General features: G+C 43.7%; 93 protein-coding genes and 1 tRNA gene (1 of these 94 running past the window's edge). 52 read left to right on the forward strand and 42 right to left on the reverse strand.

What is annotated here, in order from left to right; translation table 11 throughout:
• Positions 1-195: 195 nt before the first annotated feature.
• From I2I33_RS07930 to I2I33_RS07945, 4 genes are read right to left on the reverse strand one after another with little or no spacing between them, the layout of a single operon-like run.
• The gene (locus I2I33_RS07930; protein WP_087420599.1) at positions 196-393 is read right to left on the reverse strand and encodes a hypothetical protein; all 198 of its coding nucleotides are present in this window, start codon (positions 391-393) and stop codon (positions 196-198) included.
• A complete protein-coding gene (locus tag I2I33_RS07935; protein ID WP_087420598.1) occupies positions 390-716 on the reverse strand; it encodes a hypothetical protein in 327 nt (108 codons plus the stop codon). The genes I2I33_RS07930 and I2I33_RS07935 overlap by 4 nt, the downstream gene beginning before the upstream one ends.
• A 20-nt stretch (positions 717-736) precedes the next feature.
• A complete protein-coding gene (locus I2I33_RS07940) occupies positions 737-1726 on the reverse strand; it encodes an ATP-binding protein (RefSeq protein WP_087420597.1) in 990 nt (329 codons plus the stop codon).
• Between the two features lie 10 nt (positions 1727-1736).
• Complete coding sequence (locus I2I33_RS07945; protein WP_087420596.1) at positions 1737-3854, reverse strand: hypothetical protein; 2118 nt, start codon at positions 3852-3854, stop codon at positions 1737-1739.
• A gap of 103 nt (positions 3855-3957) precedes the next feature.
• Here I2I33_RS07945 and I2I33_RS07950 point away from each other — a divergent pair, with 103 nt between their 5' ends.
• Positions 3958-4371, forward strand: coding sequence for a hypothetical protein (locus I2I33_RS07950; protein WP_087420595.1), 414 nt, complete (start codon positions 3958-3960; stop codon positions 4369-4371).
• Between the two features lie 218 nt (positions 4372-4589).
• Here the strand turns inward: I2I33_RS07950 and I2I33_RS07955 are convergent, their stop codons facing one another.
• Positions 4590-4778: a hypothetical protein gene (locus I2I33_RS07955; RefSeq protein ID WP_087420594.1), complete on the reverse strand. Its 189-nt coding sequence runs from the start codon at positions 4776-4778 to the stop codon at positions 4590-4592.
• A 107-nt stretch (positions 4779-4885) separates the two neighbouring features.
• Between I2I33_RS07955 and I2I33_RS07960 the strand changes: the two genes are divergently transcribed.
• The 20 genes from I2I33_RS07960 (at position 4886) to dacB (ending at position 28954) form a co-directional block, all read left to right on the forward strand.
• Positions 4886-5719, forward strand: a complete 834-nt coding sequence (locus I2I33_RS07960; protein ID WP_087420593.1) for a S24 family peptidase — start codon at positions 4886-4888, stop codon at positions 5717-5719.
• Between the two features lie 476 nt (positions 5720-6195).
• On the forward strand, positions 6196-6642 hold the full coding sequence (mraZ, locus tag I2I33_RS07965) for a division/cell wall cluster transcriptional repressor MraZ (protein ID WP_087420592.1): 447 nt from the start codon (positions 6196-6198) through the stop codon (positions 6640-6642).
• Between the two features lie 71 nt (positions 6643-6713).
• Complete coding sequence (rsmH, locus tag I2I33_RS07970; protein ID WP_087420591.1) at positions 6714-7616, forward strand: 16S rRNA (cytosine(1402)-N(4))-methyltransferase RsmH; 903 nt, start codon at positions 6714-6716, stop codon at positions 7614-7616.
• Between the two features lie 123 nt (positions 7617-7739).
• A complete protein-coding gene (locus tag I2I33_RS07975) occupies positions 7740-8114 on the forward strand; it encodes an FtsL-like putative cell division protein (protein ID WP_087420590.1) in 375 nt (124 codons plus the stop codon).
• Between the two features lie 286 nt (positions 8115-8400).
• Positions 8401-10518 carry a penicillin-binding protein gene (locus tag I2I33_RS07980; RefSeq protein WP_229128235.1) on the forward strand — a complete coding sequence of 706 codons (2118 nt, stop codon included), beginning with the start codon at positions 8401-8403 and terminating at the stop codon, positions 10516-10518.
• A gap of 76 nt (positions 10519-10594) precedes the next feature.
• Positions 10595-12043, forward strand: coding sequence for a UDP-N-acetylmuramoyl-L-alanyl-D-glutamate--2,6-diaminopimelate ligase (locus tag I2I33_RS07985; protein WP_087420589.1), 1449 nt, complete (start codon positions 10595-10597; stop codon positions 12041-12043).
• A gap of 3 nt (positions 12044-12046) precedes the next feature.
• A complete protein-coding gene (mraY, locus tag I2I33_RS07990) occupies positions 12047-13297 on the forward strand; it encodes a phospho-N-acetylmuramoyl-pentapeptide-transferase (protein WP_087420588.1) in 1251 nt (416 codons plus the stop codon).
• A gap of 99 nt (positions 13298-13396) precedes the next feature.
• The gene (murD, locus tag I2I33_RS07995; protein ID WP_087420587.1) at positions 13397-14740 is read left to right on the forward strand and encodes a UDP-N-acetylmuramoyl-L-alanine--D-glutamate ligase; all 1344 of its coding nucleotides are present in this window, start codon (positions 13397-13399) and stop codon (positions 14738-14740) included.
• A 115-nt stretch (positions 14741-14855) separates the two neighbouring features.
• Complete coding sequence (locus tag I2I33_RS08000; protein WP_087420586.1) at positions 14856-16082, forward strand: FtsW/RodA/SpoVE family cell cycle protein; 1227 nt, start codon at positions 14856-14858, stop codon at positions 16080-16082.
• 19 nt (positions 16083-16101) lie between these two features.
• A complete protein-coding gene (murG, locus tag I2I33_RS08005; RefSeq protein WP_087420585.1) occupies positions 16102-17196 on the forward strand; it encodes an undecaprenyldiphospho-muramoylpentapeptide beta-N-acetylglucosaminyltransferase in 1095 nt (364 codons plus the stop codon).
• Between the two features lie 74 nt (positions 17197-17270).
• Positions 17271-18638 carry a UDP-N-acetylmuramate--L-alanine ligase gene (murC, locus tag I2I33_RS08010; protein ID WP_087420584.1) on the forward strand — a complete coding sequence of 456 codons (1368 nt, stop codon included), beginning with the start codon at positions 17271-17273 and terminating at the stop codon, positions 18636-18638.
• Positions 18639-18788: 150 nt separating this feature from the next.
• Entirely contained in the window at positions 18789-19445 is a 657-nt protein-coding gene (locus I2I33_RS08015) for a cell division protein FtsQ/DivIB (RefSeq protein WP_229782483.1), read from the forward strand.
• Positions 19446-19458: 13 nt separating this feature from the next.
• Positions 19459-20625 (forward strand): cell division FtsA domain-containing protein, encoded by a 1167-nt coding sequence (locus tag I2I33_RS08020; RefSeq protein WP_087420583.1) that lies wholly within the window; start codon positions 19459-19461, stop codon positions 20623-20625.
• Positions 20626-20646: 21 nt separating this feature from the next.
• Positions 20647-22017, forward strand: a complete 1371-nt coding sequence (ftsZ, locus tag I2I33_RS08025; protein WP_087420582.1) for a cell division protein FtsZ — start codon at positions 20647-20649, stop codon at positions 22015-22017.
• A gap of 12 nt (positions 22018-22029) precedes the next feature.
• The gene (gene ftsZ, locus I2I33_RS08030) at positions 22030-23241 is read left to right on the forward strand and encodes a cell division protein FtsZ (protein ID WP_087420581.1); all 1212 of its coding nucleotides are present in this window, start codon (positions 22030-22032) and stop codon (positions 23239-23241) included.
• 133 nt (positions 23242-23374) lie between these two features.
• On the forward strand, positions 23375-25213 hold the full coding sequence (locus tag I2I33_RS08035) for a DEAD/DEAH box helicase (RefSeq protein WP_087420580.1): 1839 nt from the start codon (positions 23375-23377) through the stop codon (positions 25211-25213).
• 97 nt (positions 25214-25310) lie between these two features.
• Positions 25311-25913, forward strand: coding sequence for a ribosome biogenesis GTP-binding protein YihA/YsxC (yihA, locus tag I2I33_RS08040; protein ID WP_087420674.1), 603 nt, complete (start codon positions 25311-25313; stop codon positions 25911-25913).
• Between the two features lie 77 nt (positions 25914-25990).
• Complete coding sequence (gene xseA / locus I2I33_RS08045) at positions 25991-27370, forward strand: exodeoxyribonuclease VII large subunit (protein WP_087420579.1); 1380 nt, start codon at positions 25991-25993, stop codon at positions 27368-27370.
• 13 nt (positions 27371-27383) lie between these two features.
• A complete protein-coding gene (gene xseB / locus I2I33_RS08050; RefSeq protein WP_034502262.1) occupies positions 27384-27581 on the forward strand; it encodes an exodeoxyribonuclease VII small subunit in 198 nt (65 codons plus the stop codon).
• Positions 27578-28954, forward strand: a complete 1377-nt coding sequence (gene dacB / locus I2I33_RS08055) for a D-alanyl-D-alanine carboxypeptidase/D-alanyl-D-alanine-endopeptidase (RefSeq protein ID WP_087420578.1) — start codon at positions 27578-27580, stop codon at positions 28952-28954. Before xseB ends, dacB begins: the two co-directional genes overlap by 4 nt.
• Before the next feature lie 48 nt (positions 28955-29002).
• Here the strand turns inward: dacB and I2I33_RS08060 are convergent, their stop codons facing one another.
• The gene (locus I2I33_RS08060) at positions 29003-29332 is read right to left on the reverse strand and encodes a DUF5684 domain-containing protein (protein ID WP_027201036.1); all 330 of its coding nucleotides are present in this window, start codon (positions 29330-29332) and stop codon (positions 29003-29005) included.
• 219 nt (positions 29333-29551) lie between these two features.
• On the opposite strand from I2I33_RS08060, the gene I2I33_RS08065 reads away from it, so the two are divergent.
• The gene (locus I2I33_RS08065) at positions 29552-31495 is read left to right on the forward strand and encodes a response regulator (protein WP_087420577.1); all 1944 of its coding nucleotides are present in this window, start codon (positions 29552-29554) and stop codon (positions 31493-31495) included.
• Positions 31496-31644: 149 nt separating this feature from the next.
• On the opposite strand, the gene dnaK is transcribed toward I2I33_RS08065, so the two are convergent.
• Positions 31645-33555 carry a molecular chaperone DnaK gene (gene dnaK / locus I2I33_RS08070; protein WP_087420576.1) on the reverse strand — a complete coding sequence of 637 codons (1911 nt, stop codon included), beginning with the start codon at positions 33553-33555 and terminating at the stop codon, positions 31645-31647.
• A gap of 325 nt (positions 33556-33880) precedes the next feature.
• On the opposite strand from dnaK, the gene I2I33_RS20465 reads away from it, so the two are divergent.
• Entirely contained in the window at positions 33881-36931 is a 3051-nt protein-coding gene (locus tag I2I33_RS20465) for a tetratricopeptide repeat protein (protein ID WP_087420575.1), read from the forward strand.
• An 11-nt stretch (positions 36932-36942) separates the two neighbouring features.
• On the forward strand, positions 36943-37680 hold the full coding sequence (locus I2I33_RS08080) for a glycosyltransferase (protein WP_087420574.1): 738 nt from the start codon (positions 36943-36945) through the stop codon (positions 37678-37680).
• A 229-nt stretch (positions 37681-37909) separates the two neighbouring features.
• On the opposite strand, the gene I2I33_RS08085 is transcribed toward I2I33_RS08080, so the two are convergent.
• Complete coding sequence (locus I2I33_RS08085) at positions 37910-38176, reverse strand: GNAT family N-acetyltransferase (RefSeq protein WP_087420573.1); 267 nt, start codon at positions 38174-38176, stop codon at positions 37910-37912.
• 103 nt (positions 38177-38279) lie between these two features.
• On the opposite strand from I2I33_RS08085, the gene I2I33_RS08090 reads away from it, so the two are divergent.
• Positions 38280-39122 (forward strand): endonuclease VIII, encoded by an 843-nt coding sequence (locus I2I33_RS08090; protein ID WP_087420572.1) that lies wholly within the window; start codon positions 38280-38282, stop codon positions 39120-39122.
• Between the two features lie 39 nt (positions 39123-39161).
• Here I2I33_RS08090 and I2I33_RS08095 read toward each other — a convergent pair whose 3' ends face one another.
• The 8 genes from I2I33_RS08095 to I2I33_RS08130 all read right to left on the reverse strand — a co-directional run bounded on the left by I2I33_RS08095 (position 39162) and on the right by I2I33_RS08130 (position 50692).
• The gene (locus I2I33_RS08095) at positions 39162-40661 is read right to left on the reverse strand and encodes an IMP dehydrogenase (protein WP_027201042.1); all 1500 of its coding nucleotides are present in this window, start codon (positions 40659-40661) and stop codon (positions 39162-39164) included.
• 394 nt (positions 40662-41055) lie between these two features.
• A complete protein-coding gene (locus I2I33_RS08100; protein WP_087420571.1) occupies positions 41056-42234 on the reverse strand; it encodes a TlpA disulfide reductase family protein in 1179 nt (392 codons plus the stop codon).
• Positions 42231-43385: a TlpA disulfide reductase family protein gene (locus I2I33_RS08105; protein WP_087420570.1), complete on the reverse strand. Its 1155-nt coding sequence runs from the start codon at positions 43383-43385 to the stop codon at positions 42231-42233. Before I2I33_RS08105 ends, I2I33_RS08100 begins: the two co-directional genes overlap by 4 nt.
• 15 nt (positions 43386-43400) lie before the next feature.
• Positions 43401-43721: a hypothetical protein gene (locus I2I33_RS08110; RefSeq protein WP_087420569.1), complete on the reverse strand. Its 321-nt coding sequence runs from the start codon at positions 43719-43721 to the stop codon at positions 43401-43403.
• A gap of 158 nt (positions 43722-43879) precedes the next feature.
• Complete coding sequence (locus I2I33_RS08115) at positions 43880-45286, reverse strand: RagB/SusD family nutrient uptake outer membrane protein (protein WP_087420568.1); 1407 nt, start codon at positions 45284-45286, stop codon at positions 43880-43882.
• 16 nt (positions 45287-45302) lie between these two features.
• Positions 45303-48806: a TonB-dependent receptor gene (locus I2I33_RS08120; RefSeq protein ID WP_087420567.1), complete on the reverse strand. Its 3504-nt coding sequence runs from the start codon at positions 48804-48806 to the stop codon at positions 45303-45305.
• Between the two features lie 88 nt (positions 48807-48894).
• Complete coding sequence (locus tag I2I33_RS08125; protein WP_087420566.1) at positions 48895-50037, reverse strand: FecR family protein; 1143 nt, start codon at positions 50035-50037, stop codon at positions 48895-48897.
• A 97-nt stretch (positions 50038-50134) separates the two neighbouring features.
• Positions 50135-50692, reverse strand: a complete 558-nt coding sequence (locus tag I2I33_RS08130; protein ID WP_162613744.1) for an RNA polymerase sigma factor — start codon at positions 50690-50692, stop codon at positions 50135-50137.
• A 79-nt stretch (positions 50693-50771) separates the two neighbouring features.
• On the opposite strand from I2I33_RS08130, the gene lgt reads away from it, so the two are divergent.
• Positions 50772-51599, forward strand: coding sequence for a prolipoprotein diacylglyceryl transferase (lgt, locus tag I2I33_RS08135; RefSeq protein ID WP_087420564.1), 828 nt, complete (start codon positions 50772-50774; stop codon positions 51597-51599).
• A gap of 527 nt (positions 51600-52126) precedes the next feature.
• Here lgt and I2I33_RS08140 read toward each other — a convergent pair.
• On the reverse strand, positions 52127-53044 hold the full coding sequence (locus I2I33_RS08140; RefSeq protein ID WP_410491997.1) for a PCMD domain-containing protein: 918 nt from the start codon (positions 53042-53044) through the stop codon (positions 52127-52129).
• Between the two features lie 272 nt (positions 53045-53316).
• Between I2I33_RS08140 and I2I33_RS08145 the strand changes: the two genes are divergently transcribed.
• Positions 53317-54390 carry an NAD(P)H-dependent flavin oxidoreductase gene (locus tag I2I33_RS08145; protein WP_087420673.1) on the forward strand — a complete coding sequence of 358 codons (1074 nt, stop codon included), beginning with the start codon at positions 53317-53319 and terminating at the stop codon, positions 54388-54390.
• Between the two features lie 156 nt (positions 54391-54546).
• Here the strand turns inward: I2I33_RS08145 and I2I33_RS08150 are convergent, their stop codons facing one another.
• Positions 54547-55248, reverse strand: a complete 702-nt coding sequence (locus I2I33_RS08150) for a phosphatase PAP2 family protein (protein ID WP_087420562.1) — start codon at positions 55246-55248, stop codon at positions 54547-54549.
• 316 nt (positions 55249-55564) lie between these two features.
• Between I2I33_RS08150 and ispE the strand changes: the two genes are divergently transcribed.
• A complete protein-coding gene (gene ispE / locus I2I33_RS08155) occupies positions 55565-56380 on the forward strand; it encodes a 4-(cytidine 5'-diphospho)-2-C-methyl-D-erythritol kinase (RefSeq protein ID WP_087420561.1) in 816 nt (271 codons plus the stop codon).
• A 233-nt stretch (positions 56381-56613) separates the two neighbouring features.
• Here ispE and I2I33_RS08160 read toward each other — a convergent pair whose 3' ends face one another.
• Positions 56614-57162 (reverse strand): HdeD family acid-resistance protein, encoded by a 549-nt coding sequence (locus I2I33_RS08160; RefSeq protein WP_195666787.1) that lies wholly within the window; start codon positions 57160-57162, stop codon positions 56614-56616.
• Between the two features lie 128 nt (positions 57163-57290).
• On the opposite strand from I2I33_RS08160, the gene I2I33_RS08165 reads away from it, so the two are divergent.
• Positions 57291-58193: a bifunctional methionine sulfoxide reductase B/A protein gene (locus tag I2I33_RS08165; RefSeq protein WP_087420672.1), complete on the forward strand. Its 903-nt coding sequence runs from the start codon at positions 57291-57293 to the stop codon at positions 58191-58193.
• Between the two features lie 80 nt (positions 58194-58273).
• Positions 58274-58660: a NifB/NifX family molybdenum-iron cluster-binding protein gene (locus I2I33_RS08170; RefSeq protein WP_087420559.1), complete on the forward strand. Its 387-nt coding sequence runs from the start codon at positions 58274-58276 to the stop codon at positions 58658-58660.
• A gap of 159 nt (positions 58661-58819) precedes the next feature.
• Here the strand turns inward: I2I33_RS08170 and I2I33_RS08175 are convergent, their stop codons facing one another.
• The 5 genes from I2I33_RS08175 to I2I33_RS08195 all read right to left on the reverse strand — a co-directional run bounded on the left by I2I33_RS08175 (position 58820) and on the right by I2I33_RS08195 (position 66620).
• A complete protein-coding gene (locus tag I2I33_RS08175) occupies positions 58820-60097 on the reverse strand; it encodes a hemolysin family protein (RefSeq protein WP_087420558.1) in 1278 nt (425 codons plus the stop codon).
• Positions 60098-60294: 197 nt separating this feature from the next.
• On the reverse strand, positions 60295-62562 hold the full coding sequence (locus I2I33_RS08180) for a cation:proton antiporter (protein ID WP_162613743.1): 2268 nt from the start codon (positions 62560-62562) through the stop codon (positions 60295-60297).
• A gap of 20 nt (positions 62563-62582) precedes the next feature.
• Entirely contained in the window at positions 62583-65519 is a 2937-nt protein-coding gene (locus tag I2I33_RS08185; RefSeq protein ID WP_087420556.1) for a calcium-translocating P-type ATPase, PMCA-type, read from the reverse strand.
• Between the two features lie 15 nt (positions 65520-65534).
• Complete coding sequence (locus tag I2I33_RS08190; protein ID WP_087420555.1) at positions 65535-66155, reverse strand: DedA family protein; 621 nt, start codon at positions 66153-66155, stop codon at positions 65535-65537.
• Positions 66156-66224: 69 nt separating this feature from the next.
• Positions 66225-66620, reverse strand: a complete 396-nt coding sequence (locus tag I2I33_RS08195) for a hypothetical protein (RefSeq protein ID WP_087420554.1) — start codon at positions 66618-66620, stop codon at positions 66225-66227.
• 128 nt (positions 66621-66748) lie between these two features.
• Here I2I33_RS08195 and I2I33_RS08200 point away from each other — a divergent pair, with 128 nt between their 5' ends.
• Positions 66749-67357 (forward strand): MarC family protein, encoded by a 609-nt coding sequence (locus tag I2I33_RS08200; RefSeq protein WP_087420553.1) that lies wholly within the window; start codon positions 66749-66751, stop codon positions 67355-67357.
• Positions 67358-67363: 6 nt separating this feature from the next.
• On the opposite strand, the gene I2I33_RS08205 is transcribed toward I2I33_RS08200, so the two are convergent.
• From I2I33_RS08205 to I2I33_RS08265, 13 genes are all read right to left on the reverse strand, one after another.
• Positions 67364-67951, reverse strand: a complete 588-nt coding sequence (locus I2I33_RS08205; RefSeq protein WP_087420552.1) for a hypothetical protein — start codon at positions 67949-67951, stop codon at positions 67364-67366.
• Positions 67952-68500: 549 nt separating this feature from the next.
• The gene (locus I2I33_RS08210; protein ID WP_087420551.1) at positions 68501-69277 is read right to left on the reverse strand and encodes a class I SAM-dependent methyltransferase; all 777 of its coding nucleotides are present in this window, start codon (positions 69275-69277) and stop codon (positions 68501-68503) included.
• Between the two features lie 283 nt (positions 69278-69560).
• Complete coding sequence (locus I2I33_RS08215) at positions 69561-70412, reverse strand: urea transporter (protein ID WP_087420550.1); 852 nt, start codon at positions 70410-70412, stop codon at positions 69561-69563.
• A 26-nt stretch (positions 70413-70438) separates the two neighbouring features.
• A complete protein-coding gene (gene nudC, locus I2I33_RS08220) occupies positions 70439-71272 on the reverse strand; it encodes an NAD(+) diphosphatase (protein ID WP_087420549.1) in 834 nt (277 codons plus the stop codon).
• Positions 71273-71542: 270 nt separating this feature from the next.
• Complete coding sequence (locus I2I33_RS08225) at positions 71543-72088, reverse strand: hypothetical protein (protein WP_087420548.1); 546 nt, start codon at positions 72086-72088, stop codon at positions 71543-71545.
• 20 nt (positions 72089-72108) lie between these two features.
• Entirely contained in the window at positions 72109-73311 is a 1203-nt protein-coding gene (locus tag I2I33_RS08230; protein WP_087420547.1) for a DUF4857 domain-containing protein, read from the reverse strand.
• A 20-nt stretch (positions 73312-73331) separates the two neighbouring features.
• The gene (locus I2I33_RS08235; protein WP_087420546.1) at positions 73332-74000 is read right to left on the reverse strand and encodes a hypothetical protein; all 669 of its coding nucleotides are present in this window, start codon (positions 73998-74000) and stop codon (positions 73332-73334) included.
• Positions 74001-74020: 20 nt separating this feature from the next.
• A complete protein-coding gene (locus tag I2I33_RS08240) occupies positions 74021-74905 on the reverse strand; it encodes an ABC transporter ATP-binding protein (RefSeq protein WP_087420545.1) in 885 nt (294 codons plus the stop codon).
• A gap of 19 nt (positions 74906-74924) precedes the next feature.
• Complete coding sequence (locus I2I33_RS08245) at positions 74925-76445, reverse strand: DUF6850 family outer membrane beta-barrel protein (protein WP_087420544.1); 1521 nt, start codon at positions 76443-76445, stop codon at positions 74925-74927.
• Positions 76446-76464: 19 nt separating this feature from the next.
• Complete coding sequence (locus I2I33_RS08250) at positions 76465-77664, reverse strand: DUF4876 domain-containing protein (protein WP_204247530.1); 1200 nt, start codon at positions 77662-77664, stop codon at positions 76465-76467.
• A 24-nt stretch (positions 77665-77688) separates the two neighbouring features.
• Entirely contained in the window at positions 77689-78888 is a 1200-nt protein-coding gene (locus I2I33_RS08255) for a DUF4876 domain-containing protein (protein ID WP_162613742.1), read from the reverse strand.
• Positions 78889-78906: 18 nt separating this feature from the next.
• Entirely contained in the window at positions 78907-81678 is a 2772-nt protein-coding gene (locus I2I33_RS08260) for a TonB-dependent receptor (protein WP_087420542.1), read from the reverse strand.
• A 280-nt stretch (positions 81679-81958) separates the two neighbouring features.
• Complete coding sequence (locus tag I2I33_RS08265; RefSeq protein WP_087420541.1) at positions 81959-82747, reverse strand: M48 family metallopeptidase; 789 nt, start codon at positions 82745-82747, stop codon at positions 81959-81961.
• A gap of 186 nt (positions 82748-82933) precedes the next feature.
• Here I2I33_RS08265 and I2I33_RS08270 point away from each other — a divergent pair.
• Positions 82934-83006, forward strand: a tRNA-Arg gene (locus I2I33_RS08270).
• Positions 83007-83343: 337 nt separating this feature from the next.
• Complete coding sequence (locus I2I33_RS08275) at positions 83344-84483, forward strand: site-specific integrase (RefSeq protein WP_343210770.1); 1140 nt, start codon at positions 83344-83346, stop codon at positions 84481-84483.
• A 253-nt stretch (positions 84484-84736) separates the two neighbouring features.
• Here I2I33_RS08275 and I2I33_RS08280 read toward each other — a convergent pair whose 3' ends face one another.
• The 3 genes from I2I33_RS08280 to I2I33_RS08290 all read right to left on the reverse strand — a co-directional run bounded on the left by I2I33_RS08280 (position 84737) and on the right by I2I33_RS08290 (position 87557).
• On the reverse strand, positions 84737-85387 hold the full coding sequence (locus tag I2I33_RS08280) for a hypothetical protein (protein WP_087420538.1): 651 nt from the start codon (positions 85385-85387) through the stop codon (positions 84737-84739).
• A 27-nt stretch (positions 85388-85414) separates the two neighbouring features.
• Positions 85415-86050 carry a hypothetical protein gene (locus tag I2I33_RS08285; protein WP_087420537.1) on the reverse strand — a complete coding sequence of 212 codons (636 nt, stop codon included), beginning with the start codon at positions 86048-86050 and terminating at the stop codon, positions 85415-85417.
• A 508-nt stretch (positions 86051-86558) separates the two neighbouring features.
• A complete protein-coding gene (locus tag I2I33_RS08290; RefSeq protein WP_195666788.1) occupies positions 86559-87557 on the reverse strand; it encodes an IS110 family transposase in 999 nt (332 codons plus the stop codon).
• 816 nt (positions 87558-88373) lie between these two features.
• Here I2I33_RS08290 and I2I33_RS08295 point away from each other — a divergent pair.
• The 15 genes from I2I33_RS08295 (at position 88374) to pbpC (ending at position 110220) form a co-directional block, all read left to right on the forward strand.
• On the forward strand, positions 88374-88754 hold the full coding sequence (locus I2I33_RS08295) for an ASCH domain-containing protein (protein ID WP_087420535.1): 381 nt from the start codon (positions 88374-88376) through the stop codon (positions 88752-88754).
• Between the two features lie 616 nt (positions 88755-89370).
• Positions 89371-90468 (forward strand): hypothetical protein, encoded by a 1098-nt coding sequence (locus I2I33_RS08300; RefSeq protein WP_087420533.1) that lies wholly within the window; start codon positions 89371-89373, stop codon positions 90466-90468.
• 183 nt (positions 90469-90651) lie between these two features.
• Positions 90652-91932 carry a cysteate synthase gene (locus tag I2I33_RS08305; RefSeq protein ID WP_087420670.1) on the forward strand — a complete coding sequence of 427 codons (1281 nt, stop codon included), beginning with the start codon at positions 90652-90654 and terminating at the stop codon, positions 91930-91932.
• A gap of 119 nt (positions 91933-92051) precedes the next feature.
• Positions 92052-92621: an RNA polymerase sigma factor gene (locus I2I33_RS08310; protein ID WP_229128236.1), complete on the forward strand. Its 570-nt coding sequence runs from the start codon at positions 92052-92054 to the stop codon at positions 92619-92621.
• A 76-nt stretch (positions 92622-92697) separates the two neighbouring features.
• On the forward strand, positions 92698-93855 hold the full coding sequence (locus I2I33_RS08315) for a FecR domain-containing protein (RefSeq protein ID WP_162613741.1): 1158 nt from the start codon (positions 92698-92700) through the stop codon (positions 93853-93855).
• Positions 93856-93977: 122 nt separating this feature from the next.
• Positions 93978-97310 carry a SusC/RagA family TonB-linked outer membrane protein gene (locus tag I2I33_RS08320; protein WP_229128237.1) on the forward strand — a complete coding sequence of 1111 codons (3333 nt, stop codon included), beginning with the start codon at positions 93978-93980 and terminating at the stop codon, positions 97308-97310.
• Between the two features lie 28 nt (positions 97311-97338).
• Positions 97339-98745: a RagB/SusD family nutrient uptake outer membrane protein gene (locus I2I33_RS08325; protein ID WP_087420531.1), complete on the forward strand. Its 1407-nt coding sequence runs from the start codon at positions 97339-97341 to the stop codon at positions 98743-98745.
• A gap of 9 nt (positions 98746-98754) precedes the next feature.
• Positions 98755-99465, forward strand: coding sequence for a DUF4843 domain-containing protein (locus I2I33_RS08330; RefSeq protein WP_087420530.1), 711 nt, complete (start codon positions 98755-98757; stop codon positions 99463-99465).
• 32 nt (positions 99466-99497) lie between these two features.
• Positions 99498-100976 carry a PKD-like family lipoprotein gene (locus tag I2I33_RS08335; RefSeq protein ID WP_087420529.1) on the forward strand — a complete coding sequence of 493 codons (1479 nt, stop codon included), beginning with the start codon at positions 99498-99500 and terminating at the stop codon, positions 100974-100976.
• Between the two features lie 11 nt (positions 100977-100987).
• Positions 100988-103426, forward strand: coding sequence for a TlpA family protein disulfide reductase (locus tag I2I33_RS08340; RefSeq protein ID WP_087420528.1), 2439 nt, complete (start codon positions 100988-100990; stop codon positions 103424-103426).
• A 108-nt stretch (positions 103427-103534) separates the two neighbouring features.
• Positions 103535-104884: a YihY/virulence factor BrkB family protein gene (locus I2I33_RS08345; protein ID WP_087420527.1), complete on the forward strand. Its 1350-nt coding sequence runs from the start codon at positions 103535-103537 to the stop codon at positions 104882-104884.
• A gap of 85 nt (positions 104885-104969) precedes the next feature.
• Complete coding sequence (locus I2I33_RS08350) at positions 104970-105347, forward strand: START-like domain-containing protein (RefSeq protein ID WP_087420526.1); 378 nt, start codon at positions 104970-104972, stop codon at positions 105345-105347.
• 77 nt (positions 105348-105424) lie between these two features.
• On the forward strand, positions 105425-106882 hold the full coding sequence (locus I2I33_RS08355) for an LptF/LptG family permease (RefSeq protein WP_087420525.1): 1458 nt from the start codon (positions 105425-105427) through the stop codon (positions 106880-106882).
• Positions 106875-107831: a methionyl-tRNA formyltransferase gene (gene fmt / locus I2I33_RS08360; protein ID WP_087420524.1), complete on the forward strand. Its 957-nt coding sequence runs from the start codon at positions 106875-106877 to the stop codon at positions 107829-107831. The genes I2I33_RS08355 and fmt overlap by 8 nt, the downstream gene beginning before the upstream one ends.
• 10 nt (positions 107832-107841) lie before the next feature.
• Entirely contained in the window at positions 107842-110220 is a 2379-nt protein-coding gene (gene pbpC, locus I2I33_RS08365) for a penicillin-binding protein 1C (protein ID WP_229128238.1), read from the forward strand.
• A gap of 1 nt (position 110221) precedes the next feature.
• Here the strand turns inward: pbpC and I2I33_RS08370 are convergent, their stop codons facing one another.
• Positions 110222-110944 (reverse strand): hypothetical protein, encoded by a 723-nt coding sequence (locus I2I33_RS08370; protein WP_087420523.1) that lies wholly within the window; start codon positions 110942-110944, stop codon positions 110222-110224.
• A 90-nt stretch (positions 110945-111034) separates the two neighbouring features.
• Positions 111035-111790 carry an SDR family oxidoreductase gene (locus tag I2I33_RS08375; RefSeq protein ID WP_087420522.1) on the reverse strand — a complete coding sequence of 252 codons (756 nt, stop codon included), beginning with the start codon at positions 111788-111790 and terminating at the stop codon, positions 111035-111037.
• Between the two features lie 166 nt (positions 111791-111956).
• On the opposite strand from I2I33_RS08375, the gene I2I33_RS08380 reads away from it, so the two are divergent.
• The 4 genes from I2I33_RS08380 to I2I33_RS08395 form a co-directional block, all read left to right on the forward strand.
• Entirely contained in the window at positions 111957-113501 is a 1545-nt protein-coding gene (locus tag I2I33_RS08380; RefSeq protein ID WP_087420521.1) for an NAD(P)/FAD-dependent oxidoreductase, read from the forward strand.
• A 145-nt stretch (positions 113502-113646) separates the two neighbouring features.
• Positions 113647-113916, forward strand: a complete 270-nt coding sequence (locus I2I33_RS08385) for an HU family DNA-binding protein (protein WP_087420520.1) — start codon at positions 113647-113649, stop codon at positions 113914-113916.
• A gap of 184 nt (positions 113917-114100) precedes the next feature.
• Entirely contained in the window at positions 114101-114775 is a 675-nt protein-coding gene (locus tag I2I33_RS08390; RefSeq protein WP_087420519.1) for a TrmH family RNA methyltransferase, read from the forward strand.
• 3 nt (positions 114776-114778) lie between these two features.
• On the forward strand, positions 114779-115343 hold the 5' portion of the coding sequence (locus I2I33_RS08395) for a hypothetical protein (RefSeq protein WP_087420518.1). Its footprint extends 293 nt past the window's final position; only the first 565 of its 858 coding nucleotides appear in the window; it begins with the start codon at positions 114779-114781; its stop codon lies off the right edge, out of view.

Genomic DNA, 115343 nt, shown 5'->3' on the forward strand with positions numbered 1-115343 from the left:
ATAAAATCACTATATTTGTGAATAAAATTTAATAATAATAATGGCATACCTGTAGAATTTTATGCACGTGTATAAAGGGATGATCTGGCTATTTCTGGGGAAAATTTAAAGGGGGGCAATTTAAGTTGGATTCTAGGGGTCAATTACATTGGAATTTCCAGTTTCTTTTCTTAAAATGTTTTGTGTCATGATGCTTTATTTATTTAATAGTCCATACTTGTAAAAAAACTTCTCTGCCCATTTGCCACGTACACCCCAAACCAAGGCTCCGTTTATTTTCATGAACGTGCTTTGTTTCACCCGGTCAAATTCGACGTAGACTTCCTCGATACCGTTTTGTCCCATTTGTGACCGGGTAACGCTAATGATGTCTTTTTTTATCTCATTTTTCATATTGTTTCAGTAGTTCCGGTTAATAACTTCACGGCAAAACGAGCGGGGAAAGAGGTAGCGTTAAGTTTCTCCAACGTGTAATCCTTGTACATATCGACAACTTGTCGAGTACCCCACACGGAAGGATGTTTTTCCAAAACGGAAGTAAAATCCATGTTTCTGATGTCGATTTGTTGCCGTACCCAATTCCAGTATCTCCGGTCTGATTTGAAAATGTTTGCTTTATCTCCCGGGTATCGGTTCTCTGCAGCTTTGCAGCCGATTTCGAGTATAATCATGTTATACTCGTAGTCATTTACTTCTAGAATCTTTTTGATCTCCATAATCACGTTTTAAATGCCGTTTAAATGGTGTTTAAATTCTCGAATTCTCGCTTGTATAAGTCTAGGTCTATCTCGCATCCTTGTATCTCGGCGGCTCTTTGGAGGCTAACGAGAGTGTCATTTAAATCACGATAATTAGTTACCGTTTTGCAGATGCGATTGATCACGTACTGGTTGTTCACGCCAATTTCTTTGCATATATTACTTATTTCACTACTGTCTATCTCCCCGAGGAACTTCGTTTTGCTTCCGGCTAGAAACCGGGAATATATTTGTGGGGCAATCCCTTTCTCGGTATCATTCATGTTTTTAATTTTTCTATGCCAGTTAGGAGTCCCGAGCACCATAAAAGCGCATTGACCTTTTAAACTATCATACAATGCTTTTATTCGTCCCCATGCGGCAAGTTTTAAATTCTCTGCCTCGTCAAAAACAAGGATTGGTTTCACGTTACATTCTGCCAAGAATTTTAATTTCGTTTCAATGGCTCTCCTGATGCGGCTTTGTGACATCTCATCACTTACGGGAACGCCGATTTCGATGGCAATATATCTTATGAAGTCACGTAAGTTGAAGTCATTCGCGCAAGTTATTATGAATGACCCCATCGGGTATTTATCTCGCATTTTTTGAATTGCGTAAGTTTTACCCGATCCCGTTGCTCCTATGATTGATTTTGTCGTGCTGCCACTCTTGGCTTCTATAAAATCATTTTCAATATCAAGGTATTGCTCGGTTTCAAAGGCTCGCCAGTACTTGTTGTCTAGTTCGTAACCGATAAATTTTGCGATCCTGTTAAAGTACAAGTCTTTTATCACGGTGTTGTTGAAAACAAACTTTCCTGTTATCAGCCCGGTAATCATCGCATCAATGTAGGCGATGTTCACTTTCGCATCTTTCGCTAGTCTGTTGCGGCTGTAAGTTTTACTGTCGCCCGTTATGTCCATGTGCGCAACGTATTCTTGCATACGCTCCACTATGGTTGCTTTTTGATCCTCTGTTAGTTTCATATTTTTATTTTTATAATTTATTATTCAGTTTGTCCCGGCGTTCTTTCAAGTATTCTTTGCGTGATTTCTTGGGTGTTGAAGTTTTTTCCTCTATTGGTTCGGTCTTTTCCCCGTAGAGGTCAGCTTCTGCCGCGGATAATGTTGCCTTGTCATAGAACTTGTACCCGAGTTTCATGATTTCTTCGGAATTCATCAAGGAGGCAGCGGCTTCCCGTTTTTGTTTTGCTCGTTTTTGTTGTTCTTTCTTGATAGTTAGCCGTTTGTTTATCTCCGCTTTCTCGTCTTCCTTGTAATCTTGAACGGCGTATGCCATGCGATCCTTTTCGAGAGCCCATGCCACGAATCGACGGGTATTATCGGCTTCCTCCTTGTAGAGGGCAACCCGGGAGCGATTAAGCGGGTCAAAGCGTATGTAGAATTTTTGTCTTATGTACTTGCAAGCGAAATCACAGTCCGGGGTGTATCTTTCCGGGAGTTGATCGTTTTTAAAATCAAACTCGTATCCTTCCGCAACCTCGTACACTCTCTTTATCTTGTTTTCTACCCATGATATCCCTTCTTTTGCGTAAACACATTCATTCTCGTTCCACTCCCAAAACATGTTAATCCAATCGAGGGCGACAATTTCTTGCGTGTCGGGGTTTTGACTGCCGAAATATTTCTCTTTCGGTGTCTTCCCGTCCTTCCCGGGGGTATTGTTTACCACGTGCAAGAACCATTCTTGTAACTCGATTGTTTCTTGCTTGTTTTTTAGTGAGTTTGTTTTGTACAAAGACTCTATAAAATCCTCGTTGAGATGATTGTTTATATTTTTAGACTTGATATTCATCCCGGTAAAACCGTCTGCGTATCTCATGTGTTGATCTTGCAGGTTCTTGAAACAACGTTCGATAATTTTACTTTGCCCGTTGTTCGGCATGGCAGGAAAGTGTAATGTCGTCAAGCGTTTAAAATAGTTGTTTGATTTATCTCCATCGTATTGCATCTGAAAGGGTAAACGATACTCGGAACGAATTACCGCCATGCGGAAAGCACGTTGCACGCTTCCCATGTTGTCCGACTCTTCGGATATATCCCAACCAAGCCAATAACCGGAATGGGCGTCCACGATCGCGTAAACGTTCAATTTTGCAGCCTTGCCGGAAGGGGTGATATAGAAAAGGTTGACTTTTGTACCATCACCGCACCACACGGCATCTCTCGTGCTTGGTCTGTAACGTAGTATCGTGTAACCGAATAGGTTTTTCCATGCTTGCACTCCATGACGGGCTAGATACCACACTTGCATCACCTCGGGAATGTTGAGATTGTATTTCACGCAACTTTCACTGATTACGGCGGGCTTGTCTTTTATCGTCCACTCGTTTTGTAGCACGATCTCGTTATATAGCTTAGTCACTCTCGCGTAGTCCGGTTTATGCGGATCGCTATACAAGTCTATCAACACTTGTAAACGTTCATCATCTACTTTTCTTGCCCCGGTGTTGCCGAACTTCCCGGAAACAAGGGCTAGGATACCCTCCTTCTCGTATTCTTGTTGTCGGCGATGACAAGCGTTATAATTTTTAGGCAACTTTGCCCCATCCGGAAATTCCGGGGTTGGATTATTGGCTAGTGTAATACATATATTACGAAATTCTTTAATGCTTTTGACTCTAAGTCTTTTTAGCGTGTTGTGATTATACTTGTAAACATCCTTGTGCATCAAACGTAACCAACGGGATTGGTATAACAATAAGCAGATGTAATCATCCGGCAATTTTGTCCGTTTCTCGCTGTTTATTTCGCCGTTCGTTATGTCCACTTTTTCTCGGGTTATAACGAAACTTGCTAGTTCTTCTTTTTCATCTTGTCGAACGGGGGGAAGTAATTCTCGAATCGTGTTTAACCTTATCCATTCCTCGATTGATAATCCCCCGCAAAGTTCTTTTTGTATAAGATTCTTATACTTGTCTTTTAGACTGTTGTAGTGAATATAAACGACATTGCCGATCTTGTGGTGTTCCCAACAATGAATCAAACCTTGGCGGCAATTCTTTAAAGCTGTTTTTAAATATGTATTACTGATTCCACATTTTTCAAGTTCTGGGACTGTAACACAAATAATATTTTCACTAATACAAGGCATAGTCTTTATTTTTTTTAGTTCCCGGTGGCGGAGTCGAACCGCCACGGCGACCATCCGGGAAAAATGATTACTTTTGAGGTGCTAATTCTAAATTGTAATCATTATGGAAAATTTGATAACCCCTACGATGAAAGATGAGATTCTTTCTATTCTTGTTGCTAATTGTGAGTTAAACAGATGCTTAACTTCTGCACTCCCGAAACCTTTATTAGATATAGCCAAAAGTCGAAATAATCTTCAAGCTATTTTTAATCAATTTTGTAAGTTTGGTTTTTTATCAAGAGGGGTTATCGGTTCAAATTCAATCTCTGTAATTGTTAATATTGAAGCTCATGATTTCCTGTCACGGGGAGGTTTTACAGCCCAAGAAGAAATATTGAAAGCCAATATCAACAAACTAGGTCTTGAACTTGAATCGCTTTCTAAAGAACTTGAACCAAAGTTTGCGGAAAAAGCATCCACGATAATGACCATTGCAAACAATATTCTGTCTGTTGTTGGTGTCTTGGGGCGTTAAAGATTCATGTGACCACGTTTCTAGTTGGCTGAGAATAGATTTATCACGTAAATATTGTGTCGGTTTTTGTTTATCCCTATAAATCTCTTCTCCGTTAACTATAACAATTCGTTCAAAATATGTTACTGGTGTAAAACATGTATGGCTTTTGTGTTCACCTAGATAACTGTTATATATTATTTCTATTTTAAAAGTATTTTTTTCCATTGTGGAATACTTTAAGCGTTAATGAAATTCTCTCGTATTTGGATCAGTTGCTCGGCGGCTTCCTTTACGGCTTGTTTTAGAGTACGTCTTCCTTTCAGTTGGGCTCTAATTGTATTCGCCGTGTAGCGACCTTTTAGTTTTGTGGCTATTAGTTCATAGTCCTTTGGTCTTAATTTTTCGAGTATTTCTTGTATTTCCATTTATTTTCGTAGTTTTGTTTCATTAATTCGATACAAATATAGGATATTGTTTATATAACATCCAAACAAAATCCTATATATTTTACTAATAATAGGAAAATTCTTATATGGAAGTACAGGATCGTATTTTAATGCTGATAGATAGTTTGGGAATGAATAAGAATTCATTTAGTGTATCCATTGGAATACAGCCGCAAACATTGCATCATATTGTAGCGGGTAGACGAACAAAACCATCTTTTGATGTTATTGAAAGGATAATATCAACATATTCCTGTGTAAATCCTTTATGGCTTATAACAGGACAGGGAGAAATGTTTGTTCCTGAAAAAATAGAGTTTGGAGAAAAAGAAAATTCTTCGATAAATGAAGATATACAAGTGATAGTAACAGATAGGGAAGGCTCTGGTACAATTCAAATCCCGATCGTTGATATTGCGGTTGCGGCAGGAACTGGTTGTTACAATCCTAATAATATAGAAGTGGTAGATAGTATTTCGTTACCGGATTCCATGATTAAGCCCGGTGTACAATATCTTTGTGTTCGAGTGAAGGGGGAGAGTATGGCTCCGACGTTGTTGGATAGTTCTTTTCTTGTTATTCGGATGTTGACTCGGGCTGAATGGGCACATTTGGCGGATGAACAAATATATGTATTGTCGGATATGGAAGGAAAGGCTTACGTTAAACGCGTAAAGAATCGTTTTAAGAGAGGTTTTATTGTTTGTATGTCAGATAATCCGGATAAGGCTTATTATCCAAATTTTAATCTTCAAGAGAATGAAATAAATACTATTTGGCATGCTGAATGGTATATTTCGGCGAAGATGCCTAATATCCATCAAACCTATTATAATAAAGTTACCACATTAGAGGATGATATTGCAGATATAAAAAATGAATTAAGAATGATTCATCGTCAACTTGGAGCAGGGATTTGATCTTTTATTAATGATGAAAATATACACTTAAATTATCACCTAGATAGTCTCCTAAATAGTCACCTAGATTTTAATTTTGTATCGTTGGTATTTGGGTTACTAGAATAGTGCGAGAGTGTTTAATCATCGTTTAATCGCTATTTATATGGTGTTTAATCGCTGTTTAAATTGTAGAGTTTTATAGTTAGATTTAAGTTATAGTCCTTGTAGTTTTAATCAAAATCATACTAAATTATACTTTTCGTTTTGTCGGACACTTTTGAAAAAAACGTTGAAACCCCTAGTGATGGCGGGTTTTAGCGAGGTTTTCTCTCGAAGTCCATTTTTATACTTTTCGTTTTGCCCCTTATATTTCAATTGATTTTATAAGGTGTTGATGATTAGTGTTTTGTTGTTTTATTAGAAAAAAGGTGGGGGAAAGTGGTTTAAAGTGGGAAATAATTTTATAACTTTACATCACAAATTAGGGAAGTAATATGTTGTCATTTATTGGAGATTATACATGCAAGCTAGATAGCAAGGGACGAGGGGTTGTTCCGGCTGTTTTCCGGAAGGAAATGCAGGCGGCGGGAGAGGTGTCGTTTGTGATGCGGCGGAATATTTTCGATGAATGTATTGACGTTTACCCGAAGGATGAGTGGTTGAAGTTGATTGCGGGATTGAGGGAGAAGTTGAGCCAGTTTAACCGGGAACAGGTGCGTTTTTTCCGGGAGTTTTTCCGGGGGGCGCAGGAGGTGGAACTGGACGGGAACGGGCGCGTGTTGATTCCGCGTAAGATGCTGGATAGTATCGGTATCGAAGGAGATGAGATCGTGATGGTAGGGCAGGATTCGAAAATCGAGATTTGGGGTAAAATAAAGTATGAAGAGAGTACGATGAATACGGATGAATTTGTACTTTTGACGTCGCAAATCGGTTTGTAGGGCTGATGGATTAATTGCCTATCGACGAGATGTTTATGTTTTTATTTTTTTAACTTTAAATTTGTGTAACCATGTATCACGTGCCGGTATTGTTGGAAGAGTCCGTTTCGGGGTTGAATATTGATCCGGATGGGGTGTATCTTGATTTGACTTTCGGGGGCGGTGGTCATTCGAGAGAGATTTTAAAACGATTGAAAGATGGTTGCCTGATCGGTTTCGATCAGGATTCTGACGCGTTGGCTAACGTGCCGGATGATAGTCGGTTTATTTTTGTGAATCATAATTTCAGGTATCTGCGGAATTTTTTGAGGTACTGCGGGTACGACGAGGCGGACGGGATTCTGGCTGACCTGGGCGTGTCGTCGCACGAGTTTGACGAGGCGGGGCGGGGGTTCTCCTTCCGGTTTGACGCGGAGTTGGACATGCGGATGAACCAGCGGAGCCGACTAAAGGCCACGGATATTCTGAATACATATAGCGAGGAGGATTTGACCCGGATTTTCAGGAACTACGGGGAGGTGGATAACGTGAGACGGTTGGTTGACTTGATCGTGAAGGCCCGGACGGAGAAGATGATCACTCGCTCGGAGGAGTTTTTGCAGGTGATTGCTCCCTGCGTGCCGAAACAGAAGGAGAAGAAGTACTTGGCGCAGGTATATCAGGCCTTGCGTATCGAGGTAAACGGAGAGTTGGAGGCGCTGGAGGATATGTTGAAGGAGGCGGAGCGGGCATTGCGTCCCGGAGGTCGGTTGGTGGTGATTACTTATCACTCGTTGGAAGACCGGATCGTGAAGAACTTTTTGAAGAGCGGTAATTTCGAGGGAAAGGTGGAGAAGGATTTTTATGGTCACGTGAAACGGAATTTCGAGTTGGTGAACCGGAAGGTGATCGTGCCGTCGGAAGAGGAGATCGAAAGAAACCCGAGAGCGAGAAGTGCAAAGTTGCGGATTGCGGAAAAACGAAAAGATGATTAAGTGATTGAGTGATTTATGATTGAGTGATTAAGGGATTGATGAAGTGATTTTAATCACCCAATCATCGAATCGGCAATTACGGAATCTTTTTCATTTTAAACTTTAAATTTTGAATTAATTGCTATGTGGTTTAAGAAAAAGAAGGTAAAGGATTTTGTGCCACCGTTGCAGGAACAGAAGGAGGTGCTGGGGGATTCGATGAAGGAGTTGCTGGACGGGCGTTTGCTGGCGGACACGGTGTTGCGTAAGAACATCGGGTTTATTCTTTTCCTGACTTTTCTGGGTATCGTTTATATCGCTAACGGGTACGCGACGGAGAAGTTGTACATGAAGAAGGTGAGCATGGAGAAGGAGTTGAGTGAGTTGCGTTTCGAATCGATCACGACGGCCTCGGAGTTGATGCGGATCAGTGTTCCCTCGGAGGTGGAGAAACGGATTCAGGAGGCGGGGTTGGATTTAGTGCAGAGTAAGGAACCGCCTACCAAAATCACGAGGTGATTTTGGTAGATAAAAGATAAAAACTAAAAGATAAAAGATAAAAGTGGAAGAAACTACCCCCTCCGGCTCCCCCTTACACAGGGGGAGAGTTGATTACCAAGCGGTTTCTCCCCCTGTGCAAGGGGAAGTTAGTGGGGGTAGTTGGGAAGGGGAAAGATGAAAACTAAAAACTAAGAGATAAAAACTAAAAGATGAAAGATAAAAGATATAATAACAGGTTAAGGACTATCAGGTTTTACGATGGGTATGAACTTTTAGTTTTTAACTTTTAATTTTTAACTATAACATGGCAGCATCTATAAAACATGAATTGGCCGGGCGGTTGGGACTTGTGTACCTGATCGTGATGGTGATTGCTGCCCTAATCGTAATAAAGGCACTGCACGTGCAAATATGGGAGGGGGATAAGTGGAGGAAGATGGGACGTTCGGTGTCGTTTAAAGATTTTGAAGTGGCGCCGAACCGGGGGAATATATACGCGGATGACGGGCGTATTCTGGCGAGTTCGGTTCCTTATTATTCGCTGAGGCTGGATTGTAAGGCGATTCCGGACACGCTGTTCCGGAAGAAGGTGGATAGTTTGTCGATGATGTTGTCCCGCTTTTTCAAGGATGCCCCGACGGCGGAGTACCGGAAGAAGTTGTGGCAGGGGAAGTACGGGGCAAAGCCGAATCGTTATTTGCTTGTGAACAAAAAGAAAATTTCTTATACCGACTTGCTGGAGGTTAAGAAATTTCCTATTTTTCGGGAAAGGGGTACGAAGAGCGGTCTGATTTTGGAACGGGAGAACGTGCGTTTGCAGCCGCACAGGGACTTGGCCTACCGGACGATCGGTTATTTGAACGAGGCGAAGGATGGTAGTTTCGAGGGACGCGTGGGGATTGAAGGGGCTTTCGAGAAACAGTTGCGGGGAGAACCGGGACGGAGTATCCGGCAGATGATGTCGGGACGGTGGGTTTCGGTGACGGTGGATGATCCGGTGGACGGGAATGACGTGGTGACGACGATTAACGTGGAGTGTCAAGATATTGTGCAGGGGGCTTTGACCCGGCAGTTGGAGCATTACAAGGCTAGCGCGGGGACAGCTATCCTGATGAACGTGAAGACGGGAGATATAAAGGCCATCGCGAACGTGTCGAAGACGGCGACAGGGTACCGAGAGGTATTGAATAACGCTATCGGGGATGCTGCGGAACCGGGTTCGGTGATCAAGGCGGCAACGATGGTGGCTCTGTTGGAGGATGGGTATGTTCACCCGGAGGACACGGTTGACTTGGGAAAAGGTATTTACACGCATAACGGGGTGACGTTGCGGGAGTCAAGGTCGCCGATCGGTAAGGTAACTGTGCAGGGAATTTTCGAGCGTTCGCTGAACGGAATCACGGAATTAGTATATGAGCATTACAGACAACAGCCGGAGAAGTTCGTGAACCGGTGGTACGCGATGGGGTTGAATAAAAAGGTGGGGATCGAGCTGGCGGGAGAGGCGGATCCTTATATTAAATATCCGGGAGATAAGACTTGGAGCGGTACCACGTTGCGCTGGATGAGTTTCGGGTACGAGTTGAAGATTACGCCATTGCAGGTGTTGGCTTTTTATAATGCACTGGCAAATGACGGGAAACGGATGAAACCGCGTATCGTGAAGGAGATTCGTAACGGGAGCCGGGTGGTGGAGCGATTCGAACCGGAGGTGGTGAGTAGCCATATTTGCAGTCGGCAGACGGTGGCTTATATGAAACAGATGATGGAAGGGGTGGTAGAGAACGGCTCGGCGAAGAATTTGAAGAACGCGGCCTGCAAGATCGCGGGGAAGACGGGAACGGCAAAGGTGGCCGCGGGGTCGAAAGGGTATAATTCTGAACCGAAGTACCGGGCCAGTTTCGTGGGGTATTTCCCGGCGGACAAGCCGATGTACTCGTGTATCGTGGTGGTGGATAACCCGTCGCGGTCGGTGGGGTATTATGGAAACGTGGTTTCGGGTAGCGTGTTCAAGGAGATTGCCGATAAGATTTACACGATGGCATCGTTGATGGGGGATAATGACGAGGACGAGGAGGAGAAGGACGAAACGTTGCCGATCAGTCAGAACGGGTTGAAGAGTGATTTTCTGGAGATATATAACGAGCTGGGGATTAACGTGACGGAGGATGAGGCGGAGCGTGCCGATTGGGTGATGACTTTGCGGGATAAGGAGGGGACGGAGTTCGTGTTGAAAGCCCGGAGCGTGGATATGACACTGGTGCCGAACGTGAAGGGAATGGGGCTGAGGGATGCGCTGTACTTGTTGGAGAATAGCGGGCTGAAAGTCGGGGTGAGCGGGGTTGGTACGGTGAGTCAGCAATCGTTGACTCCGGGGGGGAAGGTGAGAAGGGGGAGTTATGTGCATATTGAATTAAGATAAAAGATAAAAACTAAAAGATAAAAGTTAAGAGCTAAAAGATAAAAACTAAAAAGTTGGTTTTGTAATATATTTTGAGATGAATTTAAGAGAGCTGTTAGACGGGGTTGCCTGCGAGGTCGTGCAAGGGAGACCGGATGTAGAGGTTAAGATGATACACTTCGATTCGAGAAAGGTCGGAGAGGGGGATTTGTTTGTTGCCCAAAGGGGAGTGAGTGCGGATGGACACGGGTATATCGGGAAGGCCGTGGCGGCAGGAGCCGTGGCGGTTGTCTGTGAGGAGGTACCGGGAGAGTTGAAAGAGGGGGTAGTTTACGTGAAGACGGGTAATTCTTCGGAGGCGTTGGGGGTGATGGCCTCTAATTTTTACGGGAACCCGTCACGCCGGATGAAGGTGGTCGGGGTGACCGGGACGAACGGGAAGACGACGACGGCGACGCTGTTGTACGAGCTGGTGTGTTTGCTGGGAAGGAAAGCGGGGCTTTTGTCAACGGTGTGTAATTATATCGGGGACGAGAGGGTTCACGCTACTCACACGACTCCGGACGCGATGGAGATGAACGAGCTGATGGGGCGGATGGTGGATGCTGGGTGCGAGTATTGTTTCATGGAGGTGAGTTCGCACGCTATTGACCAAAGGCGGATTAGCGGGTTGGATTTTGATGGGGCGATTTTCTCGAATATCACGCACGATCATCTGGATTATCACAAGACTTTTAAAGCGTATATCGAGGCGAAGAAGGCGTTTTTTGACCGCTTGCCGAAGAAGGCTTTCGCATTGACGAACGGAGATGACAAGAACGGGATGGTGATGTTGCAGAACACGGCAGCCCGTAAATATACTTATTCCTGTAAGCGGATGGCGGATTTTAACTGTAAGACGTTGGAACGGCATCTGGACGGGACGTTATTGTTGCTGGATGGCAGCGAGGTGTGGACGAGGTTCGTGGGGGATTTTAATGCTTATAATTTGCTGGCGGTTTACGCAAGCGCACGGTTGTTGGATTTCGGGAAGGAGGAGTTGTTGCCCGTGATGAGCATGCTGGTGCCGGTGTCGGGGCGTTTCGAGACCATTTTATCGAACGAGGGGGTGATGGCTATCGTGGATTACGCGCACACGCCGGACGCGTTGGAGAACGTGTTATCGACGATCGAGGGGCTGAAGAAAGAGGGGACGGTGATCACGGTGGTGGGTGCCGGGGGTGACCGGGATCGGACGAAACGGCCGGAGATGGCGGAGGTTGCCTGTCGGTTGAGTGACCGGGTGATTCTGACGTCCGATAACCCGCGAAGTGAGGAACCTGCCGCGATAATCGAGGATATGCGTGCCGGGGTGCCGGACGAGGCGGCGGGCCGGGTGCTGGCGATTACCGATCGGAAGGAGGCGATTCGTGCGGCGTTGATGTTGGCGAAGAAGGGGGACATCGTGCTGGTGGCCGGAAAGGGACACGAGGATTACCAAGAGATAAAGGGTGTGAAACATCATTTTGATGATAAAGAGGTTATTAAGGAAATATTTAAGTTGTAGGTCATGTTTTATCATATCTTTGATTATTTAGAACAGTTTGATTTCCCGGGAGCGGGGATGTTTCAATATATCACGTTCCGGTCGGCTTGCGCGGTGATTTTGTCATTGTTGATTGCCACGGTGGTGGGAAAGCGCATTATCCGTATTTTGCAGAAGCAACAGGTCGGGGAGGAAATCCGGGACTTGGGACTGGAAGGGCAGATGCAGAAGAAGGGAACACCGACGATGGGCGGGGTGATTATCCTGCTGGCGATTTTGGTTCCGGTGGTTTTGTTTGCCCGGTTGGATAACGTGTATATCCAGTTGATGATTGTTTCGACGATCTGGTTGGGGCTGATCGGTTTTCTGGATGATTATATCAAAGTGTTCCGGAAGCACAAGGAGGGGTTGAAGGGACGTTTCAAGGTGATCGGACAAGTGGGTCTGGGGCTGATCGTGGGAGTAACTCTTTACGTGAGCGATGACGTGCTGATCCGGGAGAAGGTTTCCATTTCGGAAGTCGGGGTGGTGACAAGTACAGTAGATGAAGGTTTTGTGTCCGAGACGAACCAGACCGTTTTGACGAAAGATATAAAATCGACCAAGACGACGATACCTTTTTTCAAGAATAACGAGTTTGATTACGCTTGGTTCGGGGCGCTTTTCGGGGACTATGCCGAGGAGATCGGTTGGATCGTGTTTATTATTATCACGATTGTGATTGTTACGGCGGTGTCGAACGGGGCAAACCTGACGGATGGATTGGACGGATTGGCAACGGGGACTTCGGCTATCGTGGGGGCGACGTTGGGTATTTTGGCGTACGTGTCGGGTAATATGGTGTATGCGGATTACTTGAATATCATGTATATTCCACATTCGGGGGAGCTGGTGGTGTTTATTGCCGCGTTTATCGGGGCGACGATCGGGTTCCTGTGGTATAACTCGTTTCCGGCTCAGGTGTTTATGGGTGACACGGGGAGTTTGTCGCTGGGGGGAATTATTGCCGTGTTCGCAATCATGATTCATAAGGAGTTGCTGATCCCTATCCTGTGTGGTATTTTCCTCGTGGAGAATTTGTCGGTGATGATGCAGGTCAGCTATTTTAAATATACCAAGAAGAAGTTCGGGGAGGGACGACGGATATTCCTGATGTCCCCGTTACATCACCATTTCCAGAAGAAAGGGATTCCGGAACCGAAGATCGTGACCCGGTTCTGGATCGTGGGAATCGCACTGGCGGTGATAACGATTGTGACGTTGAAAATACGATAAGAAAAGTTTAGAGTTTAAAGTTAGTATAATAATATGATTGAGAGTCTGAGGATGTAAGAAATTACATTTTCAATTTTCAATTTTCAATTTTCAATTGACATGAAACGTTTGGTTATTTTAGGCGGAGGAGAAAGTGGAGCGGGAGCTGCCAAGTTAGGAAAGAAGTTAGGGTATGAGGTTTTTTTGTCGGACAAGGGGAAGTTGGCCGACAAGTATAAGCGTGTGTTGGAGGAATTGGGGGTAGAGTATGAAGAGGGGCAACACACGGAAGGACGCATTTTCGCCGCAGATTTGGTGGTGAAGAGTCCGGGTATTCCGGATAAGCTGCCGATGATCGTGGGGCTGAGGGAGAAGGGAATCGAGGTGATTTCCGAGATCGAGTTTGCGGGACGGTACACGGATGCGAAGATGTATTGTATCACGGGGAGTAACGGGAAGACGACTACTACTTTGTTGTTGTATCATATATTGGAGAAGGCCGGGTATGATGTGGGACTGGCCGGGAACGTGGGAAATAGTCTGGCGGCACAGGTGGCTGACGATTTGCACCGGGTGTACGTGGTGGAGTTGTCTAGTTTTCAGTTGGACGGGATGTTCCAATTCCGTTGTGACACGGCGATATTGACGAATATTACACCGGATCATCTGGATCGGTATGATTATAAATTTGAGAATTACGCGAATTCGAAGTTCCGGATATTGAATAATATGCGGAAGGAGGATTTGTTTATATATGGTTATGACTGCGAGGTCGTGCGGGAGAGAGTGGAACGGGGGGATATTGTGCCGGAGGCAGTCGGGTTCACTTACTCGGATTACGCCGGGGTGAATGCTTACATGGATGGGGACACGGTGGTGGCCCGTTGGGGAGATCGGGAGTTCCGGATTGCCAAACAGGAGATCACGATTCAAGGACGGCATAACGTGTATAATGCGATGGCAGCAATATTAGCCGCATTGAAGGCCGGGGTGAGTGACGAGGATTTGAGGAAGGGGTTGACAACCTTCCCGCAGGTGGAGCATCGTTTGGAGACGGTGGACGTGGTGAATGGTGTCACTTATATTAATGATTCAAAGGCAACAAACGTGGATTCGGCTTGGTATGCTTTGGATAGTATGCACGCTCCGGTGGTGTGGATTGCGGGAGGGACGGATAAAGGAAATGATTACAGCGTGTTGTTTGATTTGGTGAAGGAGAAGGTGAAGTTGTTGATTTGTATGGGAGTGGATAATAAGAAGTTGATAGAGGCGTTTTCGCCGATCTGCGAGGTGGTGGATACTCATAGTCTGGATGAGACGATGGAAGTGGCTTATCACCGGGCAGAGAAGGGGGATGTGGTTCTGCTTTCGCCTTGTTGTGCTAGCTTTGACTTGTTTAAGAATTACGAGAATAGGGGGGAGATGTTTAAGGAGAAGGTGAGAAAGTTAAAAACTAAAAGATAAAAACTAAAAGTTGAAAGACGAGAGGATTCTGTGATTGCCGATTTAATGATTAGGTGATTTTATAATCACTTAATCGGAGATCACTAAATCATAAATCATAAATCGAGAAATCAGTATGTTGAATCTAAAGAATAAGGTGGTATTTAAAGGGGATCGGACGTTGTGGTACGTGGTCATCGGGTTGATGTTGGCCTCGTTGATCGTGGTGTATTCTTCGACGGGGAGTCTGGCGTTTCGTGTGCGGGGAGGGAATACCAGTTATTATTTGATTAAACAGTTGTTTTTGATGTTTGGGTGTATGGTGGTGATTCTGACGTTGCAGTCGTTTCACTACAAGTACTTCCTTTCGTTTGCCAAGATCGTGCTGGGGATGTCGTTGATATTCCTGTTGTGGGCGAAGTTTGCGGGAACGACGTTGAATGATGCGGGGCGTTGGGTGACGATTCCGGGAATCGGGTTCACGTTCCAGCCTTCGGAAATGGCGAAACTAGGGATTATTATGTACTGTGCCCGTGCGATTGCTTTTGAACAAACGGAGGAGTGTTGTAGCAATAATGTGTTATGGCGGATGACGTTAGTGGTGCCGGTGCTGTTTTTGATTTTTATGGAGAATTTCTCGACATCGGCGTTGCTGGGCGGGGTTTGTTTGGTGATGTTGTTTGTCGGTCGTTTATACTGGAAGACGTATGCGAAGTTGATCGGGGTGATCGTGGGGTTGATGATTCTGATGCTGGCGGTTGTTTTTATCGTTCCGGAAAAACATTTGAAGTCTGCGGGACGTTTGCTGACGGTGAAAAGCCGTATCGAGCATTTCGTGAACCCGAGCGAGACGGACAGTGACGATTCGTACCAGTCGGATCAGGCGAAGATTGCCGTGGCAAAAGGAGGATTGATGGGGCTGGGACCGGGAAATAGCGTGCAGCGGAATTTCCTGCCTCACCCGTATTCGGATTTTATATTTGCTATTATTGTGGAGGAATACGGGCTGGTCGGGGCCGGGATCGTGATGTTGCTTTACCTGATTATTTTGTACCGGGTAGGGGTGATCGTGCGACGTTGCACGAGGATGTTCCCGGCGATTCTGGTGGCCGGATTGGGGCTGTGTATCGTGTTTCAAGCATTGATTAACATGGGGGTTTGCGTGGGCCTTTTCCCCGTGACCGGGCAGCCGTTACCACTGGTGAGTATGGGGGGTACCTCTCTGTTGTTCACGAGTGCGTCTTTCGGGATGATATTGAGTGTCAGTCATACTTTCTCGGAAGAGGGAGAACGGGAAGAGAAGGAGAAACTAAAGATGGCCGCTCAAGGTATAAACGAGGAAGAAGAGAACGAGGAAAATTGAACATGAAGATATTTGAGATATGAAGAAAGTAATTATTAGTGGAGGCGGAACGGGAGGACATATATTTCCTGCCCTTTCTATCGCGAATGCGCTGAAACGGTTGAATAAGGATATTGAGATTCTGTTCGTGGGGGCAGAGGGGAAGATGGAGATGGAGAAGGTACCGGAGGCCGGGTATAAGATCGTGGGATTACCGGTGAGAGGGTTACAACGTAAGTTGACGTTGAATAATTTGAAGGTGCTGTGGAATTTGTGGCGGAGTTTGAAGAAGGCCAAACGTGTGGTGCGGGAGTTCAAGCCGGATGTAGTGGTTGGTGTTGGAGGGTATGCCAGTGGACCGATTGGAAAGGTGGCCACGAATGCGGGTATTCCGTTGGTGTTACAGGAGCAAAATTCTTACGCCGGGGTGACCAATAAGTTGCTGGCAAAGAAGGCTGCCAAGATTTGTGTGGCTTACGAGGGAATGGAACGCTTTTTTCCAAAGGAAAAGATTATATTTACGGGGAATCCGGTGCGGAAGGATTTGTTGAATGCCGTGAATGAACGGGCGGAGGGGATTGCTTTCTACGGGCTGGATGCGAATAAGAAAACGGTGCTGGTCACCGGAGGTAGTTTGGGTGCCGGGTCGATTAACAAGGCTATGGTGAGATGGTTGGAGAAGATTGCGGGGTGGAAGGACGTGCAGGTGATTTGGCAGTGCGGGAGTTATTACCACAAGGAGCTGGAAGAACAATTGAAGGGACGTATGCCGGAAAACGTGAAGTTTATGCCGTTTTTGAAACGGATGGATTTGGCGTATGCCTGTGCTGATTTGGTGGTGGCAAGAGCGGGTGCAGGTACGATTTCGGAGTTGTGCTTGCTGGGAAAAGCCGTGGTGTTAGTGCCCTCGCCTAACGTGGCAGAAGATCACCAGACGAAGAATGCCATGGCGCTGGTGAATAAACAAGCTGCCGTGATGGTGAAGGATGCCGAGGTGGTGGAGCGTCTGGGAGAGGTGATGGAACGTCTGTTGCAGGATGACGGGGAACGGAAAAGTTTGTCCGAGCATATATTGACGCTGGCAATGAAGGATTCGGATGAGGTGATTGCGAGGGAAATATTGAAGATAGTTTAAAGTGTAGAATGTAAAATTTAGAATTGAATGGTCTGCCATTTTAAATTTTAAATTTTAAATTTTAAATTCATGGTATGGATATTAAGAATATAAAGGCGGTGTATTTCGTGGGTATCGGGGGGATTGGAATGAGTGCGTTGGCTCGTTATTTTAAGGTGATGGGTTACGAGGTGGCAGGATATGACCGGACACCGTCACCGTTGACACGAAAAATGACGGATGAGGAAGGGTTTGAGATTACTTACGAGGATGACGAGAAGGGAGTTCGGGAGGTTTTCCGGGATAAGGAGCATACGTTGGTGGTATATACCCCGGCGGTACCGCAGGAAAATCGTATTCTTAGTTTTTTCCGGGATAACGGGTACGCTTTGCATAAACGGGCGGAGGTGCTGGGATTTTTGTCCCATAGTAAAAAAGCGCTTTGCATTGCCGGGACGCACGGAAAGACGACGACCACGACGATGCTGGCTTTTCTGTTGAATCGTTCGCACGTGGGATGTAGTGCTTTTCTAGGGGGAATTTCCTCTAATTTCGGTACGAATTTGTTGATTGATAAGGATTCGGATTACGTGGTGATCGAGGCGGACGAGTATGATCGTTCCTTTTTGCATTTACATCCGGAGATTGCGGTAATTACGGCTATGGATGCGGATCATCTGGATATATACGGGACGCACGAGCATTTGATCGAGGCTTTCGAGGAATTTGCCTTGCAGACACGAGGTGAGTTGTTTTTACGTAAGGGGTTGGAATTGAAAAAAAGAACGATTACCGGGTATTATGCTGCCGGGGAGAAAGCGGATTATTATGCCGATCGGTTGCGAGTGGATAACGGGAGTTACTTGTTTGATTATATCGGGAAAGATGTGGAGATAAGGGATTTGAGGATGTGTTTTCCGGGGCGGGTGAACGTGGAGAACGCGACGGCTGCAATCACGGTGGCTTTGTATGCAGGAGTGACACCGGAAGAGATTCGGGAGGCTTTGCCTTTGTTTAAAGGGGTTTCCCGTAGGTTTGACGTACACGCAAAGAGTGACCGATTGATTTATATTGACGATTACGCTCATCATCCGCGGGAGATTGAGGCGTCTCTTTCTTCTATTCGGGAGATGTGGCCGGATAAGAGGTTGACGGTAGCTTTTCAGCCTCATTTGTACTCACGGACAAATGATTTTTACCCGGAGTTCGCGAAGAGTTTGAATCTTGCGGATCAGGTGATCCTGTTGGATATTTACCCGGCACGGGAGCAACCGATTCCGGGGGTGACATCGGGGCTGATTGCCGAGCGACTGACGGTGCCATTCGTGCGGGTGACGAAGGAAGAGTTTCCGGAGTACGTGAAGGAGAACGTGAAGGAGGGAGTTTTTATGACCGTGGGAGCCGGGGATATAGATCGTTTTATTCCGATTTTCACGGAGATGTTTGGAGGGACGGATTGCTGATCGGGGTTACAGGTTTGGATGTAATGGATAAGAGACGAGAATTTGAATTAGAAATTTTAAATTTGTAGGCTGGGAATAGAGATGAAACGCATTTTACCTTACATATTATCTTGCATTTTGCTTGTATACCTGATAATTGTGCTTACCTTTGTGGCGACAAAATCGGGGGAGGTAACATGTAGAGGGGTACGGGTGGCTGTCAAGAATACGGATGTTAACGTGTTTGTCGATGAGGAGGATGTTATGAAGGCGATAAAGAAGGGGTACGGAGACATTATGGACAAAAGTATATTGGCGGTGAATAAAGATAGTTTGGAAAGGGTGCTTGTCAAGAATCCGATGATTAAATCGGCTCAGGTTTACTACAGTTTAGACGGTTATATTCATGTAAATATCCAGCAACGTGAACCTGTTTTGAGAGTACTAACGGGTGAAGGGTATTACGTGGATCGTGACGGGAGAGTGATGCCGTTGTCTTCTAAGTTTACTTCCAGGGTTGTTGTAGCAACCGGTGATATAAATAAGAAATTCGCTTGCGAGAAACTGGGTCCTTTCGCAATGAAATTGAAGAATGAACCATTTTGGGACGCGTATATCGAACAACTGGTTGTGAGGTCGAACGAGGATGTTGTGATGATTCCTAAAGTGGGGGATTTCCGGATCGTGTTGGGAAAGGTGGATGATTGCGAGGCGAGGTTGGAGAAGTTGATGTTGTTTCTGAAGGACGGTATCACGAAAAAAGGGTGGAATCGTTACAAGGAGATCAATTTGAAGTTTGACAACCAAGTTGTTTGTGTTAGAAAATAAAATATTAGATATTATGGGGTTTGTAGCTTCTTTGGATATGGGGTCTGGAAAAATGGTGATGGCTCTCGGAGAAAAGTCCGGGAGTGATTGTCGTTTGGTCGGTGTCATAAGTATTGCTTCACAAGGAGTTAAACGGGGTAAAATTGTTGATAAGCTTCGGGCAAAAGCGTGTATCCAGCGTTTGTTGGATCGTTTTAAGAGCGAGTATGAGGTTCATATTGATGCTTTGAATGTTGCTTTGAGCGGGGCGTGGGTGAAACAGATTGAAGACCGGGAGAATATCAAGTTTTCTCGTCCGAAGAGTATAGATCAAGGGGATTTGCAGGAGATGGAAAAAAAGTGTCGGAGCGTGGTGGGGGCCGGTGATGAGGAAGTGGTGGATGTCGTTCCGTTCGCTTATTACGTGGATAAGGAGAGTGAGGTGAACCCGGTGGGAGTTACGGCGAAACGGTTGGATGTCCATTATCACGTGTACGTGGCAAGGAGTAGTGAGTTGAGGGATTTGAGGGATATGTTTGCCAACCTAGGGGTTGATAAGATAGATTTTTATTCGATGGCCGGGGCCGCGCAGAAGGCTTTGATCACGGCAGGATCGGATATGTTTAATTTCGCTTTGCTTGATTTGGGTGCGGATAGTATCAAAGTACAGGTTTTCCAAGACGGGCTTGTTTATTTTGACGAGGAGTTGCCATTGGGATGCAGCACGATTGACGGGGATATAAATACAGCATTTTCGATTAATGATATGGAGAAGGCACGCAAGCTGAAAGAAGAGTTCGGTATGGCGTTGCGGGCATCGTGCAAGAACCGGAAGATTATGATTCCCGATACGAAGTATTGTATTGATAGTCATGATTTGGTACACGTGGAGCAATCCCGTTTGGAGGAGTTGTTGGAAGGGGCTATTTTTCAAATGCAGGAAAGTGGTTGCTACGAGGATTTGGATGACGGGATTTTGTTGACCGGAGGAGGTTGTCAGGTGGCAGGGATTGAGGTGTTGTTGTCCAAGTTGTCGGGACATTCGGTCGGATTTGCAAAGGTGGCAAGTGTTAAAGCGGATCGGGAGGCTAGTTTGAAGTCCCCAGCGTATTTTACGGCTTTGGGACTGTTGCAGTGTGAACGTCGGGAGGTGAAAAAGCCTAAATCCGGTGGATGGTTTAGTAATTTTTTTAAAGAATAAATGATATAAGACCTTTCAGCTATGCTTAATGAAGATGATTTATTGGTTGTGAATATTCCACCACAGGAAGAATCGATTATCAAGGTGATCGGAGTGGGTGGAGGCGGTAGTAATGCCGTGAACCATATGTGCCGTCAGGGTATTCGGGGCGTAGAGTTCGTGGTGTGTAACACGGATATACAGGCGTTGCGGATTAGTCCCGTGAAGAATCGTATTCAGATCGGTAAGGAGCTTACCGAGGGGCGTGGAGCGGGAAGTTTGCCGGAACGCGGTAAACAGTCGGCTATTGAAAGTCTGGATTATATCAAAACGATATTGGAGCGTAACACGAAAATGGTGTTTATTACGGCAGGTATGGGAGGTGGAACCGGAACGGGAGCCGCACCTATTATTGCCAAACAAGCTCGTGAGTTAGGTATTCTGACTATCGGAATCGTGACGATCCCTTTCAGTTTTGAGGGGCGGAAACGAGTGGAGCAAGCTATGGAGGGTGTTGACGAATTGTCGAATTACGTGGATGCTTTGTTAATTATCTGTAACGAGAAGTTGCGGGATATGTACGGGGATTTGAAATTGTCGAAAGCGTTTGAGATGGCAGATAACGTGTTGACGATTGCGGCTAAGAGTATAGCGGAGATCATCACGCTAAAGGGATTCGTGAACGTGGACTTTGCGGACGTGGAGGTGGTGATGCGGAATAGTGGGGTGGCACTGATGGGTGCCGGAGAGTCGGTTGGAGAGAATCGTGCGCTGGAGGCTGCGAAGATGGCATTGGAATCGCCCTTGTTGAATAGTAATGATATTCGGGGGGCATCTAATATATTGTTGAATATGTTGTACGGTAGTAAGGAGATCACGATGGATGAGATTACCTTGATTACCGATTACGTGAAGGAGTTGGTCGGGAACGATGTGGACGTGATTTGGGGGGCTGGTAAGGATGATGCTTTAGGTGATGAGTTGCACGTGGCTGTGATTGCTACCGGGTTTAACGGTTCACCGATCGAGAGAAAGAAGACGAATATTTCTTTCAAGGTGGAGACCGTGGAAGATTTGGAGATGCAGACGGTGGATGCCCGGAAGTTGGAGGAAGAGGAGCGGATGCGCAAGCAAAAACTGGAGGAAAGTCGTCGGTTACGCCAACAGCGAGGTGAACAGAGGCGGGATGTCGGGAAGCGTCAACGGGCTATCGTGTTTGACGACGATGATGACGATGAACCGGTTCGGGAAGAGGAGACTCACCGGAAACGGATCGAGGAGTACGATCGGGAGTTTGAACTGGAGAACGGGCGCAAACGGGGAAAGAATGAGGTGCCGGATGTAGATAGTTGGTTCAAGCGTAAGCTGGGGAATATGTTCAACGAGGATATGAATAGGGATTCACAAATGTAATAATGGACGATCATGGTAGATGGATTGATAAATTTTAACCAGTTTGAGATTACTACCCCGATTATTAAGGTGATCGGAGTCGGAGGTGGTGGCGGTAATGCCGTGGAATACATGTACAGGCAAGGGATCTGTGACGTGGATTTCGTGTTGTGTAATACCGATTCGCAAATATTGGAACATAGTCCTATTCCGACCATTATTCAATTGGGGAAGACCCTGACTGAAGGACGGGGAGCGGGGAACCGACCGGAAATCGGAGAGGCCGCCGCTAACGAGAGTATTGATGATATAAAAGCGTTGTTGAGTACCAATACGAAGATGGTGTTTATCACGGCAGCAATGGGGGGTGGTACCGGGACCGGTGCGGCACCCGTGATTGCCAAGGTTGCCAAGGATATGGGTATTCTGACGGTGGGTATTGTGACGATACCTTCCCGCTTCGAGGGGCCGAAGCGTTTGGATCAGGCTCGTGAAGGGGTAAAAAGATTAAAAGAACACGTGGATTCTTTGATTATCATAGATAATGAGAAGATACAACGGATATTCGGATCGCAAACATTGTCGAGTGCATTTGCCAAGGCTAACGACGTGTTGAATATTGCTGCCAAGGGTATTGCGGAGATTATCACGTTACCGGGATATATAAACGTCGATTTTGCCGACGTGAGAACGGTGATGACGGATAGTGGAATTGCTATTATGGGTGCGGCGAAAGCCTCCGGTGAAGACCGGGCGAAGCGGGTGATTGCCGAGGCTTTGAATAGCCCTCTGCTGAATAAGAGCGATATACTGGGAGCTAGTGACATCTTGTTGAATATTACATCCGGGACGGATGAGATTACGATGGATGAGATGAGTGAAATCACGAATTACGTGATTAAGGAAGTAGGTGATAATGCAGCTATAATCTGGGGTGTGGGAACCGATGAGGCGCTGGAAGACGCAATTTCCGTGACGGTGATTGCTACCGGCTTTCCCATGGAGGACGTGGAAAATACGTTCACGAAACCCTTGAAGGGAGTTGCGTCCGTGAATGATGTTTCGGAAGAGGCGGTGGATGCCGCCCGTACGAAAAAAATCAAGGACGGGGTAAAGGATTACGTACAGGTCATTTTAAAGGAATCGGAGGTTGTGCTTCAACCGGATCTGTCACCCGAAAAAATAGAAGAATTGGCAACGACTCCGGCGTATACACGGAGACATTTAAAAATAGACAGACCCTAGCGATTTAGTGATTTAATGATTTAGCGATTACGTGATTTCCGGTTATAAGTAGAGGTGTTAGCCTCGTGGGGAGGAATCTAAAATCAAAAATCACTAAATCCGAAATTGTAAGGGGGTAATTTAAAACAGTTTAATGGAAAAATTTAGAGAATTAGGATTAGACGGGGAAATTCTTAAAGGAATTGCAGATTTAGGGTTTGAAACACCGAGTCCGGTACAAGAGAAGGCCATCCCTGTTATTTTGGGCGAAGAAAATGATCTGGTTGTGTTAGCCCAGACCGGGACGGGAAAAACAGCGGCTTTCGGATTGCCGTTATTACAGAAAATTAATCCGGAATGGAATAGTGTACAGATATTGGTTCTGAGTCCCACGCGTGAGTTGTGTATGCAGATCGGGAGTGATTTGAAAAAATATTCAAAGTATCTTCCGGATATTCGTGTGACCTGTGTGTACGGGGGTACGGATATTAGAAGGCAAATGAAAGAGTTGCAGAAGGGTGTACACGTGGTTGTGGCAACCCCGGGACGTTTGGTTGACTTGTTGAACCGGAAGGCATTGAATATCGAGACCGTGTTTGCTGTCGTGCTGGATGAGGCCGACGAGATGTTGAACATGGGATTCCAGGAAGATCTGGACTTTATCTTGAGTAACACGCCTAAGGATAAAAATACATATTTGTTTTCGGCGACAATGCCGAAAGAGGTAGAGCGGATTGCCCGGAATTATCTGGTGAACCAGAAGGAGATTTCCGTGGGTAAGAAGAATCAGGGTGCAGACACCGTGTCTCACCAATATTATATGGTTCGTGCGAAAGATTGTTATGAGACGTTACGTCGAATCGTGGATTGCTCTCCCAGTATGTACGCTATTATTTTTACCCGAACGAAGAATGATGCGCAGGATATAGCGAAACATTTGCAGCGTGATGGGATTGATTGCGATGCATTACATGGGGATCTGAGCCAAGCACAGCGGGATAACGTGATGAACGCTTTCCGGGCGAAACGGCTGAAAGTGTTGGTGGCAACCGATGTGGCAGCTCGTGGGTTGGATGTGGATTGCCTGACACACGTGATCAATTACAATTTGCCGGAAGACGTGGAGAGTTACACGCATCGTAGCGGTAGAACGGGACGTGCCGGAAAGGAAGGAATCTCTATTGCGATTATTCACTCGAAAGAGAAAGGGAAATTGCGTCGGATTGAAGGTATCTTGAAAAAGAAGTTCGAGTACAAGCAAGTTCCGGTAGGGGAAGAGATTTGTCGGGCTCAGTTGGCATTCTATGCAGATAAGATTTTAGCATCGGAGGATCAAGAGGATATGGATCTGTATGCTCCGGATGTGTATGAAAAGTTCGCAGAGCTGACGAAAGAAGAGTTGATCCAACATTTGGTATCCTACGAGTTCGGTAAGTTACTGAAGAAGTATAAGAATACGGCTGATTTGAATATTAGCGAGGATGACCGTGGAGGTCGTTCAGAGCGAGGTGAACGTGGAGATCGGGGAGATAGGCGTGACCGTCGGGGACGTGGAGAAGAGACTGTGTATAGCACGTTTATGCTGAATGTCGGTCGGGAAGACGGGCTGACACCTCGTGATTTGATGGGCTTGATTAATAAATATTCTCGTCGTCGGGGGATTGGTGTCGGAGGTATTCGTATTTTTGATACAGATACTAAATTCGAGATTGACGAGGAGAGTGCATCTGATTTCGCCGTAGATTTCAGCAAGGTTCTCTTTAATGGTATTCCATTGGAGATAAAGGCTATCCCGACTCGGGACAATGGACGTCGTCGGGACGACCGGAGTCGAGGCGAGTTTTCCGGAAGACGGGAACGTCGAGATCGGGACAAACGAGATAGCCGAGGTGGCGGACGTCGGGAAGAAAAGAGTGGTGGAAAGAGAAGAGGAAGACCGGGAAGTGATCCGAAAAAGCCGAGAAATTTCAATAGATCGTCTTCTCGCGACTAGAAAATAATTTGTACATTTGAACATGGGAAGTGTAAGGTTTACTTTACATTTTCACATGTTCACATGTTCAATGTTTATATATTCAAATTGAAAAATGATGGAAATTAAGAGTGCCAATTTTGTGATAAGTAACACGGATGTGAAGAAGTGTCCGGATCCGGATAGACACGAATATGCGTTTATCGGGAGATCGAACGTGGGGAAATCTTCGTTAATTAATATGTTGACGAATTACAGTAAACTGGCCAAGACATCCGGCAGTCCGGGAAAGACGCAGTTGATCAATCATTTTTTGATTAATGATGAATGGTATCTGGTGGATTTACCCGGATACGGGTATGCCAGAACATCTAAATCTCAGCGAGGACAATTCAGTTCTATGATAAAGAATTACATTTTAAAACGGGAGAATATGGTATGTCTTTTCGTGTTGATTGACAGTCGGCACGATCCGTTGAAGATTGACCTCGATTTCATGGAGTGGCTGGGAGAGAACGGGGTGCCTTTTGTTATGGTCTTCACGAAGGCTGATAAGTTGACGACCACGGAACGAATGAATTGTATTGCCAAATATCAGGAAAAGATGAAAGATACATGGGAAAGTATGCCCATGGCGTTTATTACTTCTGCTGAAACAAAATTGGGACGGGTGGAGTTGTTGTCTTATATTTCTGAGTTGAATAGATTAGAACTAGAATAAGATGGTGTGATGAAATGATTTTATAATCATGAAATCATAGAATCGGCAATCACAGAATCTTTAAATCATAAATTAACATGGAGGCTATTGGATTATACCAATTGAATAGTTTGGTGAAACGGGAGTTAAAGAATCGTTTTCCGGATAGTTTTTTGGTCATAGCCGAGATTGCTGATGTGAAAGAAAATCGGTCCGGGCATTGTTATCTGGAGTTGGTGGAGAAGAGAGAGGAAGATGATGCGGTGATTGCTACGGCTCGGGCTACGATATGGGCGTTTACCTATCGGATGCTAAGACCTTATTTTGAAACAACCACGGGAAAATCTTTACAGAAAGGGATCAAGGTGCTGGTTCGTGCGGAGATCGTTTTTCATGAGTTGTATGGGTATTCTTTAAATATAAAAGATATTGATCCGACTTTCACGGTTGGAGATCTGGAGCGGAAACGTAAAGAAATTATTGATCGATTGACGCAAGAGGGGGTAATTGATATGAATCGGGAATTGGAGTTTCCGGTGTTGCCGAAGACTGTGGCTATTATATCTTCCCCCACGGCTGCCGGGTATGGTGATTTTGTGGATCAGTTACATCGTAATGTTTACGGGTATGCTTTTCATACCAAGTTGTTTCCTGCCATTATGCAGGGGGAGAAAACAACAGAATCTATTATTGCTGCCTTGGAAAGAATTTACGAGTATGAATCACTTTTTGATGTGGTGGTGATTATTCGAGGGGGTGGTTCACAAACGGATTTGGGTAGTTTTGATTCCTACGAGCTGGCTGCTAACGTGGCGCAGTTTCCTATTCCTATTCTTGCAGGTATCGGACATGAACGGGATGAAACGATCGTGGACCGGGTGGCTTATCGGAGTGTGAAAACCCCAACGGCGGCGGCGGCTTTTTTGATTGAGTGCTTTAACGAGGTGGATAGTGTGTTGGAGGATGCGAAGGAAACCTTGGTGAGAGAAACCAGAAGAATTTTGCAAGAAGAAAAAACTCGTCAGGTAGTACGAATTACGGAGTTCAAGCAATTTACCCGTCTTTTTTTAGAGGGACAGGCAAATAATTTGACCTTGTCGTCCCGGAGAGTAGAACATGCTTCAAGGCTTTTTGTACAGGGTCGGATCAATGGATTGAATCAATTGAAGATGAAGGTGGAAGGGAAGGTCGGAGCCTTGTTTGAGCGTCAGAGGAATCGTTTGGACGATATGCAAAAGACAATGGTACGTAAAACAACAGAATTGTTTACGGCTAATCGTTATTTTCTAGAGTTGGCAGAAACGAAAATGAAGTATGTTGATCCGAAAAATATACTGGAAAAGGGATTCTCGATCACTCGTGTCAACGGAAAGGCGGTTCGGGAGACGGATCGTGTGAAAAAAGGGGATGTGCTTGAAACAGAGTTGTTCAAAGGCGTTATTCGAAGTGAAATAAAAGATATTGAAACAAACATCTAATATATAATCGGTTATGGAAGAAAAATTGACATATAAATCCGCTATGGAGGAGATAGAAAGTTTGGTGAAGTTGTTAGAAGAAAATAAGTTGGATGTGGATGAATTGAGCGAGAAAGTAAAACGGATGGCGGTACTTGTTGAGTTTTGTAAGGGCAAATTACACCGGACGGAAGAAGATGTAAATAATGTGTTGAAATCAATTACCGAATGATGAAATCCGGTTGGCTGTTGTTTTTCATGCTGGTTTCAGTGGCTTCTATGTTAGGGCAGACTCGAACAGCAGAACGAAATTTGTGGGGAAGGGATGAAGTGAAACATGCAGTGATAGGGGTTTGCGTGAAGAACGTGGAGACGGGACAGGTTGTGTACGAGCATAATCCGGGAATGGCATTGCGTCCGGCCTCCGTGGTTAAATTGCTTTCTTCTGCATTAGCATTAAAACGGGAAGGAGATTCTTTAACTTACACAACAAAGGTTTTTTACACCGGGGAGATTGATGAAGGGAGACTTTTGGGAAATATTGTTGTACAGGCAGGAGGTGATCCAACATTAGATTCAAAGTATTTTCCCAAAGCATGTTTTATGGATAGTCTTGTTTCTAAGGTTGTGAGCTTGGGAATCAAACGAATTCATGGAAATATTATTATAGAGACAGAGGGAGAACCAGTTCGTATTCCGGGGTCTTGGCCGTGGGAAGACGTGGCAAATTATTACGGGGCTCTTTATCATTCATTTAATTACCGGGATAATACGTACACGATAAACTTGAAATCCGGAAAACCGGGCACTCGAACCAAGATCGTGTCTGTTGAGCCTTCTGTTCCGGGAGTAAAATTACGGAACGAAGTGATGGCTTCTGCCAAGAATGCAAATGATGCGTGGATATACGGGGGGCCAGAGACTGCGACGTTATTAATTCAGGGGACTATTCCAGCCAATCGTTCTTCTTTTGCGGTGAAGGGAGCTATGCATCATCCGGATGCTTGTTTTAGGGCTGAACTGGAAAAACGATTGAAGGAGAAAGGAGTTTTGTTGGATAAACAAAGGATAGAGGAGGGAGAACGTCATGCATTGCTGGCTATGGATTCTCCTTTTTTGAAGGATATTGTTTATTATACTAATAAGAATAGTGTTAATCTTTTCGCCGAGGCTTTGGGCGAATTGATCAGTCCGACAGATTACGCGAGAACGGTAAAGGTAGAATTAAGTCATATCGGGATAGATTCATGTGGAATTACGTTGAAAGATGCCAGTGGTTTATCGCCGGCAAATGCTGTTCCAGCGGAAGTGTTCACGGATTTATTAATTTGGGCAAAGGGGCATTTAAGTGATGCTTTTGTTGCCTCCTTACCACAAGGAAATGTGGATTGGGGATTACGAATTTATTCCGATCATCCGGTTTTAAGGGAGAATGTTATTGCCAAGACCGGCTCTATGTCAGGAGTCCGGGCTCTTGCCGGATACTTAAAAAATCAGAAGGGAGAAACGTTAGCTTTTACGATTCTTGTGAATAATTACGTGGGTGATCCCGTAAAGGTTCAGGAGACTATTAGGGATTTATTGAAAGATATAGCAGATAAATGAAAAAACCGGCAAAGTGCCGGTTTTTACTTCTAAAATATATAGAAAGAATTATTCATTCTTGAACTGATCATCTCCGAATGCTAACATCGGGAAAGTGATAAAGGGAAAGAAAATAGTTGCAATGGTAAATCCAATACCTTTTCCGAATTTCTCCAAGAATTCTTTTAAAGCGATGATAGAGAAGATGATGTTTGCAATCGGAACAAAAATCATGATCAAAAGCCACCACCACGGTCTGTTAATGATTTGGAGCATTACGTAAAGATTGTAAATAGGGATAATGCCTTCCCAACCTTGTCTTCCTGCTTTTTCGTACACTTTCCACATGGAAACAAGTAATAATACGACAATAAGCAAGTAAATGATAGATACTAACATAGTTCTGATTTTTTTAGTTAAACATTTATAAGTAAACTCGTTTTTTCCTTTCGTATACACACAGCATTTTCGTTCGCAAATGTATAAAAATCTATACGATTGTCAAAGTTTTTTCTTTCTATTATCTGTGTTTTTACCGTTAAAACTTTTATTATCTGTTTTTTTAGACAATAGATTTCTTTTGTATTTGTTTTTTAATACATTTGTAATATCGAATGTATGCTATTTATGGGCGATTTGGAGAATGGTGTATTAGGAAAAGAAAATGTTGCGGGGGATAACGGAAATGAAAGTTCTAAAAACGAGATTGATGTTATTCGTTACGCACTGGATCACGTGGATCAGGAAATTTTTGTATTCCGTCCAGGTGGAGAACTCGTGTATACCAATCAACCGGGTAGAGACAGGTTCCATCTACCGGAAAATCTGACTGGAATTTACGCATGGACGTTAGATCCGACATTAACATTAGAGTCTTGGAACAAGAGAACTCAGCCAGTTAGGGAGCGTGGGGAGAACTTCGAGAGTATGTTGTATTTAAACCGGCCCGGTGGGGGATGTGATGTCTTGAAAATGTTTGCTCACTCGACAATTCGTGTTTCCGGGGAAGAGTTAATCTGGGTCTTTGGACGAGATGTATCCCTGCATGTGAAAAATGAGAATAAAATTAAAGAGCTTAATTCCATTATGAACACCGTACTAGACAATATTCCCGTGTATTTGTTCGTGAAAGATGCCGGACCGGAATTTCGTTACGTGTATTGGAATAAAGCTTTTGAGACATATTCTCATATTTTACGGGAGAATGCCCTAGGTAAAACCGATTTTGAGGTTTTTCCCAATCCAAAAGATGCAGAACGTTTCAGACGAGATGATAAAGAATTACTTCGTACGGGAAAAGATATTGAATTCTTGGAGACCTATGAGACGAAAAAAGGGGAGATAAGAACTGTGAAGACGTTGAAGACTTTGGTCCGGAATGACTCTGGTGATCCCTGTTTTCTAGTTGGTGTTTCGTGGGATATAACAGATTTAAAAAGTACGGAACAAGAGTTGGTTAAGGCTCGTTTGAAAGCGGAACAGTCGGACAAATTAAAGTCTGCTTTTCTGGCGAACATGAGCCATGAAATTCGTACGCCTTTGAATGCTATTATCGGTTTCACTCGTTTGGTGGCAGAAACGGAGGATGCGGGAGAGAAAGATTATTATCTGAATATCGTAGAGAACAATTCGGAGTTGCTGACACAATTAATAAATGATATACTTGATTTATCAAGGATTGAAGCCGGGAGCTTGGAGTTCGTCTATAAACCGGTTAGTATCCGGGAGTTGTGCTTGAAAATTCAAGAGGTACATCGGGTACGCATGAAAGAGTATGTACAGTTGGCGTTTGAGGATGGTGGTTTAAATACCCACGTGTTAACAGATGGAAACCGACTATTTCAAGTTATATCTAATTTGATCACGAATGCCTCAAAGTTTACAGCAAAGGGATTTATACGTTTCGGTTATCAACAAGTGGATGATTTTATCGAATTCTACGTGGAGGATTCCGGGTGTGGAATTCCCAAAGATAAAGTACCTACAATCTTTGATCGTTTCACAAAATTGAATACCTTTGTGCAAGGCTCTGGTTTAGGATTGGCGATATGTAAAATGCTTGTAGAGAAAATGGGAGGGAACATATTTGTTCAATCTGAAGAGGGACATGGTTCTATATTTAAATTTACAATTCCTTATCAAAGAATTACTATCGAAACAGACATAAACGATATGGAAAATAACGAGATTAAAGAAAATGTAAGTATGGGAAGAACGATTTTAGTGGCGGAGGATGTGGAGAGTAATTTTCTTCTATTGAAAGCAATTATCGGGAAGACTTATACATTGCTCCATGCTTGGAATGGAAAGGAAGCTGTTGAGATATATGAACAATCCCAACCTGATCTTATTCTTATGGATATTAAAATGCCGGAAATGGACGGGTTAGAGGCAACTCGAATCATTCGTAAAGTTTCTCAAGAAATTCCGATTATAGCTTTAACAGCATTTGCTTTTGACGATGATCGGGTAAAAGCGTTAGAGGCTGGTTGTAATGATTATTTGACCAAGCCGTTGTCTGCTCCTTTATTAAAGGAAACGATTGCCAAATATCTGGTTTGATTGATATTATTAAAATTATTATATTTCTAATTTACGTGCATGGAAGTTCGTCATGAATTTCCATGTCGTGTATAAAGAAGGATGTCATTGGAGTATGAAAAAAGCTGTAAACGATAAGTTTACAGCTTTTTTATGTAGATGTTAGAATTTTATTTCACTTCCTCGAAGTCAACGTCAGTTACTTCTTGGTCTTTACCACCATTGTTCGCTTGTTGTTGTTGATCAGCGTGAGGGGCTCCTTGTTGTGCGCCTTGTTGTTGTTGGGCGTTGTACATTTCTTGAGATGCAGCCTGGAACACGTTGTTCAGTTCATCAATAGCCGAGTTGATAGCGGTAACGTCCTGAGCCTTGTGAGCGTCTTTCAGTTTTTGCAAAGCAGCCTCGATCGGTTGTTTCTTGTCGGCAGGTAATTTGTCTCCAAACTCTTTCAATTGTTTTTCTGTTTGGAAGATCATACTGTCGGCTTTATTGATCGTGTCGATTCGTTCTTTTTCCTTCTTGTCAGCCTCTGCATTAGCGGCAGCCTCGTCCTTCATTCTCTTGATATCGGTATCGGAGAGTCCGGATGAAGCCTCGATACGGATAGATTGTTCTTTTCCGGTAGCTTTATCTTTCGCAGATACTTTTAGAATACCGTTAGCATCGATGTCGAAACTAACCTCGATCTGTGGAACACCACGTGGGGCTGGTGGTAGTCCGTCCAAGTGGAAACGTCCGATCGTCTTGTTGTCTTTTGCCAAAGGACGTTCTCCTTGTAATACGTGAATTTCAACAGACGGTTGGTTGTCGGCAGCCGTGGAGAATACTTCCGATTTCTTGGTCGGGATCGTGGTGTTGGATTCAATCAATTTAGTCATCACTCCACCTAAAGTTTCAATACCTAAAGAAAGCGGGGTTACGTCAAGTAACAACACGTCTTTTACTTCTCCGGTTAATACACCACCTTGGATAGCGGCACCAACGGCAACAACTTCGTCCGGGTTAACTCCCTTGGAAGGAGCTTTGCCAAAGAACTCTTCAACTTTCTTCTGTACAGCCGGGATACGGGTAGAACCACCTACCAGAATTACCTCGCTGATGTCTGATGCACTCACGTTTGCATTCTTCAATGCACGACGGCAAGGCTCGATGGTTGCTTGTACCAGATGGTCTGTCAATTGCTCGAATTGTGACCGGGTCAAGGTTCTTACCAAGTGTTTTGGAATTCCATCAACCGGGAATATGTACGGCAAATTGATTTCCGTGGAGGTTGAGCTGGAAAGTTCGATTTTAGCTTTTTCAGCAGCTTCTTTCAGACGTTGGTGAGCCATCGGGTCTTTCCGGATGTCCACGTTCTCGTCTTTCTTGAACTCGTCAGCCAGCCAGTTGATAATCACGTCGTCGAAGTCATCTCCTCCTAGGTGGGTATCACCATCAGTTGATTTTACCTCGAACACTCCGTCACCTAATTCCAAGATAGAAATATCGAAGGTACCACCTCCCAAGTCGAAGACGGCGATCTTCATATCTTGATCTTGTTTATCCAATCCGTAAGCCAATGCAGCAGCAGTCGGCTCGTTGATAATACGTTTCACGGTCAACCCGGCAATTTCTCCGGCCTCTTTCGTCGCTTGACGTTGAGCGTCGTTAAAATATGCGGGAACGGTGATTACCGCCTCTGATACCTCTTGTCCCAAGTAATCTTCGGCTGTCTTCTTCATTTTTTGAAGAATCATGGCAGAGATTTCCTGCGGGGAATATTTACGATCACCAATTTCAACACGCGGGGTGTTGTTTTCTCCTCTTACCACCTTGTAAGGTACACGATTGATTTCTTTATCTACCTGATCATAGGTTTCACCCATGAAACGTTTGATAGAATATATTGTTCTCGTCGGGTTCGTGATAGCCTGACGTTTTGCAGGGTCACCTACTTTTCTTTCGCCATTGTCAACAAAAGCAACAATAGATGGTGTTGTTCTCCTACCTTCACTGTTCGGGATCACCACCGGCTCGTTACCTTCCATTACGGCAACGCAAGAGTTCGTGGTTCCCAAGTCTATACCAATAATCTTTCCCATATTGTTTAATATTTATAATGTTATTATTTTCTATTTATTTTTTCGTTCTTTGTCCCTGAATAGTTTCAAGAACATTTATCTTTTATCAAACGGTGTGCCAGTTCCCAAATAAGACTTATTTTCATAAAAATCTCTTACAGGCACGTGGTTGGTGTCATATTTACTGACAGAACGTCATAAATTGAACGGATCAAGACGTTTCAATCTGACAATGAAATGGCAGAAAGAGTATTGGGAGTTGATAACTTATTTTATATCTTTATACCCGTTAAAGGTCGTAAGTAGGCGGTAAAATATATTAACTAGTTGTGTAAAAGATTTTACAGTGGAAGAAGTCGTAAATAAGTCTATTCAGGTAATTGGTTTCACGAGAAATGCCGATTTTCAATTACCCGTTTTAAATACCAATAAAGAATTCTTGCAGGAGAATATCATCCTGCTACGGGTTGGTTGTCAACATGAAGAGTTTCTAAACGTGTTACAAGAGGTACGGGCCGAGGATATAATGCTTGTCGATCTGGACCGGGTGGCCTTGCCTGTGTTGAACGCTCTTGGGCAAGCTTACGGAAAAACGGAACGAAAGGATCATGTTTATTACGTGAGTAACCGGAAACGTAAGCTGTGGCTTGGGTTTGTGGATGCAGTCCTGTGGCGGGGGGATCGGAGTATCACGGATTCTCCTGTGTTGATTGGTAACAAGGCTTTGTTCATGAAGGCTTACGCTGGGGATGACTTGGACGGAAATCTATTGCGGGCTGTGAGTTACAGTTTACAGAAAGCTTTCGTGAAATTCGGGACCTTGGAGGTGTCTGTTACCTGGAAAGATTCGGAAAACGTTTCGAACCCTGCCGTGAATTATTTTTGGAAGATACCTTTTCGTTTTTTGACCACAGGCCGTTTCTTTACCACCTTGTTTGATGTTTCCGGTCAGTCTCGTCGGGATATGACATTCCGAATGCTTATGCTGTTATTCGGTTTGTTCATCTTTTTTTATATGCCTTATATCAGTAAGGATTACGGGATTAGCGGGGACGAGTTTGTCGATCACCGGCATTCCGGTTATGTACTTGATTTTTTCACGAAAGGAGATAAGGCCGCGCTGAATCAGCCTCAAACGGCTTTACACCTTTACGGTAATTCAATGCAGGTGGTGGCGGCTGTCGTGGCTAACATGATCGGTGCGGATGATGTTTATGCCGTGCGTCATGTCGTGTGTGCCTTGGTGGGAGCTTTGGGGATAATTATGATCGGTTTGATGGGAATGCGTTTCGGAGGAGGGTTGTGTGGACTCATTTCCATGTTGTTACTCTTTTTTTCGCCCCGTTTCTTCGGGCATAGTATGAATAACCTGAAGGACATTCCGTTTGCCGTGGGATACTTGGTTGCCATATTCTATTTCGTGCGGATGTTCGATCGTTATCCCGTGGTCAAACTACGACACATGATCGGGGCCATGCTGGGAATCGCTTTGGCATTGGGAACCCGTTCCGGGGGCTTGCTTTTGTTTCCGTACTTGTTGATGTATGGCGGTTTGTTTTACATCTTATGGGTCGGATTCAAGGAGTTTTATAAATTTATGAAATATCGTAAGGATGTCGAAAACGTCTTGTTTTTGATTATACTCGTTTTATTTGTTGGGTATTTCTTGTCTATCATCACGTGGCCTTTCGCGTTGGCTCGCCCGTTTACTAACGTGGTTGTATCATTGAAGGAATTCACGAATTATAATATCGGGTTGCGCACGATATTCGAGGGAGAACAGATGATGTCGAATATGCTGCCTGTTCATTATGCCCCGAAATACTTGATGATCGGGTCACCCTTGGTGGTTGTTATCGGTTTTATCGGGTATCTTTTTTTCATGGCTTTCCGGAAGAAGGAATTCTCTCTGTTGTCGTTCTTTATTTTATTCTCACTGGTATTTCCCGTGTTCTGGGTTATTTACCAGAAATCAAATTTGTACGGGGGAATTCGTCATTTGTTGTTCGTGATGCCTTTCATGATTTTGCTGGCAGCCCGGTTCTGGACGTTAATATTGTCTGTTTCCCCTAAATATTTGAAGGGCGTCATGGTGGTTGTGCTTGTCGGGTTGTTATTCTTACCTGCACGTCACATGGCCGTGAATCATCCCAATGACTATGTTTATTTTAACGAGTTGGTGGGAGGGTTGCGAGGTGCTTACGGGGATTACGAAACGGATTATTATTATAATTCCTTGAAAAAAGGGGTGGATTGGTTCAAGAAGAACGTGGATTATAAGGGACGTCCTCTCCGGATCGTGACGAATCATAGTGCGAATCTGCAACATTATTTCCGGAAAGATACGAATGTTACCATCGTGTATAGCCGGTATTACGATAAATTCAGCAAGGAGTGGGATTACATGATATTCGATAACGTGTATATCAATAGTTTCCAGTTGAAAAATGGTCTTTTCCCAGTGAAAGAGGGCTTTTTGTATTCGGTGGATGCCGATGGGTTGCCGATGTGCGTGGTGGGTGAGAGAACGTCTAGGGATGATTACGAGGCGATCAAGTTGGAGGAACAGAAGAAGTACCCGGAGGCGATCGCGAAATTGGAGAATTATTTGAAGGATCACCCGTGGAACGAGGAAATGTGGATGCGTTTATCCCGGATGTACTACACGATTGGCAAGCCGGAGGAGGCTCTTCGGTGTACGGGTGAATCTCTGAAATGGCAACCGCAGTTGATGGATGCGTTGAATATCCGGGCGTTGAGTGCTTTGGATTTGAAAAAGTTCACGACGGCTCATCAGGCGGTTGACGCGATGTTGGCCCAAAATGACGTGGCATCTTCTTCTTATTATTTGAAGGGGTTGATTTACTACACGGAGGGAAAGGATAAGGAGGCGCTGGATAATGTCAATAAAGCGTTGAGGTATAACGGTGGAAACGTGCAGGCGTTGGCCTTAGGTGGGGATATTTTACGGCGAAACGGGAGTTATTCGAAAGCGATAGAACCTTACGAGAAGGTGGTGAGAGCCAAACGGGCGGATGAGCGGGTGTTGCTTTCTTTGGCGGAATGTTACTGTCGTGTGAATAACTACAAGTTACTGGAACAGATCACATCATTGTTACGTGAGCAAGGACGGGATAAAGAGGCGTTGCAGAAGATTGAACTCCGGGCTTTGATTCAGCAAAAACGCATGGAGGATGCCGAGAAATTGTTGAAACAGATGAACGGGGTCAAGGAGGATAGCGAGTTTGTATTGTTACGTGCGCTATGTGAACTTGCGGCAGGACGCCGGGCTACAGCCACAGAAATGGCTCAAAAGGCGATAGAACTGGACCCGAAGAACAGGGAGGCGATTGAATTACAGCGTTTCTTGTCGAAAGAAATGGAGATTCGGAAATAAAACGATTATAAATGAAAAAGATATGTGTCATCATCCCGTGTTATAACGAGGCGCAACGTTTGGAGTTGGAGGTCTTCCGGGAATTCGTGGGTAGAGAAGAACGTTTTGATTTTTGTTTCGTGAACGATGGTAGTCAGGATAATACATCCGAGGTTTTACGGCGGGCCGTGGAGTTGGAACCGGGGCGTTTCTTGCTGGTAGACAACACGGACAACCGGGGAAAGGCGGAGGCCGTCAGGAGTGGGATGTTGTATGTCAGTTCCTTGAATCGTTACAATATCGTGGGGTATCTGGATGCCGATTTGGCCACGCCATTGGAGGACCTGTATCTGCTGGCAGAGGTGATGGACAGGAAACCGGAAGTGTGCATGACGATGGGGGCCCGTCTGAAACGCTTGGGGGCCAACGTGCAAAGGAAAGCGTATCGCCATTATTTGGGGCGGGGCTTTGCGACGTTAGTTTCGATGTTATATCAACTTTCCGTGTACGATTCTCAATGTGGGGCCAAGCTTTTGAAAAGTGAGTTAATACCTGTTGGATTTAGCGAGGAATTTCGTTCCGGTTGGCTTTTCGACGTGGAACTAATCTTACGAATCCGGGAAAAACACGCTGATTATGACCGGATTATTCATGAAGTTCCCTTGAATACATGGGTGGAGAAGGGGGACAGCCGTATCAAGTTCAAGCATTTACTGAAGATGCCCAAGGAATTGTTTAACATTTATTGTCGTTACATGGGACGTGAATAAGGGCGTGTGTTCCGGGTTATTCTAAGCTTAATATTCCGAATAAGTTACCATGTACTTGCGTCGCTGTCTCGTTAGTAAGTTACCGATAAGTTACCGATAAGTTGCCGATAAGTTATCGAGCGGGAGTGGTAACTTGTCCCAAAGTTCGTGTCGATGAATGATTGGATTACGTCCGAGTCACAGGCGGAACACCGGAGGATGTGTCTGCCAGTAGACTTGAATAATGTTTCTATTGTAAATATTCCGGATGTCGTTTCAACCACACGGCCGCATACGAGCAAGTGCCTTCCGGTTTGAGGTGATTGGCTTTTGCGTAGTCATAAGCGGCTTCCGTGAGTGCGCTAGCGATTCCTCTCCCTTCTAAAGCCGGGGGAACGAACGTGTGAATAATGTCAAGACTATTGTCCGTTAACCTGTATTCTGCGTAAGCCTTCATGCTTTCCAGCTCGATTTCGAAACGTTGCCGGGTAGGATAATGTGTCACTTTGTAATTCATAGTTTTTGTTTTTTGATGTAACGAAGATAAGCAATAAAATGTTTTGTATAGTTTTTTCGATTATATTTGAGGAAGAAAGAGTATAAATTTAAATGATGGAATCATGATAGAGGCACCTGAAGCGCTTTGTTTGTCGGAACAGTTGAACGGGGTTATCAAAGGAAAGGTCGTAACGGATGTTATACCTTGCTACACCCCGCATAAATTTGCCTTTTTCAACGGGGACCCGGAAAAATACCGGGGGATGTTACTCGGTAAAATGGTGGACGGGGCTTGTGCTTACGGGGGAATGGTGCAAATAAACGTGAGGGATGCCAAGGTGGTGTTTAGCGACGGGGTAAACCTCCGGTATTACGAGCCTGAGGCGAAGTTACCGAACAAGCACCAGTTACTGATCGGGTTTGAAGATCAGAGTTGCATTATCGTTTCCGTGAGGATGTATGGTGCCGTGTGGTGTTTCGTGGGGGATTCTTTCGAGGGTGGTTTGATGTCATATTACGGGGGGGCAAAAAATAAACCGCAGGTGTTGTCGGATGCTTTTGACAAGGCGTATTTCATGTCCCTGATTAATGACGAAGGGGTACAGAAAAAGAGTGCCAAGGCGTTTCTTGTCACGGATCAGATGATTCCCGGTTTGGGAAATGGCGTGTTGCAAGATATTCTGTATCTGGCTCGGGTACATCCGAAGACGAAGATTGCGGTTCTTTCGCAGGCGAAAAGGGAAGAGCTTTTCGGGTGTGTGAAGAAGGTTTTGCGGGAGATATACCGACTGGGAGGACGTTGTTCCGAGAAGGATTTGTTTGATCAAAAAGGGGGGTACGTTCCTTACTTGTCTAAGGATACAGTGGGGAGCCATTGTGTGTACTGCGGGGATTATATATTAAAAGAGAATTATTTGGGGGGTAGTATTTACTATTGCAACACTTGTCAGCAAGAAGAAAGATAGAATAAAAAATCCCGGAGTTTAATCCGGGATTTTTTGATATTATCTGTTATGATCTTTTAAAATCACGTCGTGGGCACCGCCTTCCACGATACTGGTTGAAGAAACCAGGGTGATTTTAGCATTCTTTTGTAATTCAAAGATAGATGTTGCTCCGCAGCTACACATCGTGGAGCGGATTTTACCGATGGTTACATCCAAGTTGTCTTTTAATTTTCCGGCGTATGGAACGTAGCTATCCACGCCTTCCTCGAATTTGAGGGATTCACTGCCGCCCATATCATAACGTTGCCAGTTGTGGGCGCGGTTAGAACCTTCTCCCCAGTACTCTTTCACGTAGGAGTTATTCACCATTAGTTTTTTGGTGGGGGATTCATCGAATCGGGCGAAATAACGTCCCATCATCAAGAAATCGGCACCCATGGCAAGAGCCAACACCATGTGGTAGTCATGTACGAGACCGCCATCACTACAAATCGGCACGTAGATACCGGTATCCTCGAAGTATTTATCGCGGGCTTTAGCCACGTCAATTACGGCTGTAGCCTGTCCGCGGCCGATGCCTTTCTGCTCGCGGGTGATACAGATGGAACCTCCACCGATGCCCACTTTGATAAAGTCAGCCCCGGCTTCCACTAGATAACGGAATCCGGCCTGATCTACCACGTTTCCGGCACCAACGAGTACTTTGCCGTTGTATTCTTGTTTAATCCATTGTAATGTCTCTTTTTGCCATTCGGAGAAACCGTCAGATGAATCGATACATAAAACGTCCACCCCGGCTTCTACTAACGCGGGAACACGTTCTTTGTAATCACGGGAGTTAATCCCGGCACCTACCAGTAATTTCTTGTCCGTGGTGTTTAATAATTCATTCGGGTTATCTTTGTGGCTATCATAGTCCTTGCGGAACACGAAGTAAGCAAGGTTTTGATCTTTATCGATGATCGGTAAGGTGTTCAGTTTATGATCCCAGATGATTTGGTTTGCCTCGCTGAGGGTCATCCCGATTTCTCCAACGGTTAATTTGGAAAAGGGAGTCATGAATTCTTTCACTTTTCTGTCTTTCGGGTCTTTTTCTCCCCGGTAATCCCGGCTGGTAACTATACCCAGCAATTTGCCGTTCGGGGTTCCGTCATGGGTAACACCCATTGTGGTATGTCCCGTGCGTTTCACCAAAGCAAGCACGTCTGCCAACGTGGCTTCCGGGGTGATGTTGGAGTCACTGGTAACGAATCCGGCCTTGAATTTCTTTACCTTGCGAACCATTTCTGCCTGTGATTCGATAGGTTGCGAACCGAAGATAAATGACAATCCCCCGTTCCGGGCAAGTGCAATTGCCAATCCAGAATCGGAAACGGACTGCATAATCGCTGAAACAAACGGGATGTTCAGTTCAATGGCTGATTTCTCGCCTTTTTTATACTTCACCAAGGGTGTTTTCAATGAAACGTTGGTTGGGATACACTGTTTCGTGGTCAGACCGGGAATAAGCAGATATTCTCCGAAAGTTCTTGATACATCGTCCAAATAGATTGCCATAGAATTTATCTTTATGCGGTTTGATTAAAAATTGGGCAAAGATAGTCAATTTCTCGGAATATGCAGGGTGTAGAGCCTTATTTTTTGTTTCGATGAATTTCATGCCATTTTTCAAGACAGTTTAAAAAGTGATATAAAAAAGGGGCTGTCCCAAAAGTCATTTTATATCAAAAAACTCCTCCGTCACTTCGTGCCACCTCCTCTATAAACAGAGGAGGAGCTGGTGACTATTCCTGAATATAGAGAATATTTCAACTCACCCTCTGTTTATAGAGGGAGTACTCCGAAGGGGGGAGGGAGTTAAAAAATGACTTTTGGGACAGCCCCAATAAATGAATAATATAGAACTATTTACTTTTCTGATTTTAAATAATCAACAGAAAGTAAAGATTTTTTATTTCTTTTTCGCCAACCGTTCGTCCAGCCACGTTTTCAGCTCGTGCTTATCTTTCGCTTTTCCCACGATTTTTCCGTCCGGGTCGATCAGCATCAACGTGGGGAGATAGGGGATAGCATAGAGAGTGGCCACTTTCGCTGGGGTATGGGGAATAGGGAATTCATCTATGACTTGCAGCCAGGGAAGTTGATCTTCTTCCAGTGCTTTCAACCAGTCGTTTTTCCGGCTATCATTCGTGACTCCGAGTATTTCAACTCCTTTTTTATGGTATTCAGCGTAGAGTTTCTTCATTTCAGGGAAAGAGGCTCTGCAAGGACGACACCAAGAGGCCCAGAAATCCAGAATCACGTATTTGCCTCGCAAATCGGATAGGGATAATTTTGTCCCGTCGGGTGTTTCCAACGTGAAGTCCGGGGCCGGCATACCCGGTTGTACACGAATTCTTGCTGCAATTTCCTCTCTAACATCTTTAGCGAATGAACTGTTTTGTACTTTAGGAGATAAGGCCTTGAATACTTGTTCCAATTCAGCTAACTCCATGTCATTCTGAAGGAAATTTAAATAGTATGCTACTGCTTCTATCGTGTCATTTTTCAGGATCAATTCTTTTTGTTGCTTCCGAACCTCATTGTTGAATTCTTCGGTTATTGCCTCGGTTTCTGCTTGATACTTGTAGAAGGCTTCTTTATCCTCACCATTATGGAGTTCATTCAATTTAGTTTGTACTTCTGCGTATTCCTTAAAGCGGGGTTCTTGCATCAATTTTTCCCGAACGTTACTGATTTCCTGGTATATTTTTTCGTTTAATGAACCTGTCACGTTAACATTCGGAATACTCCGATACCCGTATTGGTCGAGAACATCAGCCCATTTTCCAGCGAGAGTGATTGTGTTGTTTTCTCCGATAAAACCACAAGATGCCGGTTTTTCCTTGTCCGGACAAACTTGGATGCTGACCCAAGAGGGGGCTTCTAATTTTCCCGTGAAAGTAAAGACTCCGTTTTTCATTTTTACCGTGTCTCCGGTAGTGGGTTCTTCTCTTCCGACGGGGAGTGTCATGATTGCGATCCCGTTTCCGGCACCTTCAATGTTACCTTTGATTTGATAACCTTCCGTGTTGGATTGACAGGCTAATGCGGTTAACCCGATCCATCCGATAAATGTCATTTTGTTCATTTTCCAAATATTTCAATTAGTTTTTGATCTAAGTTTTCTTGTGGTTCACCACCTCCGCCGTAACGACCGATGATGATACCGTTTTTATCAATTAGAATTTTCGTGGGTAGCGTGTGAATACCGTACCATTCTCCAATATCTTCGCTTTTGTCATATCCTTCGGCTGTACGTTTTATGCCGCTTAACACGTGACGGAAGTTCCCGATTCCATCTTCCTCGACGGCTTTTCGCCAAGCCTGTGGTTTCGTGTCGTCAGATGCGATACACACAATCTCGAATCCTTCGGGGGCATATTTCTTGTATAGCTCTTTGAGATGCGGATTCCCCTTGCGACACGGGATACACCAGCTTGCCCAGAAATCTAGGAGAATGTATTTTTTGCCTTTTAGCTCTTCAAGATTGAGCATTTTGTCGTTAATGTCTTTCCGGTTAAACATGGTTGCGGGACTTCCGGGAGAACCTTGTTTTAGTTTTTTTATCTCTTCTGCGATCTCTTTACCGGAGCGGCTGTTTTTCACTCGTTCTGTCCAATGATTGTAAGCGTTTTCAACTTGACCGACAGGTAACGACATCAACCGGAAACGCATGAGGTAGGGGGATAGATAAGAATCGGGATGGGTTCTGATAAACTCATCCGTGATCACGTCCATACGCTCGTTATAAGGTTCAAATTGGTCACGGATGGCTGCGGCCTTTTCATGGTCTTTTTCTGCTTTATAAGCTTCTGTAAGTGGTCGCATCTCTTCCCGGATTGGTGCTTGCTGACGATTTAGTTCTTGTTCTTCCTCGTTTGTTTTCGAACCGGAAAGCTTGAACTCTTTGAACTTTCCGATAACAATTTCCAGTTGCATATCTGAGGCCTCGATCCAGAAGTCTGTGAGATTCGGGTCATCCATGTAGCGAACGGTTGAATCCAATCTTAATGACATATTTGTCGGTTCGGAAATCATTCCTTCCAGTTGGAACTTTCCATTTTTTACCGGAACATTCTTTTGTACGTACTGTTCGTTATTGTCTGTATAACCAAATAGGAGATGGCCGGAGGTCATTCCTTCTATTGCTCCGCGGAGTGTGAATTTGTTATTTTGTCCATAGACATTTACAATGCAGAGAAATAGAAGGAAGATTGTGGCTATATTTTGTTTTTTCATATCATATTGTTTTAATCATTCAAATATTAGAGAAAGAAATGTTGTGTTATTTTCCTCTTTATAAGTAATACTTTTAAGATTTTCCAAGGGTAAATTGACAATGTAATTATTATGACGAACAACAAAAAATGGCATTTCTATTGTAAATGATATAAATGTTGTCTGTATTTCTGAGGGTATATGCTTTGAATTAACTGATACGAGATCTACTTTATAACTTAAAATACGTTCAGCATTCATCTCGGCTATACTTTTGGGAAATACAATTGGGTCATCCTCTTTATTACACGCTGTAAAAAATATAGTAATAAAAATTAAGCATATTATTTTATTCATAAGGGGTTGTTATTTAATTGTTTGTGTAGATATGACTTGCGGAATGATTTGAAGATTAGAGATAACAGTTAAGTTTACATGATAGTAGAGACTTAACTGTTATCGTAATTTACAATACCATTCTTTAGGATGAAAGTTTTATCTGTATTAAGGAATTTTTAGATTTTACTATATCCCGGATTCTGATCCCCAATCGTGGGATTTTTTTCGAACTCGGCAGCTGGGATCGGGAGAATGATATAATTTTTCTCCCGGATGGCCGGTTTTACTTTTAGGATGACTTCCATGGGGAAACGAAGTAGCATGCTCCATTCGATTCCATCTTCAAACATGAGGTTTTTCACCGTCTCTTTGTAGATTTCATAAAGCAATTCATCCCGGTCTGTGATAGCATCAATTTTTGTAAAGTCCGTGATCCCGGCATGTCCCATGATGATTTTTAAAGGTTCCTTGGCATCATCTAGGTCTTTTCCGGCACGAACTGTAGCCTCTGCTTTTAACAGATACATTTCAGTTAGTCGGATGGCGTAACATTCTTCGATTTTATCACCGACGTATTTTGTTATGGCATAAATGGTATCCTTGGGATTCAGTAGCCCAAGCATCCATTCTTCCCTGGGATCATCTTTCAATAAATTTTTGAACATGGGAGTTGCTTTGTATTGAGCCGAATTATTATATATATATGTGTCATATCGGGTAACCTGATTCGGAAGAGGTTGAATACCTAACATGACTTCTTTACTCGTCAATCCTTTTGTTTGGAAAATATCCCGCACGTGTTCTTCAAGTTCGTAAGGACCATTTTCGATGATGTCGCTTGTGAGCGTGATCACTTCTTCATAATCCTCGGTATTTCCCCGTAAGATCAGAACTCTTGCTTTTAAGGCTTTGGCGATCCAGCGGTTGCTGTAAATATTCTTATTTTCCAACGGGGCATTTTTGATGCCTTCTTCTAAATCTTCCAAAATCAGTTTATACGTGTTTGCCACGTTATCTCTTGATTGTGCAATGTTCGTGGTCGTGACAAATTCGTCACGTAGTAAAGCTCCATACTCGCTTTTCGTATCGTAGAATTGAGTGAAATACCGGAGTAAATGATAATGTCCGTAAGCACGCATGATTTTAGCTTCAGCGATGATTTCCGCTTTCCGTTCTCCCTCAAACATAGAAGTAGGAAGGGGGTTCATTTGCTTGATAACCCCATTGGCTGCATTGATTAATTTGTAACTATAACTCCAAATGCCTTCAGCAGAACCGTCCGTTGCTTGAACTTCTGCATTTTCATCTAGAGACCCTCCGTAGGTTCGCGTGATATAACCGGAAAGATAAGCAGGAACAATTTCTTGGGAATAGCCCCATTGTGTACTAGGTGTACCTCGGTCGTCCCCACCTTCAGCGAAGCAGTAATATACCCCGTTTAATGCAACCTCTGCGCTTTTTTGATCCACGATTACATTTCCCTCTACTTTTGATTGAGTGGGTAAGGCATTCAGTTGGTCATCACAACTCATTTGTGAAAGAATACCCAAAAAGGACAATATATAAATAATGACTTGTTTCATGATTTTATTTTTAGGATTAGAAATTAATTCTTATTCCAAAGGTGTATGATTTCACCGTGGGATAGGTACTGACATCCCGTCCTCCACCGATAACACTAGTCGGATCGTCACTGACTTCCGGGTCGGGTCCGGGGTAAGAGGTAATGGTGAATACATTAGTTGCTGTTCCATACACAGATGCAGATTTAATCCGAACTTTCCGACAAATGCTTTCCGGTAGATTATAGCTTAATGATAAAGTCTTTAATTTGAAATAAGAAGCATCATATACGTTAAGACTACTTAGCATATAAGTTGTTCCCCACATACTTCTTGGACGATTAGACGAGGTATTGTCTTCACTATAATGATTCAATACGCGTGTTCCTCGATTAGCCAAACTTGACATTCCGGAATCACTGACGTCTTTCTGATAGATAAGGTCATTCCCATAAGAGAACGTGAACAAGGCAGTCAACGTGAATCGGTTCCAGTTAATTGTGTTTGTGTATCCCCCGAAAAAGTCCGGCGTGGCGTGACCTATAACGTCTTGTTTCCAAGAGCCATTCTCGTATTCATAAGCAATGTCTCCTAGATTTAAATAGGGGTCAAAACTTGTCCACAAGGAGAATTCCTCTTTTGCTGCTTCCAATTGTTCCTGAGTTTTTATGATTCCCGTGGCTACTCTTCCATAAAGTAATCCTAGAGGTTCTCCCTCTTTTACGACACTTGTACCTAGGTTTAATGCATCGCGATCATTCGGGTCGGAGAACGGGCCACCGTTTATATCCAAAACTTTCGATACATTACGGGAAATATTTAAACTTCCTGTCCAGCGGAAATCTTTTTTACGAATAAAGTCACCATGTATGTCGAACTCTAATCCTTGATTTCGTATTTTGGCAATATTGAAAACGACGGTTGAATAAGAACTACTCGGAGCCGGAGTCATGTTAAGTAAAGTTCCGTCAGTAACCTTGTGGTAATATCCGAAAGTACCTCCTAAACGCCCGCGCATGAAAGAAAAGTCTAAACCAAGGTCTTTTTGTACGGTAGATTCCCATTTGATTTTGTCGTTTCCGAGTTGGGTAGGAATCAACGCGTTCTTGTCTCCGTAGGATACCGGGCTGTAAAGTGTGCGCCACATATGGTCTCCAATACTTTGTGTTCCGGTTTTTCCCATACTGGCTCGAACTTTGATTTCGTCAATCCATTCAACCATGTTCAAGAAGTTCTCTTCCGAAATTCTCCAAGCGATAGCCCCGGAAGGGAAGAACCCGTATTGATTGTCCGGTGCAAATTTTGAAGAGGCATCGGCACGTCCCGTGAAGGTGAATAGATAACGATCTTTCCACACGTAGTTAGCTCTAACATAGAATGACAGTAATGAAGTCCGACTTTCCGGATTAGAACCTTTTACATTAGCCGCGATGGATGCGGAACTTAAATTGTTCAGGTAATCATCGTCCGGATAACCGCGTCCACTTGCCGAGAAGTAGTCTTTCCGGTGATCTTCCCATGAAGTTCCCGCCAGCACGTTCAATCTGTGGTTTTCGTTGAACTCTTTGTCGTAGGTTAACGTGTTCTCGAAGAAAACGTCAATTACAGTTGATTGTGCCTGTGTACCCATTCCTCCTTGAGAATCCTCCCGTCCATAGAATCCTCCGACTTCAACAAAACTCGGAACGTAATTTAACTGGTTATAATTATTATAATTGATTGAAACGGTACTCTTGAATTTGAAATCTTTCAAAAAGGTGACTTCTCCGGCCACGGAACCCATGAAAGAATACGTTTTTGCCCGGTTTGTTCCGGCTGCTACGGCCAATGGGTTTTGATATCCCCGGTAGTCATTGTTCAAGTCGCCGAGGGCGGCATAAGTTCCGTCTTCATTATACGGGGAGAAAGTTGGAGGTGCGGTAAGTGCTTGACCGTATATACCGTTAGTGATATTGTTTTTCGTGTACCCGAAATTTAAATTGGTATATAATCTGAAGTAATTCGAAACATCGGTATCCAAACTGATTTTTCCGGAAATTCTCATGAAGTCGGTTCCGATCAAAGTTCCGTCTTGTCCGGTATACGAGAGAGAGGTATAGTACCTTGAATTAGCTCCACCTCCGGCAACTGAAACGTCTACGTTCTGAGAAGTTCCTGTACGTAAAACCAAATCAAGCCAATCCGTGTCTGCATTTCCAAAAAAAGCCGGATCGTTTATGATGCGTTGTGCTTGCTCAACCTGGCTACCCGTCATCGGTTTACCTGCATCTTCTCGTGCCGTAAGGAATCTTTGGGCCGCGTCCTTCAGTGCTGATTTATATTGCTCTGCATTCAAGACTTTTTCTTTGATCGGGTTCGTAAAGCCAATATAGTAATTTAGATTTAATTGAGGTTTCGTGTCTTTTCGTCCTTTTTTGGTGGTGATGATCACGACTCCATTGGCGGCTTTCGACCCGTAAATAGCCGTTGCTGATGCATCTTTTAAGATGTCGATGCTTTCGATATCCGCTATATTCAAACCCGATAGATTATTCAAACCGCGAGAGAAGGCTCCTTCCACGCTATTGTTGAAGTCATCCCCGTAGTTGGCAGCCTCCAACGGGTTGGTAATATCCGATTGTCCGTTAATGTAATTGTCTGAAACCACGGTTGGAATTCCGTCAATCACGTATAGTGGGTCATTCGTTCCCAACAACGATGCACCACCGCGGATACGGATACGAACTGCACCACCGGGGGAACCGTCTGCCTTTACCACGGAAACACCTGATGCTTTTCCGGCCAACGCGTCATCCACGCTGATGAACGGTACATCCCTGATTTCTCTTGTTTTTACGGATGAAACAGATCCCGTGAAGTCTTTCTGTTTGGTGGTTCCATATCCCACGACAACTACCTCGTCAACTGCTTTCACATTTTCCCGTAAAACCACGTCGATGGTATCTTTACCCGTGTAAGCAATTTCTTGTGTCTGCATCCCGACGAACGAGAATACAAGTGTAAAGTTTTGACCGATATTGTTCGGGATAGAGAGTGTGTATGTGCCATTCACGTCAGTGGCAGCACCGAATTCTGTACCTTTTACCTGAATGGTCACTCCGGGTAAGCCTTGTTTTTGCTCGTCCCGCACTTTACCCGTGATTCGAATTGCTTTCACTTGTTGCGCTGTTTGGCTTTTTAATTTCGGAGAGATGATGATCACATCGTCTTCAATTGTGTAAGCCAATTTAGAACCGGATAAAAAGATTTGAAGAACTTCTTCGATCGTGGCATTTTTCACTTCAATTTGTTTCGCCGGTAATTGTCTGATTTCTTCGTGATTGTAAAGGAACCGATAATGGGTGAGTTCTTTTAATTGTTGGATTACCATTTCTGCCGGAATCCGGTCAACTTTGAAATTAATCCTTTCTGTTTGGGCTCTTCCCTCTGCAAATGATGCGAGGGTGAATCCCATGATCATGATAAATGTTAGTTTCATGATTCTGTAACCTTTTGACAACACTTTTCCTGTTAAGTGACAAGTGTTTCTGTTTTTTTTCATAACTTTGTCATTTAGTAATTCAACTTCGTTTGAGTTCCGCCGGAGTAGGGGTCGAAGTCTTCTCCGGCTATTTTATTGTTTTAGAATTTTATTCCGGTGTGATCGTGATTGTTTTCCCGTTGATCGAGAATGATATATTTGTCGTTAATTCAATCATGCGTAATACTTTGTCAATCTTTTCGTATCGGTCAATTTCCCCGCTAAAATGTAATTCTCTTGCTTGTGTTCCGACAAAGAAAATATTCACGTCATACCAACGTCCCAGTTGAGCCATAATGTCTTCCAGTCTCTCGTTGGCAAAGAGAAAACGTCCGTGACGCCACACGCTTTGTTGGCGGGCATCTACTTTTAAAATTTTCACGTTCTTCGAGGGGTTTAATATTGCTTGTTCGTTTGGGGTTAACCGGTATTCTTTGTCATCAACAAATAAACCGATAGAACCGCTTTCGAGCGTTGTCTTTTGGAACGAGTCGTCCGGGTAAGCTTTCACGTTGAAGGTTGTCCCGTAAACCCGGATGGTTGACTGGGATGTTTTCACGAAGAAAGGTGTTTGATCGTCGTGTTGTACCTCAAAATAAGCCTCTCCTTCCAGTTCAACTTCTCGTTTGTCACCGGAGAAAGAGGTCGGATATTTTAGACGGGAGTCAGCATTTAACCAGATTTTCGTGCCATCGGCCAGTACGAGAGAGAATTCTCCACCCTTGGGAACCACCAGGGTGTTTATTGTCGAGGCTCCGGTAACTGCGGAATGTTTTAATTCGTTATGAGCTACGACAACGGATGAATCCTGAGTTAACACGGCTTGCATATTTTCCTTGATTTCGATCACCTTATTGTCCCCGGTGTATAAAGTTGCCCTGAAGCTTCCAGCCTGAATTAGAGCCGTGTGAACAGGAATAGGGGAGGTATTTTCGGGATAGAACCAGTAAGAGCCGATGGCGAGCAATAAGGCTATCGTGGCAGCTATGCCTATAACCCGATAACGAATGATCCGTGTATGACGGTTTCGGGTTGCTTGCCATTTTTTCCAACTTCCTTCAATGTCGGAATTTAAACGGTTATATTGTTCCAGCTTGTTTTCTATGTTTTGTTTGGATAAAACTTCCCGTACGATTTTCTCGTCTTCCTCTCGAGGCGAGTTTCCCGTATTTTCCTCACTCTTGTTCTTTCCCGTGAGGTACTGCCCGATTCGAAGGGCCTGTTTTATCGTTTCTTCAATTTGTCTCTTCATTTTTATTTCCTATTTTCATATAAGAAACACGCTCGTTAAGGTTTGGATGGAGACAAAAAGTGATTTTTTTGAAGAAAAAATGATATATTGTTGAAAATTAGGATACTAAAAATAATAATATTTTTAAATATTGTAGTTTTTCCCTTAGTACCGCGTAACCTTTTGCCTTATGGCTTTTCACGGTAGAGACGGCAATTCCCAGCTCTTGAGCGATCTCTTCGTTTGATTTTTCCTCTAGCGTGAGCAACAATACTTTTTGCTCCATTTCCGTGAGGTGGCTGATTTCTTGATGAATGACATGGAATATTTCTTCTTTCATGACAGTTTCGTGCATGAAACTTTCGCTTTCTAAGTACTGAAGGTTCTCTGCGAGATATTTATTTTGCACTTGTTGATGACGAATTAGGTTTAGACACGTATTACGGATTGATTTGTAGAAAAAAGCTCTTATGGCTATTAAATTGTCGAAATCATTTCGGGTATTCCAGTATTTTAGAAAAACGTCATGTACCACGTCCTTGCATTCTTCTTCGGAAGGCAACAAATTGTTCGCAAAAGAGACAAATAGGGCAAAATACTCTTCATAAAAGCTTTTTAGTGTTCTCTCTTTTCCGTTTTTTAATTCTTCAACCAAAAGCTGATCATGGTTTTTCATACACATACACGTTATACGTGTACAAATATAGGATATTTTTGATTGGATCAACATATTTTAAAATGTATTTTTGTCCTTGATGAATTATATAGAATGGAACATAGATCCCGTTGCGTTTTGGGTAGGAGGAATCCCTGTCATGTATTACAGTTTGCTGTTGATTGCGGGGGCCGTGGCGTCCGTGTGGATACTGAAACGTGTTTACCGGGAAAACGGGATACCGTGGGAGCATCTCCAGATACTCGTGATGCTGAGTATTGCCGGCTTGTTTCTAGGGGCACGTTTGGGCCATTGCCTGATTTACGAGTACGCGTATTATTTCGCACATCCATTGGAAATTTTGCTCCCGATACGGGTTAAGTCGGATGGAAGTGTTATTTTTTCCGGTTATCAGGGGATGGCCAGTCATGGAGGGCTTGTCGGGTGGATGATTGCCATGGTGATTTATTCCCGGATAACGGGTGAGAACGTGTTACGGACACTTGACACGATTGCTCTCGTTTTACCTTTAGCGGCGGGGTGTATTCGTTTGGGAAACTTGGCCAATTCCGAGATTATCGGAATCGAAACCAACGTGTCATGGGCTTTTGTTTTCGAACAGATAGATTCGGTACCCCGTCATCCGGCTCAAATTTATGAAGCCTTGGTCTATTTCTTTATTTTCGGGATAAATTTGTTGCTTTACCGACGAATCGGGTTGAAGTGTTATCGGGGAGTACTTTTAGGGAATACCCTTGTCTGGGTTTTCGTGGCTCGTTTTTTGATTGAATTTGTCAAGGAAAGGCAAGTCCCTTTCGAGGATCAAATGACCTTGGACGTGGGACAGGTGTTGAGTATTCCGTTTATCTTATTGGGTCTATTCCTGTTGATTCGCGGGTTTAAGTGTAAAAAGAATACGACACGGTGATTCATGTAACGTGTGTAAATCGTGTTTTGTTCCTGTGAAAGAAATATTTATTGTGAGTTGTTATTAGATATGGCTATTATTATATGATCATGCTGTTATTATAAATGTAACCAAATCATTCTATATACTAATAAATGTCTATTTTTTGTTATTGTGATAGGAGAGGAATAGGGGAGGAATGGGAGCGGAATGGGAGCGGCTCGCAATATGGTTCGTGTATGATTGAAATTTAGTAATGATAATTTACATGAATTTGTGAAAATTTAGGATTGAACTCGACTGAAGTTATCTTACTATGATGGTCTACCCCCTTCAAGGGGCTTTCCTAAAAGTCATTTTATTTCAAAAACTCCTCCGTCACTTCGTGCCACCTCCTCTATAAACAGAGGAGGAGCTGGTGAATCTTTCCGAAGACAGGGCACATTTCAGCTCTCCCTCTGTTTATAGAGGGAGTACGGCGAAGCCGGGAGGGAGTTGGGAAAATGACTTTTAGGACACCCCAGCTAATTTCCAAATGGTTACCGCTTTTAATAAGCTAACCGTACGTTATCTACCCAAAGTTTATTTCCCACGGTTCCAATGTAAGCCTCCCCGTAACTAGAGGATACACGCAAGAACAAATGGGTGGGTTTGTCGTCCGTATCTCCCCAACCTACTTCTTCCACGGGTACGGATTTACCTTTGCTGTTGATACAGTATAGAGATTGTTCTTTGGGGATTAATTGCATATAGGATTTACTACCGGGCTGATTTGCCGGGTCCCCGTAAAGAATATTCAATCTGTGGTTGTTTTTCCAGTCGGGAGTGTTTTCGGAAAGGCGTTCTATGGCTGTACCGATCCGTTTGGCATACACGTTACCATTCTCGTCTTCCCAACGTTTTTGAAGGATCACGTATACTTCGGCGGAATCCCGTCCCGCCACGTCAACAATTTTACTGAAACCGGTTGCTTTGATCCGGTGATCTGTTCCCGGGGTCTCCATTTTGTAGTCAAATACAACTGCGTTCGGGGTTTCCGTGAAAGGAATTCCGGCGTTCAGTTTACTTTGCGGGTTCTTCGTGTCCTTGATCGGTTCGTGCATCTGTCCCAGGTAAATAGTACCCGGTACAAGTACGGTGATGTTCACGATACCCAGTACTTTACATTTCTCCATGAGCGTTTCGACACGTACACAATAGCCGTCATTTCTTTTCTCCGGGAAAACAGAGATACTGCATTTCGTGACTCCACTGACTTTTGCCATGACGTTAGAAGTTCTCCACGGGGAAACCGTGGAACTGATATAGGGTTTGTCTCCTCGAATCGTGTCTACCGGGGCAACCTCGTAAAGGGTTTTCGTGTTACCACCAATGACAAATGATTCATCAATGATGCGTACCATCCAGCTATTGAAGTCCCCGAATGGGATTAATTTTTCATTTTCTTTTTCTGTCGTTTGTGCCATGGATATAACGCTTGTTCCCAGAATAATTCCTAGGCATAGCGTTTTTATAGTATTACGTGTAAATTGTTTCATATCAATTGATTTTCTTCTGTCTTGAATACTTTTATTACGATAAAATGACTTTAAGGTTTTATGCAAGAAACATGCCAGTGTTAATAATCGTGTTGAATAATGTAAATAATGTTGCTAACGTGTTTATTCTTAATGTGAAAATGAGAATGTTAAATAATAAAGAGTATCTTTGACTGTCTTAAATACTTTTATATATGATGATGAAAAAATTAAACATTGGGAATCTCTCAATCTCAGTTCCCATTGTACAAGGTGGTATGGGTGTTGGTATATCACTTTCCGGATTGGCGTCTGCGGTGGCAAATGAGGGAGGAGTTGGTGTGATTTCCAGTGCCGGATTAGGTTTGTTATATCGGAATTTATCCAAAGATTATATTCAGGCTAGTATCATGGGTTTGAAGGAAGAACTTCGTAAAGCTCGTGAGAAAACAAAGGGTGTGATTGGCGTGAATGTTATGGTTGCCATGTCTAATTTCGCGGATATGGTGAAGACCGCGATTGCTGAGAAAGCGGATATTATTTTCTCCGGAGCGGGATTGCCGTTGAATTTGCCGAGTTTCTTGCAAAAGGATAGCGTGACCAAGTTGGTTCCGATCGTTTCTTCTGCGCGTGCAGCAAGAGTTATTGCCGAGAAGTGGCATAATTTGTATAATTACCTGCCGGATGCGTTTGTCGTGGAAGGACCGAAAGCGGGGGGACACCTCGGGTTCAAAGATGAACAAATCAATGACGAGCATTTTTCGTTGGAACATATTTTGCCGGAAGTGATTGACGAGGTGAAGGATATTGAAACGCATTACGGGAAAAATATTCCGGTGATCGTGGCCGGAGGAATTTACACGGGTGAAGATATTAAACGTTTTATGGATATGGGAGCGTCCGGAGTACAGATGGGTACTCGTTTCGTGACCACGGAAGAATGTGACGCATCCGATATTTTCAAACAGACTTATATCGAGGCAAAACAGGAAGATATACAGATTATCAAAAGTCCGGTGGGAATGCCGGGACGGGCGATATTCAGCAAATTTATCCAAAAGGTGAAGGAAGGGCAGAAACAGCCCAAAACGTGTATGTGCAAGTGTATCAAAACGTGTGATATAAGCAAGAGTCCTTATTGTATCATTGCGGCTTTGTACAACGCTTTCAAGGGAAATATGGATAACGGTTACGCTTTTGCCGGGGCGAATGCTTTCCGGGCCACGAAGATTGTTTCCGTGAAAGAGACTTTCCGTTCTTTATTGGATGAGTTTAATCGGGCTATCAATAAATAGTATAATCGGGAGTGTCAAAGAACTTTTGACACTCCCGATTATATTATTTATTGAGTTTATAAGGTTTATAAAGTTGAAGGTTCATAAGGTTTGCAGACCCCTGTGGGACATTTTGTTTACGGTAGCTAGAGCTGCCGAATCTAAAATCTAAAATTATCACGTTCTCCACCAGATACTATACACGGCGAAAGCGGCAATCGTGAGTAATCCCGTGTAAATGATGATTGACGTGTGTTGCATGTGGGATGGGTGTTTCACGAGTTTACGATCTAGATGAAATTTTAGCCCGTTGGCAATGCTATCCACCCGAAGACAGAAACGGTATATTCCATAAGTGACGGCTCCCACGGCAAACCCGACAACTGTTCCGAAAAGTAGATCTCCGGGATAATGTACTCCCACGTACACCCTCGTGTAACAAGTTACAATTGCCCATAGCATAAAGAATGTAGTTAAGGCTCTGTTCTTGAACAGTAACATCATGAAACAAGCTAATGCGAACGTGTTAGCTGCATGGCAGGAGGGGAATCCGAATTTTCCGCCTCGCTTTCCATTGACTAAATGTACCATGTCTGCAATATCCGGGTCGCGTGATGGTCGAGGACGTTCGAATATAGGGCGCAGGATGGAACTACATGTTTGGTCTGCCAATGCTATAAGCAAGGCGAACATCAAAGTAGTGAAAATGACCATGCGGATATTCATGTTTTTGTACAAGACGTACAGGATGGACGCATAAAGAGGAATCCATACAAGTTTACTCGTGAATATGTACATGAAGGAATCCAAATAAGGGGTGTGCATTCCGTTTAAGGCAAGAAATACCGTACGATCTAATGCTTGTAGTGATTCTAACATGGAATTTGAATCTATAAGTTTAAATAAATAATGTTCAACCGCTATTTGAGGGGATGATTGGAGAGCAAATATATCATTTTTCGGTATATTTGCAAAATTGTTCTGCGAAATGGTAAAACTCCTCCGTCAGCTTCGCTGCCACCTCCTCTATAAACAGAGGAGGAGTTTTCACTCTTGCCAAAGATGGGGAGTATTTCAACTCTCCCTCTATTTATAGAGGGAGTACGGCAAAGCCGGGAGGGAGTTTGAATGTGGAATTGAATGAATAACAAATAGTAAATCGGCAGGTGCCGGATCTTTAAATTTTGATGAGTTTATGGTAATATTTCCGAATGCAAAGATTAATATAGGGTTGTTCGTCACGGAGAAGAGATCGGATGGATTTCATAACCTAGAAACTGTTTTTTATCCGATTGATCTTCGGGATATACTGGAAATCACGGAAGTGAAGGGTGAGAAAGGGCGTTGCGTTTTTACTTCCACGGGAATCCCGATAGATTGCCCGCCGGAAAAAAACTTGGTGAGTAAGGCATACGCTATTCTGGCTGCCGAGTACGATTTGTCCTCGGTGGATGTACATTTGCATAAGATCATACCGTATGGTGCCGGACTGGGTGGAGGCTCTGCTGATGCCGCTTTTATGCTGGTTGGGTTGAATCAGCTTTTTTCCTTGGGGTTGAACGAGGAACAATTAATGGGATATGCGGCCCGGGTGGGAAGTGATTGTCCTTTTTTCGTTTTGAATCATCCCGTGTTTGCTTTTGGGAAAGGCGAGTTGATGGAAACGATAGATTTGTCATTAAAGGACTATCATATGGTACTTGTGAAACCGAATCGGGGCGTTTCTACTCCCGAGGCATACCGGGGAATAACGCCTCGTGCGGCCTCTTTTGATTTGCGAGAATTGGGAAAATTGCCGGTAGAACAATGGACCGGAGTGGTTGTGAATGATTTTGAAAATTCCGTGATTCCTAAAGTCCCGGAAATAGAAGAAGTAAAGAATATATTACGGGATCTGGGTGCGGTTTATGTTTCCATGACTGGAAGTGGATCAGCCGTTTACGGGTTGTTCCGTCATCCCGTGGAGGCAGAAAAGGCGTTTCCGGAATATTTCGTGTGGCAAAGTGAGTGAATGAGTTTATAGCTTTACTGTTAAATATAAAATGACTAGAGGGTGTGTCAAAAGTCATTTTTCAAACTCCCTCCCCCCTTCGGGGTACTCCCTCTATAAACAGAGGGAGAGTTGAAATACTTCCTGTCTTCGGGAAGAGTCACCAGCTCCTCCTCTGTTTATAGAGGAGGTGGCACGAAGTGACGGAGGAGTTTTTTGAGAATAAAATGACTTTTGACACACCCTCTAGTTTGTTAGCCTCTCCCCACAAATGCGTATACAAATGAAGAGATGCCGGCAAAGATGAAACTAAGGCCGGTCCAGATGATGATATTGAAAATTCCGAACAGGGGATAAAAGACGATCATGAAGGAAAAGAACAAGGTGATGATTCCCGCTATGAATATCCATCCCCATCCCCTGATTTTTAGCGATGACATCTGTAATGATTCGGCAATGTAATCAATGCTTTTGAACATGAGGATAAAGCCGACGATGTAAGGAAGTATGTCTTCCGTGACGATCGGGTGGATTAACAGGATAAAACCGATAATCAGGTCAAGTAACCCGATGAACAATCCCCATCCCCAATGCCGGGAATTACCGCCTGCAAAAGCGTTCATGATTTCACTGATTCCGATAACAATGATAACGATACTGAAATACATGGCCAGTCCGAAATAAGATGCCACCGGATGCCGGATGATGCCGACACCAAAAACGAATAACACGATACCCAGGATAAGATATAACCATCTGAATCCTTTGGGACCGGTAGATGTTGTTACACTTGTTGTAGTCATTTCTCTGATATTTTTTAAGTTTAGTTTATTTCTTTATATGTGAAATGCATTCAAAAAGTTGTTATTTTGTCATTAAAAATAAATAACCAAATGCCGGGAAATACGTTTCAGAGTATAAAAGAGCGATGATGAGAAAAATTATATTATTCTTGATGTTGTTTTTAGTAAACTACATGATTATGGCACAAAAGAAAGAGTTGACAGCGGATGAAAAACAAGTGATTATTTATAAGGGGACGGAGAGACCTTTCACGGGTAAATATTATGATTTTAAAGCGAAAGGGACATACGTTTGCAAACAATGCGGGAGTCCGCTTTACCGTTCGGAGGATAAGTTTGATTCCCGGTGCGGGTGGCCGAGTTTTGATGATGAGATTCCGGGAGCGGTGAAACGGATACCGGATGCTGATGGGAGGCGGACGGAGATTGTCTGCGCTCATTGTGGAGCGCACTTGGGACACGTGTTCACGGGTGAGGGACTTACCCCAAAGAATACCCGTCATTGTGTGAATTCGATTTCGATGGAATTTATTCCTGCCGAAGAATTGAAAATAGACACGGCTATTTTTGCCGGGGGATGTTTCTGGGGAGTGGAGTATTACATGAAAAAGGCACCCGGCGTGCTTGCCGTTGAGTCCGGGTACATTGGTGGAAAAGTGGAAGATCCGTCTTACGAGGAAGTATGTGAGGGAAACACGGGACACATGGAGGCGGTACGAGTGTTGTTTGATACATCGAAGACTGATTACGAGACGTTGGCAAAGTTGTTTTTCGAGATACATGATCCCACGCAACAAGATCACCAAGGTCCGGATTACGGGGAGCAATACCGTTCGGAAATTTTCTATAATAGTCCGGAACAGAAGGCCGTGGCTGAAAAGCTGGTACGGGAGTTAAAAGCGAAAGGCTATGCGGTGGTGACCCGGTTAGCTCCGGCTACAACATTTTGGGTGGCAGAGGATTATCATCAGAATTACTATACTAGGAAAGGGACTTTGCCTTATTGTCATGGATATACGAGGCGATTTTGAAAAAATCATGTACCTTTGTTTGGATAAATATTTCAAAGGATAACAGAGAATTTATTTATATAAAAGAAAGGAATTGAATCATGAAAATTGCAGTACCAACAAGAGAAAACGTTGTTGATGATCACTTTGGACATTGCGCGTATTACACGCTGTTCACGGTAGATGACGATAAAAATATCACGGATACTGAAATACTCCCTTCTCCACAAGGATGCGGTTGTAAATCGAACATAGCTTCTGTGTTGAAAGAAAAAGGGGTTACCGTGATGCTTGCCGGCAGCATGGGTGACGGGGCTTTAAAGGTATTAAGTGACCAAGGAATTAAGGTTTTCCGTGGTTGTAAAGGGGATGTCCGGAAAATAGCGGAAGGTTATTTGAAAGGGTTTATCCTAGATTCCGGCATCGGTTGCCACCATCATCATGAGGGTGGTGAACACCAATGTAGTCATCATAAAGAGGTTGACTAAGAAGTCGTTTTAACTCCCTCCCCCCTTCGGGGTACTCCCTCTATAAACAGAGGGAGAGCTGAAATACTCCCTGTCTTCGGGAGGAGTCACCAGCTCCTCCTCTGTTTATAGAGGAGGTGGCCGAAGGCCGGAGGAGTTTGTTTAACAACAAATAGTACTTTAGTCAGTTTCTTTGTTTATTTTAACAAGAACTTTGTCGATTCGAGCGGCATCCATATCCACGATTTCAAACTCGAAGTTATACCAGGTCAGTTTCTCTCCGGTCTGTGGTATATGTTCCAAAATCTTTAATATCAGTCCACTTAAGGTGTTATAATAGTGATTTGCATACAAACTTTCCATGTCGAAATGAGCCAAGAAGTCATAGAAAGGGCATTGTCCGTCCACGAGATAAGTACCATCTTCCCGTTGCACGATATCCGGTTCTTCCCCAAGTTCCGGCAAGTCTCCGATCAAGGCTTTCAGAATATCTTGTAAGGTAACAATTCCTTCGATACTTCCGAATTCATCCGTGACCAGCCCATATTTTATATGTCCTTGTTTTAAGTGCTCCATAGCGTTGTACACGCTTTGATTCTGAGGAAAATATTGGGGAGGACGGACGATAGATTTCAAGTTAAAATCCGGAGCATCCATTCTTCCGAAAAGGTCTTTTAGAAAAACAATTCCGACGATATTATCCAATTTCGTGTCAGCTACCGGGTAAATCGTGTGAAGATGTGCGTTTACCGTTTCTCGTAGAGTCTCGTTACTGTCTTGTATGTTCAGCCAGATGAGATCACTCCGGTGTGTCATGATAGAGCCGAGATCCCGGTCACCGAGATTAAACACCCGTTCCACGATGTCTTGCTCCACTTCTTGAATCTCGCCTTCAGCGGTACTTTCTTGGATGATTGCTTTAATTTCCTCTTCCGTGATTTTGTTCTCTCCCGATTTGTTCAATCCCAATAGTCTCATCATGAATGACGTGCTGGCAGAGAGTAACCACACGAAAGGTGAGGCTATACGGGAAAGAATATCCATTGGGGCGGCAATTAACTTTGCCATTCTTTCCGCGGCAACCATTCCTATGCGTTTGGGCACGAGTTCTCCGAAAATCAGCGTGAGATAAGTCACGACGATCACGATGAGCGTTTTGGATATTAGTAACGCGTGAGGTTGCAACACCTCTATTTTTTCCACCCATACGGCCAAGTCCCCAGCGAGGGCTTGCCCGGAATAAAGACCGGTAAGGATACCGATTAACGTGATTCCGATCTGTATGGTCGAGAGGAATCGATCCGGTTGATTCGCTAATTTTAATGCTCTTTGTGCGGATTTGTTCCCGCTTTTGGCTTCTGTTTCAAGACGGGATTTACGGGCAGAGACCATCGCTATTTCAGACATGGCGAGTACCCCGTTTAAAATGATAAGTCCTATGATGATTAGAAATTCCATATATTAATTTTTTGATTTGGTGATTTTAGATTTTAGATTCCAGCCGCCTAAAGCCTACGCTTTGACTACCCCCTCTAACTCCCCCTTGCACAGGGGGAGGATGCGCTGCATTGTTGCATCGTGACGATTCTTGCGTCCGTTTCTCCCCCTGTGTAAGGGGGAGTCAGAGGGGGTAGTTGTTTTTTCCATTCTAAATTTTAAACTTTAAATTCTATTTGTTTTGGCCTTATGATTAGTAGTGAGGGTAACTTTGCAAAAAGTTCCTGATCTTTTGACAACTTTTCGCAAGTGGTATAACTCATCACTAGTAAGGTTTCTTTACTTTCAATAAAAGTGTTCATGGTTAATGGTTTGTCCAGTACAAATTTGTGTGGATCAATTTGAACGAAATCATTCATGATTCTGGATTCTAGTTGTTTATCCACCTGTCCGTTGATAAAGCAAATCCGGATGGTCATGCTTTGTTCGCCCAACCGGGTTCTGGCGTAGTTGAAGAGGAATAAGTCGTCTTCACTATCAACGAGAAGTAAGATATTGGAAGCCTGCGTGAAACCTCTGTTCACGAAGATTCCCACGGAACAATCCACGTGGTCCATGATAGATTCCAGTTTTTGCCGGAGTAGTGTTCCCGGTAAATGTAACGGGCGATCTTTTAATTGTTTCAGCCAGCGGGCGATCGTGGTGAATCTTTTACCCAGTTTTCCGGGGGCCGTGCTATTGTCTTGCATGAATTGCTGTCCTGCTCCGACGAACAGGTAGTCCACGTGTTCTTTCTTGGCCACGTGAATCATTTCCTGAATGAGTTTGTCGGTTACCTGATAACGTTCGTCTACCTGTAAATTCAGATGTCGAGCCTCTTCCCGAAGGGGGATAAAGCTCTCTTCTGCAAACTCTTCCGCTTTGGCAGGATTTAAGTCTGTTCCCAGCGTGAAATGGGTGGCTATAAGTTGACTGTTTTGCAGGCGATGCCCCAGTAAAAGATCGGCCATACCCAGTAAGGTTCTACCGGTTTCGGGACGACCAAAGGAGAGCAACACTTTCTCGTGGTGATGGGCTTTTTCCTCTTGTTTGGCAAATATCTTTTCCACGAGCGACAACATGGGGGTTGCCATGAACGTGGTCAATAAAGACATGATCAATAACACCACGAACATTTGGGCAGAAAGGATTCCCATCTCGAACCCGATGTTCAGGGCCACGAGTTGCATAAGTCCCCGTGTGTTCATCAGTGTACCGACGATAAGACTATCTTTCCAGTTTTCACCCACAGCCCGTGCAGCCAGCGTACACCCCCCAAACTTCCCGGCAATGGCTACCACGATGAACAGTAAGCACACGCCCCATAGCTCCGGTGTGTTAATCAAACCGATTTCCGTGTGTAATCCCGAAAAGGCAAAGAATAGGGGAAGGAAGAATACTAAAGAAATGTCTTCCACCTTTTCCATCATGACTTTACGGAACCCGATGTTCGTGGGCATGACCACCCCGGCGATAAATGCCCCGAAAAGGGCATGAATACCGATGATTTCTGTCGCTACCGACGAAAGTACGAGAAAGAGGAATATGAATCCCACGAAGGTCTTGTTGATGACTTCCGAGTTGGCATAAATATCCCCGATTTTACGCAGAAACGGGCGCATGACCATAAACATGAAGGCGATATAGACGAGCGTTAAGGCAATGGTGTAGAGGGCGCTGACGAAACTACCCGCTTTAGCTAAGGCAATCACGATGGCCAGTAAACACCATGCGGTGACGTCATCATTGGCTGCCGAGGCTATGGATAACATCCCGACAGGGCTTTTTGTCATATTACGTTCCTGCACGATCCGGGCCAACACGGGGAAGGCCGTGATACTCATGCTTATCCCGATGAACATGGCAAAAGGTAAAAATTCCGCTTGCTGTGCCCCGTAGTCCGCGTATACCCAGATGGCAGCTACCACTCCTAGAAAAAAAGGAACCACGATTCCGGCATGACTGATGACCAGTGTTTCGTTTAGTTTGTCTTTTATGACACTGAAATCTAATTCCAGCCCGATGACAAACATAAACAGAACTAACCCGATTTGGCTTAACAGGTTCAAGTTCATCAGTGATTCGGGAGGGAATAGTGCGGCAGAGAATTCCGGAAAGAAATATCCCAGCAACGAAGGTCCCAAGACGATCCCGGCCACGATTTCACCCATAACACCGGGTTGCCCGATGTATTTGAAAAGGAACGAGAATATACGGACGGTGATCAAAATCACGATGATTTGTAACAACAAAATCGTTAGTGAGTTTGTCAAGTTGTCGGAAATGATTCGTTTGAATAGTTCAAATGAACTCATTTCTGTGCTTACCGTACTACTGACTTCTGAATGATCGATATGTTGACCCGTGCAAAGTGCAAAATAAATCAAAGCACAGAAGACGGTCATCATGCCGAGATATATCCAGTAGTTTGTGCTGTTCCTTTTCATGATCCCCGATGATTTTTACACTACTTTCTGTTTTTCATTCGTTTGAACGCCCTGAATATTTCTCCCACCCAAAGTACGAGGGACGTGGCAAGCGTGATCCAGATCCATTCGGTCCACGTCAACGGGATGGTTCTGAAAACGGAACCACCGAAGTTGACCACGAGTACCTGTCCCACGATAATGGCCATTCCCACGGTAAGGAAACCTTCGCTTTTGAATATATCCTTAAAGGCGGAATCATTTGTTCCGAAGGTCTTCGCGTTGAACATATTCCAGAACTGTAACATCACGAATACCGTGAAGAAGATCGTCAGGTTACGAAGTCCTTCCGGTGTTCCGGCCTCAATACCTCCGGCATAGTTGGAGAGTACATATAACAAGCCGAGTAGGATAACCACGAACGTGATTCCGGTGGCTAATATCAGTCGCTGCATTTGCGGGACGATGATAAAGGCATTCGAGTTTCTCGGCTTCCGTTTCATCACTTCCGGGCTAGGCGGGAGCGAGGCTAAAGCCCCGGCGGCAAACGTGTCCATGATGAGGTTTACCCACAACATCTGTGTCACCGTGATGGGGAGTTCCGAACCGAACAAAGAGCCTAGTAATACAATAATCAAGGCTGCCACGTTGATGGTAAGCTGGAACAGAATAAACCGTTGAATATTCTGATACACAGATCGTCCCCACATCACGGCAGAGGTGATGCTACTGAACGAGTCATCTAGCAAGGTAATGTCACTGGCCTCTTTAGCCACGGAGGTTCCGCTACCCATAGATAGACCCACGTGTGCATGATTCAAGGCGGGGGCGTCGTTCGTTCCGTCTCCGGTAACGGCCACGATGGCTTGTTTCTGTTGTAGCAATTGAACGAGGCGTTGTTTGTCCATCGGGCGGGCACGGGACATGATTTTTAAATCCAGTACCCGATCCAAGGCTTCTTTATCGGTTAATTGTGCGAATTCAACTCCCGTGATCACGTTCCGATCGGTATCTTTTTCCGTCCACAGACCGATTTGTCTTCCGATCTCTTTTGCCGTACCCGGTGTATCTCCGGTCACCATTTTCACTTGTATTCCGGCATCAAAACAGCGTTTTACCGCGTCCGGCACGTCCGGACGGATCGGGTCTGAAATAGCCACGATCCCGAGGAATGTTAATTCCACGTTGTATAAACGTCCGTCTTTAAAATGCGATTCATTGTCCTCGATGACTTGGTAAGCAAAACCCAGTGTCCGCATGGCTTGATTTTGGTATTCCTGCAATTGGTTCTCCACGGTCGTTTTGTAATTGGCGATCGGTTGCCCTTCCCCGTCGATTAACGCATTCTTACATTGAGCGAAGATGATTTCGGGAGCCCCTTTCACGTATAAAATCTTTTTCCCCATGACGGGAGAGTTAACCAACGTGGCCATGTATTTCCGTTCCGTGGAAAAGGTTAATTGGTCGATCACCGTGGCATTTTCCCGGAGTTCTTGGTAATTAGCCTGTTGTCCGTTTAACCAGAGTAACAAGGCAGCCTCGGTCGGGTTACCTAGAGTTTTCACTTTGCCCGGATCGGAAAAGTCAAGGAACGCGGTTGTATTCACGGCAATACCCTCTTTTATCAGTCGGGAGTTTTCATTATCAGTTAGTTGTTGATCTTTCAGACCGTAGAAGTTTGTTTTGTACACGGTCATCTGGTTTTGGGTCAGGGTTCCCGTTTTATCCGTACAAATAACGGTTGTAGCACCCATCGTTTCGCAAGCGTGCATTTTGCGAACGAGGTTATTGGATTTTAGCATTTTACGCATACTGAGGGCCAAACTCAAAGTGACGCTCATCGGAAGACCTTCCGGAACAGTCACCACGATCAGGGTAACGGAAGCCATGAATGCCGACAGGATTTTCTTTCCCAGACTTAGCGAGATCCACGCTTGCGGGTCCCAAGGTTTAACCCCGAAAGCCAAACCGATGGCGAGCATGATAACCAATGCTCCTAATCCGTATAGAATCCAACGTACCCAACTTCCTTGCTCTATACTCTTGGGGAGTTCTTTTTCTTTTCCCCGTAGGGCATGAACATCGTATATGACAGGCACCCATACTTTAGCGAGCATGATGATCGCCGCGATAATCAAAGCCCCGATCAGTCCGAGTTGTCCTAATTCCGGGGTAGGGGATGCGGGATTAAAGAAGATGGCTTTAATGAATAGGATGGTGAACGTGACTGCGGCACCGCAGAATCCTACGACCCCGATGAATTTTGCCAGCGAATCCAGCTGTTTGTCGAGTGGGGTAGGTTCTTCGCTTTTTTCCGAAGATTTTTCTGCCACTTTTCCAAATTCCGTGGAGTCTCCCACGGCAAGTACCTGCATGATTCCGTGACCGTCGGAAACGGTTGTTCCTCTCATCACGTGATTGGAAGGATAGGTGGCTTCCAGGTTGAACTCGGATTCGATCACGGTTTTATTGGCGATCGGTTCTCCGGTTAAACTGGACTCGTTCACCTGTAAGGAGATAGCCTCTAGAAGTACCCCGTCGGCGGGGATCTCTTCTCCTTGCTCCAATAGCACGATGTCATCTACAACAATGTCCTTTTTAGGGACTTCGTGTACATTACCGTTACGGATAACTTTGATCAACGTGTCGTCATTCACTTGATTCAGCACGTCGAATTTCTTGTTTGCATCCCATACAAACCAGGTGGCAACCCCGGTTGCAAGTAATATGGCCACGGCAATACCGATGGTTTCCGCGATCTCGATGATTCCTTCCGAGAAATACATGGATATGGCGATACCTCCCGAAAGAAATACCGCGACCATTAATATGCGAATGACGGGATCTTCAAAGTTCCCGATAAAAATCTGCCATAAAGAATCCCTTTTAGGGGGAGTTAACACGTTGGCCCCGTGTTTTTCACGACTTTCCAGCACTTGTTTATCCGTGAGGCCTGTGTAGTGTTTACGTGATTCCATGTTATAATTTAAGATTTAATTATTTTTTTTACGTGTTGACCGAATAATAAGATACGTGAAAAAGCCAATTCCAACGATTAACATGACGATGGAAATCTCGGTGAAATACTTTTCCAGTAACTCTTTTCGGGAATATAAAAAATAGCCGACGATAGCCAGTATCAAGTTCCAGATACCACTTCCGGCAGCCGTGTAAAATATAAAGCTGTTTAAAGGCATTTTGACCAATCCGGCCGGAAGGGAAATAAAGCTTCTTACCCCCGGGGTAAGTCTTCCGATCAGCGTGGAACTTTTGCCGTATTTCAAAAAATATTGTTCGGATTTTTCTACTTTTTCTTTTGACATCCGCAAAATCTTTCCCCAGCGTGATTCCGCGAAAGAATAAATGAATTTACGCCCTAACGTGTATGCTAACACGTAGTTGAAGAGGGCGCCTAGAACCGATCCGATTGTGCTGAAAATAACTACCAACAGGAAATTGAGATCCCCGTTTGCAGCTTTCCAGGCTGCAGGAGGCACGATCAATTCCGCCGGAAAGGGAATGATGGAACTCTCAATGGTCATACACACGAGAACGCTCCAGTAGTTCACGTTCTGCATATACCAATCGAGAATAGATTGAAGCCAATCGATCATAGGTTGTTTCTAAATTTTTTTTAATGTTTTTATTTGCTCTCACTTGTTATAATTATCGTTATGGTTTTGTCATAACAGCAATACTTTCAGCGAGTAGATATAAAAACCTTGACTATGTCGGGTGGTCAGATATTGGATAAAGTGCCGTTCTTTTTTAGCGAAAGACAATTTTATCGGAATATTTTTTCCACTCTGCATATTGTGATGCGAATACACGTTTGTTTTAGGAGTTTTGTTGAGTCCGAAACGTCGCCCGTGAGAGGTTGCAATTCCTTCATCGGAGCCTAAATGAAGACCTCGTGAGAGGGTGTCATAATGATGGGCAATCTCGTCCGATTCGGATAGTTGTTCTGTTTGTGTAGGCAATGCTATCTCGTCCTCGTTTCCCTCTGTCTGTAGTCCATTGACTATGAGTAGTAAAGAAAAAATAAAGATAGATATATATACAAAAAACAGCCTTTTCATTATAAAATTATTTACAGGCTCAAAAGTAATATATTTTTTGGATATATATCCAGTCTCGTTTACGCTTTTTCTTGTCAATAAATCCGTTTTATTACGTACCTTTGCGGGGAATCAGAAATATTCGGATCATGACGGTAAAAATGATATTAGCTTGTATCGTGGCTCTCTTGGCGTTAGTAAACCCGGTACAGAAAGTTTTAATTGTTACTTCGTTGCAGGAAAGGTTCAGTCCTAAGGAATTGCGGTATATATCCATTAAATCATCTATTACAGCCGCGTTGATTCTGATCTTTTTTCTTTTCTTGGGAGAAGTTACTTTCAGTTACGTGTTCCATGTCGAGTTGTATTCTTTTCAAATCACTTGTGGGGCCGTGTTGATGTATAACGGTCTATCCGGTTTGTTGAAAGGTTTTTTCCTGAAAGTGGACGAGCATATCAAATTAGCCGACCTGACCACGGTACCTATCGCCATTCCGATGATCGCGGGCCCGGCAACCATTACGGCAGCCGTTACGTTTCCCGTTCAATACGGGCGTGAGATCACGATTATAGCCATCTTGATCGCTTTGGTGGTAAATCTGTTTTGTATGTTACAAGCCCGGCGAATCGGGAATTTCTTGATTAAATACAATTTCATGAACCCGTTGATCCGGATTATCGGGTTGATTGTTGCCACGATCGGGTTACAGATGATATTTGACGGAATCACGCTGTTTATAAAGTCGTTGACGGTGTAAAATTTATTAGGGTTTCCAGTCTATAATTCCGTTTGTGGGGTGTACTTTCCGCCAGTTTTGAAAAGCGGAATAATTTTTTATCCCGTCTTGAATGACGGCTTGATAGTACTCGATTCCCATGATTTCTTCGCCGTCGGGAGTCTCGTACTTTAGTTTCAATATGGTTTCTCGGATTTCGGGTGTCAATACCGCTAAGATTCGTTCGGCCACTTGCTCGAAATAGCCGTCATAGTAGGAACCTTTCAGGATGTGAATCATGTCGATTTGCCACGATTCGCAATCGGTATCCTCGTACCACGCGTGCCATTCAATGCAGTGTTCGTCCGTGTCGATCAGGTTTTTGTATTCGATTCGTTTGATCGCTGGGTTTGCGGCCAGTTGCGTGATTGCTTGGAAACTGATAGCCGGGGTTAATCGCGGGGTATAGACGTGGAAATCTATATCCCGGTGTTTCATCATCAATCCCATTTTTAATGACCCAACAAGATTGATTTCCGCCCCGATGGATTTCCAGATATTGATAATGTCAGTTGCTTGGACTATCTGTCTGGCTCGTTCTGTATTGCGAGCTGCAAGTTGTAACATCGTTTCCATGTGTTCGTGATTGAGAACGCGAAAATAACAATAAACTCTTGGAAAGTGGGTGAGAAGAATAAATTTATTTTTTAACGTAAAATTGGCTTAAATTAACAATGTACTTCCGTGTTTTCCCCTTTTTCCTGCCGGGAAAGGGGCGGGAGGCATGTAAGATGCTGGGGATCTTCGGGGTTCATTAACGACACCTTTTGTAAGTGTTCGATAAGTCTTCGACAAGTGTTCGATAAGTCTTCGATATAAGTCGAACACTTGTTACTCACAATCCGGTAATTTTCCCAAAAAAATGTAAACTTACAGTTAAGGTGCCTTTAAGCATTATTGAAGGTTTATTGAATCATTCAAGCGGAGGTAATATGCACGTGAAAAAAGAAAAGGAGCTGTCCCAAAAGTCAATTTTAAACAACTACCCCCACTAACTCCCCCTTACACAAGGGGAGAAACCGCTTGGTAATCAGCTCTCCCCCTGTGTAAGGGGGAGCTGGAGGGGGTAGTTGGCAAATACAAGCAGGACTTTTTGAACGGCCCCTTTTACTTGTATCTTCTTTTTTATTTATTTTTCATCCCGATATAAAAGACGTAACCGTAGTAACTTTTGTATTTCCGGTAATAGTCGATTTCATCTAATTCCCGTTGTACTAATTGTTGGGCAGGTGTACTGTTTTTATATTTTTCCAAGAAGAGAGGTATGTTTTCTTGCATGGGTTTGTAAAAACAGTCCAACCAACAATATTCAGGTAAAATGAAATGGGCTACCGGGGTGTATCCGGCTTCTTCCATTTTCTTGATTTTATTGGAAATGGTGTCAATTTCGGCATAATTAAAATTCCAGAATTGTTCAATTTCATCCGGTCGGGTATCCGTGAGCCAAGAAACTTCCGAGACAGCGATCATTCCTCCCGGTTTCAGGAATTGTTTCCATTCCCTTAGGCCTCTTTCGAATCCGATGTTATAAATGGAGCCTTCCGCCCAGATTAAATTTAGTTCTCCGGGTTCAAAAGGTAGGTTCTCCATGGAAACTGCAATGCCGGAAATCCGGTCGCTGAGTCCATGACGAATGGCACGTTCCTTTAAAAGAGTGATCATCTTCGGGAATAAATCGATCGCCGTGATCTGTCCTTTCGTGTTCTCGGCAAGCGTGATGGTTTGTCCACCGCTGCCGCAACCGATATCGGCAATTTTGGCGTTATCCGATAACTCCCCGATAAAGCTCAAGGCTTGTCGGGTGACTTGTTGACTTCCGGGACCTTGACGGTTTAGACGTGAAAAAAAGTCTACGATCATGTCAAAGTCGAAGTCTGCTACTAATTGTAATTCCTGTTCCATAATTGTGATAAATATATGTGATTATATGGTGAATCCCATGCTTTAGACATAAAGATTCGGATAAAAATTTTGGAGTACCAGTAGGTACTTGAAAATCAAAAGTAAAGTCAATAGAAATAATTTCCGAGTAAGAAACCCGGGTAGGGAAATCCAGCCTGAAAGAATTCGGGCTGTTAGTTACGCATTTATCTTCTTAGAATTTGTTGTTTTCAAAAAGCGATATTTTGTTTGTCGGGACAAAGATAGATTATTTTTTTGAAAATAAACAGATTATTAATTTGATTTATTTTTTAGAGGACAAGTATTGCAAACCCATCGTGATCCAAACGGCAACCACGAATGGGGCAGTTAATGTCGTGATTCCTGCGTATATTCCCATAATTTGTATTCCTGTTGACAGGAGTATGGACAAGGGGGCCCAAACCATACTTTTGAAGGTTCGGTTTCCAAGGGCTATACTGCAAAGTACTCCGTTATATCCGAGTAATCCGGCATTGAATGTCGAAAAGTCTGTTGTCAACGGCAAGGCTACCAGCAAAGGCAAAAGGGCTCCCCAAACTGTGTAAACTGTTTGTATCCGGGAATTGACAAGGATACCGATCAAAAAAAGTAATCCGGCAAAAATATTTCCTCCTTGAAACATGACCTGCCCGATGTTCAGGCAGAATGCTTTCGGCAGATGAGCTACAGCCTCGGAAACATGGGGTGTTGCAGGCAATAGGAGAGTGGGGAAAAGGTAAAGGTTCCCCAATAATAGAATCCATACCGTAATGATAAATGGTGCCGTGAAACCCGGAACTGTTTTCTGGCAATTGAATAACCGGGTGATCCAGGTGGAAAGGGCAGAGCCGAATAGTAATAAGAACATGGAACTAATGTTTATTTCCATGAACACCCCGATGGCGATACCAACCAATGTTCCATTAAAACCGTAGAGGCCGTTCCGAATGTCTTCCCGTGAGTATTTACACAGGCAGGCTGTTAATGTGCTAACTATATTTCCTGCTAAAGCGAGTAATGCCAGTATCCAAGAATTGCAGGCAATCCCGGCTAACATAAGAAGTCCTGACAAGGCGTTATTCTGGAACATCACTTGCCCAATACCTCGGGCTATGATAAATAGTCCTTCTTTCATCGTGCAACTAACTGAGGTGATAAAAACTACTCTTGATGATTTCTAAAATACTCGATCATTTCGCTGGTAAGACTAATGTCAGATTCAGAAGCCGGAATGTTTTCCCGTTCGAACCATTCGGCCAAGGCCAGTTCCTCTCGGTCGAGCGTGATGCTGTCGTCTCCTTCCACTTCGGCAAAAAAGCCCATTAAAAGCGTGTCGGAGAAAGACCACGGTTGACTTTTGTAGTATCTGAGGTTTTTAACGTGTAATCCAACTTCCTCCATGACTTCCCGTTTCACGGTTTCCTCGACGCTTTCCCCGATCTCGGTAAATCCGGCGAGTAAGGCGTAGCGGGTATATTCCCGGTTGGCGTATTTGGATAACAGAATTTTATTCCCGTTCGTGACGGCGATAATCACGGCTGGCATAATTTTCGGGTATTCCGTGTTATTACAAGTCAGGCAATGTAACATCCGTTCTTTTTCATGGGGAACGAGTTTTGCTCCGCAATGACTACAGAACTGATGGTTGTCGTACCATTTGTAGAGGCTGTACGCTGTGATACCTGCAAATGCAAGGTGTCTCGGCCCGCTTGTCCGGAAAAGCCCGATGTCTTTTAGCTCGAATTCCGGTTGTCCTTCCGGGACTTGATGTACCAGGTAAAAACAGTCGTTGTCAATGGCGAATAAATAAATGGCTTTCTCGTAAGCGCTTTCTTCGATCCCGTTTAATTCTGCAAAGCGGGGAAAACGTAGGGGTGCTGAAGCTTTACTTGCCAGAACCATATGCCCGTCGAAATAAAGCGCATAGCTTGTTGCCTCCGGACGTTTGGGGGCGTAAGCATTTGAAAATATATGGGGCGCTATATCTTGTATCATTCCTTATTTATTTTGCCTGTGAATTCGGGCGTCAAAGGTATTAAATTGTTGGATATGACGCTAGTTTTTAAAATGAAAAGTGGCTATCCCAAAAGTCAATTTTAAACAACTACCCCCACTAACTCCCCCTTACACAGGGGGAGAAACCGCTTGGTAATCAGCTCTCCCCCTGTGTAAGGGGGAGTTGGAGGGGGTAGTTGTCAAATACAGGCAGGACTTTTGGACAGCCACTTTAAGAATAAAAACTTTGTAATTAAGGGTAATTGGCTCCTATTTTACCATCTCGTAATCGATACCGTTTACATAGTAGATAGAATAGAAGTTTTTATTATGGTTTTTCATCCATTCCCGCATTTGTTGAATACTGTTTTTTTCAGAGTCGCAGTGGTCGGCATCCTTGTCTCCTTTAGCCTCTTCTTCTGCAACTTCTTTTTCCCAGTTGTCGATGTATTCCTGTGATAAGCGTTGTTCCTGTAACACCCCGGTCACGACGATTTCGGAGTTAACCAGCTCTTTGTTGAAAGATTGTATGTTACCGCCAGCTTCAACACGGATTGTAAATTTACCCGTGGAGTCCGCGATAAAACAGCGACGTCCGGAGTGAGAGCAAGTGTGTTTCACGACACCTTTCAGAATGACCGTATCATTCAGTTGTTCTTCGGCCACGTTCAGAAGACCGTTAACGTCCAAGGTTTTGGAGGCCAAGGATATTTCAGTGGTATTCTCCTGCTGTGTTTTCTTGTTCGTGTTTTTGCATCCCACGATGGAAAGAGTTGCGATACAAGCAATAATAAAAATGAATGTACTTCTTTTCATGACGATATATTTATTTAATGTTATTTTCTTATTCTGGCAAAAAGGCATACGGTAATAAATCCGGCAAATCCCGTGAATAACGTGATAATTCCGGCAAGGTATTTCCCGTATGATTTTTCTTTACGATACACGACAAAAGTAACTATTGTCAGTATAATATTCAACAGAAGAGATGGGAAATAATAACCCGAAATCCGGGGATAGATGTAACTGTTCGTGCTATCTTGAAAGGTCACCGTGAACGGGAACAAGTAAGGTAGTGTTTTGTCCCACGTGGATTCCGGTGCCGGGCGGAACAGGCTGTCCACTTGACGCATACTTTTATTCTCCAAGGCGTAGGTATGTTCCCCGTCCGAAGAAATCTTGGCTACCGTCCAGTAGAACATATTGGCCATGATGGAAACCCGGTCTTTATCGGGATTCACGTCTTCCAACACCTTCACGAGCCGGTACCCGTCCGTGGAAAGATAGTAAAGCGTGTGATTCGTGTCGAACAGGAATCCATACAGGCTCCGATTGTCAATTTCCATCGGGAACATACAGGAGATGTTACTTGCCTTCGTGTCCTTGACAAAAGGTTTCCCGTTTGTCATTTTTATATGGAAAAGATGTCCCTTGCTATCCAGAGCGAAATAGCCTTCATCGTATGATTTCTGGCTCGTGGGAATCCCGGTGACCCACAGTGCGGGGAACGTGAAATCGGCCTTCTCCATTGCTTGCTGGAAACGGGCGGATTTCTGTTCGTCTACCCGGTTTGTGGCCATGTCGATGAATTCGATGTTCTCTTTCAGTCGGAACATATCGCTGGGGTTTTCAAGGTCTACTTTTCCCGAACAGGATTCGAACATGGGGTAGAGTTCTATGACCGGGGTATTTTTATCTTTGGGTTTGTACCAGAAGAAAAAGTTATTCCGAGCTATGGTTTGCCGGTCAACCGGGACTCCTTGGATGGAATCCGGGATGGCGTTTTCCATGGCTAACTGACGATAGTAGAACATGGGTAACACCCGGTCGAATTCCGCGTCCGAGTAAACTTTCCCGCTCATGTCTTTTCCTCTCACGTTATCATTGTCCTGATCCAAATAACAGAATTGGTTAATGACAGAACTGTAATAGGTGAACGGGTACCGGGGAGAGGAATCCATGGTTAATTGAACGAGTGACGGGATAATCCATGATAATAGGAAAATGGATAATCCGATATATAAAATCTTTATTTTCATCTGCTTGAAATTTAATGATATTACTGCATTCCTTCTTTAAAGTGACGAATGGAGATTTTGGGATAAAGGGCTAAAAGTACGAGTGTCCCGAACAGGAAGGGGAGCATGTAAATGTAGCTACCCGGTACGCCTTGTACCATGAATAATGATAGGATCAATAACCCGATCACGGCATTATAGATTCGCTGGCTCCACACGGGTTCCAGAATAATCCACGCCGTAAGTAGATAGGATGCGAAACCGCATAATACTTGCGGGAGTATCGTGGCGAACCATGCACCGACCACTTCTCTCGGGAAATTCGCGGATAGTCCCCACAGGAAACCACCATAGCTGACCGTGAAAAGGAGTGACAGGCACGCCATCCCGTAACTTAGCATCAGGAATACGATCCGGTTCTCTCCAAGCGGGAGATGCAGTGTCAGTTTGAAACGTTTCTTCGTCATTTCCGGAATAAACTGGGTAATTCCCATGATGATTCCGGCGAGTAGCGGTAAGACTTTTATCTGGTCCAGCAAAACCACGTTTTTCAGGATAAATACCTCCCACAAGTGTGGCATTCCCACGTTACGGGCGGCACTTGAAATGCGAAGTGCAATGTAGCCCATGGCGAGGATAAATACCACGAACATCAGGAGAAACATCCAACGGGTTTTAATCCATTCTTTGAATAGTAGTGCTTTGTTCATCGTTTTAGTGTTGTTTTTGATTAATATTTTCCGGTTAACCCGATAAAAGCGTCTTCAAGGGATAAAGTTTCCTCCTTTAAATCTGCCACTTGTACACCTTTTGATTCCAATAATTGCCGGACGGTTTCGAGTGGTTCGAAAGAGTAGGTAATCCATTGACCGTTATTTTTTTCGATGTTCCATAGTTTTTCATGTTCCGTGGGAACTTGACCTTCGTTCAAGGAGAAACGGAAACGGTGGAAGTTTTCCATGATTTCCCGGGTCGGTTTGTGAATCAACAGGCGTCCGTAATCCAGAATCATACAATCGTCAATCAGCAATTCCATGTCTTGGATGATGTGGGAGGTCAGGAATATCGTTTTATCCCCTCCGGCGGCAAAATCTCGCAAGTATTCCACGAACAGACGGCGATAGCCGGGGTCCAGTCCCATGGAGAAATCGTCTAGGATCAGCAATTCCGGGTCTTGGGCAAATAGTAACCCAAGGGCGACTTGAGAACGCTGACCGCATGACATATGATTGATTTTCTGATGAGGAACAACTTTTAGTTTTTCCATCAAACCGTAGAACGCATCTCGTTTCCAGTTCGGGAAAAAGGCCCGGTAATACTTTTCGATTTGCTCGATCGTGAAATAGGTGTGTTGCACGTGACCTTCCAGTAATAAGCCGATCTTGGCTTTCGTGGCGGGAGTGAGGTGATTCATGTTCTCGCCGAGAAGGTAACACTCTCCGGAACGGGGTTTTAAATAACCGTTCAATATGTTGATGATGGTGGTTTTTCCCGTTCCGTTTTTTCCGAGTAACCCGAGTACTTTACCTTTTTCTACTTCGAAGTTCAGGTTCTCGTAAATTAATTTTTCTCCGTAATAGTGCGTTATATTTTTACACTCGATTACTTTTTCCATGTATAAAAGATATTATGGTTTAAAAAACAATGCCGCAATGTGCTTGCAGGGTTTCCCGGTGCAAGTCGTTTTGGCAGGAGTCATGTTGCCAGTTTAATTTGATAAAGATACCCCTGTTTTTAGGCAGGGAATAATTCCAGCGGAGTTCTATATTCGTGGTCCAGTTGTCCGTGGAGAGATTGTCGTAAGCCTTGTAAACCGCGGCTAGGGCGATTTGCTCTTGGTCGATTTCCGTGAGCTGCAAATCGGCGGTTGAATTCTTACGATACACCCCGTCCAGAACGAACTGGAAAGAGTGCTTTTTGTAGCCGGTTGCGGCAAAGAAGTTCATCCCACCGGATAAATAGTTTACTTTCATGAGGCGGGCAGGGTCAAGATATTCCATCTTGAACGAGTTGAACCCGGCTCTTGGTGACAGGTACCATGTAAAACGGTCTCCCTTGGTTTGCCCGTATACTCCCGAAACGGAAATATCTGCTTTTTTCACGGATAACTGTTCGGCCTCGCCCGTTTTTTCGTACACGTTGGTTGTGGCACTTCCGATAAGAGATTCAATCCCTTGACGATCTTGGTAGGTTGCCCGTGTCCGGACTCCCCACTGGTGCTTGTTCCGGAAAGAAGTGTAAGCGATTTCGGCTTTCATCTCGTCCTGATTCAACGTGTTCAAGGGCAGGTCGTTCAGGTCTGAAATAATCTTCTCGAAAGAGAATCTTTCATACCCGAAGGAGCCGGCGAAACCTTGTTTGTTGCGGGGGAAAATTTCAATGCTTGCCCCGTAGCGATGACCGTCGTAGAAGAGGGAAGTGGCCCCTCTGCGAAACCGGACGTAGTCCATGCCCAGACCGCTGAGATTATAGGTAATGGCGGAACCCAGTTCACTATAAAACTTCACGTCGTTGGTTTGCTTGTATTTTCCGGCATGGAAGGCGATTCCCATGGAGTATAGCTTGTTCAACTTGGCCGACATGCCGATGGAGGCTTTCAGGTCCGAGACGATGTTTCTGGGGCGGGGATCGATCTTCCGGTACCCGATAAGGGCCCGGTAATTGGCATATATCCCCCAAGTGAAACGTTTATGTTCCTGCGCGTATCCCCCGGCAAAATAATATTCTTCAAAGTCCATGTCCCCACCAACCGAGTCTGCGACCACGTAAGGATATACCATTAAATAATCGGACGTTTCGTTCCATTCTACTTTTTCCCTTTTCCCTTTTTTAAAATAGGCGTTTCCCCATGTCTTGCTGTTTTTTCCTAATGGCATATAAGAAAATGCGTGGAAGGAAAAATTACTAACTTCCGAGCCTAATTGGGGCAAAAATGCCTTGTTTGCATTCTGTTGTTCCCAACCGATTTGTAGTTCCGATATGGAGAACGTGTGAGCATAGTAATTTATAGCCGGGTTATCATAGATTTGCGACACGAAACTCTCAGTCGGGGAGAAGTAAAGCCGTGCGCGGGTGTTTGCCGGAATACTATCCTGTGCCCATGTTCCGAAGGTCTGGAAAAGAAGACTAAAAATCAGAATGAAACGAAAAGTCATGATTTTGTCGGTTTAATAATTATTGTTTTAAAGACGGAGTGGCCTTGGCCTCAAAGTCTTCCGTGGAGTTATTCGTGTCTTTCAGTATCTTGCGTCCGTCAGGAGTGGTGGAAAGTACTTTCCGGCGGACACTTTTGTTGTATCGGTTTTTGTCGCTTGCGACTTCCCCGCAGTAGGTGAATCCCATATCCAAAGATGGGTCAACGACATTCCAAACATATTGTGCTTTGTTACTTATGTTGACTGCGTCGATGATCCATTCGTTGGGAAACTTGTAGTAGTTTCTTGTCATGGTATATCCGGAATTAACATAGGAACATTCGTATAAATAATCTTTTAGATATGTTTGTTTGTCTACACCCATACGAGCGATGGCATATGCTTTTAGACCTTGATTATTTAGGGTCCATATAGTTAGGGTGGAAGAATAGATTATATCTAAATTAGGAACCATCGGATTATCGACATCCTGATCATTATCATTGTACCATTCAAAATTTGCATTTCTCAGGTCAAACGAATTCGGTGTTGCAATAGTATGATCGATTGCTTTATCACAAATCAGAATAGATTCTCCGGGTTGTACGGGATATTCTTTCCCGTTACCGGGTACCGCATATATATGTGTAACAGTCATGGCTTGGGACATGATGTCTGGTGTGTAGTCGTACTGGCGTGATGTTGTGAATTCTGATTCCAAGATCACAAGTCCGTCAGCATATAAAACAGAATCTGAATTGTTATATATTTTAAAATATTGATCTCCGGAATATTGTTTTCCTTCCAGTGTCGTACTTCCGGCGAAATAGACCTCTTCAATAACAAAATCCGCTTTCGAGTTGAAAAGGAATAATTTAATATTATCAGCGCTTGTTGTTCCGACAAGATTTACGGATTCTTTATATCCTTTTACTTGCCCTTCAACGGTTTTCTCGTCAACGATATAATTCATTTTCCCCTCCACGGTGATATTGTAAAGGCCTTCGTTGAGCGTGATTTTCCCTGTGGTTCCGGTCATCGTGTTTGTTGTCAGTTTTCCGGTGTTCACGTTCTTGAACGTGACGTGCAGGTCGGATATGCTTGTTACATTCAAGTCTTCCGGTTCCGTGAGTGTTAAAGTAAACTCTGTGATTTTTACTTTGTCATCATCCGTGCAGGCAATAAATCCCGCACAGATGAATAACATAAATACTAATACGTAAGAAATTTTGTTGACCATGTTGTTTTTGTTTTTATAAAGTGTTTATTTCTTCAATGATGGTGTAGCTTCCGGGGTAAAGTCCTCGGTTGAGTTGTTGGTGTCTTGCAGAATTTCCCTTCCGTCTTCCGTGGTCGTGAAGGTTTTCCGGAGAACGCTCTTTCCATATCGGTTTTCATCTCCGTCAATAACCCCGCAGTAGGTCCAGCCCATATCTATCGTGGGCGAGGTTACAATCCATTGGAATTCTGATTTGACACTTAAATTGACAGCATCTACAATCATTTCGTTCGGTACTTTGTAACAACTTTCCTCGCAGGGAATCTGGTATTCTTCAAAGACAAACATCCACTCGTAATCATAAGTATAGTCTTGTAAAAACTTTTCGATATCTCCCAGTCTAGCTATCGCGTAACTATTGAAACCGCGATTGTGGAATACAAATTTGCCGTACGGGGTCAGTATGTTGGGAACTTCGTGGTTATCAATATCGTCACTATCTTCATAGAAGATTTCGAAATCCGCTTTACTCAAATCTATGGAGTTTGAGTTTTGAGCTTGATGATTTATCCCGTTATCTGCAATGATAATATATTCTCCGGGATTAACCGGGTGTTCGGTTCCATTACCCGGTATGGTAAGAATCGCGCTTACAGCCATAGCCTCTTTCATGATGTCTGGCGTGTAGTCTTGTTTGTCCACGGTTTGGAATTCTGATTCCAGAATAGATAATCCGTCAGCGTACAGCACCTTATCCGTGTTATTGTAGATTTTAACGTATTTGTCTCCATTGTATTGTTGTCCTTCTTCCGTCACCGTTCCCGTGTAAAAAATCTCGGCGATAATGAAGTCGGAAGATGTCTGGCTAATGAATAATTCGGTTGCTAAAGAGGCGGTCGTTCCCGATATGTTGACCGATTCTTCATATCCCCGGATTAGTCCTTCATGGCTTTCTCCCTCTCGCTTGTATTGAATAAAACCTTTCATGCTGATATGATACATTCCTTCCGGAAGGGTCACTTGGATTTGATTATTCTCGAACGTCGTGTTATTTGTCACTCGTCCGGTATTCACGTTGGTGAACTTCACGACCATATTGGATATACTGGGTTCTTCGAATCCTTCCGGGAGTGTTGTGTTTAATGTAAATTCGGTTGTGTTAACCGTTTTGTTATCGTCCGTACAAGACAGCACGCTAAAGATCGTCACGATCAGCGAACAGAAAATGATAAAATTGTTTTTCATATTCATGATATATTGGTGTTATAATTTGATGTTCAATTCCATGCCGAAATAGGGGACTGCTTTCCTTCTGATTTTCGCCCCGTTGGCCTCGTAGCTGGGATTGTAGTCCAGTATGTTGTTCACGAACAGGGAGAGTCCTATCTTTTGATTGAAATACTTGGTCGCCGAGAAATTGATGTTGATAGATACGGGAACCGTTGTCCGCTTGAAAGCGGCCTCGTTATAGTTCACTACCAGATGCTGGCGTTCCATGTCGGTTTGGTCGGTTGCCGTGTAATCGTGTTCTTCACCTTTGATGTCCACGTACTTGATCGGTATCCCGTTCTTTTTCATGCTTTCCTGTGCGGTAAACCACATGCATTGTACCGAGGTGGCGAAATTCAGTCCGAGCTTTTGCAGGTACGTGTCGAACATGAAGTTCGTGTTGAATTGTTCCCGAATGTACCCGTCGTCGTCCAGATATAACCCGATGTATTTTAATTCCTTCCCGTTCAATATCACGCTGGGTTTCCTATATACCGGTTGGCTGTTGTGGTAGGTCGATTTGAACCATGCCCCGGTGACCGTGAGGCGGGTGTGTATGGATTCGATGCGGTTGGACGAGTATTGAAACTCAACTCCTTTTTTGACAATCATGCTACCGTTCGTGTTTCTCCCGTACGTGCTGATCACCGTGTCGTTCGCGTAAGTCAGGTCACTTAATTCCGGTGGCCCCTGCAGCGAGGTGTGGTCAATGGTCGAGGCGTCATATTTTTTATACTGGAAAGACCGGTAGTAATTGGTCGTTCTGAAACCGTCGGTCATTTTCTCGTAGAAATAATTCACGGAGAACAGGTGTTTGTCATAATCGAAATCCAGACGTACTTCCCATTTCTTGTTACGGGCGGGTTCCAGATCGTAATTCGTCGGGTCAATAATGTAGGTCATCATGTTTAAACGCCGGAAGTCAGCGTTCGTGTGATAATAGTTCAATTGAGTCAGGTCGTAATAGATCTTCTCCGGGTAGAGTTGTGACATCACGGGCATTTTCCTTTGCCAGCCGATCCCGCCGACAAGTTGGATGTTTAATTGTCGGTCGAAGAGAAACAGGGTCGGGAATTTCCATTGCGCGTTTACCCGGGGATCAAAGTATATTTTACCTTGCATCCGGTAATCCGCGTCCAAGTTGAGCGGGGAGAAGGCACGTATACCCCCGGCCACGATCAGCCGATGCCGGTCGATAGGAATATCAATCCGGTCCTCGATGAAAAACGATAACAGGTGATCTGCCGGAATCTCGTCATACGGTCTGGGGCGATAGGAGGTCGAGGGATAAAGAGGCCGTGTCAGGTCGTACACCTGACCTTCCCCTAGGTTTTTACTCATTCGCCATTCAACTCCCGCTTTCAATTTATTCGTGGTGTTGAAAAGATCGAAGTGAAATTCGCTCATCGTCTTCACGTAAGCATTGATGGGTTTGCCATCCACTTTTAAATGTGCCGTATAGCGATACGGGAGAAAAATCCCGTCGTGTTCGCCTTCTTCCGTGTTGTCGGGAATGGGGGTATCTTTATCCAGCGAGATAAATTTAGTCTGTTTGATTTTGTTGAGCGAGTAGTCCACGGCGGCGGTTAAGTTGACGTATTGCCAGTGCCGGGATTGGGTGAATACCCAGTTCAGCCTGTTTGACACGGACATCCGGTGATAGCTGGATTTGTATTTGTCTATCTTTTTGTAGCTGATGTCCGGATCGCTTTTCTCATCATCAATGGATTGCCCGTAGTCCAAGTCCAAATCCCATGATAATGACCGGGCGTTTGTTTTCCACACCCGTGCCACGTGGGTGGTTGCGGAGAGACGTTTGTAGTTTTCCAGATTGTTGCGGGGATCGATCTCTGCATCCAAGTAATCGAACCCGAAGTTGAATATCCATCCTTTGTTTGTCGCGAATCCTTTACCTAGGTACACGAGTTTACTTTCTGGGTCTGATTTTACGCGGGCTTCCCACGGATGGGCTCCCGCTTTTCGTTGGATTTTGATTACTCCGCTGGTCAGTTCACCGTATTCAACGGAAGGAATTCCCCGGATCACTTCCACGCTTTCGATGAAATCAGTTGACAGCATACGCATATCAACCCCTTTGCCCGTGCTGTTCCGGTAGTAATCGTGATCGCTTTGACTAGCTCCCAGCACGTGTTGCATGTTGGCATCCGTGTTGATCGGAACCCCGTTGACAAGAAAAGAGGTACCTAAGGATGAAATATCGTAATCGTCGCTGGAAACACCAACTTCCCGCAAACGGGCTTGGTTTACGCCACCGAGGGCGGGATCTTTCGTTCTTCCGCCCGGCAGTAATGCCAGTATATCCGTGAAACTTGATGGTTGCAGGAGTTCCATGGCCTTGCGGTTAATCTTGGAAGAGGTTGTAAGGCCTCTGGATTCGGATGCGGTGACAATAATGTCTTTTAGCGTGATATTGTCCGGTTGCAAGGCGATTGCAATTGTCGTATCCCGGTGGATGGACAGGGATTGATGCATTGGGGTATATCCGATAAAAGAGATGCTAAGAGAGTAGGTCCCGGTTGGAACGTTTTTTATGCTGAAACTTCCTTTCGTATCACTGATCGCGTGAAGTTGCACGGAATCATTCTTTAATAATACGGTTGCGAATTCCAGTAATTCGTTCGTCTTGGCGTCTTTTATATTCCCTTGCAGGTGAAATTGTGTTTGACTTTGCGCTTGAATCGGTAGCGCGATAGATAGATAACCCAATAAACAAAGAATCTCAATAATCCCAAATCTGCATTTCATCACTTACTTCTTTTTGTCGACGCAAAGTTATAGGGTAGGATAATATGAATCCATCACCAAAAGTAAGGATATTGGGGGTGCTTTTGGGGGAGAGGTGTCCCCGTTTATGGGGATAAAAAAAGAATGGGGCTGACCCCCAAGTCCATTTTAAACAACTACCCCCACTAACTCCCCCTTACTCAGGGGGAGCTGGAGGGGGTAGTTGTAAATACAAACAGGACTTTTAGTCACCCTCATTCTTTTGTTTATAAGGTTATAAACCCAATGACTTTCTGGTATTTTATTTCTGTAATTTATCGGCTCTTTCTTTTAATCTTGCTGCACGAGCCTCGCTATCTGGGTGGGTAGAAAACATCTGTTGTATGCGAGAGGCTTTTTCACCCCCGGCATTGGAGAGTTCTACCAGTTTTGTCAATGCTTTTGACATGGCGTAGGGGTCAACCTTTTGTTGAAGGCAGAAATCAAAAGCGTAATCATCAGCGGCGAATTCTTGCTTTTGTGAGAATTGTGCCCCCATGAAAGCCTCTGCCAACGCTCCCAGTTGGGAATTGGTCAATTTCGACGCTGTTTCACTTACCGCACCTGCCACGTTCTTGGCGGCCGAGCGAAGATAGGCGTTTTTCATGGCGTGTTTAGTGTCTTGGTGTACCACGTGTCCGATCTCATGACCGATAACAGCCAGCACCTCGTCGTCAGTCATTAATTCCATCAGTCCGGCAAAGATACGAATGCTCCCGTCTCCGCAGGCAAAAGCGTTAACATCAACAACTTCATATATAGCAAAATTCAGTTTCAGTCCTTCAATTTTGGGGAAGTTTGCCGTGATCTTGGCCAAGCGTTTTCCTAATTCACTATCCGGTGCCGCCACTTTATTATGTGTGTCCATCCATTGTATGTATTCCTGGCTCATGTTAGCAATGTCCTCGTCGGAAAGAGTGATCGCCCCGGCCGCGTCCTTTCCGGCTTGAATAGCTTTTTTCGTGTCGATTTTCATTTTGCCGATTTTTATTTGCGCTTGTAAAGTTAAGGTTCCGGCAAGTAACAATACGCACATGAATAGTTTTCTCATCGTTGTAATGAATTTTAATGTTTGATTATTAAATATTTCCTTATTTATCGTCCGATTCTATAATACATGGCGCAAAAGTAAGCATTTCTCTTATATCTTCAACAGGAAAGAATTATTTAAAAATATTCTCGCGAGAAGTGAGCAAGTGAAGAAAATTATATTACCTTTGCATCGCTCAAATGAAAAGGACTCGTAGCTTAATGGATAGAGCACTTGGTTACGGCCCAAGAGGTTGTGGGTTCGACTCCCGCCGAGTTCACGAAAATGTCATAAAATGGCAATGAAAAAATGCCAAACCTTGTAAATCTCATGATATACAAGGTTTTTTCTTTTTAATAAAACGACAAGATAAACCTTGAATTTGCCAATATAGCACGTGGCAAAGTAAATTAAAAGTAACCCGATCTATTACCCGGTAACTAGGTTACTTTTGGCAGAGAAATGTCCCGAATTGGCAGCGTGCAAAATTCTCTCTAACAAATAATTAAATTACATTTAAGTCAAATTATGTTGCTATGAGAAACACGTTTACAGTTCTGTTTTACCTGAAAAAAGAGTCTAAAGAAATCGAAAAGTTGATCTTCACGAGAATTTGAATAAACTCGCGTCGAACACAATTCAGTACGCGATTAAAAATTGAAGAAAAATCATGGGATCAAAAGAATCAACAAGCCAAGGGACGTACCGCGAAAAGCAATGAAATTAACAACACCTTGACCACGTTAAAAAGTAAAATATTACAACATTATAACGAGATCGCTCGTGAAAAAGGATTCGTTAGCGTGGATTACTTGAAAAGTAGCGTGCTAGGTCAAGTAGAACAGAAGAAACAAGCCACACTTTTACAGCACTTCGATAAATTTCTTGTCGATATGGAATCACGAGTTAATATCGATCTGGCGGCGAGAACACTCGGACGTTATCGTGTAACACGAGATCGTGCCTGTATATTCATAAAAGAAACGTGCGGGACGCCAGATTTACCACTCGAAGAAATCAATTATTCACTCGTGGAAAAATTCTATCTTTTTATACGTGAAAAGTACAACAGTGAAAACAACAACGCTTTAAAATACGTGCAACGCCTAAAAACGGTGATTAACGACGCGAGAGCGAACTCGTTAATGACAAGCGATCCTTTCGTTAATTTCAAATTTAAATTCGAGAAAAAAAGACGGGAGATTCTAACTGATGACGAAATAATCCGGCTAATGGAGAAGACTTTCACGATTGAAAGACTTGAAAGAGTTCGAGACTTCTACATCTTTTCTGTTTTCACGGGTTATTCACACGCGGATATTAAGGATTTAAAAGAAACGGATGTCGTGAAATTTTTAGACGGGAAACAATGGATCAACACGAACAGGAATAAGACGGGCGTGAGCGAGGATGTCCCGCTTTTAACTATCCCGTCTAGAATCATTCAAAAGTATAAAGGCGAGGGAAAGGAGGGAAGACTTTTCAATATACCGAGTAACCAGAAAATAAACGCTTACTTGAAAGAGATTGCAGATTTATGCGGGATAAGCAAAAAACTAACATTTCACACTGCAAGGCACACGTTCGCCACGACAATAACCCTAAACCGGGGAATCCCGATCGAGGTTGTTTCAAAACTGTTAGGACACACGAATATTCAAACGACACAAATATACGCTCACGTGTTGAAAGAAACTGTTAGCGCGAAAATGCAAGAACTTGGCGGGAAACTTGATATTTTTAATGATCACGTTTAGGATGAGATACTCGCTATTTTGCAAATTATTGAATAAAATATCCGGGATGATAATACACGAGTGATCACGGCAAACGAATACTTTTTGCAATACCTACCCGGGAAGATTTTTTGAGCCGGATCGAGGGGCTCCGAAACTTCCCGGGTTACCCTCGAAATCATTAAAATCCCGAGAATAACTTGTGAAAAGTTATTTCCCGTCATTTTAACAATTTCTCCACCCGCGTACGAGAACTGAATTTTATAGCGTTTTGCTATTCCACGTTTTCTAAAAAACGACCGATCACGCCTTGAATTTCCATTACCTGATCGCGAGACAAACCGCCTAAACCCTGATCGTTAATTTGTACGTCATATTCAATTTTGGGAGCCACTGTTATTTCTGTCAGTGTTTCACTTTTTAAAATCATCGGTGTATCTTTTATAACGTTTTTTTTCTTTTGAGTGTCATCCTCTTCTAGTAACAGAACATCTAGATTGCTCTTTCTAGATCGTGGCTGTCTGATTTTTCTAGGTTTCACTCCCGGGATCGAGCATTGTATATTCATTTTTTCTACTTGATTCAAAAATGAAAGAAGTGACACGAACAAATCCAATATTACCCAAGAAGGAGTACTTTCTATTTCTACATACAGGGCATCCGCGCTATAATCAGTGCTAAAAATTCCGTCATTAAAAGTGGTTGTTTTCTGAACCATGGTACATTCTCCCAAATCAGAAGATAAATCCTCGCTTGCCATGGGAATTTCATCTTCTCTATCAAAATAATCATCTATTGCGTCATAAAGAGATTCCAAATCCTCGTGAGATAACCCGTGAATCGTTTTTCTCCCGAGTTTTAAATAGTAGCTCTGTCCGGGTTTATCTTGACTCGTGGCAGAAGTGGAAATGTTATCATTTATCATGGTAATTCGTTTTATTGTTATACAAAATCACTTGTTCTCCTGTAAAAAATCAACAAGTAATTGTTCAAATTTTTCAAACTCGGGGGGAGATAATTTGTCCGATCCCTGTCCGTTAATATATAGCGTGTAGTAAAATGTAGGCTTATCATCCCAGCAACCATGATTGATACTCTTTGAAACATCGATGTTATCATCAATTAATTTTTCGCGCTCGTTCGTTAATCCATCTTCCATGATCTTTACCAGAAAATTTTCTCGTTCCTCGTGTACGCGTGTTGAATTATCAATATGTTGAAGACGTAACCGCCTCGTGTTATCCTTTAAAAACGCTTGAAGGGTATCGGAGAGAGCCTTTATTTGGGAGTAAGTGATACATTGAATTTTCCCGGCAGAGGAAAAGACACAATAGCGTGTTTGCAGTTCATCACACGTCTCGTCAAGATTCATGTCCATTTCTATGGAAAACCAAAAATCACCGCGAGTTTCTTTCATCCTCTTGCGTGCTACCTTTTCTTTCTCCCGGAATACTTCAATCCTGCGTTGCAGGTTTTCAAGTTGTTGTCTTGATAAACCATACATTAGCTGATCTCCTGTAACGATACAATAACTCTTCCTTGAATAATCCCCTTCAACAACGGTGTTCACACGAGTCAAATCATCCATGATATGCTGTATTAGTGAAGGCAGAAAAAAAGACGGTTCCGCCTGTCCCGCTGCTCAACACCAAAGGCGTGTGAGGTGCATTAACACTCTCTACGGGGGTACGAAACCGCCGTATCAAGATAACAGGCATAAAAAATGCCTGTCATGGAGTGGCAGGTTTCCCCGCCTTTGGTATATTGAGCATTACAAATGTACAATTAATTTTTAACAACTCGTTATTTTTCGGGAATTATTGAATCAATAATTTTTTCAATGATTCCCGAAAAATAATTCAAGTAACGAGAGAGTATTTAATTGCACGAGCAATTAGCATCCTAAGTTAACATGCAAGTAAAATGAAGAAAAAATGATGATTGATAAACATAAAAGACTATTACCCCCTTGTAATAAGGGATTTACAACTCATTTAGAAAGTATGTATAATACTTCTTTTACGCTCGTCGGGACGAGTGGTCTCGCCCCTTGCCGCTTGGGCGTTCCCCGACCGATGAGTTTTTATATGTCAAAATTATCGGACAGCATACCTTTTCATATCAACAAAAGGAGTTCCTCGTTTTACTACGGCAAAAACACGGGCTACCAATTTATTCCTTATTATATTGATAATAGCCATTTTAGATTTTCCGTCTGCTTGTCTTCTGATGTAATATTCACGCAACTCCGTATCAAAGTGAATAGCTGTCATAGCTGCCAAATGCAACATTCTTTTAACTTGTTGGTTGGCAATGGAACTTACTTGTGTTTTCCCGTGCACACTCGTTCCGGATTGATACTCAAACGGAGCGATGCCGGAATAACATGCAAATTTCCTCCAGTTAACAAAACGAGTAAAATTATAGGTGTACACTATCAAAAAAGATGCAATGATAAACCCGATGCCTTTAATGGTTGTGATCAACTCGAACGTGCTCCGTAGCTGTTCATTTCCCTTGATGATGGCTTTTATTGCTTGTTCCAATTTGCCAATTTCGTCTTGTAAAGAAGTTATTGCACTTTCATAGGAAGAAAACAACTCGGGGATATCCTCCTTTTGCATAACTCTCAACATTTCATTTCGAGATACAGTATATCCTTTCATACTCGTCATTAATCTGTCTCTTAGAGTTAATAGAGAATGAATTTTACGGATGTCAGCAGCTGGAAGCTTTGTTGTGGATATTTTGTCACTAAAGCGATAAGCAAACTCGGCAATACGCTTGGAATCAACGAGGTCATTTTTACCTCTGGTAATACCCAAAGACCTTTTGATTTCCAAAGCAGGAATCATAGCAAAGGGAATATGCCCTGTTTCTAAGAACATGGCTAATGGCAACGAGTAAAGCCCGGTATGTTCAAAACAAATCAATACTGTATTCAAAGAATGACCGACTTGTTTTTTTAACCACTGGGTAAATAACTCAAATCCAACAGATTCATTTTTAAACTGTTTGTGAGCACTATTCTCTCTAACAAAGACATCAAAGCTCAATTTTGAAACATCAATACCAACATAATTTTCAATCATCATGAGTACTTAATTTTTAAATTAATAATAAGTTGCCTGCAACTAAAGCCATTAACAGACCTAAAGTCTAAAATCCTAACTGGTTCCGTGCAACAAAAAAGTAGCTTACAGGGACAAATGCTATGTAAAGGTCGTGAACCTGGCAAGGTGTTATGTTCACCCCGTAGCTACTCTCTAAATATAATTTTATAATAATATTAATGATTACGATAACCCACCGTGGGGGCTACTTACGTTGAAGAGCTTGCTCTTTCATTACTGCAAAGTAATGGCAAGGTGTGTTTTTGTCCGACAAACATTCATTTGTCCGACAAAAAACCTTGCCCGGCTAACAGCCGGGATCATTTACTCCGAAGTCGTAAATCTTTAAATGAAAATAGTCATGAATAATACAAAATCAGTTATTGATTCTTTTCCGATTCATGATAACCGTGTTTATCCAGGTAAAGAAAATAACCTTCGTTCTAAACGTGACATACACTTGTTAGCGGTGGATTCGTGAAAAATAATGTAACAAGTTTCACGTGATTCTAAATAAAATCGCTATATTTGTGATGAGAGAATGTTTGCCAAATCATGACAATTTTTAAGCTAACAAGAGTAACTTAGAAGTAACCGAGTTCTTTAGAAAAATGCTACGTGCAGATTTACAGGATATTGAAAATATGAGTTCGACTCCCGCCGAGTTCACTAGAGAATGAAAACCTTGTAAATCGACTGATTTGCAAGGTTTTTTCTTTTTAATAAACGACAATAAAAGCACCTGCAAAACAGAAGATTTCTATAACTTTGCTTCCAATCAAGGTAAATAAAATAAGAATGGAAATAAAACATAAAATACAATTTGGAACTGATAGCGATGAATTGGCAAAAAAAGTCCTGACAAAAGAAAAGATAGCAACATCTTCCTTGTATGATTATTACTGTATGAACCTAAAAGATACAATAAAAGAAAACGAATATGTTTCTATACTAGATTCACAAAATAGAGAAATATGCATCATACAGATAACTAAGATTGAAATTATTGAATTTCAAAATATCACGGAAGAATTTGCCATAGCGGAAGGTGATGGCAATCTAGAAAATTGGCAAAAAATACATACGGAATATTATTCTTTAATGTTAGAGAAAATAGGAAAAAGTCTTACGGGAGAAACAAAATTGCTTTGTGAGTGGTTCACGGTAATAACTCGTTGATAGATAACTATACAAATCCACCATCCAACATTAAAACACATTTCGTGTATATCTCGGCAGGAGCGCCTAGCACTGTTTTGAGGAATACTCAAATTCAAAATTATAAGATTTCTCCGTGTATTGTAAATCCGGGGAGAATAAAATACTCCTTGGCAATAATGATATGTATATCAATTACTTGTGTTTGATATGTGTAATCAACAATATGTTCTAAAGCTTTGATCACGAAATTCGTGAGTTTGGTCTCGAATGGGTAATGTATACCTAAATTAGGGGATATTACCGGGTTATACATGGGTGAAAATATATTCTTGTTTGCCCGTAGTTTCCTTGTTGCCTAGTAGCATGAAAGTATAGTCGATGTAATTTTCATTTATAGTTTGTTAAAATGGCGGTGAGCATCGGGCGATAAGGCGGCGACAAGGCGGCGAGAGCGCCTAATTGTCGCCTAACAGTCATGCCATAGCCGGGTAATTCTCATGGCTAAGGGTAGAGAATCCCTGTAAAATCCCATGTTTCCCATGTTTATAAAAAGAAAAGAAATTAAACCGGGATGTCATATTTTTGAAACTGATAAATGTTATTTTTGTGAAGATGTAAAAACAAAATGCGATAAATGGAGAAGACGGTTTATTTTTTGGGGTCGGGTTTTTCTAAGGAGGCCGGGGGATTGGTCCAGAACGAGATTATCAAGACTATTTTGGATGAAGATTTTACGCGGGGAAACGAGCGTCTGATCAAGGCCAAAGATAATTTTATCGGGTTCTTGAAGGAGGAATTGCATATTTACGAGGATCATTATTGTAACGTGCAGTTGGAAGATATTTTCACGCCGATTGATCGTTGTGTCTGGGACGGGCTTTCTATCGGGCGGTATAGTGCGCGGGGGTTGGTGGAACTGCGGGAGGAGTTTAACGCGCTGATGGGGGCGGCGGTAAATTACAGTTTTCAGAAGAATAGGGCTTGTTGTGATTATATCGACGAGTTTGCCGAATATATTAATCAAGTTGCCCGGCGGCGCATGGAGGATGGGGTGGACCGGGTGTCGGTGATCACGACGAACTGGGACGTGATGTTCGACCATGCCTTGAAACGGGCCATCGAAAACGGGCATCCGGAAAAATTGAGCGTGGTGGATTATTGTTGCTACGTGAGTTCTTGGGAGGCGAATGATGACACAATCAAGCCGGGATTGCTTGCCGTGGGGTATGGGGGATATAATATTAAGTTGTTGAAGTTACACGGGTCGATGAACTGGTTTCAATGTCCCATGTGCCAGCGTATGTATGTGCGATTCGGCGAGGAGATCGAGATCATGAAGGCTGCCTATTGTCGGCATTGCCGGAAAAATTATGGGATGTCGGAGATTAACTCGATCAAGTTGCAGAGTAATTTGTTGCTACCGACTTATTTAAAGAACTTGAGTAATATCCAGATCAAGCTGGTATGGCAGAATGCGGCGATCGAGCTGTCGGAGGCGACAAGAATCGTGTTTATCGGTTATTCTTTACCTGCTGCCGATTTCGAGATTAGGCAGTTGTTGGCTCGCATGATTCGTCCCGACGCGGAGATACAAGTTGTTCTCTATCCGAATACTCCGAACGTGGAGGCCGAGGCGGAGCGTTATCGTAATTTCTTCGGGAGCCGGATCTCTGAGCGGGACATCATGAGACTGACTGTGCCGGAATACGTGAAGGAGAAAACTAAAAACTAAAAGATAAAAACTAAAAGTTAAAAGATAAAAGTTGAGAAGAGCGGGAGATTGGGAGATACTTGTAACTTTTATCTTTTATTTTTTTACTTTTATCTTAAAAGTGGTATTTATACTCTATTATGGTAGGTCTGAATACTTTATTTTTGTACATATAAAGAAATGTACAATTCAAGGAAAGAATTTATGACAAGTTATCATTTAGAGTCAGCATGTTGCGGGACTACTTTTGAGGATAAAGAGTGGGAGTTGGAATGTCCCCATAAGGATGGTGCGGCTTTGATCTATGCAAATTATGCAAAACGTCAATTCGAAGTGAGAAATGATCTGCCCGGTATTTACAGGTATGCTAACTGGATGCCTATTTGCCGGACGCTGGAAGGTTCCGGTGCTCCCGTGACTTACAAGAGCGAGGGGCTGGCTGAATATTTAGGGCTGTCTAATTTGTACATCACGTTTAATGGCTATTGGCCGGAACGGAATGCCATGATGAAAACCGGGTCGTTCAAGGAATGTGAGGCGTTTACCGTGTGTGCGCGGACGAATGCTTTCAATGACAAGATCATGGTGGTGGCTTCTGCCGGTAACACGGCGCGGGCTTTCGGACGTGTGTGTTCGGAGAATCATATCCCGTTGTTGTTATGTATTCCGGAAGATAATTTGGAGGCAATTTGGGCGGATGGGCCGTGGAATGATTGCGTGAAACTGGTTTGCTCGGCTTCCGGGTGTGATTATTTTGATGCGATTCATCTTTCTAATATTATATGCGAGATGGAGTTTTTCTACCCGGAGGGAGGGGCCAAGAACGTGGCTCGTCGTGATGGGATGGGAACAACGGTGTTGTCAGCCGTGGAGAAGATCGGGCGTATCCCGGATTACTATTTCCAGGCTGTGGGGAGCGGAACCGGGGCTATTGCCGCTTGGGAGGCAAACAAACGTTTTGTTGCTGACGGGCGTTTCGGTTCGCATTTGATGAAATTGATGGTTTCACAAAATGCTCCTTTCTCGTTGATGTACGATGCGTGGAAGGCAGGTTCTCGTGCCTTGTTGCCTTTGGACGAGGATGTTGCCCGGGAACAGGTGAAAGAGATGTGTGCCAAGGTGTTGTCTAATCGTAAGCCGCCGTATTCTTTGAAAGGCGGATTGTATGATGCGCTAGTGGCAACGGGTGGCGATATGTTGTTGGTGACGAACGAGGAGGCGATGGAAGCACAGAAGTTATTCGAAAAATTGGAAGGAATTGATATAGAACCGGCGGCAGGGGTTGCCTTGGCCTCGTTGATGCAAGCTGTTAAAGAACAGCGAGTGGAGGAGGATGCCGTGATCATGTTGAATATCACGGGTGGCGGTGTGGCTCGTTACAAGAAAGAGTTTAACCCGGTGATGCAGAAACCTGATCTGGTATTCCCGGTAAACCCGGACCCGGAGATGGTGAAGGCGAAGGTGAGAGAGTTGATCGGAGAATAACAAACGCTATAAAAACCCCGTGACTTTGGTCACGGGGTTTTTCGTTATGATTTTTTTATTGAATCAGCGTGAAAAGATTCGATTTTTCATTATGTTTGTCTTGATAAATGGAAATTTGGATGAAAATGGGTGTGCCGGATTTGGAGATATTAACAGCTTTTCAAAAGGATATGAACGAGGGGGGAAAATTACTCTTCCAACGTTATTATAAGCCGTTGGTGTTATTCTCCGGGTCAATGCTTAATGATTGCACTTTCCCGGAAGATATTGTACAGGAGGTGTTTTACCATTTTATCAAGAATAATGTTTATCGACAGTTGTCTCCGGAAGCCTTGAGTACTTATCTGTTCCGTTGCGTGAAAAACGCTTGTTTGAACAAGATTCGGGATCAGAGGGAATTTGCACAAGCGGAATTATTGCGGTATGATGCCGTGGAGGAAGAGGCGATGACTGTTTCTCTGGAATTGATCGAGGCTATTCGGAAAGCGATCGAGGAATTGCCGCGGAAGACTCGAATGGTGGTAATGTCTGTTGTCGTTGAAGGGAAAAAATACAAGGAGACGGCTGAGGAATTGGGAGTGTCCGTGAATACCGTGAAGACTTTATTGAGTGGTGGTTTGAAACAATTACGCCAGCAATTTTCCGATGCCCTTTTGCTATTTTTCATTTTGGAGAAAAATAATTTTTAAAAAACTCTCGAAAGTTATTCACCCATTTTTTAATTCTCGTGTTTGTCTTATAAAATATGAATACAAATACGAGATGATGGATAAGAATGAAAAAGAGACACGAATCCGGGAGTATCTTTCGGGAGAATTAGGCGAGAAGGAAGAACGGGAGTTCAATGAGTGGCTTGTCGGTGACGTGGAGGCTCAACAAATTTTTAAGGAGAGGGTGAAACAGTATGATTTGATCCGTTGGGCAAAGCGGTGGGAATATATAGATGACGAGGTCGCTCGAAAACAGGTGGTAGACCGGGTGCGTCGTTATCGCTTGAAGATAGGAATTGTAAGGTATGCTGCCGTGATTGCCGTGATACTGGTGTCCGGGGTAATGGTTTGGAATTGGAAATACCGGTCGGTGGAACCTGCCACTTTGGCTACCGTTTCTGTTCCCTTGACCAATGTACCGATCCTAAAATTGGCTGATGGAGAAGAGATCCCGATTTCCTCTCGAAACATGGAGATTATTCGTTCCTCCCGGAGGGTTGATATTCAATTGGCTGATTCGGGGAGATTGGAATACGTGGCAAAATCGGATTCGATGGTAGGGCAGGTGGAATACAATACTCTCGTTATTCCCCGGGGATGTGAGTTTAACCTCGTCTTGGCAGATGGGAGTCGGGTGTGGTTGAATGCGGGGAGTTCGTTGAAATATCCTGAAACTTTTTCGAATGGTGAACGACGGGTTTATTTGGAAGGGGAGGCTTATTTCGAAGTGGAACATGATGGGAATGCCCCTTTTATCGTGAACACGAGGTCCATGGATTTGCGCGTACTTGGGACGAGTTTTAATATAAAGGCTTATGATGACGAAAGCACGGTTATTACCACTCTCGTGTCCGGGAAAATCAGACAGGAATTTCCGGAAGTAGGTAAGGATGTCACGTTGACGCCCTCACGTCAATCGATATTCGACCGTGTTACCGGAAAGTTAGAAACGAAACAAACCGACGTACAAGCTGCCCTCGCTTGGAAAGAAGGTAAAATTATCGCGAATAACGAACGTTTGGAAGATATTTTCCGGCAATTATCCCGTTGGTATGATTTTAAGGTGGTATACACTCAGCCCTCACTGAAAGATGTCCGCTTTTATCTTCATTCTAACCGGTATGCGGAAGTACATACAATTCTGGAATATCTCCAAACAACGAAAGGGATTCATTTCACTTATGCTGAAAAAACAATTTACGTGAGTCAATAAAATAAGGAGATGCCCTCACATCCCCTTACCTGTTAGCCCCTCAGCTAACACTGTATTAATTTAATAATAAGCTAAACAAAGTTATGAGAAAAAAACGGAAATTTCAACAAACGTTGAGAAAAATGAAATTACTTGCGTTATTTATGCTTTTGGGTTTTTGTACCTGTCACGCTACCATTAGCGCTCAGGAGGCTCGTATCGACTTGAAAATGTCTGATGCGACGTTAAGTCAAGTGTTCAGAAATATAGAACAGTTGACAGAATATATGTTTATTTATAAATCCGAAGACGTGCAATCTATCCAGCACATCAATGTGGATGTACGTCAAACTATGGTGCGGGATGTTCTGGAGAAATGTTTGGAAAATACTGGGTTGTCATTTTTGTTTAAGGAGAACGTGATTATTATTCAAAAAAAGACTACCGATCAAGAGAAGAAAGAGAATCGGATTACGGGTAAGGTAACGGATGAAAAGAAGGAACCTTTACCGGGAGTGACCGTGATTATCAAAGGCACGAAGTTAGGCACCGTGACGGACGTGGACGGGAAGTATACCTTGGCGGTTCCGGTAGGAAATAATGCCCTGGTGTTTTCAATGATCGGGATGAAACAAAAAGAAGAGGTGATTGGAAAACGTACACAGATTGACGTGGTGATGGAGGAGGAGATAAGTGAGTTAGAGGACGTCGTGGTTACCGGGTACTATACGCAGGCGAAAAATAGTTTTACCGGGGCTGCCCGGACCATCACGGCAGAGGAGTTGCAGATGGGGGGAAATCAAAATATCCTGACGGCTTTGCAAAATGTTGATCCTTCTTTCATGAAAATAGATAATAATTTGGCTGGTTCGAACCCGAACGTGGTTCCTGAATTCCAGATCCGGGGAGCCGGGAGTATTTCCGGGATCGAGAGTGAATATGAGGGAAATCCGAACACGCCGGTATTTATCGTTGACGGGTTCGAAACTACGGCAGAGAAGGTGTATGACATGGACCCTTACCGGGTGGCTTCTATTACTTTACTGAAGGATGCGGCTGCCACGGCAATTTATGGATCGCGAGCCTCCAATGGAGTCGTGGTGATCACGACTAATGCCCCGGCAAACGGTAAGATGCAGGTGAGCTATAACGTGGACGCCTCGTTTTATATTGCCGATCTGAGTGATTATAACGTGTGTAATGCGGTCGAGAAGTTAGAAATTGAAAAGTTAGCGGGGATGTATACGTCTAGTTCCGTGACTCAACAACTTACGTTAAATGAATGGTATAGCGAGAAGTTGGCGAATATAAAAAGAGGATATGATACCTACTGGCTGGATAAACCGTTGGATGCTGTGGCTGTAGCTAATAAACATTCTTTACGTTTAGATGGAGGTAATGACAATATTCGATATGGAATCGAACTGGGGTATAGTAATACGCCGGGAGTAATGAAAGAATCCGGTCGTCGTCGTTTGGCTTTGGGAATGGAGTTACAGTACATTTACAAGAATCTGACTTTTAGGAATAATTTGACTTATTCGAATGTAAAAGCGACAAACTCGCCTTATGGCTCGTTTAGTGTTTACACGAAACGTAATCCTTACGTGCGGTATAAGGATGATGATGGTAATTATATTTATAAAGTTGATGAGTATGTTCCGATCGGTGGGGGTGGATTAGGAAAGGATTACTATAATCCGTTGTATAATACGACATTGAATACGACAGATGAGGAGAAATACAATGACGTGACGAATAATTTCGGGGTGGATTGGAGTATTATGGATGGATTGCGGTTAAAAGGAAGTTTTTCGTTTACACATCAAAATACATATAAGGATAATTTTAAGCCAGCCAAGCATACGGATTTTGCGGATTATGAGGACGATGATTTTGATCGTCGGGGATCTTATGTTGGAAGTCGCGGGGAGAATTACAGTTATGATGCCAGTTTGGTAATGACCTATTTTTATCAATTGGAAAAGCATGTGATTAATGCTAATTTAGGTTGGAATCTTCAGGAGAGTGTGACAAGGGAATTTACGGTAAAGACGGAAGGATTTCCGAATGAAAATTTGGACTATATCAGTTTTGCAACACAATACGAGAAAGACGGATCTCCGGCTGGAGACGAATATACTTCTCGTTTAGTAGGTTTTTTGGGTAATTTGAATTACAGTTATGATGAACGTTACTTGTTGGATCTTTCTTTCCGTGAAGATGCATCTTCTCGTTTTGGTTCTGACAAGCGATGGGCGCCGTTCTGGTCTGTGGGTTTAGGATGGAATTTGCATAACGAGGAATTTCTGAAAAACGTGACTTTTATCAATCGGTTGAAGATTCGCGGTTCATACGGTTTGACAGGTAGCCAGAATTACAATCCTTATCAGGCGATGACGACTTACAAGTATTTGACGGGGGAGCGTTATCACCATACGGTGGGAGCCGAGGTGATGGCTTTGGGAAACGAAAAATTAGGGTGGCAGCGCACGTTGCAACAAAATTATGGAGTGGATATTGATTTGTGGGATGAACGGATTAATTTCACGGGTAACTATTACATAAAATTATCCAAAGACGTATTGACTTCAGTAACTTTACCGCCTTCTTTGGGCTTTAGTTCGTATATGGATAACTTGGGTGAAGTGAAAAATTACGGGTATGAGTTGAATCTGCGTGTGGCGTTGGTGAAGAATCTTTCCAAACAATTATATTGGAGTGTAAACGCAACAGCCTTGCATAACAAGAATAAACTACTGAAGATTTCGAATGCTTTACGTGCGTATAATGACGATCAAGATGAAGATACAATGTCCGGATCTAAAAGTAAAGAGTCAAATCGCCCTAAAGTTCGTTATGTTGAGGGTAAATCCATGAATTCTATTTGGGTAAATCAGTCATTGGGAGTGGACCCGGCAACAGGAAACGAGTTGTTTCAAGCTGTGAATGGAGATATTGTGACAACTTGGAGTACGGATAATTATGTAATTGGAGGGTGTACGGATTCAGATTTGGAAGGTACATTCGGGACAAATTTGGCGTGGAAAGGATTTCAATTAAATGTCATTTTCCGTTACAGCTATGGAGGACAAATTTACAATCAAACGTTAGTGGATAAAGTGCAGGACGCGGATTTGCGGGAGAATGTTGATCGACGTGTATTTGAGGAACGTTGGCAGAAACCGGGTGACCAGGTGATGTTTACGAAACTTATCGGTGGTGCTACCGCAAATGCGACAAGTGTGACTAAACCGACATCCCGTTTTATCGAGGATAATAATTGGCTGGAGTTGTCCACCTTGAATTTGTCGTATGAATTTAAAATGCCTTGGATGAAGAAAATCGGATTAAAACGGTTGAAAGCCTTATTCTATATGAACGATGTATTCCGGGTTTCGACAGTGAAACAGGAAAGAGGTATTGATTATCCGTTTGCCCGTAATTTTAGTATTGGTTTACAAGCCCGGTTTTAATTATTTATGAAATAAATAGGTCAGAATTATGAAATATAGAATTGTAAAATACATTGGGTTGGCAGGAGTCCTTTTGTTGGGTGGTTGCAGTGATTGGTTGGATGTGGACCCAAAATCACAAATAAAACAGGAAGCTCTGTTTGAATCAGAAGCGGGCTTTCGGGATGCATTAACCGGTATATATACGGTTATGGCGAGAACGGAAATGTATGGTGGGAATGAGACGATGGGTTTTTTAGATATGGTAGGGCAGGTGTATACGGATGTGTCAATTAATTATGAGGATGCTCTCAAGTATGATTATGAGTCAACTAAGGTTGAAGAATGTATTGATGCTATCTGGCGGGGAAATTATAATGCGATAGCGAATTGTAATCATATTCTTGCTAATGTTGATGAAAAGAAAGGTGTTTTCAGTAGCGGTGTGTATGAGGCCGTGAAGGCGGAGGCTATGGCATTACGGGGATTCTTGCATTTCGATGTGTTACGAGGGTTTGCTCCGTCGTATTTGAGGGGGGCTAATGTGGCTGCAATTCCTTATGTAGAAGAGGTGACCAATAAACCAATAGCCCAATTGACTGTAGCAGAGGTGATCGATAAGGTGATTGATGATGTGGAGGCTGCACGAAAATTGATCAAGGAGGTAGATCCGATCGGGCCATCATTTGATTCGTATACAGAGAAAGGTTACGAGACAGAGGATTATATTCAGGGAGATGGTTTTTGGCTGTATCGGAAATCCCATTTAAATTATTACGGAATGACGGCCTTGCTAGCACGTGTATATTTATACAAAGGCGACAAAACGAAAGCTTTGGAATGTGCAAAGGAAGTTATTGATGGGGAAAAGTTTACTTTGTTGGAGGAATCTCAGTTGGGGGATGGTAATACATGGGGAAATTTGTGTAGTGAAAATGAATACATATCTTCTTTGTACGTGTATGATATGGAAGAGGGGCGTTCGGATGTGTATTTTGGAGAAGAGAGTACCGTACAATGTCATATTTCTGATACTCGCCGGGCCAGTGTGTTTGGAACTCCCGGCGTGGATATAGATTGGCGGAACCAGAACACGTTTTTTTTGAAAACCGGGGAAGCTAAAACATATATTGGTAAATATCGAGGCGTGAATAGGATTCCTTTATTGAAATTGTCGGAGATGTACTTGATTGCCGCAGAGGCTTCGGGTGACAAAGGTTATTTACAAACCTTGCGTGATCATCGAGGATACGTGAATTATCCGTTGGAGGAGAATTGTGATCTAGCCGCGGAAATCGAGGCTGAGTATCGGAAAGAGTTTATGGCAGAAGGACAATTGTTTTATTATTATAAGCGGCTTGATTATAATACTTTGCCCGATATGGGTGTTGTGATGACCGGTAATTACGTGTTCCCGATGCCGGATGATGAAATGGAGTTTGGTGATATTAAATAAAGCGGAATTATGAAAAAGTTATATTATATTTTCTTGTTGTTAATTGTCTTTGGAAGTTGTAAGGATAATGCAGATTATCCTTTTACCGGGAAAGATGCCGTTTACTTCCAATTGCAGACTGAAAGTTATTATTGGACAAAGACGCTGGACAGTATAGTTTATTCTTTTGCAGGTAAAGGAGTTGACGAGGATACATTGTGGGTTCGGGTAAATTTGGAAGGAAATGCTGCACCTGAAGGTCGTCCGGTGATTGTTGTGGTAGATGAGGAAAAGACAACGGCAGAGGTAGGTTTACATTATGAGGCGTTGAAGGCAGAGTATGAGTTGCCTTGCGATTCAGTATACGTGAATATTCCGGTGATTATTTATAATAAGGATAAGTCATTGGAAAACAGACAAGTTGTCGTCGCGCTAGCTTTGAAATCTTCAGAAGAACTGGAATTGGGAATTACCGAGCGTTTAAGTTGTAGACTGATTGTTTCCAACATGTTGAGTAAACCGAGTTATTGGGAACAGACGATTAAGTATGATTTTGGTGATTATTCCCGGAGAAAACATGAGTTGTGTATACTTGAATTAAAACGGGATTTCCCAGTAGAAGCGAGCGAATATTCCAATGAACGTACGATGTGGCAAGTGTATGGGGCTTATATGAGTGATTATTTTAAAGAGAATTATCCGGTAAAGGATGAGAATGATGTTGTTATAGAGCCTTGGTGATTTTTGTATAATTTGGTAAATGAAAAGTATAAATGAAAAAAATATATTGTTTATTAGGGTTTATCATGTGCGCCTTTTATGCCTGTTTGGAAGATAAGGGGAATGATGTGTACAGAGAACTAAATGATGTTACTATCGAAAGGATAAAAGACACGACGGTGGAACAATTCACGCATTTGCAGATAACACCGGAAATTACTGTACGTGATGGAGATTTTAATCCTGAAAATTACACTTATTTGTGGCAGATGTATATTACTTACAGTGGGGTTGGTAGTTCTACGAAGTTGGATACACTCTCTTTTGAGAAGGATTTGGACGTGGAAGTTACAAGTATACCAGAGACATATTCTCTTGTTTTCGAGATAACGGATAAAGAAACGGGAGTATCATATGTTCCTGATAGACGGGCACAAATTACGGTAGTCAATTCTTATTCGAAAGGGATGATGGCATTGAGTAACGTGAACGGGGAGGCTAACGTGACTTTCGTGAATGTTGTCGGTTCGGTGGTGGAGGATGCCTACCAGAAGGTAAATGGGGAAGTAGCCGGCAAAAACCCGACCGGGGTTCGTTATATAACAAGTATGATTGCTGGTGCGGAAAAGATGGTGGTGATTATGACAGATGATGAACGAGGTGGTGTTGTTGTCAAACCTTTGGATATGTCGTATGTGATGGATTTTAAAGATATGTTTTATTTCCAGCCAGAGGTTGTAAAGCCGCAGTCTTTTGGTACGCATAGTGTTACATTGTACGAGTATGTGAATAATAATGGAATTCTTTACCGGAGAGAGAATCGAGAGAATGGATATCCAAAGTATGGAGTTGCTGTTAAAGGTGACTACGAAAAGATTGCTCCGTTTGATTTCTTTTTTTGTATGACTAATTATAGGGCTTATTTTTATGACCAAGGGAAAGAGCGCTTTATTTCCATGAAATGTCCTTTACAATGGGATGAAATTATCACTTTACCGGATGATCTGACGGGAGAGTTTAATCCTAATAGCGTGGGAATGCAGATGGTGTGGGGAGGATTGTTCGGTAACGAGTATTCTATGAGTAGCGGACGGGCTGTCATGGTTGATGATGCGGGTGAATATTATATGCTTTCTTTTGAGGTGGGTAAAGATAAGGACGGCAATCCTCAGTTTTCTCCGAAAAAGAAGAGGCAGTTGTCTCATCCAGGAGGTAGGGAGGCTCATACTTTTACGACTTCCCAGAAAGCAAATTTCCTATATTATGGTTATGCCGGAAAGATAGCTTGTGTTAGTTTTGATACGGGAAATTTGTTGATGGAATATGAAGTGGGAGGAGGAAATGTTGATTACATTGAATGTGATCAGGTTGGAAATACTAACCAAATGTGGGTTGGTGTCAGCGATGGTTCGGGTGCAAAGAATTCGGGTTCTATCGTGGTGCTGGAGATGAGTACGGATGGTTCGTTAAAAGAAGTTGCCCGTTATAAAAATGTATGTGGGAAAGTGGTCGATTTCGAATATAAAAAATAACGATTAAAAAGATGAAAATTAGATTGATATTATGGGCCGCACTTTTGTGCGGTACCATCTTTCGTGCAAATGCTCAAGGAGTGGAATTTCGTGATCTGACTTTCCGGCAGGCTTTGGAACAAGCCCAAAAAGAGGGAAAGTTAGTGTTCATGGATTGTTATACCAGTTGGTGTGGGCCTTGTAAAAATATGTTGAACAATGTATTTACATTAGCCGAGGCAGGAGTGTTTATGAATGAAGAATTCGTATGTGTGAAATTCGATATGGAAAAGGGGGAAGGAATAGAACTCGGAAAACGTTTTGAAGTGCGTGCTTTTCCAACTTTCTTCATATTACGACCGGATGGAACGGTACAACATAAATTAGTGGGTGGTAGCCAATGGGAGCGATTCCGGATGCGTGTGGAGAGAGGTTTAAATGAAAAGACTTCATTGCTCTACTTGGAGGGGCGTAATCAAGCGGGCAAATTGTCTACAAAAGAATATGCCGCCTATGTAAATGCATTGAGAGATGCTTCGCATGATAACGAAATTGAAACTTTTTGTCAGAAAGCGTTTGGTAAATTGAATGATAAGGTGAAATGTCGCAAGGAGAACTGGTATCTTTTTGAACAGGAGATGCAACCGAATGATGAACGATTTATTTATTTGGTAGAAAATAAGTCGGATTTTGATAAAAATATTGGAAGTACAATTGTAGATGAACGGATTTGTTCCGTGTATTCGGATGCGTTGAATCGTTTACATAGTGATAAAGGGAATACGTGGGTTGAAATGTATGGATTGATAAAAACTCAATCGGGAAAGATTGAGTTTGATGGAAAGGATAAGATTAGTTGCCTGTTGGAGTATATTGTTGCTTTGAAAACCCGGGATGTAGAGAACGTGTTGCAATGTTTGGAGAAGAATAAGGAAAATTTACCGACTTATGTCGAGTTTGATATGCTCGGAGGCTTAAATTTTATCATGAATCTTGGTGATAACAGTCAAGTTGAGCGTTATATTCAATTAGGAAGAGAGGCGGAGGATAAGGCTGAAACTCCACAATTGAAAGAGATTATAAAAAGAGTTTTCGATAAATTACAAGGAGAGTTGACAGATCGTACTACTTATGTCGAATTGAAAGGAAAGGTGACGAAGGATAAAATGGAGAATGTAAATCTGTATGAGGTGGTGGATGGTAAGGAACGTTTGGTGGCAACAACTCATATTAGTGAAGATGGGCATTATGGTTTTTCTTTTCAACCTGCATATCAGGGATTTTATACCGTGGGAGGAGAGAAAATTTTAGATCGTGTACGTCTGTATCTGGAGCCGGGTGATCGGGCTGAGGTGAACATCTTAGAAGATACGCTGATGATAACTGACCGTAATACTCCAGAAAATCTTTTACTGGCTCGTTGGGAATCAATGATGATACCTGTGAGGAAAAGGTTGGATGATATGAAATATGTTTTATTCGATTACAGGGATTTTTATCCTTATTTCGTGGCTTTTTTACCACAGGCGGAGAAGTTTAAGGATGAAATCTCTTTCCGGGATGCGGCTTTCGCGGCTTTAGTTAGGCAAACGGTTGATTATGATTTGGATTATGCTGCGTTTAGAATATTGAATGCTTTAAAAGCGACGAAAGAAGTTTATATGCGTGATGGCAGACCGACACATATTCCAAGTCGTCCGACACCGGCAGATTATCCGGAATATTATAAGACAATCGTGAAAAAAGGAAAGTTGTCGGATGCTTCGATATTAAGGCAACCTTATGGCTATGATTATTTACAACGTTATACGACTTTTGCTTGTGGTGGAGAAAAAGAACGGATTGCTTTGGAGAATCGTTTGGAATGGTTGTCAAGCGATCCGTTGAAAGCTGAAATGATTCTTTGGGAGATGGAAAAGTGTAGGAAGTATGAAGATTATATCGAACTTTTGGATACTTACGGGAACTATTTGACAACAGCCAATCATCAACAACGAGTTGATGATGTTTCGGCTAAATTATACAAGGGTACTGCCGGAAAATTAGCATCTGATTTTACCTACCCGGATCGGGATGGAAAACTGGTTTCCTTGTCGGATTTTCGAGGAAAAGTAGTTGTCGTGGATGTTTGGGCTACATGGTGTGGGCCTTGTCGGGCAGAAATCCCACATTTGCTTAAACTAGAAAAGGAGATGAGGGGAAAAGACGTGGTCTTTATCGGAGTATCTGTCGACGAACAGAAAGACTATAAAAAATGGTTGGAGGCATTGGAACAGGAAGGATTGGAAGGTATTCAGCTATTTGCTAATGGTAAGAACAAGCAAGGTAGGGATAAAATAATGAATGATTATAAAATTAAAGGGATACCTCGGTTTATGGTATTTAACAAAAAAGGAAAGGTCGTTACGATTAATTCGCCCCGTCCCTCAAGTCCGGAACTGAAGAGCTTGTTGCAAAAGTTGTTGAAATAAAAAGAACTCCAAGGACAAGGAAATAATAAAATATATTAAAAACCCCGTAACGGAAGTTGCGGGGTTTTTCGTACCTTTGAAACTTGAATATTTTCAAAGAAAAGGGATATGAATAGATTGAAAGAGCATAAGGGGATAAGTCTGTTGCTTCGATATAAAAAAGAGATGCTCCGTCGTATGGATTGTCTGTTGGATTTGGATTATCATTACATGGTTTTGCGCAGGGATTATGGGAATCGTTTCGTGATCACGGAGTTCTTGCAGAAGGCGTTGTCTATCGTGGTGGTTTCTTTCAATCGTTTTATCAAGGATGCGTGTACGATTTCGGCGTCGGCACTCACGTTTTATTCGATCTTGTCGTTTATCCCGCTGATGGCGTTGGCTTTCGCTTTGGCTGCCGGGTTTGGTGCCCGTGAGGCTTTGGAGAAGGAGTTTATGTTGCAATTGGGCGATAACCAAGAGTTTGCCGGGCAGTTGCTAGGGTATGTCACGAAAGCGATTGATCATGCCAAGGGCGGGGTGATCACGGGTGTCGGTATCGTGATTTTGCTTTGGTCGGTGATCAAGGTGTTGAATAGTACCGAAATGACGATGAATCGTATCTGGGGGGTGCGAAAGGGAAGGAGTTTACGGCGGATGTTCACGGATTATTTCTCGATTATCTTTATCGCCCCGATTCTGATGATTCTCGTGAGTAGCCTGAATTTGTTCATGACAAGTTCCGGGTGGCAGGAGAATTTTCCGTTGATCAGTTCTTTTCTCCAAATTGTGATCAAGTTACTGCCTTATATGCTGGTGTGGATGCTGTTTATCTTCCTCTATATGTTTATGCCGGCGACCCCGGTGAAGTTCAAGCACGCTTTCGTGGCGGCGATGATTGCCGGGACGGTTTACCAGATCATTCAATGGTTTTACATCCGTTTCCAGATCGGCATGAGTTCTTACAGTGCCATATATGGTACGCTGGCCGCCTTGCCGTTGTTATTGGTGTGGTTGCAGTTAAGCTGGAGTGTCGTGTTGTGGGGGACGGAATTGTGCTATATTTTCCGGAACAGGCATTTCATGTACAAGAACGAGTTGTTCGGGGATACGGCTTGGATGGAGACGTTGGAATGTGCATTGAAAATCATGAGGTTCGTGGCTCGGGTGTACGTGAACGGAGGGGGTGGTCCGAGTTTAGGGATGATTAACAAGGAATTGAAGATTAATACCGGGAAATTACGTATCGTGTTGCAAGAACTGGTGGATTTACATATTCTGGTAGAGGCGAAGGAAGAGGATGATTACTTCTATTACCCGGCCTCGGATTTGCACACGATGTCGGTGGGAGATATTATCATTCGTTTTTCCCGGGTAGATGAAAGCCGGGATGAAGTCTGGAAAAAACAATTCAAGGAAACCGTGTTGTCCGGTTTTGCCGGCGATCGGTTGATTGAGGATTCTGAGGTTCAGCAATAACGGGAATGTATTCATTTTAAAGTCTCGTTTTTTCTTGTATATCCGGTAAAACTTTTATATATTGTCGGGCAAATTGAAATGAAGTATGAGGAAAAGAATCGATTTAGAGTACATTTTCTCATCGTCGGTAACAATATTGTTCTCCCGTCTAAGTTCTGCTCCCGGTTTGGCGGAGTGGTTTTCCGATGATGTGAAACATGATGGAAATATCTTCACGTTTGTGTGGGATGGTATTGGTGAAGAAGCGGAGTTAGTGGATATGAAGAAAAATTCTTACGTGCGCTTCAAGTGGCTGGACGCGGACGATGAGGAAGAATTTTTTGAATTTTCGCTCCACGTAGAGCCTTTGACGGAGGAGGTCGCTTTGATCATCACGGATTTTGTGGATGCTGATGAAGAGGGGGATACCATTGAATTATGGAATAAACAGGTCGAAATGTTACATCGCACGGTTGGTGGATAAAGTTTTTTTCTATCTTTGTGAATTCGTTTATCACGAGTAAAGTAGAAAAATAAGAAAACCAATATAAGGTGCTAAAGATGAAGAAGCTCCACCTGTTTATGCTTAAAAGCTTTGTCGGTCCTTTCGTGGCCACCTTTTTTATCAGTATGTTCGTTTTGATCATGCAGTTCTTGTGGCGATATATTGATGATCTGGTGGGAAAAGGATTGGAAGGTCATGTTATTTCAGAATTACTTTTTTACGTGTCATTGACACTCGTGCCGATGGGTTTACCATTGGCCGTGTTGTTGGCCTCCATCATGACATTTGGTAGTTTAGGGGAGAATTACGAGTTAACGGCGTTGAAAGCGGCAGGTATTTCCCTGTACCGGATTATGAAACCGTTGATCGTGCTGATCGTTATTTTCACGATTGCGGCATTCTTTTTTTCCAACAATGTTCTTCCTTACGCTAACTTGAAGGCAAGTAGCTTATTGTACGATATAAAACGACAGAAACCGGAATTATCCTTGAAGGAGGGAGTGTTTATCAATGATATAGAGGGGTATAGTATTAAGGTGGATAAGATCGACAAGAAGTCGGGTATGATGTACAATATGTTGATTTACAATCATACGGATAGAAAGGGTAATTATGAGATGACAATTGCAGATTCCGGTATCATGGAGGCAGACCCGACGGGGCGTTTCATGGAGGTGGAATTGTATCACGGTTACACGTACACGGACGAGGGGTTGAAGTCGAATAATAATAAAACCTATCCTTTCCGGCGAGTGCAGTTTGACAAACAGTATTTTGTTATCCCCTTAGGCGATAAGGATTTGCAGCGTACGGATGAAGACTTGTTCAAGAATAGCTACGGGATGTTAAATATTGCCCAGCTGGATAGTACGGTTTCGGCCTTGTCCCTACGATTGGATGGCCGTAAACAAAGGAAAGCGCATGATATGCTCCGGGAGAATTACGTGAGGAAACAGGAGAGAAACCCCAAGCGGGATAGCGTGATTCGTGAAGAGACGAGAGGGGTTGTCAGGAATCTGGATAGTCTTTACCAGACTTTTGACGTGGAGGAACGGAAAAACACGATTGACCAGGCCGTGCAGCTTGCCCGGGGGGCTCAAACGAGTCACATGAATGATTTATCTATCAATAAACGGGACGAAGAGGCCGTTCGTAAATATAATATCGAATGGCACAGAAAGTTTACTTTGTCATTTGCCTGTTTTATTTTCTTCTTTATCGGGGCCCCGCTGGGGGGGATTATCCGTAAAGGAGGATTAGGGGCTCCGGTGGTGGTTTCGATCTTCCTGTTTATCGTGTATTATATTATCTGGATGATGGGGGAACGAGCGGCCCGGGAAGGGGTGTTGGAGCCTTGGCAGGGAATGTGGATTTCTTCCGTGGTTCTGTTACCGTTGGGGGCAGTGTTGACTTACACGGCCATGACAGATTCGGCTGTCATGAGTAGTGAATCGTATACTAATTTCATCAAGAAGATCATCGGTTTCTTTAAAAAGAAAGATAAAAATGCGTGAATTGAGAATCGTGTACATGGGAACACCGGATTTTGCGGTGTATCCGTTACAGAAGTTGCTGGAGGCCGGACACAAGGTCGTGGCTGTCGTGACCAATCCGGATAAACCGGCGGGAAGGGGACAAAAGATTCAAGAGTCTCCCGTGAAGAAGTTTGCCGTGGAGAAGGGGATTCCCGTGTTGCAGCCGGAGCGTTTTCGGGATGAACGGTTTTTGGAGGAGTTGAGGGGTTTTCAAGCGGATTTGCAGCTCGTGGTGGCATTCAAGATGTTGCCGGAGGTGGTTTGGAATATGCCTCGGTTGGGAACGGTAAATTTACACGCGTCACTGTTGCCGGATTACCGGGGTGCGGCCCCGATCAACTGGGCGGTGATGAACGGGGAGACTTGTAGCGGGGTGACGACTTTTCTTTTAAAACACGAGATTGATACCGGGAATTTGATTTTTCAGGAGCGGGTGGAGATCGGACCGAACATGACAGCCGGAGAGTTGCACGATCAATTGATGTACACGGGTGCCGATTTGTTGGTGAAAACGGTGGAGGCTATGGCTGCCGGAGATTACCCGTTGCAGGATCAGGTCGGGTTGTTGGCCGGGCGTGAACCGAAACACGCACCTAAAATATTCAAGGAGAATATGAAGGTGGATTGGTCACTAGGTTTGGACGCTATTTTTAATCATATACGAGGACTTTCACCTTTTCCGACGGCGTGGACCGAATTCCGAAACAAGAAGAACGGGGAGGTCGTGTCGTTGAAGATTTTCGAGACGGAGCGAATCGTGAAAGATCATGGGAAAGACGTTGGTTTATCAACGGATAATAAAACTTACCTGGACGTGTTGGTAGAGGGGGGAGTCATTCGGATAAAAGAGTTACAGTTGTCCGGGAAAAAGCGAATGAAGACAGAAGAGTTCCTGCGGGGATTTCATATAGAGGATTACTCTTTGTAATCAATTTACTATGCGTGTCGGGCGAGAAACTATGCGAAGACTGATCCTAAGGTTAGGGATCGGGGGGAGTGTGTTGCTTGCCTTGGTAATTGGGTGGTGGTATTTTCTACCAACCCCGTTGTTTACTGTGCCTTATTCCACGGTGATTTTGGATAAGGAGGGGGAGATTATGGGTATGACGGTGGCGAGTGACGGGCAGTACCGGGTGTCGGGCAGGGGGTGCCTTTCCATGAAGTATATGGCCGCCTTACTATGTTTCGAGGATAAGCGGTTTTTGACACACTCCGGGGTGGACCCGCTGGCGGTGGGACGGGCGTTGTGGTTGAACGTGCGGAGGGGTTCGGTGGTGAGTGGCGGGAGTACGTTGACGATGCAGGTAATTCGGCTGTCACGTGACAACCCGCCCCGAACGATTCCGGAGAAGATATTGGAAATGTTGCTGGCGATTCGTTTGGAACAGAGTTACACGAAATGGGAGATTCTGAATATGTACGTGGATCACGCCCCTTTTGGTGGGAATATCGTGGGAATACAGGCGGCTTCGTTGAAATATTTTAATCGTCAGCCGGATGAACTGAGCTGGGCTGAGGCGGCATTACTTGCCGTGTTGCCCAATGCCCCGGCTTTGATGTACCCGGGAAAGAATATGCCCGGTCTGAAAGGAAAGCGAGATGCTCTGTTGCGTGAACTTTATGAACAGGGATATTTTGAGCAAGGGGATTTAGAAATGGCGATGGCGGAACCTTTACCGGAACAGGTGTATAGTCCGGAGTGTATCGCACCTCATTTGCTGGCAAGAGCTTACGGGCAGCGTCGGGGGAAGATCAGCCAGACGTTTATTGATTCCCGGTTGCAGGAACAGGTGAACGGGATTGTGAGGCGGCATATTGACGTGTTGAAACACAATCATATCTATAATGCTGCCGTGTTGGTAGCGCATATCCCGACCGGACAGGTACGGGCTTACGTGGGAAACGGGCCTAAGGTGCGTGATGATGGGGGAAATCAAGTGGATATTATCACGTCGAACCGTAGTTCGGGGAGTATTTTGAAACCGGCGTTGTACGCGCTGATGCAGCAATCCGGGTATATCTTGCCGGGGACGATCGTGTCGGACGTGCCGTCCCGTTTCGGGGGATATGTTCCCTCGAATTTTAACAAGGATTTCCAAGGTATTGTCCCTGCCGACAAGGCGTTGTCAATGTCTTTGAATATTCCTTTCGTGCGCTTGTTGCGGGAGTATGGGGTGGAGCATTTCTATGATGATTTGAAAAAGATGGGGATCACGACGTTAAATCGGAAGGCGGAGAATTACGGGTTAAGTTTGATTTTGGGAGGAGCCGAGTGTAAGTTGTGGGATTTGTGTAATATGTACGGGGGGATGGCTTCCATTTTGAGGCACTATAACGAGTGTGACGGGACGAGTTTTAACCACGAGTTTCGACGTTTACGACTTTGGGCAGGTGAACAGGTGGATAGTGTCGAGGTGCAGAATAACGTGGTCAATGCCGCGGCGGTATGGCTTACACTCAAGGCTTTGCAGGACGTGGAACGGCCGGATTTGGAGTCGGGATGGAAGAATTTTGCCTCTTCGATGAATCTTTCTTGGAAGACGGGAACGAGTTTCGGTTTCCGGGATGCTTGGGCGGTGGGGGTGAATCCGGAGTACGTGATTGGCGTGTGGGTTGGAAATGCGGATGGCGAGGGACGTCCCGGGCTGATCGGGGTACGGGCCGCGGCACCGATTTTGTTTGAGGTGGCCTCTTTGGTGAGGACAGATGCTCGTTTCTATATGCCGAAGGAGGAGTTGTCTGCGGTTGCCGTTTGTCGTAAGAGTGGGTATCGGGCATCTTCAATATGCCCGGAAATAGATACCGTTTATATTGCCCGTGCCGGGGAGAAAACAGAGGTTTGTCCTTACCATCGATTGGTGAATCTTGATCGGACGGGTAAATTCCGGGTGGATTCGGAATGTGAGTCCGTGTCACGCATGAGGATTGAACCTTGGTTCGTGCTGTCTCCCGTACAGGAGTGGTATTATGCCCGCACACATTCGGATTACAAGAAATTACCACCTTATCGTGCCGATTGCCAGCGAGGGCAGGATGACGTGATGGAAATGATTTACCCGCAGCGGGGATTGCGGGTGTTTATTCCCAAAGATTTAGGGGGAGTGGTACGTGGTGTTGTGTTTGAAATGGCTCATCGGGAGCCTTCCACGTTGGTGTACTGGCATATCGACGATCAATTTCTGGGAACAACCCGTTATCATCACCAGTTAGAGGTAAATGTGGCCCCCGGACGACATACGCTTTATCTCGTGGATGCGAAGGGAAATTCGCTACGGCAGAGTTTTGTTGTCGTGGATGGGGAAAAGGATTATAAATGAATTAATGTTTGTCGAGTTTTAGAAAATCATTTTTGCTGATCTTGGTGCGATGTTTTTCTTTGTCCCCGGATTTTACGACAATAGTTACCGAATCTTTCCATTGCTGAAGGTTTACAAGTGATGAAATATCACATGATACGGTTCCGTGGTCGGTTAGAGTTTTTGACCAATCATCGGGAATATTCGGATTATAGTAAAGTTGCAATTTCAGTGAATCTTGGGTTTGTTCCTGTGGGTCATATACGATATTGATTTTACCTTGAATTTTCTCTCCGGTTACCGAGTTTACCGTGGAGAAACCTGCATGTAGATCAAAATAACCATGATACCCATAACCTACACCTAAGAATGATGGTAATTGACAATTCTCGGCTATGTTTGTATTATTGGCTTCCTCTTTGCTAATCGGGTGAATTATCTCGTATTTTGACCACGTGACGACATGGGCATTGTTGATAAACTTTTCACCGTTTGCGGAGGTTTCCCAGTCTTCCTCGTTATAATAAAAGCCGAAATAGCCTCTTTCCGCATCAGCAAGGTTCTTGTTGTAAGAGATCACTAATCCCCCGCCATCCAGATAGCAATGGAAACCGTTTGTCGTGTCCCCGATAATCGTGGCAACACACATGAAACCTCTTGAGCCGTCATCTTTGTTGTCATTGCAACTAGAGCCTATTACTAGACATGTCAATAGGGTAATGGTGGTCAACAAATTTGTATTCATAGATATTGATCGTATGATTTATTGCTGTAAATATAATAAAAATGCACTTTTACAGTGCATTTTTTCAATGAATACTTTTGAATACTCCTATTATTTCCTGTTCACGTCTCTAGAACTAGCTTGAGCGGTAGGCATAATCTGAATATCGTTCAAACAGATGTGAGCCGGACGGGTTACGGCAAACACGATCGTGTCGGCGATGTCTTCTCCCGTGAGGGGGGTAACACCCTTGTACACGTTGTCTGCGGCTTGTTGGTCACCTTTGTAGCGCACTACAGAGAATTCGGTTTCAACCATTCCCGGAGCGATGTTGGTTACCTTGATGTTGTGTTTCAACATATCGATGCGCATGGCTTTGGAAAGGGCGTCCACGGCGTGTTTGGTGGCACAATACACGTTCCCACCGGGGTAAACTTCCTTACCTGCCACGGAGGCGATGTTGACGATATGTCCTTTTTCATTTTTGATCATCAAGGGGGCTACTTCGTGGGTGATGTAAAGAAGACCTTTCACGTTGGTGTCGATCATGCGTTCCCAATCATCCAAAATTCCGTCTTGGATAGGAGAAGTTCCCACGGCAAGACCTGCATTATTGACTAAAATATCTATATTTTGCCATTCTGCCGGTAGGTTGCTGATTGCGTTGTGAACTTCCTGTTGGTTACGAACATCGAATTGAAGAGTCAGTACTTGAATGCCTTTTGTCTTTAATTCGTCTTCCAGTGCGGTCAGACGATCGCCCCGGCGTCCGGTGATAATGAGGTTATACCCGATTTCGGCCAATTTGGTCGCTGTTGCCTTTCCGATACCGGAAGTGGCTCCTGTGATTAACGCTATCTTGTTCATAGTAGTAATTATTGTTTAAATCTGTCGTGCGAAGGTATGATTTTTTTCTTATTTTCGCACGAAATAATAGTTGCAAGTTACAGGTTATAAGTTGCAGGTTAATTACCGAACAAATAATTTTGAACTTGTAACTTGTAACCTGTAACGTGGCGAAGCCACCATATTTATGTATAAAGAGATAGAATTGAGGATTACGCCGGAAGAGGCACATGATCGGGAGATTGTCAATGAACTGTTGGCAAGGATGTTGCACGTGGGGCAGGAGAGGATTGTGCATGTGGAGATTTTGCGAAAATCAATAGATGCCCGTCAGCGTAGGGTTGTTATTCAACTGAAAGTCGGTGTTCATCTGGATCGGGTGGAACAGAAGGAACGGGTATTTACTCCCCAATACCAGGATGTTTCGTCTGCCGGGACGGTTGTCGTGGTGGGTGCCGGACCGGCCGGTTTGTTTGCGGCTTTACGCTTGATCGAGTTGGGGAAAAGACCGATAGTTTTGGAGAGAGGGAAATGCGTGGAAGAGCGGAAACAGGATCTGAATCGTTTGTACAAAACCGGGGTGGCGAATGAAGATTCGAATTACGGTTTCGGGGAAGGAGGCGCCGGGACGTTCTCGGATGGTAAATTGTTTACCCGTTCGAAGAAGAGGGGGAACGTGGATCGTATTTTGGAAATCCTGGTCTATCATGGGGCGAATCCTAATATATTGATTGATGCACACCCGCATATCGGCACGGATAAATTGCCTCAGGTGATTGTGAATATGCGTAAGACGATCGAGAAGTATGGTGGGGAAGTACGTTTTAATAGTCGGGTGAGGGATATTATTATAGAGCAGAACCGGGTAAAAGGAGTGGTGACGGGTGATCAGGAAATTCGGGCTGAACATGTTATTCTTGCCACGGGACATTCGGCCCGTGACGTGTACCGGATGTTACGGGCCCGGTCCGTGTTGATGCTGCCGAAGGATTTTGCCGTGGGGCTTCGACTGGAACATCCGCAAGAGTTAATTGACCGGATTCAGTACCATAACCCGCAAGGGCGGGGAAATTTTCTACCTGCGGCCGAGTATAGTTTCGTGACGAATGTGGATGGGCGAGGGGTATACTCATTCTGTATGTGTCCCGGTGGGGTGGTCGTTCCGGCTTGCACGGGGCCCGAACAACAAGTGGTGAACGGTATGTCTGCATCCGGTAGAAACACGGCATGGGCAAATTCGGCCATGGTAACCTCGATTGGGGAGAGTGAATTGACTGGAATGAGGTACAAGGGGTTATTTGCCGGGTTAGAATTTCAAGAGGATTTGGAGCGGGCGTCTTGGGAACAGGGAGGAAAGAACTTGCATGCTCCGGCTCAACGATTAACTCACTTTCTGAGAGGACATTTAAGTGAAAATTTACCAAAAAGTTCTTATAAACCGGGGGTACGGGCAACCTCTTTTCGGGAATGGTTACCCGAAGTCGTTTACCAGCGTCTTTGTGGAGGGTTGGAGCAGTTCGGAAAAAAGGCCCGGGGGTTTATCACGGAGGATGCCCTTCTGTTGGGCGTGGAGAGTCGTACTTCTTCTCCATTGAGGATTCCGAGAGAAACAGAAAAGATGATGCATCCGGAAATTGTCGGGTTATATCCCTGTGGAGAAGGAGCCGGATATGCCGGGGGAATTGTCTCGGCCGCAATGGATGGAGAAGGCTGTGCAGAGGCTATTTGTTAAGAAACAAGAAGGGGAGGGACTGGTTATAACCGAATGTGTTAAAGTGACTTCGTTTTTTTGGTAAAAAATTTGCATTCATCAAGAAAATATCTACATTTGCGAATGTATAAAGAATTTATTAGTTCTAATCCTAAAACTGTCTATTATGAATAAAGCTCAATTAATTGACGCGATTGCTGAAAAAGCTGGATTATCAAAAGCTGATTCTAAGAAAGCATTAGAGGCTTTTGTAGCTACGATCGGAGAATCTTTGAAAAAAGATGAAAAAGTAGCATTGGTTGGTTTCGGATCTTTCTCTGTATCTGAAAGAAGTGCAAGAGCAGGTAGAAATCCGCAAACCGGGAAAACAATCCAAATTCCGGCTAAGAAGGTGGTGAGATTTAAAGCTGGTGCTGAGTTAGAAGGCCAACTATAATTACCATTTAAGAGATTTAAAGGGGGGTGTTTTGAGACACCCTTTTTTTGTTCATCATCAAATTGATTTGGTGATGAACAAGTTGCAAGTTACAGGTTGTGAAAACCGGAGCGAAATGAACTTGTAACCTGCAACTTGTGAACTTGTAACTTTTAACGTGACGAAGTCACCTTAAAATAGCATTATGCATACTGTAAGAGAGCAGGTTGAGTATCTGAGTGAGTTTGTGACGGATTATAAGAATGATTTGTTTCGTCGGTTAATTGCGGAACGAACGAGTTATGTCACGATGGTACTTGAGGATTTTTACCAGCAACATAATTGTAGTGCCGTGTTGCGTTCGTGCGATTGTTTCGGGATTCAGAACGTTCATGTGATTGAAAATATGAATTCTTTCATCGATAATTCCGAGATTTCGATGGGAGCCGCCGATTGGTTGACCGTTCATCGGCATCGGAAGAGAGAGAATAACACGGTGGAGACGATCGAGATGTTGAAATCACAGGGGTACCGGATCGTGGCAACAACCCCGCATGAACGAGATACTTTTATTGATGATATTGATCTTTACAAGGGAAAGATGGCTTTTTTCATGGGAACGGAGCTGACAGGATTGTCGGATGACGTGTTGTCGAGGGCCGACGAGTTCGTGAAAGTACCCATGTATGGTTTTACGGAGAGTTATAACGTGAGCGTGTGTGCCGCTTTACTGATGTATAGCGTGGTACAGCGTTTGCGACAAACAGATATAGACTGGCATTTACCGGAGGAGGAACGTTACGAAGTGTTATTTGCTTGGTACAAGCGTTCGATCAAGGCTTCGGCTCAGATATTGGAAAGGTTTAATCATAACAAGTGAGAGATGTATTATTTGAAATGTAAACATTGTAATCACCTGAACGAGGTGAAGTCCGAGTACTTGGTGGTATGTGGTTTGTGTAACCGGAAACTGGAAGATAATTATAAGGATTGGAAAGTGAAACACCCAGAGAAGTCATTCGAGGATTTCCAGCGAGAGGTTTGTTTGACGGAAGAACAGGTGAAGAAGGGAAATATGATGAAACCGACCGGGAAGAAAGGGAATAAGAAAGGTTTGATTGCCGGGTGCATCGGGGGAATACTGGTTATATTGATGGTAGCGCTTGTCATAAACGGGATGAAGGATAGTTATGATGCGTTGTATGGAGATGATGATACCCCGGTGTTGGAGCAGCAATGGTACACGGGAACATACGCGGGAGGGGTGTCCCTTGCCACGCCCAAGGCGATGAAGTCTGCGGGGTCCATGATCAATAAGTTGCCGGAAGAAGTGCGTCTTTTGATTAAAGAGATGCAAACTTTTAGTTATAAAGGGAACGGTTTGGAGTTTATGTATTTATATACCGAGTACACGCCTGAAGTCGGGCAGGTTGATTTGGAGGGGGCTG

Origin of the sequence: Butyricimonas sp. BSD2780061689_150309_C8 (assembly GCF_015560935.1) — a bacterium.
Classification (GTDB): domain Bacteria; phylum Bacteroidota; class Bacteroidia; order Bacteroidales; family Marinifilaceae; genus Butyricimonas; species Butyricimonas paravirosa.

What these genes read in the sequence shown, in the direction of transcription:
- I2I33_RS07930 (WP_087420599.1), bottom strand. Translation starts at nt 393, where the DNA reads ATGAAAAATGAGATAAAAAAAGACATCATTAGCGTTACCCGGTCACAA.
- I2I33_RS07935 (WP_087420598.1), bottom strand. Translation starts at nt 716, where the DNA reads ATGGAGATCAAAAAGATTCTAGAAGTAAATGACTACGAGTATAACATG.
- I2I33_RS07940 (WP_087420597.1), bottom strand. Translation starts at nt 1,726, where the DNA reads ATGAAACTAACAGAGGATCAAAAAGCAACCATAGTGGAGCGTATGCAA.
- I2I33_RS07945 (WP_087420596.1), bottom strand. Translation starts at nt 3,854, where the DNA reads ATGCCTTGTATTAGTGAAAATATTATTTGTGTTACAGTCCCAGAACTT.
- I2I33_RS07950 (WP_087420595.1), top strand. Translation starts at nt 3,958, where the DNA reads ATGGAAAATTTGATAACCCCTACGATGAAAGATGAGATTCTTTCTATT.
- I2I33_RS07955 (WP_087420594.1), bottom strand. Translation starts at nt 4,778, where the DNA reads ATGGAAATACAAGAAATACTCGAAAAATTAAGACCAAAGGACTATGAA.
- I2I33_RS07960 (WP_087420593.1), top strand. Translation starts at nt 4,886, where the DNA reads ATGGAAGTACAGGATCGTATTTTAATGCTGATAGATAGTTTGGGAATG.
- mraZ (WP_087420592.1), top strand. Translation starts at nt 6,196, where the DNA reads ATGTTGTCATTTATTGGAGATTATACATGCAAGCTAGATAGCAAGGGA.
- rsmH (WP_087420591.1), top strand. Translation starts at nt 6,714, where the DNA reads ATGTATCACGTGCCGGTATTGTTGGAAGAGTCCGTTTCGGGGTTGAAT.
- I2I33_RS07975 (WP_087420590.1), top strand. Translation starts at nt 7,740, where the DNA reads ATGTGGTTTAAGAAAAAGAAGGTAAAGGATTTTGTGCCACCGTTGCAG.
- I2I33_RS07980 (WP_229128235.1), top strand. Translation starts at nt 8,401, where the DNA reads ATGGCAGCATCTATAAAACATGAATTGGCCGGGCGGTTGGGACTTGTG.
- I2I33_RS07985 (WP_087420589.1), top strand. Translation starts at nt 10,595, where the DNA reads ATGAATTTAAGAGAGCTGTTAGACGGGGTTGCCTGCGAGGTCGTGCAA.
- mraY (WP_087420588.1), top strand. Translation starts at nt 12,047, where the DNA reads ATGTTTTATCATATCTTTGATTATTTAGAACAGTTTGATTTCCCGGGA.
- murD (WP_087420587.1), top strand. Translation starts at nt 13,397, where the DNA reads ATGAAACGTTTGGTTATTTTAGGCGGAGGAGAAAGTGGAGCGGGAGCT.
- I2I33_RS08000 (WP_087420586.1), top strand. Translation starts at nt 14,856, where the DNA reads ATGTTGAATCTAAAGAATAAGGTGGTATTTAAAGGGGATCGGACGTTG.
- murG (WP_087420585.1), top strand. Translation starts at nt 16,102, where the DNA reads ATGAAGAAAGTAATTATTAGTGGAGGCGGAACGGGAGGACATATATTT.
- murC (WP_087420584.1), top strand. Translation starts at nt 17,271, where the DNA reads ATGGATATTAAGAATATAAAGGCGGTGTATTTCGTGGGTATCGGGGGG.
- I2I33_RS08020 (WP_087420583.1), top strand. Translation starts at nt 19,459, where the DNA reads ATGGGGTTTGTAGCTTCTTTGGATATGGGGTCTGGAAAAATGGTGATG.
- ftsZ (WP_087420582.1), top strand. Translation starts at nt 20,647, where the DNA reads ATGCTTAATGAAGATGATTTATTGGTTGTGAATATTCCACCACAGGAA.
- ftsZ (WP_087420581.1), top strand. Translation starts at nt 22,030, where the DNA reads ATGGTAGATGGATTGATAAATTTTAACCAGTTTGAGATTACTACCCCG.
- I2I33_RS08035 (WP_087420580.1), top strand. Translation starts at nt 23,375, where the DNA reads ATGGAAAAATTTAGAGAATTAGGATTAGACGGGGAAATTCTTAAAGGA.
- yihA (WP_087420674.1), top strand. Translation starts at nt 25,311, where the DNA reads ATGGAAATTAAGAGTGCCAATTTTGTGATAAGTAACACGGATGTGAAG.
- xseA (WP_087420579.1), top strand. Translation starts at nt 25,991, where the DNA reads ATGGAGGCTATTGGATTATACCAATTGAATAGTTTGGTGAAACGGGAG.
- xseB (WP_034502262.1), top strand. Translation starts at nt 27,384, where the DNA reads ATGGAAGAAAAATTGACATATAAATCCGCTATGGAGGAGATAGAAAGT.
- dacB (WP_087420578.1), top strand. Translation starts at nt 27,578, where the DNA reads ATGATGAAATCCGGTTGGCTGTTGTTTTTCATGCTGGTTTCAGTGGCT.
- I2I33_RS08060 (WP_027201036.1), bottom strand. Translation starts at nt 29,332, where the DNA reads ATGTTAGTATCTATCATTTACTTGCTTATTGTCGTATTATTACTTGTT.
- I2I33_RS08065 (WP_087420577.1), top strand. Translation starts at nt 29,552, where the DNA reads ATGCTATTTATGGGCGATTTGGAGAATGGTGTATTAGGAAAAGAAAAT.
- dnaK (WP_087420576.1), bottom strand. Translation starts at nt 33,555, where the DNA reads ATGGGAAAGATTATTGGTATAGACTTGGGAACCACGAACTCTTGCGTT.
- I2I33_RS08080 (WP_087420574.1), top strand. Translation starts at nt 36,943, where the DNA reads ATGAAAAAGATATGTGTCATCATCCCGTGTTATAACGAGGCGCAACGT.
- I2I33_RS08085 (WP_087420573.1), bottom strand. Translation starts at nt 38,176, where the DNA reads ATGAATTACAAAGTGACACATTATCCTACCCGGCAACGTTTCGAAATC.
- I2I33_RS08090 (WP_087420572.1), top strand. Translation starts at nt 38,280, where the DNA reads ATGATAGAGGCACCTGAAGCGCTTTGTTTGTCGGAACAGTTGAACGGG.
- I2I33_RS08095 (WP_027201042.1), bottom strand. Translation starts at nt 40,661, where the DNA reads ATGGCAATCTATTTGGACGATGTATCAAGAACTTTCGGAGAATATCTG.
- I2I33_RS08100 (WP_087420571.1), bottom strand. Translation starts at nt 42,234, where the DNA reads ATGAACAAAATGACATTTATCGGATGGATCGGGTTAACCGCATTAGCC.
- I2I33_RS08105 (WP_087420570.1), bottom strand. Translation starts at nt 43,385, where the DNA reads ATGAAAAAACAAAATATAGCCACAATCTTCCTTCTATTTCTCTGCATT.
- I2I33_RS08110 (WP_087420569.1), bottom strand. Translation starts at nt 43,721, where the DNA reads ATGAATAAAATAATATGCTTAATTTTTATTACTATATTTTTTACAGCG.
- I2I33_RS08115 (WP_087420568.1), bottom strand. Translation starts at nt 45,286, where the DNA reads ATGAAACAAGTCATTATTTATATATTGTCCTTTTTGGGTATTCTTTCA.
- I2I33_RS08120 (WP_087420567.1), bottom strand. Translation starts at nt 48,806, where the DNA reads ATGAAAAAAAACAGAAACACTTGTCACTTAACAGGAAAAGTGTTGTCA.
- I2I33_RS08125 (WP_087420566.1), bottom strand. Translation starts at nt 50,037, where the DNA reads ATGAAGAGACAAATTGAAGAAACGATAAAACAGGCCCTTCGAATCGGG.
- I2I33_RS08130 (WP_162613744.1), bottom strand. Translation starts at nt 50,692, where the DNA reads ATGAAAAACCATGATCAGCTTTTGGTTGAAGAATTAAAAAACGGAAAA.
- lgt (WP_087420564.1), top strand. Translation starts at nt 50,772, where the DNA reads ATGAATTATATAGAATGGAACATAGATCCCGTTGCGTTTTGGGTAGGA.
- I2I33_RS08140 (WP_410491997.1), bottom strand. Translation starts at nt 53,044, where the DNA reads ATGGCACAAACGACAGAAAAAGAAAATGAAAAATTAATCCCATTCGGG.
- I2I33_RS08145 (WP_087420673.1), top strand. Translation starts at nt 53,317, where the DNA reads ATGAAAAAATTAAACATTGGGAATCTCTCAATCTCAGTTCCCATTGTA.
- I2I33_RS08150 (WP_087420562.1), bottom strand. Translation starts at nt 55,248, where the DNA reads ATGTTAGAATCACTACAAGCATTAGATCGTACGGTATTTCTTGCCTTA.
- ispE (WP_087420561.1), top strand. Translation starts at nt 55,565, where the DNA reads ATGGTAATATTTCCGAATGCAAAGATTAATATAGGGTTGTTCGTCACG.
- I2I33_RS08160 (WP_195666787.1), bottom strand. Translation starts at nt 57,162, where the DNA reads ATGACTACAACAAGTGTAACAACATCTACCGGTCCCAAAGGATTCAGA.
- I2I33_RS08165 (WP_087420672.1), top strand. Translation starts at nt 57,291, where the DNA reads ATGAGAAAAATTATATTATTCTTGATGTTGTTTTTAGTAAACTACATG.
- I2I33_RS08170 (WP_087420559.1), top strand. Translation starts at nt 58,274, where the DNA reads ATGAAAATTGCAGTACCAACAAGAGAAAACGTTGTTGATGATCACTTT.
- I2I33_RS08175 (WP_087420558.1), bottom strand. Translation starts at nt 60,097, where the DNA reads ATGGAATTTCTAATCATCATAGGACTTATCATTTTAAACGGGGTACTC.
- I2I33_RS08180 (WP_162613743.1), bottom strand. Translation starts at nt 62,562, where the DNA reads ATGAAAAGGAACAGCACAAACTACTGGATATATCTCGGCATGATGACC.
- I2I33_RS08185 (WP_087420556.1), bottom strand. Translation starts at nt 65,519, where the DNA reads ATGGAATCACGTAAACACTACACAGGCCTCACGGATAAACAAGTGCTG.
- I2I33_RS08190 (WP_087420555.1), bottom strand. Translation starts at nt 66,155, where the DNA reads ATGATCGATTGGCTTCAATCTATTCTCGATTGGTATATGCAGAACGTG.
- I2I33_RS08195 (WP_087420554.1), bottom strand. Translation starts at nt 66,620, where the DNA reads ATGAAAAGGCTGTTTTTTGTATATATATCTATCTTTATTTTTTCTTTA.
- I2I33_RS08200 (WP_087420553.1), top strand. Translation starts at nt 66,749, where the DNA reads ATGACGGTAAAAATGATATTAGCTTGTATCGTGGCTCTCTTGGCGTTA.
- I2I33_RS08205 (WP_087420552.1), bottom strand. Translation starts at nt 67,951, where the DNA reads ATGGAAACGATGTTACAACTTGCAGCTCGCAATACAGAACGAGCCAGA.
- I2I33_RS08210 (WP_087420551.1), bottom strand. Translation starts at nt 69,277, where the DNA reads ATGGAACAGGAATTACAATTAGTAGCAGACTTCGACTTTGACATGATC.
- I2I33_RS08215 (WP_087420550.1), bottom strand. Translation starts at nt 70,412, where the DNA reads ATGAAAGAAGGACTATTTATCATAGCCCGAGGTATTGGGCAAGTGATG.
- nudC (WP_087420549.1), bottom strand. Translation starts at nt 71,272, where the DNA reads ATGATACAAGATATAGCGCCCCATATATTTTCAAATGCTTACGCCCCC.
- I2I33_RS08225 (WP_087420548.1), bottom strand. Translation starts at nt 72,088, where the DNA reads ATGAAAAGAAGTACATTCATTTTTATTATTGCTTGTATCGCAACTCTT.
- I2I33_RS08230 (WP_087420547.1), bottom strand. Translation starts at nt 73,311, where the DNA reads ATGAAAATAAAGATTTTATATATCGGATTATCCATTTTCCTATTATCA.
- I2I33_RS08235 (WP_087420546.1), bottom strand. Translation starts at nt 74,000, where the DNA reads ATGAACAAAGCACTACTATTCAAAGAATGGATTAAAACCCGTTGGATG.
- I2I33_RS08240 (WP_087420545.1), bottom strand. Translation starts at nt 74,905, where the DNA reads ATGGAAAAAGTAATCGAGTGTAAAAATATAACGCACTATTACGGAGAA.
- I2I33_RS08245 (WP_087420544.1), bottom strand. Translation starts at nt 76,445, where the DNA reads ATGACTTTTCGTTTCATTCTGATTTTTAGTCTTCTTTTCCAGACCTTC.
- I2I33_RS08250 (WP_204247530.1), bottom strand. Translation starts at nt 77,664, where the DNA reads ATGGTCAACAAAATTTCTTACGTATTAGTATTTATGTTATTCATCTGT.
- I2I33_RS08255 (WP_162613742.1), bottom strand. Translation starts at nt 78,888, where the DNA reads ATGAAAAACAATTTTATCATTTTCTGTTCGCTGATCGTGACGATCTTT.
- I2I33_RS08260 (WP_087420542.1), bottom strand. Translation starts at nt 81,678, where the DNA reads ATGAAATGCAGATTTGGGATTATTGAGATTCTTTGTTTATTGGGTTAT.
- I2I33_RS08265 (WP_087420541.1), bottom strand. Translation starts at nt 82,747, where the DNA reads ATGAGAAAACTATTCATGTGCGTATTGTTACTTGCCGGAACCTTAACT.
- I2I33_RS08280 (WP_087420538.1), bottom strand. Translation starts at nt 85,387, where the DNA reads ATGATAAATGATAACATTTCCACTTCTGCCACGAGTCAAGATAAACCC.
- I2I33_RS08285 (WP_087420537.1), bottom strand. Translation starts at nt 86,050, where the DNA reads ATGGATGATTTGACTCGTGTGAACACCGTTGTTGAAGGGGATTATTCA.
- I2I33_RS08290 (WP_195666788.1), bottom strand. Translation starts at nt 87,557, where the DNA reads ATGATGATTGAAAATTATGTTGGTATTGATGTTTCAAAATTGAGCTTT.
- I2I33_RS08295 (WP_087420535.1), top strand. Translation starts at nt 88,374, where the DNA reads ATGGAAATAAAACATAAAATACAATTTGGAACTGATAGCGATGAATTG.
- I2I33_RS08300 (WP_087420533.1), top strand. Translation starts at nt 89,371, where the DNA reads ATGGAGAAGACGGTTTATTTTTTGGGGTCGGGTTTTTCTAAGGAGGCC.
- I2I33_RS08305 (WP_087420670.1), top strand. Translation starts at nt 90,652, where the DNA reads ATGACAAGTTATCATTTAGAGTCAGCATGTTGCGGGACTACTTTTGAG.
- I2I33_RS08310 (WP_229128236.1), top strand. Translation starts at nt 92,052, where the DNA reads ATGAAAATGGGTGTGCCGGATTTGGAGATATTAACAGCTTTTCAAAAG.
- I2I33_RS08315 (WP_162613741.1), top strand. Translation starts at nt 92,698, where the DNA reads ATGGATAAGAATGAAAAAGAGACACGAATCCGGGAGTATCTTTCGGGA.
- I2I33_RS08320 (WP_229128237.1), top strand. Translation starts at nt 93,978, where the DNA reads ATGAAATTACTTGCGTTATTTATGCTTTTGGGTTTTTGTACCTGTCAC.
- I2I33_RS08325 (WP_087420531.1), top strand. Translation starts at nt 97,339, where the DNA reads ATGAAATATAGAATTGTAAAATACATTGGGTTGGCAGGAGTCCTTTTG.
- I2I33_RS08330 (WP_087420530.1), top strand. Translation starts at nt 98,755, where the DNA reads ATGAAAAAGTTATATTATATTTTCTTGTTGTTAATTGTCTTTGGAAGT.
- I2I33_RS08335 (WP_087420529.1), top strand. Translation starts at nt 99,498, where the DNA reads ATGAAAAAAATATATTGTTTATTAGGGTTTATCATGTGCGCCTTTTAT.
- I2I33_RS08340 (WP_087420528.1), top strand. Translation starts at nt 100,988, where the DNA reads ATGAAAATTAGATTGATATTATGGGCCGCACTTTTGTGCGGTACCATC.
- I2I33_RS08345 (WP_087420527.1), top strand. Translation starts at nt 103,535, where the DNA reads ATGAATAGATTGAAAGAGCATAAGGGGATAAGTCTGTTGCTTCGATAT.
- I2I33_RS08350 (WP_087420526.1), top strand. Translation starts at nt 104,970, where the DNA reads ATGAGGAAAAGAATCGATTTAGAGTACATTTTCTCATCGTCGGTAACA.
- I2I33_RS08355 (WP_087420525.1), top strand. Translation starts at nt 105,425, where the DNA reads ATGAAGAAGCTCCACCTGTTTATGCTTAAAAGCTTTGTCGGTCCTTTC.
- fmt (WP_087420524.1), top strand. Translation starts at nt 106,875, where the DNA reads ATGCGTGAATTGAGAATCGTGTACATGGGAACACCGGATTTTGCGGTG.
- pbpC (WP_229128238.1), top strand. Translation starts at nt 107,842, where the DNA reads ATGCGTGTCGGGCGAGAAACTATGCGAAGACTGATCCTAAGGTTAGGG.
- I2I33_RS08370 (WP_087420523.1), bottom strand. Translation starts at nt 110,944, where the DNA reads ATGAATACAAATTTGTTGACCACCATTACCCTATTGACATGTCTAGTA.
- I2I33_RS08375 (WP_087420522.1), bottom strand. Translation starts at nt 111,790, where the DNA reads ATGAACAAGATAGCGTTAATCACAGGAGCCACTTCCGGTATCGGAAAG.
- I2I33_RS08380 (WP_087420521.1), top strand. Translation starts at nt 111,957, where the DNA reads ATGTATAAAGAGATAGAATTGAGGATTACGCCGGAAGAGGCACATGAT.
- I2I33_RS08385 (WP_087420520.1), top strand. Translation starts at nt 113,647, where the DNA reads ATGAATAAAGCTCAATTAATTGACGCGATTGCTGAAAAAGCTGGATTA.
- I2I33_RS08390 (WP_087420519.1), top strand. Translation starts at nt 114,101, where the DNA reads ATGCATACTGTAAGAGAGCAGGTTGAGTATCTGAGTGAGTTTGTGACG.